Annotated in this window: 107 protein-coding genes, 4 tRNA genes and 1 pseudogene (1 of these 112 running past the window's edge); 62 read left to right on the top strand and 50 right to left on the bottom strand. The window is 57.1% G+C overall.

Going from position 1 to position 112,520, the window contains the following annotated elements:
• On the bottom strand, positions 1–977 hold the 5' portion of the coding sequence (rlmI, locus tag OQV00_RS17225; protein WP_044349118.1) for a 23S rRNA (cytosine(1962)-C(5))-methyltransferase RlmI. Its footprint begins 226 nt before the window's first position; only the first 977 of its 1,203 coding nucleotides appear in the window; it begins with the start codon at positions 975–977; its stop codon lies beyond the left edge, outside the window.
• A 190-nt stretch (positions 978–1,167) separates the two neighbouring features.
• On the opposite strand from rlmI, the gene OQV00_RS17220 reads away from it, so the two are divergent.
• From OQV00_RS17220 to yccX, 3 genes are read left to right on the top strand one after another with little or no spacing between them, the layout of a single operon-like run.
• Entirely contained in the window at positions 1,168–1,722 is a 555-nt protein-coding gene (locus OQV00_RS17220; RefSeq protein ID WP_044349120.1) for a kinase inhibitor, read from the top strand.
• A 20-nt stretch (positions 1,723–1,742) separates the two neighbouring features.
• Positions 1,743–2,531, top strand: a complete 789-nt coding sequence (locus OQV00_RS17215) for a helix-turn-helix transcriptional regulator (protein WP_032717635.1) — start codon at positions 1,743–1,745, stop codon at positions 2,529–2,531.
• 51 nt (positions 2,532–2,582) lie between these two features.
• Entirely contained in the window at positions 2,583–2,864 is a 282-nt protein-coding gene (yccX, locus tag OQV00_RS17210; RefSeq protein ID WP_015584708.1) for an acylphosphatase, read from the top strand.
• Here yccX and tusE read toward each other — a convergent pair.
• A complete protein-coding gene (tusE, locus tag OQV00_RS17205) occupies positions 2,861–3,190 on the bottom strand; it encodes a sulfurtransferase TusE (protein WP_004860187.1) in 330 nt (109 codons plus the stop codon). The genes yccX and tusE overlap by 4 nt on opposite strands.
• An 88-nt stretch (positions 3,191–3,278) precedes the next feature.
• A complete protein-coding gene (gene yccA, locus OQV00_RS17200) occupies positions 3,279–3,938 on the bottom strand; it encodes an FtsH protease modulator YccA (RefSeq protein WP_004860189.1) in 660 nt (219 codons plus the stop codon).
• 268 nt (positions 3,939–4,206) lie between these two features.
• Between yccA and OQV00_RS17195 the strand changes: the two genes are divergently transcribed.
• Both OQV00_RS17195 and OQV00_RS17190 read left to right on the top strand, forming a co-directional pair.
• Positions 4,207–5,835 (top strand): ABC transporter substrate-binding protein, encoded by a 1,629-nt coding sequence (locus tag OQV00_RS17195; RefSeq protein ID WP_015584707.1) that lies wholly within the window; start codon positions 4,207–4,209, stop codon positions 5,833–5,835.
• Between the two features lie 145 nt (positions 5,836–5,980).
• Positions 5,981–6,068 (top strand) — tRNA-Ser (locus OQV00_RS17190).
• A gap of 155 nt (positions 6,069–6,223) precedes the next feature.
• Here the strand turns inward: OQV00_RS17190 and OQV00_RS17185 are convergent.
• Complete coding sequence (locus OQV00_RS17185) at positions 6,224–7,006, bottom strand: hypothetical protein (protein ID WP_004860193.1); 783 nt, start codon at positions 7,004–7,006, stop codon at positions 6,224–6,226.
• Between the two features lie 146 nt (positions 7,007–7,152).
• Between OQV00_RS17185 and OQV00_RS17180 the strand changes: the two genes are divergently transcribed.
• The 8 genes and pseudogenes from OQV00_RS17180 to OQV00_RS17140 all read left to right on the top strand — a co-directional run bounded on the left by OQV00_RS17180 (position 7,153) and on the right by OQV00_RS17140 (position 16,468).
• Positions 7,153–7,240: transfer RNA gene (locus tag OQV00_RS17180), tRNA-Ser, on the top strand.
• A gap of 606 nt (positions 7,241–7,846) precedes the next feature.
• On the top strand, positions 7,847–8,461 hold the full coding sequence (locus OQV00_RS17175) for a TetR/AcrR family transcriptional regulator (RefSeq protein WP_015584705.1): 615 nt from the start codon (positions 7,847–7,849) through the stop codon (positions 8,459–8,461).
• 73 nt (positions 8,462–8,534) lie between these two features.
• A complete protein-coding gene (locus OQV00_RS17170; RefSeq protein ID WP_015584704.1) occupies positions 8,535–9,644 on the top strand; it encodes an efflux RND transporter periplasmic adaptor subunit in 1,110 nt (369 codons plus the stop codon).
• The gene (locus OQV00_RS17165) at positions 9,641–12,727 is read left to right on the top strand and encodes an efflux RND transporter permease subunit (RefSeq protein ID WP_266279084.1); all 3,087 of its coding nucleotides are present in this window, start codon (positions 9,641–9,643) and stop codon (positions 12,725–12,727) included. Before OQV00_RS17170 ends, OQV00_RS17165 begins: the two co-directional genes overlap by 4 nt.
• A 559-nt stretch (positions 12,728–13,286) precedes the next feature.
• Positions 13,287–13,400, top strand: a pseudogene (locus tag OQV00_RS17160) (helix-turn-helix transcriptional regulator); the annotation flags it as partial.
• Positions 13,374–14,360, top strand: a complete 987-nt coding sequence (locus OQV00_RS27170) for a helix-turn-helix transcriptional regulator (RefSeq protein WP_404655980.1) — start codon at positions 13,374–13,376, stop codon at positions 14,358–14,360. The pseudogene OQV00_RS17160 and the gene OQV00_RS27170, both read left to right, overlap by 27 nt.
• Positions 14,361–14,774: 414 nt before the next feature.
• Complete coding sequence (locus tag OQV00_RS17145) at positions 14,775–15,353, top strand: hypothetical protein (RefSeq protein ID WP_004860277.1); 579 nt, start codon at positions 14,775–14,777, stop codon at positions 15,351–15,353.
• A 47-nt stretch (positions 15,354–15,400) separates the two neighbouring features.
• Positions 15,401–16,468: a hypothetical protein gene (locus OQV00_RS17140; RefSeq protein ID WP_015584701.1), complete on the top strand. Its 1,068-nt coding sequence runs from the start codon at positions 15,401–15,403 to the stop codon at positions 16,466–16,468.
• A 253-nt stretch (positions 16,469–16,721) separates the two neighbouring features.
• On the opposite strand, the gene OQV00_RS17135 is transcribed toward OQV00_RS17140, so the two are convergent.
• Positions 16,722–17,168, bottom strand: coding sequence for a GNAT family N-acetyltransferase (locus tag OQV00_RS17135; RefSeq protein ID WP_004860280.1), 447 nt, complete (start codon positions 17,166–17,168; stop codon positions 16,722–16,724).
• Between the two features lie 471 nt (positions 17,169–17,639).
• Here OQV00_RS17135 and OQV00_RS17130 point away from each other — a divergent pair, with 471 nt between their 5' ends.
• The 7 genes from OQV00_RS17130 (at position 17,640) to OQV00_RS17100 (ending at position 24,004) form a co-directional block, all read left to right on the top strand.
• Positions 17,640–18,656: an iron ABC transporter substrate-binding protein gene (locus OQV00_RS17130; RefSeq protein ID WP_004860282.1), complete on the top strand. Its 1,017-nt coding sequence runs from the start codon at positions 17,640–17,642 to the stop codon at positions 18,654–18,656.
• 24 nt (positions 18,657–18,680) lie between these two features.
• On the top strand, positions 18,681–20,255 hold the full coding sequence (locus tag OQV00_RS17125; RefSeq protein ID WP_032717647.1) for an ABC transporter permease: 1,575 nt from the start codon (positions 18,681–18,683) through the stop codon (positions 20,253–20,255).
• The gene (locus OQV00_RS17120) at positions 20,256–21,278 is read left to right on the top strand and encodes an ABC transporter ATP-binding protein (protein WP_004860286.1); all 1,023 of its coding nucleotides are present in this window, start codon (positions 20,256–20,258) and stop codon (positions 21,276–21,278) included.
• Positions 21,279–21,642: 364 nt separating this feature from the next.
• Entirely contained in the window at positions 21,643–22,698 is a 1,056-nt protein-coding gene (locus OQV00_RS17115; RefSeq protein WP_004860289.1) for a DarT ssDNA thymidine ADP-ribosyltransferase family protein, read from the top strand.
• A gap of 4 nt (positions 22,699–22,702) precedes the next feature.
• Positions 22,703–23,428: a DarT1-associated NADAR antitoxin family protein gene (locus OQV00_RS17110; protein WP_004860292.1), complete on the top strand. Its 726-nt coding sequence runs from the start codon at positions 22,703–22,705 to the stop codon at positions 23,426–23,428.
• 16 nt (positions 23,429–23,444) lie between these two features.
• Positions 23,445–23,687 carry a hypothetical protein gene (locus tag OQV00_RS17105; protein ID WP_004860294.1) on the top strand — a complete coding sequence of 81 codons (243 nt, stop codon included), beginning with the start codon at positions 23,445–23,447 and terminating at the stop codon, positions 23,685–23,687.
• On the top strand, positions 23,684–24,004 hold the full coding sequence (locus OQV00_RS17100; RefSeq protein WP_048023096.1) for a hypothetical protein: 321 nt from the start codon (positions 23,684–23,686) through the stop codon (positions 24,002–24,004). The genes OQV00_RS17105 and OQV00_RS17100 overlap by 4 nt, the downstream gene beginning before the upstream one ends.
• Positions 24,005–24,180: 176 nt before the next feature.
• On the opposite strand, the gene OQV00_RS17095 is transcribed toward OQV00_RS17100, so the two are convergent.
• From OQV00_RS17095 to hpxD, 3 genes are all read right to left on the bottom strand, one after another.
• Entirely contained in the window at positions 24,181–24,522 is a 342-nt protein-coding gene (locus tag OQV00_RS17095) for a hypothetical protein (RefSeq protein ID WP_044023548.1), read from the bottom strand.
• Positions 24,523–24,742: 220 nt separating this feature from the next.
• Positions 24,743–25,717, bottom strand: a complete 975-nt coding sequence (locus OQV00_RS17090; protein WP_075808842.1) for a PDR/VanB family oxidoreductase — start codon at positions 25,715–25,717, stop codon at positions 24,743–24,745.
• Between the two features lie 13 nt (positions 25,718–25,730).
• On the bottom strand, positions 25,731–26,768 hold the full coding sequence (gene hpxD, locus OQV00_RS17085; RefSeq protein WP_004860301.1) for a molybdenum cofactor-independent xanthine hydroxylase subunit HpxD: 1,038 nt from the start codon (positions 26,766–26,768) through the stop codon (positions 25,731–25,733).
• Positions 26,769–26,894: 126 nt separating this feature from the next.
• Here hpxD and hpxR point away from each other — a divergent pair, with 126 nt between their 5' ends.
• Positions 26,895–27,812, top strand: a complete 918-nt coding sequence (gene hpxR / locus OQV00_RS17080; protein ID WP_004860304.1) for a LysR family hpxDE operon transcriptional regulator HpxR — start codon at positions 26,895–26,897, stop codon at positions 27,810–27,812.
• Here the strand turns inward: hpxR and hpxO are convergent.
• Positions 27,809–28,963 carry an FAD-dependent urate hydroxylase HpxO gene (gene hpxO / locus OQV00_RS17075; protein ID WP_004860305.1) on the bottom strand — a complete coding sequence of 385 codons (1,155 nt, stop codon included), beginning with the start codon at positions 28,961–28,963 and terminating at the stop codon, positions 27,809–27,811. The genes hpxR and hpxO overlap by 4 nt on opposite strands.
• 498 nt (positions 28,964–29,461) lie before the next feature.
• On the opposite strand from hpxO, the gene uraD reads away from it, so the two are divergent.
• Positions 29,462–29,962: a 2-oxo-4-hydroxy-4-carboxy-5-ureidoimidazoline decarboxylase gene (uraD, locus tag OQV00_RS17070; RefSeq protein ID WP_004860307.1), complete on the top strand. Its 501-nt coding sequence runs from the start codon at positions 29,462–29,464 to the stop codon at positions 29,960–29,962.
• The gene (gene uraH, locus OQV00_RS17065; RefSeq protein ID WP_004860309.1) at positions 29,959–30,285 is read left to right on the top strand and encodes a hydroxyisourate hydrolase; all 327 of its coding nucleotides are present in this window, start codon (positions 29,959–29,961) and stop codon (positions 30,283–30,285) included. The genes uraD and uraH overlap by 4 nt, the downstream gene beginning before the upstream one ends.
• 33 nt (positions 30,286–30,318) lie before the next feature.
• Here uraH and guaD read toward each other — a convergent pair whose 3' ends face one another.
• A complete protein-coding gene (gene guaD, locus OQV00_RS17060; protein ID WP_004860311.1) occupies positions 30,319–31,635 on the bottom strand; it encodes a guanine deaminase in 1,317 nt (438 codons plus the stop codon).
• A gap of 109 nt (positions 31,636–31,744) precedes the next feature.
• Positions 31,745–33,238, bottom strand: a complete 1,494-nt coding sequence (locus tag OQV00_RS17055; RefSeq protein ID WP_004860313.1) for an NCS1 family nucleobase:cation symporter-1 — start codon at positions 33,236–33,238, stop codon at positions 31,745–31,747.
• A gap of 145 nt (positions 33,239–33,383) precedes the next feature.
• Here OQV00_RS17055 and OQV00_RS17050 point away from each other — a divergent pair, with 145 nt between their 5' ends.
• Genes OQV00_RS17050 through puuE form a run of 3 tightly spaced genes read left to right on the top strand, consistent with a single transcriptional unit; the run spans position 33,384 to position 35,792 of the window.
• On the top strand, positions 33,384–34,100 hold the full coding sequence (locus tag OQV00_RS17050) for a GntR family transcriptional regulator (RefSeq protein ID WP_015584690.1): 717 nt from the start codon (positions 33,384–33,386) through the stop codon (positions 34,098–34,100).
• Positions 34,100–34,849: an allantoin racemase gene (hpxA, locus tag OQV00_RS17045; protein WP_004860317.1), complete on the top strand. Its 750-nt coding sequence runs from the start codon at positions 34,100–34,102 to the stop codon at positions 34,847–34,849. The genes OQV00_RS17050 and hpxA overlap by 1 nt, the downstream gene beginning before the upstream one ends.
• 10 nt (positions 34,850–34,859) lie before the next feature.
• On the top strand, positions 34,860–35,792 hold the full coding sequence (puuE, locus tag OQV00_RS17040; RefSeq protein ID WP_004860320.1) for an allantoinase PuuE: 933 nt from the start codon (positions 34,860–34,862) through the stop codon (positions 35,790–35,792).
• 34 nt (positions 35,793–35,826) lie between these two features.
• On the opposite strand, the gene hpxZ is transcribed toward puuE, so the two are convergent.
• The 4 genes from hpxZ to hpxW are packed head-to-tail and all read right to left on the bottom strand — an operon-like array spanning position 35,827 to position 39,385.
• Entirely contained in the window at positions 35,827–36,213 is a 387-nt protein-coding gene (gene hpxZ, locus OQV00_RS17035) for an oxalurate catabolism protein HpxZ (RefSeq protein ID WP_071359281.1), read from the bottom strand.
• Entirely contained in the window at positions 36,210–37,607 is a 1,398-nt protein-coding gene (locus OQV00_RS17030; RefSeq protein WP_220667728.1) for an AtzE family amidohydrolase, read from the bottom strand. The genes hpxZ and OQV00_RS17030 overlap by 4 nt, the downstream gene beginning before the upstream one ends.
• Entirely contained in the window at positions 37,604–37,792 is a 189-nt protein-coding gene (hpxX, locus tag OQV00_RS17025) for an oxalurate catabolism protein HpxX (protein ID WP_004860327.1), read from the bottom strand. Before hpxX ends, OQV00_RS17030 begins: the two co-directional genes overlap by 4 nt.
• Positions 37,793–37,801: 9 nt before the next feature.
• The gene (gene hpxW / locus OQV00_RS17020) at positions 37,802–39,385 is read right to left on the bottom strand and encodes an oxamate amidohydrolase (protein WP_004860329.1); all 1,584 of its coding nucleotides are present in this window, start codon (positions 39,383–39,385) and stop codon (positions 37,802–37,804) included.
• A 165-nt stretch (positions 39,386–39,550) separates the two neighbouring features.
• Here hpxW and hpxU point away from each other — a divergent pair, with 165 nt between their 5' ends.
• The 8 genes from hpxU (at position 39,551) to OQV00_RS16980 (ending at position 47,198) form a co-directional block, all read left to right on the top strand.
• Positions 39,551–40,390: a MurR/RpiR family transcriptional regulator HpxU gene (gene hpxU, locus OQV00_RS17015; protein ID WP_004860331.1), complete on the top strand. Its 840-nt coding sequence runs from the start codon at positions 39,551–39,553 to the stop codon at positions 40,388–40,390.
• A gap of 213 nt (positions 40,391–40,603) precedes the next feature.
• Entirely contained in the window at positions 40,604–41,389 is a 786-nt protein-coding gene (locus OQV00_RS17010) for a transporter substrate-binding domain-containing protein (RefSeq protein ID WP_004860334.1), read from the top strand.
• A gap of 9 nt (positions 41,390–41,398) precedes the next feature.
• Complete coding sequence (locus OQV00_RS17005) at positions 41,399–42,064, top strand: amino acid ABC transporter permease (RefSeq protein WP_004860336.1); 666 nt, start codon at positions 41,399–41,401, stop codon at positions 42,062–42,064.
• The gene (locus OQV00_RS17000) at positions 42,064–42,720 is read left to right on the top strand and encodes an amino acid ABC transporter permease (protein ID WP_015584686.1); all 657 of its coding nucleotides are present in this window, start codon (positions 42,064–42,066) and stop codon (positions 42,718–42,720) included. Before OQV00_RS17005 ends, OQV00_RS17000 begins: the two co-directional genes overlap by 1 nt.
• On the top strand, positions 42,701–43,438 hold the full coding sequence (locus OQV00_RS16995) for an amino acid ABC transporter ATP-binding protein (protein ID WP_004860340.1): 738 nt from the start codon (positions 42,701–42,703) through the stop codon (positions 43,436–43,438). Before OQV00_RS17000 ends, OQV00_RS16995 begins: the two co-directional genes overlap by 20 nt.
• Positions 43,439–43,453: 15 nt before the next feature.
• Positions 43,454–44,695 (top strand): pyridoxal-phosphate-dependent aminotransferase family protein, encoded by a 1,242-nt coding sequence (locus OQV00_RS16990; protein ID WP_015584685.1) that lies wholly within the window; start codon positions 43,454–43,456, stop codon positions 44,693–44,695.
• A complete protein-coding gene (gene hpxK, locus OQV00_RS16985; RefSeq protein ID WP_064359823.1) occupies positions 44,692–45,954 on the top strand; it encodes an allantoate amidohydrolase in 1,263 nt (420 codons plus the stop codon). Before OQV00_RS16990 ends, hpxK begins: the two co-directional genes overlap by 4 nt.
• A 338-nt stretch (positions 45,955–46,292) precedes the next feature.
• Positions 46,293–47,198, top strand: coding sequence for a GGDEF domain-containing protein (locus OQV00_RS16980; RefSeq protein WP_004860347.1), 906 nt, complete (start codon positions 46,293–46,295; stop codon positions 47,196–47,198).
• 5 nt (positions 47,199–47,203) lie between these two features.
• On the opposite strand, the gene OQV00_RS16975 is transcribed toward OQV00_RS16980, so the two are convergent.
• Complete coding sequence (locus OQV00_RS16975) at positions 47,204–48,037, bottom strand: AraC family transcriptional regulator (RefSeq protein ID WP_104896692.1); 834 nt, start codon at positions 48,035–48,037, stop codon at positions 47,204–47,206.
• A gap of 250 nt (positions 48,038–48,287) precedes the next feature.
• Here OQV00_RS16975 and OQV00_RS16970 point away from each other — a divergent pair, with 250 nt between their 5' ends.
• Complete coding sequence (locus tag OQV00_RS16970) at positions 48,288–49,055, top strand: phytanoyl-CoA dioxygenase family protein (protein WP_015584682.1); 768 nt, start codon at positions 48,288–48,290, stop codon at positions 49,053–49,055.
• Between the two features lie 478 nt (positions 49,056–49,533).
• Here OQV00_RS16970 and OQV00_RS16965 read toward each other — a convergent pair whose 3' ends face one another.
• The 5 genes from OQV00_RS16965 to OQV00_RS16945 form a co-directional block, all read right to left on the bottom strand.
• A complete protein-coding gene (locus tag OQV00_RS16965; RefSeq protein ID WP_015584681.1) occupies positions 49,534–49,875 on the bottom strand; it encodes a PTS fructose-like transporter subunit IIB in 342 nt (113 codons plus the stop codon).
• Between the two features lie 15 nt (positions 49,876–49,890).
• Complete coding sequence (locus tag OQV00_RS16960; RefSeq protein WP_004860358.1) at positions 49,891–50,766, bottom strand: [formate-C-acetyltransferase]-activating enzyme; 876 nt, start codon at positions 50,764–50,766, stop codon at positions 49,891–49,893.
• On the bottom strand, positions 50,732–53,029 hold the full coding sequence (locus tag OQV00_RS16955) for a formate C-acetyltransferase (protein ID WP_032724221.1): 2,298 nt from the start codon (positions 53,027–53,029) through the stop codon (positions 50,732–50,734). Before OQV00_RS16955 ends, OQV00_RS16960 begins: the two co-directional genes overlap by 35 nt.
• Positions 53,030–53,168: 139 nt before the next feature.
• Positions 53,169–53,489: a PTS fructose-like transporter subunit IIB gene (locus OQV00_RS16950; RefSeq protein ID WP_004860362.1), complete on the bottom strand. Its 321-nt coding sequence runs from the start codon at positions 53,487–53,489 to the stop codon at positions 53,169–53,171.
• Between the two features lie 20 nt (positions 53,490–53,509).
• Positions 53,510–54,586, bottom strand: coding sequence for a PTS fructose transporter subunit EIIC (locus OQV00_RS16945; RefSeq protein WP_004860366.1), 1,077 nt, complete (start codon positions 54,584–54,586; stop codon positions 53,510–53,512).
• Positions 54,587–54,894: 308 nt separating this feature from the next.
• On the opposite strand from OQV00_RS16945, the gene ptsP reads away from it, so the two are divergent.
• Complete coding sequence (ptsP, locus tag OQV00_RS16940) at positions 54,895–57,396, top strand: phosphoenolpyruvate--protein phosphotransferase (RefSeq protein WP_266279072.1); 2,502 nt, start codon at positions 54,895–54,897, stop codon at positions 57,394–57,396.
• A 35-nt stretch (positions 57,397–57,431) separates the two neighbouring features.
• On the opposite strand, the gene OQV00_RS16935 is transcribed toward ptsP, so the two are convergent.
• Positions 57,432–58,517 (bottom strand): tartrate dehydrogenase, encoded by a 1,086-nt coding sequence (locus OQV00_RS16935; protein ID WP_004860370.1) that lies wholly within the window; start codon positions 58,515–58,517, stop codon positions 57,432–57,434.
• 82 nt (positions 58,518–58,599) lie between these two features.
• Here OQV00_RS16935 and OQV00_RS16930 point away from each other — a divergent pair, with 82 nt between their 5' ends.
• Complete coding sequence (locus OQV00_RS16930) at positions 58,600–59,550, top strand: LysR substrate-binding domain-containing protein (RefSeq protein ID WP_160873471.1); 951 nt, start codon at positions 58,600–58,602, stop codon at positions 59,548–59,550.
• 140 nt (positions 59,551–59,690) lie between these two features.
• Here the strand turns inward: OQV00_RS16930 and OQV00_RS16925 are convergent, their stop codons facing one another.
• From OQV00_RS16925 to puuD, 4 genes are all read right to left on the bottom strand, one after another.
• Complete coding sequence (locus OQV00_RS16925) at positions 59,691–60,971, bottom strand: NAD(P)/FAD-dependent oxidoreductase (protein WP_004860375.1); 1,281 nt, start codon at positions 60,969–60,971, stop codon at positions 59,691–59,693.
• Between the two features lie 2 nt (positions 60,972–60,973).
• Complete coding sequence (puuC, locus tag OQV00_RS16920; protein ID WP_004860378.1) at positions 60,974–62,461, bottom strand: aldehyde dehydrogenase PuuC; 1,488 nt, start codon at positions 62,459–62,461, stop codon at positions 60,974–60,976.
• Between the two features lie 238 nt (positions 62,462–62,699).
• Positions 62,700–63,257, bottom strand: coding sequence for an HTH-type transcriptional regulator PuuR (puuR, locus tag OQV00_RS16915; protein WP_004860381.1), 558 nt, complete (start codon positions 63,255–63,257; stop codon positions 62,700–62,702).
• Between the two features lie 25 nt (positions 63,258–63,282).
• Positions 63,283–64,035 carry a gamma-glutamyl-gamma-aminobutyrate hydrolase gene (gene puuD / locus OQV00_RS16910; RefSeq protein WP_196770154.1) on the bottom strand — a complete coding sequence of 251 codons (753 nt, stop codon included), beginning with the start codon at positions 64,033–64,035 and terminating at the stop codon, positions 63,283–63,285.
• A 225-nt stretch (positions 64,036–64,260) separates the two neighbouring features.
• On the opposite strand from puuD, the gene OQV00_RS16905 reads away from it, so the two are divergent.
• Positions 64,261–65,679 (top strand): glutamine synthetase family protein, encoded by a 1,419-nt coding sequence (locus OQV00_RS16905; RefSeq protein WP_004860385.1) that lies wholly within the window; start codon positions 64,261–64,263, stop codon positions 65,677–65,679.
• A gap of 354 nt (positions 65,680–66,033) precedes the next feature.
• Positions 66,034–67,425, top strand: a complete 1,392-nt coding sequence (locus tag OQV00_RS16900; RefSeq protein ID WP_004860389.1) for an APC family permease — start codon at positions 66,034–66,036, stop codon at positions 67,423–67,425.
• A 100-nt stretch (positions 67,426–67,525) separates the two neighbouring features.
• Here OQV00_RS16900 and OQV00_RS16895 read toward each other — a convergent pair whose 3' ends face one another.
• Complete coding sequence (locus OQV00_RS16895) at positions 67,526–67,648, bottom strand: small membrane protein (RefSeq protein ID WP_004860391.1); 123 nt, start codon at positions 67,646–67,648, stop codon at positions 67,526–67,528.
• Positions 67,649–67,895: 247 nt separating this feature from the next.
• Here OQV00_RS16895 and OQV00_RS16890 point away from each other — a divergent pair, with 247 nt between their 5' ends.
• Positions 67,896–68,120: a hypothetical protein gene (locus tag OQV00_RS16890; RefSeq protein WP_004860396.1), complete on the top strand. Its 225-nt coding sequence runs from the start codon at positions 67,896–67,898 to the stop codon at positions 68,118–68,120.
• Positions 68,121–68,137: 17 nt separating this feature from the next.
• On the opposite strand, the gene OQV00_RS16885 is transcribed toward OQV00_RS16890, so the two are convergent.
• A complete protein-coding gene (locus tag OQV00_RS16885; protein WP_004860398.1) occupies positions 68,138–68,887 on the bottom strand; it encodes an SDR family oxidoreductase in 750 nt (249 codons plus the stop codon).
• Positions 68,888–68,987: 100 nt separating this feature from the next.
• Between OQV00_RS16885 and OQV00_RS16880 the strand changes: the two genes are divergently transcribed.
• A complete protein-coding gene (locus OQV00_RS16880; protein WP_004860400.1) occupies positions 68,988–69,347 on the top strand; it encodes a winged helix-turn-helix transcriptional regulator in 360 nt (119 codons plus the stop codon).
• On the opposite strand, the gene OQV00_RS16875 is transcribed toward OQV00_RS16880, so the two are convergent.
• Positions 69,344–70,138 (bottom strand): SDR family NAD(P)-dependent oxidoreductase, encoded by a 795-nt coding sequence (locus OQV00_RS16875; RefSeq protein ID WP_048023077.1) that lies wholly within the window; start codon positions 70,136–70,138, stop codon positions 69,344–69,346. The two genes, OQV00_RS16880 and OQV00_RS16875, sit on opposite strands and share 4 nt — an antisense overlap.
• Before the next feature lie 130 nt (positions 70,139–70,268).
• Positions 70,269–70,718: a winged helix-turn-helix transcriptional regulator gene (locus OQV00_RS16870; protein WP_044350807.1), complete on the bottom strand. Its 450-nt coding sequence runs from the start codon at positions 70,716–70,718 to the stop codon at positions 70,269–70,271.
• 156 nt (positions 70,719–70,874) lie between these two features.
• Here OQV00_RS16870 and agp point away from each other — a divergent pair, with 156 nt between their 5' ends.
• Positions 70,875–72,122, top strand: a complete 1,248-nt coding sequence (gene agp / locus OQV00_RS16865; RefSeq protein ID WP_015584674.1) for a bifunctional glucose-1-phosphatase/inositol phosphatase — start codon at positions 70,875–70,877, stop codon at positions 72,120–72,122.
• 74 nt (positions 72,123–72,196) lie between these two features.
• Here agp and OQV00_RS16860 read toward each other — a convergent pair whose 3' ends face one another.
• On the bottom strand, positions 72,197–72,424 hold the full coding sequence (locus OQV00_RS16860; protein ID WP_004860407.1) for a YccJ family protein: 228 nt from the start codon (positions 72,422–72,424) through the stop codon (positions 72,197–72,199).
• A gap of 20 nt (positions 72,425–72,444) precedes the next feature.
• Complete coding sequence (gene wrbA, locus OQV00_RS16855) at positions 72,445–73,041, bottom strand: NAD(P)H:quinone oxidoreductase (protein WP_004860410.1); 597 nt, start codon at positions 73,039–73,041, stop codon at positions 72,445–72,447.
• A gap of 382 nt (positions 73,042–73,423) precedes the next feature.
• Here wrbA and OQV00_RS16850 point away from each other — a divergent pair, with 382 nt between their 5' ends.
• Positions 73,424–73,597, top strand: coding sequence for a con-10 family general stress protein (locus tag OQV00_RS16850; protein ID WP_004860412.1), 174 nt, complete (start codon positions 73,424–73,426; stop codon positions 73,595–73,597).
• 167 nt (positions 73,598–73,764) lie between these two features.
• Here the strand turns inward: OQV00_RS16850 and rutG are convergent, their stop codons facing one another.
• The 7 genes from rutG to rutA are packed head-to-tail and all read right to left on the bottom strand — an operon-like array spanning position 73,765 to position 79,186.
• The gene (rutG, locus tag OQV00_RS16845; RefSeq protein WP_064357191.1) at positions 73,765–75,087 is read right to left on the bottom strand and encodes a pyrimidine utilization transport protein G; all 1,323 of its coding nucleotides are present in this window, start codon (positions 75,085–75,087) and stop codon (positions 73,765–73,767) included.
• A gap of 21 nt (positions 75,088–75,108) precedes the next feature.
• Positions 75,109–75,603, bottom strand: coding sequence for an NADH-dependent FMN reductase RutF (gene rutF / locus OQV00_RS16840; RefSeq protein ID WP_004860416.1), 495 nt, complete (start codon positions 75,601–75,603; stop codon positions 75,109–75,111).
• A 9-nt stretch (positions 75,604–75,612) separates the two neighbouring features.
• Entirely contained in the window at positions 75,613–76,203 is a 591-nt protein-coding gene (locus OQV00_RS16835; RefSeq protein ID WP_004860419.1) for a malonic semialdehyde reductase, read from the bottom strand.
• Positions 76,204–76,217: 14 nt separating this feature from the next.
• Positions 76,218–77,003, bottom strand: coding sequence for a pyrimidine utilization protein D (gene rutD, locus OQV00_RS16830; RefSeq protein WP_032724223.1), 786 nt, complete (start codon positions 77,001–77,003; stop codon positions 76,218–76,220).
• Entirely contained in the window at positions 76,997–77,392 is a 396-nt protein-coding gene (gene rutC / locus OQV00_RS16825) for a pyrimidine utilization protein C (protein ID WP_004860423.1), read from the bottom strand. The genes rutD and rutC overlap by 7 nt, the downstream gene beginning before the upstream one ends.
• Positions 77,385–78,095: a pyrimidine utilization protein B gene (gene rutB, locus OQV00_RS16820; protein ID WP_004860425.1), complete on the bottom strand. Its 711-nt coding sequence runs from the start codon at positions 78,093–78,095 to the stop codon at positions 77,385–77,387. Before rutB ends, rutC begins: the two co-directional genes overlap by 8 nt.
• The gene (gene rutA, locus OQV00_RS16815; RefSeq protein ID WP_004860426.1) at positions 78,095–79,186 is read right to left on the bottom strand and encodes a pyrimidine utilization protein A; all 1,092 of its coding nucleotides are present in this window, start codon (positions 79,184–79,186) and stop codon (positions 78,095–78,097) included. Before rutA ends, rutB begins: the two co-directional genes overlap by 1 nt.
• Before the next feature lie 282 nt (positions 79,187–79,468).
• Here rutA and rutR point away from each other — a divergent pair, with 282 nt between their 5' ends.
• Entirely contained in the window at positions 79,469–80,107 is a 639-nt protein-coding gene (gene rutR / locus OQV00_RS16810) for an HTH-type transcriptional regulator RutR (protein ID WP_004860428.1), read from the top strand.
• Here the strand turns inward: rutR and OQV00_RS16805 are convergent.
• On the bottom strand, positions 80,104–80,499 hold the full coding sequence (locus OQV00_RS16805) for a lysozyme inhibitor LprI family protein (protein ID WP_004860430.1): 396 nt from the start codon (positions 80,497–80,499) through the stop codon (positions 80,104–80,106). The genes rutR and OQV00_RS16805 overlap by 4 nt on opposite strands.
• Before the next feature lie 101 nt (positions 80,500–80,600).
• The gene (gene putA / locus OQV00_RS16800; protein WP_004860432.1) at positions 80,601–84,563 is read right to left on the bottom strand and encodes a trifunctional transcriptional regulator/proline dehydrogenase/L-glutamate gamma-semialdehyde dehydrogenase; all 3,963 of its coding nucleotides are present in this window, start codon (positions 84,561–84,563) and stop codon (positions 80,601–80,603) included.
• A gap of 425 nt (positions 84,564–84,988) precedes the next feature.
• On the opposite strand from putA, the gene putP reads away from it, so the two are divergent.
• Positions 84,989–86,497, top strand: a complete 1,509-nt coding sequence (gene putP, locus OQV00_RS16795; protein ID WP_015584668.1) for a sodium/proline symporter PutP — start codon at positions 84,989–84,991, stop codon at positions 86,495–86,497.
• Between the two features lie 145 nt (positions 86,498–86,642).
• A complete protein-coding gene (locus tag OQV00_RS16790) occupies positions 86,643–87,077 on the top strand; it encodes a DUF3574 domain-containing protein (protein WP_004860436.1) in 435 nt (144 codons plus the stop codon).
• A gap of 32 nt (positions 87,078–87,109) precedes the next feature.
• On the opposite strand, the gene OQV00_RS16785 is transcribed toward OQV00_RS16790, so the two are convergent.
• A complete protein-coding gene (locus tag OQV00_RS16785; RefSeq protein WP_004860438.1) occupies positions 87,110–88,294 on the bottom strand; it encodes a NupC/NupG family nucleoside CNT transporter in 1,185 nt (394 codons plus the stop codon).
• Positions 88,295–88,567: 273 nt separating this feature from the next.
• Between OQV00_RS16785 and efeU the strand changes: the two genes are divergently transcribed.
• The 4 genes from efeU to phoH all read left to right on the top strand — a co-directional run bounded on the left by efeU (position 88,568) and on the right by phoH (position 93,167).
• A complete protein-coding gene (efeU, locus tag OQV00_RS16780) occupies positions 88,568–89,407 on the top strand; it encodes an iron uptake transporter permease EfeU (RefSeq protein ID WP_004860440.1) in 840 nt (279 codons plus the stop codon).
• Between the two features lie 47 nt (positions 89,408–89,454).
• The gene (gene efeO, locus OQV00_RS16775; protein ID WP_143722685.1) at positions 89,455–90,582 is read left to right on the top strand and encodes an iron uptake system protein EfeO; all 1,128 of its coding nucleotides are present in this window, start codon (positions 89,455–89,457) and stop codon (positions 90,580–90,582) included.
• 4 nt (positions 90,583–90,586) lie between these two features.
• Positions 90,587–91,870 (top strand): iron uptake transporter deferrochelatase/peroxidase subunit, encoded by a 1,284-nt coding sequence (gene efeB, locus OQV00_RS16770; RefSeq protein ID WP_032717675.1) that lies wholly within the window; start codon positions 90,587–90,589, stop codon positions 91,868–91,870.
• 508 nt (positions 91,871–92,378) lie between these two features.
• Complete coding sequence (phoH, locus tag OQV00_RS16765; protein WP_015584664.1) at positions 92,379–93,167, top strand: phosphate starvation-inducible protein PhoH; 789 nt, start codon at positions 92,379–92,381, stop codon at positions 93,165–93,167.
• Between the two features lie 60 nt (positions 93,168–93,227).
• Here the strand turns inward: phoH and OQV00_RS16760 are convergent, their stop codons facing one another.
• Together OQV00_RS16760 and OQV00_RS16755 are read right to left on the bottom strand one after the other, a co-directional pair.
• Positions 93,228–94,469 carry an MFS transporter gene (locus tag OQV00_RS16760; protein ID WP_015584663.1) on the bottom strand — a complete coding sequence of 414 codons (1,242 nt, stop codon included), beginning with the start codon at positions 94,467–94,469 and terminating at the stop codon, positions 93,228–93,230.
• Positions 94,470–94,886: 417 nt separating this feature from the next.
• Positions 94,887–95,279 carry a TroA family protein gene (locus OQV00_RS16755; RefSeq protein WP_266279065.1) on the bottom strand — a complete coding sequence of 131 codons (393 nt, stop codon included), beginning with the start codon at positions 95,277–95,279 and terminating at the stop codon, positions 94,887–94,889.
• Between OQV00_RS16755 and OQV00_RS16750 the strand changes: the two genes are divergently transcribed.
• Together OQV00_RS16750 and OQV00_RS16745 are read left to right on the top strand one after the other, a co-directional pair.
• Positions 95,274–95,615: a hypothetical protein gene (locus OQV00_RS16750; RefSeq protein WP_266279063.1), complete on the top strand. Its 342-nt coding sequence runs from the start codon at positions 95,274–95,276 to the stop codon at positions 95,613–95,615. The genes OQV00_RS16755 and OQV00_RS16750 overlap by 6 nt on opposite strands.
• A 34-nt stretch (positions 95,616–95,649) precedes the next feature.
• Complete coding sequence (locus OQV00_RS16745; protein WP_075808854.1) at positions 95,650–97,797, top strand: TonB-dependent receptor family protein; 2,148 nt, start codon at positions 95,650–95,652, stop codon at positions 97,795–97,797.
• A 402-nt stretch (positions 97,798–98,199) separates the two neighbouring features.
• Here OQV00_RS16745 and OQV00_RS16740 read toward each other — a convergent pair.
• Together OQV00_RS16740 and OQV00_RS16735 are read right to left on the bottom strand one after the other, a co-directional pair.
• Positions 98,200–98,286, bottom strand: a tRNA-Ser gene (locus OQV00_RS16740).
• A gap of 234 nt (positions 98,287–98,520) precedes the next feature.
• Positions 98,521–99,381 carry a pirin family protein gene (locus OQV00_RS16735; RefSeq protein ID WP_004860458.1) on the bottom strand — a complete coding sequence of 287 codons (861 nt, stop codon included), beginning with the start codon at positions 99,379–99,381 and terminating at the stop codon, positions 98,521–98,523.
• A 114-nt stretch (positions 99,382–99,495) separates the two neighbouring features.
• Here OQV00_RS16735 and OQV00_RS16730 point away from each other — a divergent pair, with 114 nt between their 5' ends.
• Positions 99,496–100,401, top strand: coding sequence for a LysR family transcriptional regulator (locus OQV00_RS16730; RefSeq protein WP_044351425.1), 906 nt, complete (start codon positions 99,496–99,498; stop codon positions 100,399–100,401).
• A 344-nt stretch (positions 100,402–100,745) separates the two neighbouring features.
• Here the strand turns inward: OQV00_RS16730 and OQV00_RS16725 are convergent.
• Positions 100,746–100,833: transfer RNA gene (locus OQV00_RS16725), tRNA-Ser, on the bottom strand.
• A 272-nt stretch (positions 100,834–101,105) separates the two neighbouring features.
• Here OQV00_RS16725 and ghrA point away from each other — a divergent pair.
• The 6 genes from ghrA (at position 101,106) to ymdB (ending at position 104,848) form a co-directional block, all read left to right on the top strand.
• Entirely contained in the window at positions 101,106–102,044 is a 939-nt protein-coding gene (gene ghrA, locus OQV00_RS16720; protein WP_004860461.1) for a glyoxylate/hydroxypyruvate reductase GhrA, read from the top strand.
• A gap of 83 nt (positions 102,045–102,127) precedes the next feature.
• Entirely contained in the window at positions 102,128–102,865 is a 738-nt protein-coding gene (locus OQV00_RS16715) for a phosphatase (protein ID WP_004860463.1), read from the top strand.
• Positions 102,866–102,887: 22 nt separating this feature from the next.
• Positions 102,888–103,442 carry a TorD/DmsD family molecular chaperone gene (locus OQV00_RS16710; RefSeq protein WP_004860465.1) on the top strand — a complete coding sequence of 185 codons (555 nt, stop codon included), beginning with the start codon at positions 102,888–102,890 and terminating at the stop codon, positions 103,440–103,442.
• Positions 103,443–103,544: 102 nt separating this feature from the next.
• Complete coding sequence (locus tag OQV00_RS16705; protein ID WP_015584660.1) at positions 103,545–104,039, top strand: DUF1097 domain-containing protein; 495 nt, start codon at positions 103,545–103,547, stop codon at positions 104,037–104,039.
• Positions 104,040–104,043: 4 nt separating this feature from the next.
• On the top strand, positions 104,044–104,166 hold the full coding sequence (locus OQV00_RS16700) for a hypothetical protein (protein WP_266279060.1): 123 nt from the start codon (positions 104,044–104,046) through the stop codon (positions 104,164–104,166).
• A gap of 148 nt (positions 104,167–104,314) precedes the next feature.
• Positions 104,315–104,848 carry an O-acetyl-ADP-ribose deacetylase gene (gene ymdB, locus OQV00_RS16695; protein WP_075808857.1) on the top strand — a complete coding sequence of 178 codons (534 nt, stop codon included), beginning with the start codon at positions 104,315–104,317 and terminating at the stop codon, positions 104,846–104,848.
• Between the two features lie 56 nt (positions 104,849–104,904).
• Here ymdB and mdoC read toward each other — a convergent pair whose 3' ends face one another.
• Positions 104,905–106,065: a glucans biosynthesis protein MdoC gene (gene mdoC, locus OQV00_RS16690; RefSeq protein ID WP_032717202.1), complete on the bottom strand. Its 1,161-nt coding sequence runs from the start codon at positions 106,063–106,065 to the stop codon at positions 104,905–104,907.
• 252 nt (positions 106,066–106,317) lie between these two features.
• Here mdoC and mdoG point away from each other — a divergent pair, with 252 nt between their 5' ends.
• From mdoG to OQV00_RS16675, 3 genes are all read left to right on the top strand, one after another.
• On the top strand, positions 106,318–107,871 hold the full coding sequence (mdoG, locus tag OQV00_RS16685; RefSeq protein ID WP_004860475.1) for a glucans biosynthesis protein MdoG: 1,554 nt from the start codon (positions 106,318–106,320) through the stop codon (positions 107,869–107,871).
• The gene (mdoH, locus tag OQV00_RS16680; RefSeq protein WP_048023067.1) at positions 107,864–110,392 is read left to right on the top strand and encodes a glucans biosynthesis glucosyltransferase MdoH; all 2,529 of its coding nucleotides are present in this window, start codon (positions 107,864–107,866) and stop codon (positions 110,390–110,392) included. Before mdoG ends, mdoH begins: the two co-directional genes overlap by 8 nt.
• 66 nt (positions 110,393–110,458) lie before the next feature.
• Positions 110,459–110,686, top strand: a complete 228-nt coding sequence (locus OQV00_RS16675) for a YceK/YidQ family lipoprotein (RefSeq protein WP_004860481.1) — start codon at positions 110,459–110,461, stop codon at positions 110,684–110,686.
• On the opposite strand, the gene OQV00_RS16670 is transcribed toward OQV00_RS16675, so the two are convergent.
• Both OQV00_RS16670 and mdtG read right to left on the bottom strand, forming a co-directional pair.
• Positions 110,687–111,073, bottom strand: a complete 387-nt coding sequence (locus OQV00_RS16670; protein WP_004860482.1) for a MysB family protein — start codon at positions 111,071–111,073, stop codon at positions 110,687–110,689.
• A 92-nt stretch (positions 111,074–111,165) separates the two neighbouring features.
• Positions 111,166–112,416, bottom strand: coding sequence for a multidrug efflux MFS transporter MdtG (gene mdtG / locus OQV00_RS16665; RefSeq protein WP_015584657.1), 1,251 nt, complete (start codon positions 112,414–112,416; stop codon positions 111,166–111,168).
• Between the last annotated feature and the right edge of the window lie 104 nt (positions 112,417–112,520).

The following is a 112,520-nucleotide window of genomic DNA, read 5'->3' as shown; positions in this document are numbered from 1 at the left end:
TTGATATCTTTATAACCACGGCAGGCGCCCATCAGCTGGTTTTTATTCTCGACGAACTTCGGCGGATCCATGACGATAACGTCAAACGTCTCCCCCTGATCGCGATATTTACGCAGCAGTTTAAAGACGTCGTCGCGAACAAATTCCGCTCTGGAAAGATCCAGCTTGTTCAGCTCTACGTTTTGTTTCGCAACGTCCAGCGCCTCCTGGGAGGTATCGACGCTAATAACCTGGCGGCAGCCGCCCATCAGGGCGGAAACAGCGAAACCACCGGTATAGGAGAAACAGTTAAGAACGCGCTTGTCGGCGACATAGCGGCGGGTCGCCAGACGGCTATCGCGCTGGTCGAGGTAGTAACCGGTTTTGTGGCCGCCCTGAATGTCGACCAGCAGCTGCATACCGTGCTCGGTAATCGGCAGCAGGGCCGGCGGCAGTTCGCCGACAACCGGACCTTGCGCCAGCTCCAGCCCCTCTTTTTTACGCACCGCGACGTCGCTGCGATCGTAGATAGAGCAGTTCGGGAACAGCGTTTGCAACGCGCTGACGATGGCGGCACGCTGGTATTCAGCACCGGCGCTCAGCAGCTGCAGGACGAAGAAGTGACCAAAGCGATCGATGGTCACGCCCGGCAGACCGTCGGATTCGCCGGCGATCAGACGATAGCTGTCAAGGCCATCGCGAGCCGCCAGCCATTCGCGCCAGGTCTGCGCCTGCTGCAGGCGACGCTCGAAAAAGGCGTTATCGATAGCTTCATTGCGATCGAAGCTCCAGACGCGAGCGCGGATCTGCGAAGAGGGCGAATACGCGCCGCGGGCCAGCCATTTCCCTTGCGAATCAACGATATCGATGGTCTCACCGGAGCGAGCTTTACCTTCCATCCGGGCGACGGCGCCGGAGAAAATCCACGGATGGCGACGCAGCAGGGATTTCTCGCGTCCTTTGGTTAACACTAAGCGGGGGAAAATGGAATCTGTCATGGAGCTACCTTTAAGCAACGGGAATGTCGGCACCGAAAAATGGCGCGTAGGTTAGCACAAGTGACCGGCGCAAGCATCATTCCACCTGCGCCGACAGGTGAGCGTTTCGGCACAAAACGCAGGCGCTTTGGCACAATAAAAACCTTCCCGCGATCTTACAGTGATTCCTCACCCAACGGAGGAAAATACGATGAAAACAGGATCCCGGTTAGCGGCAATCTTAATTGCGGTTATCAGTACCAGCGCGGCAGCGGCGCCATTTCGCGTCACCAGCAGCGACATGCGCGAAGGGGATAGCCTGGCGGCATCCCAACAGTTTAATGGTTTTGGCTGTCGCGGGGGGAATGTCTCGCCCCAGCTGGTCTGGGAACATGCGCCGACGGGCACCCGCAGTTTTGCGGTGACCGCCTACGACCCGGATGCCCCCAGCGGAAGCGGGTGGTGGCACTGGACGGTTGTGAACATACCGTCGACGGTTTCCAGCCTGGCGACTGGTGCCGGAGATAAAAACAACGCTAAACTGCCTGCAGGTGCCGTGCAGGGGCGAAATGACTTCGGCTATGCGGGCTTTGGCGGAGCGTGTCCTCCGCCCGGGGATAAGCCTCATCATTACCACTTTACGGTATGGGCGCTGAATACGCCGACTTTACCGATTGATGCACAGGCCAGCGGCGCGTTGGTGGGCTTTATGCTGCGCAGCCATGCTATCGCCAGCGCCCGGCTGACGGCCATGTCAGGACGCTAAACGACAGACAGAGAGCTCAAATGCGGAATATTCACTTTCAGCATAACGCGTTATCGGCGGCAGAAATCACCTCCCGGCGATTATATAAACTGCACCGCGTCAGGCTTTTTTCGCCTGCGCTGTGTCGGGTCAATCGTGGAAGTAAAATCATCGTGCAGGGGGCCAGTCAGATGCAGGTCACCCCGCAGCAGCTGATTATTTTGCCCGCCGACCTTGAGCTTGAGGTCATTAATCAGCCGGACAATGGGCTATTTTGTTCCGACCTGCTCTCGTTGACCGCAGACCTGCTCGCGGATTTTAAAGCACGTTACATGAGCGAGTCGCCGCCCGGCCGGCTGACATCACTATGCGCGCCGATGACCCCGGAGCTGTCGTTTATGTGGCAGAACGTGTTGCAAGCGGTGAGAGGGGGACTCTCGACGGAGCTGCAGCATCATCAGGCGATGGGGCTGCTGCTGGCATTGCAGCAGGCGGGATATGCCGGACCGCTATTAAACGAAAGACAGCAGGATCTGACCGGCCAGGTACGGCAAATTATCATGCTGTCGCCGGCGGAAGCGTGGAGCGTTCCTCGGGTGGCCAGGATGTTGTTTCTGGGGGAGTCGACTCTGCGCCGCCGTTTACAGCAGGAATCGCAAAGTTTTCGCCTGATCGTTGAAGAGGTTCGTATGGCGTACGCCTTAGGCCAGCTGCAGTCAACGTCGCTGCCTATAGGTGAGATCGCACTCAACAGCGGCTATCAGTCCGGGTCACGCTTTACCGCGCGTTTTCGTCAACACTATGGCCTGTTGCCGAAGCATGTGCGCTGACGAGAATTTGCTATTCTGTGCTTCAGGGCAGGCCAAAAAAGGAGTGTAACGATGGCGACAATCTGCACAATGGCATGGGTATATGGCTCGGTTCAGGGCGTGGGGTTTCGCTACTCGACGCAGCGGGAGGCGCTACGCCTTGGGCTGACGGGCTATGCACGTAATCTTGATGATGGCAGCGTGGAGGTGCTGGCCTGCGGGGAAGAAGACCAGGTTGCGGCACTTATCGCCTGGCTAAACGCCGGCGGGCCGCGCAGTGCGCGGGTTGACAGGGTCAATACTGAGCCTCATCAACCCACCAGAGAGTGGCAAAAATTTGCCATCCTCTATTAGATGCATTTCACCGGTTTAGGCAGGCCGGCAATTTTGGTGGCCTGTTTAGCCGGTCCTTTCGGGAACAGGCGATAGAGATAGCGGCTGTTGCCTTTCTCTTCGCCAAACTTATTCGCCATCGCCTTTACTAACATGCGAATGGCGGGCGATGTGTTGAATTCCAGATAAAATTCGCGCACAAAACGCACCACTTCCCAGTGTTCAACGGAAAGCGTAATGCCCTCCTGCCCGGCGATAACTTCCGCCATGGCTTCGTTCCACTGTGTCGTCTCTTTCAGATAGCCTTCGCTATCGGTCTCAATTTCGTTGCCTTCAAAGATAAACATAATTCTTCACATACCGTTCAGACTGGCCGCAGTGTAGCAAAAAATAAGGCCCCGCATAAGCGGGGCCTGAGTACGGCGTCGGCAGAGGTTAGTCCCGGCTTGCGAAGCCAAGGATGCTCAGCAGGCTGACGAAGATGTTGTACAGCGACACGTACAGGCTGACGGTAGCGCGGATATAGTTGGTCTCACCGCCGCGGATGATATTGCTGGTTTCAAACAGGATTGCGCCTGAAGAAATCAGGATAAACACCGCGCTGATGGCCAGGTGCAGAGCCGGCAGCTGCAGGAAGATGTTAGCAACCATACCGATCAGCACCACCACTACGCCTGCCATCAGCATTCCGCCGAGGAAGGACATGTCTTTACGGGTGGTCAACACATAGGCCGAGCAGCAGAAGAACACCAGAGCGGTACCGCCCAGCGCCAGACCAATCAGGTCACCCATACCCGCAGACAGATAGGCGTTGAGCATTGGCCCAAGGATATAACCCAGGAAGCCGGTGAAAGCGAAGGCCGCCAGAATACCTGTCGGCTTATTGGCCAGTTTATAGGTCAGGAACATCAGACCATACATACCCACCAGCGTCAGAATCAGTCCTGGAGAAGGCAGCATCAGCACCGTGCTGGCCGTTGCCGTAATGGCGGAAAATGCCAGCGTCAGACTGAGGAGGAAATAGGTGTTCCGCAGAACTTTATGCGTACTGAGCAGCGATGAACGGTCACGCGACGACGTAATAATACGATCCATGAGTCACTCTCTTATGACAGATGTAATTAATAATGAAGCATAAAAAAACCACGACGGAAGCCATAGTGCTTTTACCCATCTTTACTTAGACCCCCGAGGCAATCACGCAGCATATTATGCTAATAAATAATGGAAAGGTGGTGAGTTTGTGTGTTTGGCTTCAGGAACCAGATCGGAATCTGATAGGTTACTGAAAAATATTGCGTTATTGCCGTTCTGTGGCTAAGTGTGGAGAGGGTACAAACGAAGCGTAATAAAGGCAAGGGATATGAAATCACAAAAATACAATCACATCACGCAAGCAGTGCTGGCTCTCGGTTTACTCTGCACGACGGCCACGGTATTTGCCGCTCAGGTTCCCCCCGGGACGGTGCTGGCAGAGAAGCAGGAACTGGTAAGAAATAACGGCAGCGAGCCGGCATCACTGGATCCGCATAAGGTCGAGAGTGACGTTGAGTTTAATATTATCAGCGATCTTTTCGAAGGGCTGGTCAGCGTCTCACCGGCTGGTGAAATACAGCCGCGGCTGGCGGAAAAGTGGGAAAATAAAGAGAACACCGTCTGGACCTTCCATTTACGTCCGGGCATTACCTGGTCGGACGGAACCGCCATTACCGCTCAGGATATTGTCTGGAGCTGGCAGCGACTGGTCTCTCCTCTGACGGCATCACCTTATTCCAGCTACCCGGGCAATATGCATATTGTGAACGCGAAGGAGATTGCCGAAGGGAAAAAAGCGCCGGAGACGCTGGGGGTGAAGGCGGTGGATGATGCGACGCTGGAAGTTACATTAACCCAGCCGAACGCGGCGTTTTTAGCGATGCTGGCGCACCCTTCGCTGGTTCCGATTGATAAAGTGCTGGTAAACCGCTTTGGCGAACAGTGGACCAAACCGGAGCATATCGTGACCAGCGGTCCATATAAGCTGTCTGCGTGGGTCGTTAACGAGCGCATCGTGGCCGAACGTAACCCGCGTTATTGGGACAATCAGCATACGGTAATCAATAAAGTGACCTGGCTGCCGATTCATTCAGAAGCGGCGGACGTTAACCGTTATAAAGCGGGTGAAATCGATATTGTTTATACGGTACCGATTAACCAGTTCGCGCAGCTTAAAAAGACCATGGGCGATCAGCTGAATGTGTCGCCGCAGCTGGCGACCTATTATTACGAGTTCAACACCACCAGGCCGCCATTTAACGATCCGCGTGTCCGGCTGGCGCTGAACATGGCACTGGATAAAGACATCATTGCGGAAAAAGTACTGGGGCAGGGACAACGCCCGGCCTGGCTGATTAGCCAGCCTGATATCGGCGGCGTAAAACTGCAAAATCCGGAATACGCCAGCTGGCCGCGCGAGAAACGCATTGCCGAAGCCAAAAAACTGCTGAGCGAAGCGGGATACTCAGATAGTCACCCGCTGGTGTTTAATCTGCTGTACAACACATCGGAATCACACCAGCGCGTGGCGATTGCCGCCAGTTCGATGTGGAAGAAAAATCTCGGCGTGGAGGCGAAGCTGCAAAACCAGGAGTGGAAGACGATGCTCGACACCATGCACACGCACAATTTTGATGCGGTGCGCTATGCGTGGATTGCCGATTATGACGATGCCGCCACTTTCCTGAATAACTTCCGCACCGGCGACAGTGAGAATACCAGCCAGTACAGCAATCCTGCCTATGATGAAGCCTTAAAGAACGCCGCCAAAGCGTCAGATGGGGTGACGCGCGGTAAGTACTACCAGCAGGCAGAGGATCTGCTGGCGAAAGATGTGCCGGCGGTTCCGGTTTATCACTATGTTCGTACCCACCTGGTAAAACCGTGGGTGGGGGGATTTACGCCGGATAAGCTGGGATACTACTTCACCAAAGATATGTACATCAAAAAGCACTAACGCTCAGGGGTAAGATTTTGTGCTGAAAAAACGGTCAATCTGTTGTTGATTCAACCGATTAACAGCATTTTGGTTATTTTTGAAGCAAGTGAACGGTTGCTGGCTTTACACGACGCAAGTAGCTGTTTATAGTGCGCCTCATTACGGAAGTGTGGCCGAGTGGTTGAAGGCACCGGTCTTGAAAACCGGCGACCCGAAAGGGTTCTAGAGTTCGAATCTCTACGCTTCCGCCAGATACAAAAAAATCCCGCGATAGAAATATCGCGGGATTTTTTTTGTCTATACTGCGGAATCTTGCTGTCAGGGCCTGGTCTTGTCACTGCGCCAGCCCATCATAGATTCAGCGTAACGTGTGCTATCCAGCAGAGGCTTTGCTTGCACCCAGCCATCATTGACTTCTTTTTGCCAGGATTCTCCCCAGCTGTTTATAACCTTCAGAACCTCTATGCACGGATTTCCGCTGGCATTTCATCGGCACGGTAAGTTTAACCACGAAGTCGCGATAAGTAGGTTCCCGCATGAGCCTGAGAAAACTGACCGACTCCTGTTTTATATTGGGAAATATTTTCTTTAAGGTTGAGAATGCTGTTTTGTGAGTATGAAAAAAATTCTCAATGCATGCCTGACAATTAAAGTTTATTTTTTGAACTGTGTTTGTGAGGTTTTCGTAAATATTATAAACCTGATTCCACATTGTATATTCCCGAATACCACCATCATCGTTATCGGCGAAATCAGGCATCGTTTTATCTTTTGACGAGCACTCCAGTGATGGGTTACCGAACGCGACATATGCGGCATAATTTAAGGCATTTATTGCACTCCCGCCTTCATCTGCAAGAGGCTCATGACTTCCTGAATCCTCTTCACCAAAAGGTTTTACCAGCCCGTAAGGTGAAAAAATCTTGTCTGGCGTATAGCGAGTACAATCCTCAGGTAATTTGAGGCCGTTTTCTGCAGTAAGCATGACTGCCGCAGAGGCGGCGTAACAGATCCCCCGGCCACCCTGTGCAGGCACGTTGGGTAAGTTAGTGACTTCACTCAGATCGCTTTGCACCACATATTCTTTCGACGGTGGGGTGAATGCCGCAAATGCAGGATATTGAGCCGATGCTTCAGAGGGGAGCAATAATATAAACGCCAAAATAGCTAAGGCGTTGACCCTTTTCATATCGGCGAACCTTCTCTATGGGCGCCGTTGTAAATAACGATGTTAGCGCATTGCTCGTTTTTTGCGCCATTGCGAGAGAAACCTCCGCGTTCGATAAATTCCTGCTTTACATAGCGCTAAGAGGTGTTTATAGTGCGCGTCATTCTGGAAGCGTGGCCGAGCGGTTGAAGGCACCGGTCTTGAAAACCGGCGACCCGAAAGGGTTCTAGAGTTCGAATCTCTACGCTTCCGCCAAATAAAAAAAGGGGTTACCGAAAGGTAACCCCTTTTTGCTTTGGGGTCGTTTCCCCATCAGTAACATCGCCTCCATTGTGAGGCGCTCAGGACGCCACGCTCTTGACCCTGCTGCGCCGGGGCCGCGAACTGAGTTCCGGGCCGTTGTCTATTCGCCGTTTCCCGGCATCACCCGTTCATCCAGTCTGCTATCAGGCGCCAAAAGTAGAGCATCCTGCTCAGCGATAGTGACTATCTTGCCTGGCCCGGAATAACCCCTCCCAGGGAACTTATCTGTTATGGATAGATTGCAACGTATCGCCTTACTGCTTGCTCGCATTGATGAAAAGCAGAGACCATTCCCGCGGGGCATTCACTTCTGTCATTGAGATAAGCTTTCATATAGGGATTCGGCACTTTTATTGGCAAAGGTATTTGTCTGGTACAATTTCGGTACTGGAGCATTCGAACCGATCCGCCAGCATATCCCGCAGCGAACAGATGCGCTGCGCAGGTAGCGTCGCCGGCGAGGATAACATTGCGCGACCTTGAAACTAGCCGGAAAGGTGACTAAATTCCAATGTGGTCACAAATTTCAATCAATGGCTATCACGCTAAGCTGAAAAAATGACTAAGAATATGAACGTCCCATCATCACGTGGTCCACTTGATCACAGCGTCCGAGAGCAAATTGTCGAAGCTGCTTTTGAGCATTTCGGCCACTACGGCTACGAAAAAACCACCGTGGCAGATCTTGCTAAATCTATAGGTTTTTCAAAGGCTTATATCTATAAATTTTTTGATTCTAAACAGGCTATCGGCGAGGTGATCTGCGCTAACCGTCTGTCGTTGATCATGGAGGCCGTGCATTCGGCAATAGCCGATGCGCCGTCAGCCAGCGAGAAACTCCGTCGTCTCTTCGGGGCGCTCACCGAAGCGGGGAGCGAGCTGTTTTTCCACGATCGTAAGCTTTACGACATTGCCGCCGTAGCCGCACGGGACCGGTGGCCTGCGACGGAAAAGTATACAGAACATCTGATGAAGCTGATTGAGGGCATTCTGCTTGAAGGCAGGAAGAACGGGGAGTTTGAAAGAAAAACGCCGCTGGATGAAGCCACGCACGCGGTATATCTGGTGATGTGTCCTTTCGTTAACCCCGTCCAGCTGCAGTTTAATCTCGAAGCGGCTCCCAAAGCAGCGGTACTGCTTTCTTCACTGATTTTAAGAAGCCTGGCCCCCTGATTTGTGACCATTGACTTTATTGGTCACTGGTCTGAGAATGCGGATACCATTCTGCTAATGCAATAAGGTTCCCATGCTCAGGCTTAATTCAGCCCGCCTTGCCGTTTGCCTCCTGCCGTTCATCCTGGGGGCCTGCGGCGACAATTCCGCTAATGACGATCCGCGCACGCGGCCGCCGCTCGTCAGAGCCGGGTCCGTTGAACTCGCGAACACCACTTCCCGGAGCTTTACCGGCGTGGTGGTAGCACGAACGCAAAGCGATCTTGGTTTCAGGGTGCAGGGTAAGATCCTCGAACGTTTTGTGGATACTGGCCAGAGCGTTAAACGTGGTCAGCCATTGATGCGACTGGACCCTGTTGACCTGAAGCTGCAGGCGCTGGCGCAGCAACAGGCCGTTGATGCCGCCAGGGCACGCGCAAGAAAAGCAATCAGTGATGAGGCGCGCTATCGTGGCCTCGTTGCCTCTGGCGCCGTATCCGCGTCAGAGTATGACCAGATTAAAGCGGCGGCCGATTCGGCTAAAGCGGAGCTCAGCGCCGCCCAGGCTCAGGCAAACGTGGCGCAAAACGCGACGGGCTATGCCGTGCTGCTGGCCGATTCCGACGGCGTGGTGATGGAGACCCTCGGCGAACCCGGTCAGGTCGTCAGCGCCGGACAGGCGGTGATCCGGTTGGCGAGAGCGGGGCAGCGCGAGGCGCTGGTGCAGCTACCGGAGACGTTGCGTCCCGCCATCGGCAGCGAAGCTCAGGCTACGCGCTATGGCAACGAAACAGAGCCTGTCGTTGCCAGACTGCGGCTGCTTTCGGATTCGGCCGATGCGACGACCCGCACATTCGAGGCGCGGTACGTGCTGGAAGGGCCGCTGGCGAACGCCCCGCTGGGGTCGACCGTGACGCTGCAAATCCAAAAAAATAGCGGGGAGCGCCCGGTGATGCAGGTTCCGCTGGCTGCTCTGTACGATGCGGGCAAAGGGCCCGGTATCTGGCGCATTTCCGCGCGGCCGACAAAGGTCGTCTGGCAGCCGGTGAAGGTGCTTAGCGTAGGTGCGGAAGCGGTGCAGGTGACTGGCGATCTGCGGCCGGGCGAGAAGATTGTGGCGCTAGGGGCGCATCTTCTGCATGAAGGCGAGTCTGTCCGACTTGCTGAACCACGCGATGCTGCCCATGCGGGGAGCAAACCATGAGCGCAAAACGCTTCAATCTGTCAGCGCTTGCGGTGCGCGAGCGCTCGATCACGCTGTTTTTGATTATTCTGATTACGATAGCCGGTATTTATTCGTTTTTTGGCCTTGGGCGAGCGGAAGATCCGCCCTTTACGGTCAAACAGATGACCATTATCAGCGTCTGGCCAGGGGCGACCGCGCAGGAAATTCAGGATCAGGTTGCCGAGCCGCTGGAAAAACGTCTGCAGGAGCTCAAATGGTATGACCGTACGGAAACCTATACCCGCCCCGGCATGGCATTTATCACGCTCTCATTGCAGGACAGCACGCCGCCATCTCAGGTGCAGGAAGAGTTCTATCAGGCGCGAAAAAAGCTTGGGGATGAGGCCAAAAATCTCCCCGCTGGCGTGACCGGGCCGATGATCAATGATGAATTCGCCGACGTGACTTTCGCGCTCTTTGCGCTGAAAGCGAAAGGGGAGCCGCAGCGCCTGTTGGTTCGTGATGCCGAAACATTACGCCAGCAGCTCCTGCACGTCCCTGGCGTGAAGAAAGTCAATATTATCGGCGAGCAGGCTGAACGGATTTATATCTCTTTCTCGCATGAGCGTCTGGCTACGATGGGACTCTCTCCGCAGGATATTTTCAATGCGCTTAACAGCCAGAACGCCTTAACCCCGGCGGGCTCCATCGAGACTCGCGGCGCGCAGATCTTTATTCGCCTCGATGGCGCTTTCGACGAATTGCAGAAGATCCGCGATACGCCATTTATCGCTCAGGGTAAAACGCTCAAGCTATCCGACGTGGCAACGGTGGAACGAGGTTATGAAGATCCTCCTACGCTGCAGATTCGTAACCAGTCTGAACCAGCGCTGCTGCTCGGTATTGTCATGCGCGAAGGCTGGAATGGTCTGGCGTTAGGTAAAGCGCTGGATGCCGAAGCGGCAAAAATCAATGCGGCTATGCCGCTGGGGCTGACCCTGACGAAAGTCACCGATCAGTCGGTGAATATCGGCGCGTCGGTCGACGAGTTCATGATCAAATTCTTCGCCGCCCTGCTGGTCGTTATGATGGTCTGTTTTGTCAGCATGGGGTGGCGCGTGGGCGTTGTGGTCGCGGCGGCGGTCCCCCTGACGCTGGCGATTGTTTTTGTGGTGATGGAAGCCTCCGGTATCAATTTTGACCGCGTCACCCTCGGCTCGCTTATTCTTGCTCTCGGCCTGCTGGTCGATGATGCCATTATCGCCATCGAAATGATGGTGGTGAAAATGGAGGAGGGCTACGACAGAATTAAAGCTTCGGCCTACGCCTGGAGCCATACCGCCGCGCCAATGCTGGCAGGAACGCTGGTGACAGCCATTGGCTTTATGCCAAATGGTTTTGCGCAGTCTACGGCCGGAGAATACACCAGCAATATGTTCTGGATTGTCGGCCTCGCCCTGATCGCCTCGTGGCTGGTTGCCGTTGTTTTCACGCCGTATCTGGGCGTGAAGATGCTGCCGGATATTGTAAAAGTGGAAGGCGGCCATGCCACGATCTATAACACGCCGCGCTATAACCGCTTCCGCCGTATGCTGGCCCGCGTTATCGCAAGCAAATGGGGAGTGGCCGGTTCCGTCGTCGCTATTTTCGTTCTGGCCGTTCTCGGAATGGGGCTGGTGAAAAAACAATTTTTCCCCACCTCTGACCGGCCGGAAGTTCTGGTCGAAGTGCAGATGCCCTATGGCACCTCGATTGGGCAGACCAGCGCAGCGGCGGCCAAAATAGAGGCGTGGTTGCAAAAACAGCCGGAAGCGAAAATTGTTACCGCCTACATCGGCCAGGGCTCACCGCGCTTTTATCTGGCGATGGCCCCCGAGCTACCCGACCCGTCGTTTGCCAAAATAGTGGTGTTGACGGACAGCCAGCAATCACGCGATGCGCTCAAACTTCGACTGCGCGAAGCCGTCGCCAGCGGACTGGCGCCAGAAGCGCGCGTTCGCGTAACGCAACTGGTGTTTGGCCCGTATTCACCTTTCCCGGTGGCATGGCGGGTGATGGGGCCAGATAGCGATAAATTGCGCGACATCGCCGATAAGGTTAAGGCTGTGCTGCAGGCAAGCCCGATGATGAGGACCGTCAATACCGACTGGGGGACAAAGGTACCAGCCTTACATTTCATCCTCGATCAGGACCGTCTGCAGGCAACCGGTTTAACGTCGAATGCCGTGGCCCAACAGCTCCAGTTCCTGTTATCGGGTATTCCCATTACCTCGGTACGGGAAGATATTCGCTCGGTGCAGGTAACGGGGCGCGCCGCCGGTGATATACGTCTGGATCCGGCGAAAATTGAGGGGCTTACCCTGGTGGGCAAGGCGGGACAGCGCATTCCTCTGGCGCAAATCGGCGAGGTGGAGGTGAGAATGGAAGACCCGCTACTGCGTCGTCGCGATCGAACGCCCACCATTACCGTGCGGGGGGACATTGCCGATAATCTTCAGCCGCCGGACGTTTCTGCCGCCCTCATGAAGCAGCTACAGCCGATTATTGATTCGCTCCCGCCCGGATACCGTATCGACATGGCGGGCTCGATTGAGGAATCGGGCAAAGCCACTCAGGCGATGGCGCCGTTGTTCCCCATCATGATCGCCCTGACGCTGCTGATCATCATTCTGCAGGTACGTTCAATGTCAGCCATGGTGATGGTGTTTCTTACCGCTCCGCTGGGGCTGATCGGCGTGGTTCCTGCGCTGCTGCTTTTCAATCAACCGTTTGGCATCAATGCTCTTGTCGGGTTGATCGCGCTTTCGGGGATCCTTATGCGTAATACGCTGATTCTTATCGGCCAAATCCATCATAACGAGAGGCAAGGCCTCGACCCGTACCATGCGGTGATAGAAGCTACGGTACAGCGGGCAAGACCCGTACTCCTGACGGCAATGGCCGCTGTGCTGGCGTTTATTCCCCTGACCCATTCGGTGTTCTGGGGGACCCTCGCTTATACGCTGATTGGCGGAACGTTAGGGGGCACCATCATGACGCTGGTCTTCTTGCCGGCGATGTATGCGATCTGGTTCCGGATCCGTCCTGAGGTTCCGTTCCATTCGGTACGACCACAGGTGTAAACGGTATTTCTTCGCATCGCGCGCGACCGACCAGGAGGGGAGGAGACCTCAGGCTCCCCCCTGAACGGGGAGGGGTATTTTTGTGATGCAAGTCATAAAATAACACCCGGTTATTGTGATGTTACTTGCATGCAATGGATTTGAATTTGAATCGACCCGCTCTATCTCTGCGGGTTTTTTTCTTCCCGCGAGTGCTGACCGGCGATCGACTGCACGTCAGACGGATTCAATGGCCGAAACCAGCACCGAATCCAACACATTCCAGCCAACGCGTTCTTGACCTTGCGCCAGGGATTCACTCATCCATCGCTGGGCTATAGGCCGCTGAGCGAGAACATCTGTCTGGCGCAGGCTATTTGCGCTTTTCCAGATGATGCCCGCCAGATAATGCTATCGCCACGAGTCTTGCGCCATGCCTGACGTCGTAAAACTCACGGGATCGGCGTTGTTGCTGTATTTCCCTGTCAGGATTGCCATGATTTATCTTCCGGGTCTATGCTGAATGAGCAGGCATCATGTGCCGTCCAGGCAGGTTAAACACTGATTAACAGGTGTTGTTATGGCCACTGATCCGGAACTGATTTATCTTGAGATCCTGGAAACTATCCTGATGGCCACGCTGGATCCCCAGCTGTGGAAACTCGCGCTGCAGAAGCTGTCGTTCCTGACAGGTCATCAGTACGCGGCATTACTTTTTTATGATAAAGGTAATGCGCATCTGATGACCGATTCCTTCCTCTTTGAAGAAAAGGTATTTACGGCCTACCGGGATGTATTTCTGGCCATTGACCCTGCTGAAAAAATACTGACGGGGCTGCCTGTCGGGCAGATGTACAGGGACAGGGAGTTTTTAGGCGATAAATTTATTGCTAACAGCATTTATTACAATGAATTTCATCACCCGAATGACCTGAATTATCTGACCAGTGTCAAGCTGTGTACCGTCAACGGTTATTCCACCTATTTATCGCTGATGACAGCCAACGATGCCGCCTATCCGCAGTCTGCACAATTTGACGTATTTCGGCGGCTCATCCCGGCGTTAATTACCGCCAGTCAGCTTCACGCCAGATTTGAGCAACTTCGTGACACGATTGAGTATCAAACTGCGATTATGGATAACGGTATTTACCCGGTCTGGCTGGTGGATCGTAGCGGGAAAATTCTTTACGCCAGTGCCCATGCCGAAAGTTACCAGCGTGCGAGCGTCCGGTTGGTCTGGTCTGCCGGCGCGGATACACTCAGTCTGGATACTGACAGCAAAAAACTGAAACATGCCATCGAACAGGCCACGCGAACCGGGGCGCCCCCCCGGGCGGGATTGTGCTACACCACCAGACGCCCTGCAAAACCGATCCTGGTGCTTCCGGCCTCCCGTATTCCCGGAGTCGCCTGCATTATCATCCCCGAGCCTTTCCTCAGCGGCAGCGCCTTAATGGAGGTGTTTGATGTTAAACCCGCCGAGAATGCGGTGGCAGAACTGCTGGTCAGGGGGATGACCCCGGATGAATGCGCCCTACATCTGGGCGTATCCATCACCACCATCAGAAGCCATCTCAGTGCGCTGTACCGGAAAACACATACCCGAAATCAGTCCGAATTGCTGCTCATTATCCGGGCCATTTACGGCTGATTTATTTCACGCACTCCTTCATATGAATGAGTGAGAGTTGCATTCCCGCCATTATACTCATGCTTATACGGCTGACCGGATTTTCACTACCGTCATTCATGCCGGCAGTATATCCGTGTCTGTTTACGGGATGCGGGAATGATGTTTTATCTTTATCTGACCGTCTTACTGTTTTTAGCGCGCCGGGTTGTGTTTGGTGTGTGGAATTTGATGAGAAATAACCTGAAACGTCTTTCGTTCATCATTCTGCCATCACTGCTATCGGCGTGTGGTTCTGAACAGGCGCGAAGCACATAACCCCGGAATGGCGAAAAGAGGCGAGATCGCATCCTGTGTAACGGATGTCATTATATGAATGACGCTATCTTCACATGTCAATAATAAATGAAAGTTATATTGATGAGGAGTGTATTTATGTTTTCTCGCAAAACATACTGGTCAGCACATGCAATATGCCTGCTCTTTTTTTCTGCTTCAGTCCTGGCCGGGGAACCATCAGCACAGGGGCAGTATCTGTGTGAGGAAAATTACAGATGTATTTTCTTACCTGTCATACTTTTTATTGTCATCTGCGGTACGCTGGTTTCTATTTTAGTTATCCGCCGCTCTCTTCCTGAAACGTGGTCTTTGGCGGATGCGCTTTCTGAAGATGTGGAGTTATCTGCCGTCACTGAAGTTAAGGAAACAAAAGATGGTATTGATACAGTGACCAAAACACCGCTTTATGACCCGGCAGGCAAACCTGTTCTGGAAACCGTAATGAAAGCCAGCTCGAGTCGACTCATTGCACTGACAGGAATGCTGGTCATTTTATTTATGTTTATTGGTTTTGGGTCCTTAATATTACTTGATTATGGCATGACTGGTAAAATATCAAGTCCTGAATCCGTTGGCGAGATTATTAAATTCCTGTCTGCCGGGATGACATTATTTGCACCATACCTGGTGAATAAGTTCTCTTCTTTGTTTCAGAGCCTGTCCTCAAATAAATAGAGACGAAATCGCGTCTCTGCAGTAATAAACCCATGAAGGAGAATATTATGGAGACGATCAACAAACGTATATTCATCACGACCCGCTATCCCGTCAGCGCGCAACATGGTCGCCCGCCCATCGCGTTTCTGCAACAACTGGTGGAGACTCTGGATGGGTTACCCGATGATGTTTTTGCTGAAAATGAGCTTCATGATATCTATGCCGTCATGAAAGGTGTGCTTGGGCCTTACACCAGCCTTAAACACCGAAAAGCAGTGATGTGTGAAGTGCTTCGCGTGCAGGCGGGGTTTGAATCGGACTGGCGCTGGGATGCTGGCGTCGATTCGGGAAATCATCGTTCCCGGACTCACATTGAAAGCGAAGAGACCGGAGCCTTCCAGGTATCATTTGACAGTATTGGCACCAGACAATCGGCACTGCTGGGTTTTGCGAAACAGCATGGCATAGACACGGCAGAAACGTTCATTACTAAAATGAAAACGGACCACGGCCTGGCCGTGGAATATTGTGCCCGATTATTGCGGATCAGCACCGCCTGGTGCGGTACGATAAAAGACCCGACTAAGGTTATCTCCCACGTGCGGCGCGATGCCGTAGAGGAATTTCAGACATTTCTCTCGCCCCGAATATCGTCCCAAACGCTCTCCGCGGCAGGTATCGGGCCGCTCAGCGACAAAGATAAAATGATTGAGGTGATAAATATTGCCAGAACGCCAGCCCGTTATGAAAAAGTACAGGAGATTGCCGCGAGTGAGCTCTTTAAGCTAACCCATGAGAGCTGGCCACATGACGGCTGTGCGTTAAATCTGGCTAATCTCTTGCAGGAAGGTGGCATTGCCGTTCCCGATATTACGCAAGCATTAGCTTTGGGCAACTATCTTCACGATGAAAGAAAATGGCAAAAAATTCCTGTTGGACAACAGCAACCTGGAGATGTTGGTTCTACCTGCGGCCCGACGGCCCACCATGGTTATGATCATATTTATCTGGTGCTGGAACGCCAGGACAGCGACAAAATGGTGATTGTCGATAATCAACAACCCCTACCTCATGAACGACTCGCCAGCGGAAAGGGTAAAACACCGACGAAATTCTTTTTGCGCCCGGTCTGAAGCAACCAACAAAGATCGGCCTGGTTAGCGCGTAGCGTCTCTCCCGCTGCGGCCGGGGAACCGTCAACGCGAGCTGAAGCACAAGTCGGCAACTGCGTTATTTCAGCAGTTGCCGCGCAGGACCCACGCGATATTTGGCGGCTGGCCCTCTACGCTCATTCGGCGCTAAGCCTCCAAAGCATCTGCTCTGCATTCCTCGCTGGCAGCGTGCAGGGCGCGCAATCCCGATCTATTATCGCGGCGGCGAGAGCGGTTATTTAGTTAGAAGCTTATTATAGACGTAGAAATCCGTGTCGCGTACGAAGCCATTTTTCTCATACAGCGCTTGTGCTCGCGTATTATCCGTTGCGGTACTGAGCATAATAAAAGCCGAGTCGGACTCTTTGGCTAACTGCCCGGCGCGGGCGATAAGCGCTTCAGCAACCCCCTGTTTACGGGACGAAGGATCAACAAACAAGTCATACAGTAACCAGATACGCTTCATTTCTAATGAGCAGAACAGCGGATACAGTTGCGTAAATCCCACGACTTTGTCGGCAATTTGAGCAAAGAAAATAGTCGATTCATTAAGCTGTAAGCGTTGCAGAATAAAATCACGCGCCTGCTCACGCTGGGTCCCGACATCATAAAATTCGCGATATGCAAGAAACAGCGGCAGGATTTTATCCACATCCTTGGGTTGCGCCTGATAAATATTCATCTTAAACCTCGTGGCAAAGACCCATTATTGTAGGCCGAATTATCCCACTGTAAATACCAACCTTGTGGGGGAACAAAATACTGACCATTTCACCCACAGCGCGCGGTGGGTGTGCGGAGGATTGAACGTGCCGTCAGCGGGCAGACCCGCTGCTATTGTGGCGCATATTCGCGCTCGCTGGCGTCCGGTGAGCTGATGGTGTAGGATTTTTGTTCGCGGCATAAATGCAATCTGGATCATATTTTTAATATTTTCCGCGAAAAACGATCGCATCTTAAGGTTGTTTTAATCTTTTATTTTATCTTGTTTTAAATAAAGCATTTTCAGATAAGAAAGCGATGCGGGGCAATATTTTTAACTGTTTTTATTTTATGGGAATTGTTTTCATTATCATTCCCATTTCTCTGTGTTTTAATCCTTTCCGGCCAGGCTATCGGCGGCCATTTATCCATTAATACTAAGGATTAGCACATGAATTTTCGCCTGTCGTCTTATTGCTCCGCCGCGCTCGTCGCTGCTTCTGTGTTTCTTGCTCCTCAGGTCCTGGCGGCCGAAAGCGGTGAAGGCATTGTTGTCTATAACGCGCAGCATGAAAATCTGGTCAAGTCGTGGGTGGATGGCTTTACCAAAGAAACCGGTATTAAAGTGACTCTGCGTAACGGCGGTGATAGCGAGCTGGGAAATCAGCTGGTGCAGGAAGGCGCGGCTTCGCCGGCTGACGTTTTCCTGACGGAAAACTCCCCGTCAATGGTCCTGGTCGACAATGCAAAATTATTCGCGCCGCTGAACGCCGACACCTTAAGTCAGGTGGCGCCGGAATTTCGCCCTGAGCACGGCCGCTGGATCGGCATCGCGGCGCGTAGCACCGTTTTTGTCTATAACCCGGAAAAAATCAGCGAAGCTCAGCTGCCGCATTCTCTGATGGATCTGGCGAAACCGGAATGGAAAGGGCGCTGGGCCGCATCGCCATCGGGTGCTGATTTCCAGGCCATTGTCAGCGCGATGCTGGCACTGAAGGGCGAGCAAGCGACGCTGGACTGGCTCAAAGCGATGAAAACCAACTTCGTGGCCTATAAAGGCAACAGCACCGTGATGAAGGCCGTCAATGCCGGGCAAATTGATGGCGGGGTGATTTACCACTACTATCGCTTTGTCGATCAGGCCAAAACCGGTGAAAACAGCAAAAACACCAAACTGTATTATTTCAAACATCAGGATCCGGGTGCTTTCGTGAGTATCTCCGGCGGCGGCGTGCTGGCCTCCAGCAAACATAAAGAGCAGGCGCAGGCCTTCATCAAGTGGATCACCGGTAAGCAGGGTCAGGATGAGCTGAGAACCAATAATGCCTTTGAATATGCCGTAGGTGTCGATGCCGCCTCTAACCCGAAACTGACGCCGCTGAAAGAACTGGATGCGCCGAAAGTAGAGCCTTCTTCGCTGAACAGCAAAAAAGTTATCGAACTGATGACGCAAGCTGGCCTGCTGTGATCCCTCCGGTGAAGTGAATACCTTATGTCTGGTCTGAGTATTACACTCGGAAAAAAAGTACGACGCCTGCCTGAGCGCAGGCGTCCTGCATTTCCGATGGTTGCATTAGCGGTACTGTTTTCATTATTAGCACTCCTCCCGCCGGGTTTTGTCGTTGCCGTGGGGATTGATACCGGATGGGAGACCATTAAGGCGCTGGTGTTCCGTCCGCGCGTCGGGGAGTTGCTCAGCAATACGCTGTGGCTCAGCGCCCTGACCGTCCCGGCGTGCATTGCGCTCGGCGTGACGGTCGCGTGGCTGACTGAACGCACGACCCTGGCAGGGCGGCAGGTCTGGTCGGCGCTGGCGGTTGCCCCGCTGGCGATTCCGGCGTTTGTTCAGAGCTATGCCTGGGTCAGCGCGGTGCCATCGATGCACGGCCTCTCCTCCGGGGTGTTCCTCTCGGTGCTTGCCTATTATCCCTTCATCTATATGCCGGTCGCGGCGGTGCTTCGCCGCCTGGATCCGACGCTGGAAGACGTTGCCGCCTCGCTGGGCACGCCGCCGTGGAAGGTTTTTTTCCGTGTGGTGTTACCGCAGCTGAAGCTGGCCATTTGCGGCGGCGCGCTGCTGGTGGCGCTGCACCTGCTGGCGGAATACGGCCTGTATGCGATGATCCGTTTCGATACCTTTACGACCGCGATCTATGACCAGTTCCAGTCCACGTTCAGCGGTCCGGCGGCCAATATGCTGGCCGGCGTGCTGGCGCTGTGCTGCCTGGCGTTCCTGCTGCTGGAGAGCGCCACCCGGGGGAAAGCGCGCTATGCCCGTATTGGCGCCGGGGCCGCGCGGGAGCAGAAACGCAAACGCATGAATGTGATGGCGACTCTCGCCGCACAGTCGCTGCTGGGTGCGCTGGTGCTGCTGGCGCTAGGGGTACCGCTGCTGGTGCTGTGTCGCTGGCTGTGGTTGGGGGGCCTCGAGAACTGGATGAACGCCGACCTGTGGCACTCTCTTCGCCAGACGCTGGTGCTGGGGGCCAGCGGTGCGCTGCTGACGACCGCCTGCGGTATCCCCATCGCCTGGCTGGGGATTCGCTACCCGCATCGTCTGTTTCGCCTGCTTGAAGGGTGCAATTACATGACCAGTTCGCTGCCGGGTATTGTGACCGCGCTGGCGCTGGTTACGGTGACCATCCACTATGCCCGGCCCATCTATCAGACTGAAGTGACGCTGTTTCTGGCCTACCTGCTGATGTTTATGCCTCGTGCGCTGATCAATCTTCGCGCGGGAATCGCCCAGGCGCCGGTGGAGCTGGAAAACGTCGCGCGGAGTCTGGGAAGAAGCCCGGGGCGGGCGCTGTGGAGCATCACGCTGCGTCTCGCCGCGCCGGGCGCGACGGCCGGGGCCGCTCTGGTCTTTCTCGGCGTCAGCAACGAACTGACCGCGACGCTGCTGCTTTCACCGCTGGGAACCCGTACGCTGGCCACCGGCTTTTGGGCACTAACCAGCGAGATAGATTATGTCGCTGCGGCGCCCTACGCGATGCTGATGATCGCGATTTCTCTACCGTTGACCGGTGTGCTCTATCACCAGTCGAAAAAAATTGCAGGTCTGTAAATGCTGGAATTAACCTCGATCTCAAAATCTTTTGCCGATGTTCAGGTGCTGGATAACCTTTTTCTGTCGGTGGCCCCCGGCAGCCGCACGGCCATCGTCGGGCCGTCCGGCTCCGGAAAAACAACGCTGCTGCGTATTCTCGCCGGGTTTGAAACGCCGGATGCCGGGCGCATCGTGATGCAGGGCAGAACGCTGTTTGATGAGGGGATTTTTATTCCCGCCCATCAGCGCGGCATCGGTTTCGTCCCGCAGGAGGGAGCCTTGTTCCCGCACCTTAACGTCGCCGACAATATTGCCTGGGGCTTAGATTGCTCCCGGCAGGAGAAGCGCCGTCGGGTCGCGGCATTGATGGAGATGGTGTCGCTGGATGGGCAGCTGGCCACGCACTGGCCGCATGAAATATCCGGCGGCCAGCAGCAGCGCGTGGCCCTCGCCCGGGCGCTGGCGCAGCGGCCATCGCTGATGCTGCTGGATGAACCTTTTTCCGCCCTCGATACCGGGCTTCGTGCCACCACGCGAAAGGCGACGGCAGACCTGCTTGCCCAGGCCGGCGTCGCCGCGATTCTGGTGACCCACGATCAGAATGAAGCGCTGTCGTTTGCCAGCCAGGTTGCGGTGATGCGTCAGGGGCGCTTTACCCAGGTGGGCACCCCGTTTGAGGTCTATTCGCGGCCCGCCGATGAAGCCACGGCGCTGTTTCTGGGCGATGCGCTGGTGCTTCCTGCCGAGCTTCAAGGCGGACGGGCGCAGTGCGCGATTGGCGCGCTGCTGACCGATAATGACGATGTCACCGGGCAGGGGCGGGTTATGCTGCGTCCGGAACAGCTGATGATCACGCCTTGCCAGAATGAGGAGAGTGCCGCCACCATCCTCGACGTGGATTTTTCCGGCCATTTGTCGACTTTAACGCTGGCGATCGCGCAGCAGACGCTGACCCTGAAAACCGTCAGCCGGGCGGACTGGGTGCCGGGCCGCCGGGTACATATTGAGGTCAGCGGTAAAGGGCGGGTGTTTATTCCTTAATAAATGAAAATCGCGCCAGGGTATTTCTGGCGTCATTTATTCTACCGGCGACCGTGACGTGGATGAATAATATCGACACGCACGGTCTGGCGGCTAAAAATGCTGATTGCGGATCCCTGTCGGCTAATCGCGCCGCATTTTCGCGCCCGTCATGCCGGCGTACAGGCTAGCGTTAGCCCTTGAGTTAACTGAATGAATCGATTAATGTGAGTCGTCGTTCACCCATCCTTTGCACGTTCCGTGGGGCCTCTGAACAACTAAAAATACGAATAAGATAACACTCACTTCCTCTTTGCTATCGGTGAAGCGTAACGGCGTGCGCGGTAATGCACAATAAGAGAATAATGATAGTGCTGGAGTTCATATGTGGACTGTGATTGGCATTTTTTTAGTTCTGGTTTTTATCGGCAATGTAATAAAGAAAAAAGAAACGCCCCCTACTAAAACAGGTAGTCGGGTGGCTGAGCCGTTGGTTGACGTTGAAAAACGAAAAGCATATACCCTGCAGGTTGACCCGGTAAAGCCGGTGACGAAGCCGCGGATGCTTTTGGGTGACATAGCGACGGATGACAAGGCGCCGCGCTCGTTAATGGTCGATGTAAATAAGGCTGCGCCCGGTATTACGATAGCGGAAGCGCTAAATCTTATTATGCATATCGACGGGTTTAAAGAGTATATGTTAACGCGCTATGCAATAACGGGATTAACTCACCTGGCACCGGCTTATATGTCCGATGTCCATGATAATTTCATGCGCTTAATTGTGAATAAACCCTTCTATGCTATTCAGCAATTTAACTGGGCACGAGTCATTGATTTTTCTTCTACCCCGCGGAGAAATATTTCTTCGTTATATCACTTTAGCCACCTGTCAAATCTGAGAAGCATATTTAAATCTGGGATTATTAGCCGCCAACGACTCGAAGAGGGTGGGCACCGTTTTCACTATAATGATGAACTGAGGCTGGAGGGGGTAAGGGATGCGATTTCCCTGTCGTTAGGCGAGGTGAATAAAAAAATGCTCTACAAATATTCCCAGGGGCTGCGCGATCGTGACTGGGTGATCTTCAAAATTAAAAAAGAGCTAATTAGCGGACCCACCCAACCTTCATTCGATCATCGGGCTTTGCTCAAACGAGCCATTTTTTGCCACCACAACGCGGCGTCTTCCGCTGTCAGAGCCATCAGCGTGGAGCAGCGGCAAAAACATCAGGCTTTCCAGGCGATGTTTTGCGGTGATAATCATCAAGATTCCGGCGATCGCCCGTATGATATCCAGGCCGAAATTTTATATTCTGGCGAGATCCCAGTCTGGTTTATTAGTGACGTTATTTTTTATTCCGCGGATAAGATCCCGCCGTGGTTACGCGACTATACGGTGAACATCGTGGTTGACCCTTCACATTTTTCTTTCAGGTGAGTTTATGGCCGTTCGTCCCGTCTTTATCCCGACCCGAGAAGGGGAGGCGCTGGTTGACATCGTTAACGTGGATTTCAGCTGGTCACCGGGTCTGGCGGTCAGCCAGAAACAAAAGTCTATTGCCGCGCTGCATGACGGTTACGCCCGGATGTCGCCGGGAGCAAAGATTCTTGAAGTATCCAGTAAATCTCCGGATGCACTGGGCGTTCAGCTCAGCGCCTTTAACATGGGCGTCGGTAGCCTCGGCGGACAATTTATCAGCGTGGAATCGCTGTTCCAGTCTTCGAAAGTGTTTACCGATAGCGGAACGGTACGCGGGCCCTTTCGCGAGCTGATGCGAAAGGCGCCAAAAGAGGCCCGGCGCGCGGAGGTGCTCAAAACTTCGGGGCGCTTAACCCACTTTTCCTTTCAGCCCAACGAGGCGCGTGAACCGGTTATCTGGCCGCTGGAGCCGAAAAGCGCGTTCTATGACTGGCTGTATCTCAACGCGCTGTACCACTCGCCTTGTAAAGAGCAGGTGCTGAACTATTCGGCCTTTACCGATATCGAATTTAATCCGGCGAAATCGGTCAACTGCCAGGCCTACTCCGTGGCGCTGTGGTGCGCGCTACGCCAGCGGCAATTGTTAACAGCGGCTATTCCCCCGCGAGATGCGTTCATCGCACTGATCGAACGCTTCACCATTTACAACACCAGCGATGGCGATCTCCGCAATATGTCTCTTTTCTAACTAATCAGGAGCGATAATGGCAAGGCAACGACTCAATGGCGATATCTCTGTGCCGACCGCTTCTGCGGCAGATACCTTTGACGATATTCCGCAGGCGCGTAAGCAGGCGATTCGGGAAGAGGTGATGGACGACTATTACGCGCGCCTCCAGGCTGTGAAAAAAGAGGTGGATGCGATGACCATTACCCAGCGCGAAATGTTTCACCGTAGTCTGACGGAGACGCTGGCATTGCTGTCGGTCGGGGAGACGAAAAAATGAATGAGAATAAAATCCTGGCCGCCGTTGCTGAATCCCTTAGTAAAACCCACGACGCCATCAACCAGGCCAATAATGCGCTCGGGACGCTGGCACGCGAGTATTTGTATCGCTCAATGCTGGAGAGCGCGCTCTCCGGCGAGCTGATTGCGATGGAAGCGGCCTTGAAATCGGTGCAGGAGCGTATCCAGCGCCAGGAAAAACATGAGGCGATGCTGGCGGAAATGGATCCCCAAAATCGGGAGGCGTTTAACGCGCTGTACGAAGAAAACAGGGCCAGATACGCCCGGCTGCTGAATGAAAAACACCCCGGAAAGTAAGCCGCCATCGCTGTATTCCGGCGGCGAAAAAAAAGCCAGCCAGGAACTGGCTGGCAAAGTTTCGGATACAACTCCATATTATGATTGGTGTTTCGGGGGAACCTGAACACCTGTCTGGACACGGCGGTAGACGCTGCAATACCCAGAAAGCTGGCCAGCTATCGTCGCCTCGGGGGTTATTCTCCGGCCAGCAGCTTTTTGCAACTGTAGATAAACGCGCTGGAACGCCGGGTTAACCCTTCAATCTCCCTCGGCTTCATGCCGTTACGCAGATGGGTCATAATCCATTGCCGATCGGCGTCGACATGGGAGCGGCAGTGGTATTTCGCTGCCTCTTTCTCTACTTTTTGCTGCGCCAGCAGGGCGGCGATCTCCTGCTGCTTTTGGCGGGCTATCGGCGCCAGCTCGCTGTCGTCGTGTCGCGCTATTTCGTTCCAGATCGCTAAGGCGCGCCGCAATAATCCCCGCTCCTGCAGACTTTGCGCCTGAATCTGTTTCTCTTGCAGTGTTGTTACCATGATATCGGCACGGCCCGTTCGCTGTGGGGTTATTTGTCATACAAATATGGCGATGATTGATTCAGAAAGAAAATGAATAATTTTTATCTTAATTATGAATGAATGGCATGATTTTATATCTTGCTGATTATAATAAATTTTATTGTGATGCGCGGGAGAGGGCAGGTCCGGCGTCTGAGAGGCTGGTGTGCGCTATCATCAGACTCCGGAAAGATAAAAATTACAAATCAATCAGCAAGTTGGCCGAGCGGCTGCGGGAGCAGCACAGGGCTATCTGCTGTGCGGCGGCGGCTTTCTCGGCCTCTGACTGTACCGTATCACGATGATCGGCCTCGCCGGCCATCAGCGGGGTCAGGCAGGCGCCACACATCCCCATTTCGCAGGAGAGCGCCACGGCAACGCCATGTTCCTGCAGCACCTGGGCAATGGTTTTATCGCCCGGGACCGGCCACGTCTCGCCCGACGACGCCAGGGTGACGGTAAACGTATCCTGACCATCGGTCGCCGCGGCGACCTTCAGCGGCTGGAAGGCTTCGCTGTGAACCTGCGCCTCGGGCCAGTTTTTTTCCGCCGCAATCCGCCGGGCGGTAGCCATAAAACCCGACGGGCCGCAGAGATACAGATGGTGGTCGGCGCGCGCATCGCCCAGCGTATCAGCCAACGATGTGCGTGGACTTTGCCCTTCATCTGAACAATGGACCACGCAGGTGCCGTGGCTGATGATTTTTGCCATTTCGCCGACAAAAGCCGCATTTTCCCGACGTTTAACGTAATAATGCAGCTCAAACGGCGTGCCCACCGCGTCGAGATACAGCGCCATGGTATACAGCGGCGTGATGCCAATGCCGGCGGCCAGCAGCGTTACCTGTCGCGCAGGCTGCAGCGCAAACAGATTGCGCGGCGGAGAGATAAGCAGCGTCTGGCCCGGGCGCAGCGTCTCATGAATATAACGTGACCCGCCGCGGGAGGCCTCCTCCCGGCTAACGCAGATCAGATAAGCGTCGGCGCCCGCTTCGGCGTGGGGACCGGTAAGCGAATACTGGCGAATTATCCCGCAGGGCAGGTGAACATCAATATGCGCCCCCGGCAGCCAGCCGGGAAGCGGTCTGCCGTCCTGGGCTAACAATGTGATAGCGAGGCTTTTGTCTCCCTCGCGCCACAGGCCATCGACAACCACCTTCAGTACGTCACTCATCACTCTTCTCCCTTTACACCAGGAAAAACTCACCAAAGCCCATTTTCTTCAGGCTACGACGATAGGCGATTGAACTGCGATCGGCGGGAATGTGCGCCTCAAGCGTTAAGTCCAGCGGCAGTCGTTCCGGACGCTGGGTCTCCACCATCAGACGGTCTTCTTCGAACACGCGCAGGTTGAAGGCATGTACCTCTTCGACCGGCACATGCAGATCAAAATTGCGCGCAATGGGGGCAAACATTCGGGTCACCCGCGATGAGACCGGTGAGGCGGCATTCATGATCACCAGTCGGGCCTCGCCGGGGAAATGGATGGTCAGGGTCGCCGTGAAGGGCAGGTGCAACTCAAAATGGCGCAGCCACTGGAAGCCGTCCGGGGCCCGAAATTCAGAACTGGCCGGGTAATTGCCGACCGAACTCCAGTAATCGGCGGTGAAGCCAAAGGGGGTCTCCTGCGGGATATAGTCGGGAACCAGCTGATTATCGGGATCCGCAAAGGTGTCGGTATGGATCCAGGCGAAGTGGGCAACATCGAGAAATCCCTCGACCTGGCGGCCGGCAAAGCCATTGACCTCAAATCCGGGGCAGTTAATCTGCTGGAAGCCCTCATCGTCCCAGTGGGGAAGGGTGGGTAACGGCATTGGGTTTTCCGCGTCGAAAGCCAGGCAGGTCCAGATCAGCCCGTAGCGCTCTTCGACCGCGTAGCAGGTGAGATTAAGCTTCGCCGGCACCGGACGATCGGGGCTTGAGGGAATGCGGTTGCAGAGGCCATCCTCCCCGAAGCGCAGGCCGTGATAGGGACAAACGATCCCTTCTCCATCATGGAAGCCCAGCGTCAGCGGCACGCCGCGGTGCGGGCAGACGTCGCGCGCAACCACGACCTGCCCCTTAACGCGATAGATAACCAGCTGTTCATCCAGCAACACTGCTTTCACCGGCGCGGCGCCAATATCTTCGGCGCGGGCGACCGGATGCCAGCAGCGGGCCAGGCGTAGCCAGTCTTCAGGATCGAAAGTGCAATGGGCGGGGGGCGTTGGCGCGGCTCTGTTCATGATTTTCCTTCCTGCTCACAGAATACATTTGTTTAATTGTTGTGAGTTTATTGTTGTCATATTAGGGTGTTGACATCCATCAGCATTATTTCACTCACCCGTTGCAAAAAAGAGGACAGGGTTGGCATGAGTCCGTTTTCGCGTTTTGCGCTCTATTTTGCTGAAGTCGCCCGCAGCGGCAGCCTGCGTCGCGCCGCTGAAAAGCTGCATATTTCGGCTTCGGCGATCAATCGCCAGATCCTGCAGGCCGAAGAGGCATTTGGTACGCCGCTGTTCGAACGTCTACCGGAAGGTCTGCGGATGACGGCCGCCGGCGAGCTGCTGTATGACAATCTGCTGCGCTGGCAAAAAGAGTTTCGCCTGACCCGGCAAAAGTTTGATGAGCTGCAGGGGCTGAAGCGTGGAACGGTCAGCGTGGGGATGGTGCAGGCGCTGGCGGAGGGGAGCTTTGCCGCGGCGCTGGCCGATATCATCGGCACCTGGGACTGGCTGGAGCTGGTTTTGCAGGTGGCCGACAGCCATACGGTCAGTGAAAAAGTCCGTCAGGCCGATCTTGATTTCGGCCTGATTCTTGACCCGGAAGGCCAGGCGGGGCTGAGCGTACTGGCGTTTGTTGAACTGGAAATGGGGGTGGTCATGCGTCCGGATAATCCCCTGGCGGATGCGGCTACGCTCTCGCTGGGGGAGCTCAGCCAGCAGCGCCATATCGTCCCTGGCGCTCCGCTGATTGTGCACGACCGTGTCGGCATGCTCTATCGCCATTATGATTTTAGCCCGGCCAACAGCATCAGCTGCAACGATATCCGGCTGATTAAATCGCTGGTGCTGAAGGGCAGCGGCGTGACCGTTCTGAGCCTGCTGGATGTTCTGGATGACGTGAAAAGCGGCCAGCTGGCGTTTGTTCCGCTGCGCAATAAGCTGCTGCGGCCGCTGACGCTGGCGCTGTGTACGGCGCCATCGCGCCAGCTATCTCGCCCGGCGCAAATGGCGATTCAAAAATTGACGGCGGTGATGGAGGAGATGCAAACCGTTGGCGGAGGTTAGCCCAGCGGGCCGCCCTGGATGGTTTCACACAGGCCATTGATAATTCGCTCTCCGGTCTCCTCCTTGAGCTCCTGATACCACGCCTGGGTCAGAGCCATATCTTTCCCGTGCGTGATGTCGCAGCGCTTGCGCGCCTTGAGTATCAGGTCGCGCACGCGCGCGCAGCGCAGCGCTTCGTACTGCCGCAGCGCGGAAACAATCTCGCGATTTTCCAGGAAAATATTGCCCAGCACCACCGCATCCTCCATTGCCGCGCAGCCGCCCTGTCCGATGTCCGGGGTCGTGCTGTGTCCGGCGTCGCCGAGCAGCGCGACCTTGCCGCGCACCAGGGTATCGAAGGGCTCAATGTCATGGATTTCAACGCGGTTGGTCGTCTGCGGATCCAGAGCGGCAATCAGTTTTTGTACCGCTGGCGCCCAGCCGCTGAAGTAGCGGCTGAGATCGTCGCGCAAAGTGTGCCGATCTTCGGCCAGACCGGCGGGCAGCGGAACATCAAAGAAGAAATAGAAACGGCCATGCGCCACCGGCATCAGCGAGACGCGCTTGCCTTCACCAACGAAGGTGGTCCACTGATCCGCCGGGGCAATGCTCTCATCGATATCCACCAGTCCATTCCAGTTGACGTAACCCGCATAGCGGCGTTCGGGCTTATGACCAAGTACATAGGGGCGCAGCGCCGAGTGGCTGCCGTCGGCGGCGATCAGAAAATCACCGTGGGCCGTGGTCCCGTCGCTAAACCAGACGGTCACGCCGTCGGCGTTTTCTTCCGCACGGGTCACCCGTTTACCAAACTGCACCGCCTCGCGTCCCCAAAAATCGAGCATCTCCCTTTGTAGTTCGCTACGTGACACGGGGCAGGGGCGGCCGCCGGTGCGTTCAACCAGCGGGGCAAGGCTAAACCGGGTCAGGGTTTCTCCGCCCTGATACTCTTTATAGGCTAAAAAGTGCATCGGGCCGCCGTAGGTTTCGATGATCTCGCCCATGCCGAGGTTTTTCATGCACTTCACGCCGTTTGGCCAGATGGAGATCGCCGCGCCGACCGGTTTTATCTCTTTCACCGCCTCAAACACCTCGCAGGTGATTCCCGCATTCTTCAAGGCCACCGCCGCGCTCAGACCGCCGATGCCGGCACCAATCACTAATGCTTTCATGCTGTTCTCCTTATATTGCGTCATCAGGAGGTGAGCAATTTGCGTACCAGCTTGCGCAAAGCACCAAAATCGGCCTTGCGGCGACAGCACGGCAAGGTTTCGCACTCATCTGGTGCGTTGGAGGGTGGCAACTGCCATTTTATGAACTAAAAATTTCTTAATGGTGATGACGGAATCGAAAGTTTCATGAATGGCGCCCCCCTGATGAGCGGACAAGCAACGGTGTCATAGGATAATTATCATTAATAAACAATAGGTTATTGAACTCTGCAACTGATGAGAGATCCGCGGTGCCACTCTGGCCTGCTTTGTGCACTGTGCAGACAACGTTGATGTGAAACAGGGGAATGATAATGTTGCAAAACAAGAACCGCGGTCAGTTTACGGCCGGGACAATGGGCAATGGCGCTGGATCCTGTCGGCGCGGTCAACGGCTGGCGACGACCCTGCGCCGGGCGATATCACGCGGACAACGCGGGGCGGCGGCAAGGAGCGACAATGATCCCGCTGACTCACTTTAACCAACTGCCTCCCGACGAGGCCGCGCGTCTGCTGGAACCGTGCGTGGCGATTGATAGCTGGGTGACGGCGCTGGTGCAGGCCCGGCCATATCCGGACCTTGCGACGCTGCACGCCGTGGCGCGGCAGACGTCGCTGGCGTGGGGCGAACCGGAACTGGATCTGGCGCTGAGCGCGCATCCGCGCATTGGCGAAAAACCCGCCGCCCGGCACGGGCATGCCGCGCTGTCGCGGCAGGAACAGGCGGCGGTCAACGATCGTGACGCGTCGCTCATCCAGGCGTTAACGGAGGGGAACGCCCGCTACGAAGCGCGCTTTGGCCGGGTATTCCTGATTCGCGCCACGGGCCGCAGCGGGGAGGAGATACTGCAGGCGCTGGGGCAACGACTGACCCACAACGCGGCGCAAGAGGTTGCGTCCGCGCTGGCACAGCTCCGTGAAATTACCTTATTACGACTAACGGGAGTCATTGGCGAATGAATACGTTAAGTACCCATATTCTGGATATTTCCACCGGTAAGCCTGCACAGGGAGTGGCGGTCAATCTGCTGCGGGGAGGGCAATCTATCGCCAGCGGCATCACGGATGAAAAGGGGCGTATCGCGTCGCTGGCGCCGGGCAAGCTAACCGCCGGTCGCTACCGGCTGGTGGCGGAGACGGGCGACTGGTTCACACGCGGCGGCCTCGAGACGCTGTATCTGTGCGCGCAGATTGATTTTGCGATTGCCGAGGAGGCGGATGAGCATTTCCATCTGCCGTTCTTGATTGCCCCGGGGGGCTGGTCAACCTATCGCGGAAGCTGAGCGCACCGACGCCCGGCGGCTGGCCGGGCTTGCTTATTCCGCCTCTCTCTGCCAGACGCACTCGCCGTTGACCCAGGTCTGGTGAATATTGCGTTCGTCGCCCAGCGTCATCAGGACAAACAGCTGTTCGTAAATATCCTGACAGCGGGAGAGGCGCAGCCGCTGCAGCGGCGTCACCCCTGGCGTGATGGCGACAAAGTCGGCCTCTTTTCCCGGCTGGAAGTTGCCAATCCTCTCATCGAGACACAGCGCGCGGGCTCCTCCCAGCGTAGCATGGTAAAACGCTTCGCTGGCACGCAGACGATAGCTTTGCAGCTGTGCCACTTTATAGGCTTCACCCAGAGTGCGTAGCATACTGAAGGTCGTCCCCGCGCCGACGTCGCTGCCGATGCCAATACGCACCTTCTGCTGCCAGCTGGTGGGCAAGCGGAACAGACCGCTGCCGAGAAACAGGTTTGAGGTCGGGCAGAAGGCGAGCGCCGAGCCGGTTTCGTGCAGGCATCGCCACTCCGCATCGGCGAGATGAATTCCGTGGGCAAATACGCTGCGTTCGCCGGTTAAGCGGTAGTGGTGATACACATCAAGATAGTGCTCATGCTCCGGCCACAGGCTTTTCACCCACGCAATCTCATTGAGGTTTTCGCTCAAATGGGTATGCAGCCAGGTATCCGGGAACTCTTCCCGCAGGCGTTGAACCGCCGTCAGCAGCTCTGGCGTCGACGTAGGGGCAAAACGCGGCGTGATGGCGTAGCCGAGGCGGCCCTGATGGTGCCAGCGCTGAATGAGCTCCCGGGTCTGCCGGTAGCTCTGCTCCGCCGTTTCACTCAGATAGTCCGGAGTGTGGCGGTCCATCATCACTTTACCGGCGAGCAGGCGCATATTCAGCCGCAGGGCTTCGGTAAACAGCGCATCGACCGATTCGGGATGCAGGGTACAAAACACCAGCGCGGTGGTGGTGCCGTGGCTCAGCAGCTGGTTGATAAAGAACTGCGCGATCTCTGCGGCATACTCTTCATCACAAAACTGACTCTCCACCGGAAAGGTGTAGGTGGTCAGCCACTCCAGCAGCTGCTCGCCGAAGGCGCCAATCATCTCAGTTTGCGGATAATGCACGTGCGCATCGACAAAACCGGGGAGCAACAGCTGCCCGCGCAGATCGAGATAGCCTGTTTGCGGATGCAGGTACCGTTCGCCCTCTTGCCACGGCAGCAGCGCCTGAATTTTTCCCTGCTGGATAAACAGCACGCCATCATCAAGGTAGCGCGCATGGCGAGCGATATCGTCGGCGCTGTCGGCGATGCGGGCGATATCGAAAAAAGCGCCGCGAACGGCGGTGTGGTATTCAATCATCAGGACAACCTTCTTTGTTCCAGACAGGGGCAGGGGTATTGAGCAAAATTAATGCCAGTTTGCCGGACGGGAGATACCGCGGCGCAGCGCCGCGGCAAAAGGGAGCGGGCTACTCTTTCTGGGTAAGCGGGCGGGAGGTCAAGCGCGATGCGGCGGGGGCGCGATCGTCGCGGGCGATCCAGCGATAGGCCGCGCCGCTCAGGAAGACGCCGATAAACCAGCTAAAGTTCGCCACTTCATGCAGGGCCGGAATAAAGCTAATCACCAGACCGATCGCCACCGATGGGATCAACGCCGCAATGGCTTTCGGGTTAAAGCCGTTGCGATACCAGTACTGACCCTGCGGCGTGGCATCAAACAAGTCGTCGACGGACACCTGGCCGCGCTTAATCAGGTAGAAGTCGACAATCAGAATACCAAACAGCGGGCCGATAAAGGCGCCCAGAACATCCAGCGTATAGTGAATCAGCTCCGGTGAGTTAAACAGGTTCCACGGCGTGAGCACAATGGAGCCGACCGCGGCGATCATACCGCCGGTACGGAAGCTGATTTTCTGCGGTGAGCAGTTGGAGAAGTCAAACGCCGGTGAGACAAAGTTGGCGACAATATTGATACCGATGGTGGCCGTAATCATCGTCAGCAGACCAATGGCGACCGCCAGGTCGTTCCCCACGCGGCTGACGGTTTCAATCGGGTCGGTGATCATCCGGCCGAACAGCGACTGGGTGCCGGAGACAATCACCACGGTAACGATCGAAAACAGCAGGAAGTTAAACGGCAGACCCCAGCGATTACCGCGGCGGATTTCCCCCATGCTTTTGCCGTAGCGCGAGAAGTCGCCGAAGTTCAGCAGCGGGCCGGAGAAGTAGGAGACCACCAGCGCGGTGGCGGTGATCATCTGCCAGGTCTGCTCGCCGGCGGTCAGCGATTTGCTGGCCAGAGTAAAGGAAATACCGTCAAAGCCGGTTTTGTATACAATCCAGCCCGCCAGCGCCAGCATCACCACGTAGACCGCCGGCCCGGCGATATCAATAAAGCGCTTAATGGCGCTCATCCCGTGCCAGAAAACCATCGCCTGCAGTAGCCACATGGTGGCGAAACAGAGCCATCCGAGGTGCGACAGGCCAAGGAAGGAGGCTGCGGTTAATGTCGCCAGCGAAGGCCAGAACTTGAGCAGCACCAGCATCAGCGCGTTGGCCGCCAGATAGGTCTGAATGCCGTACCAGGCGAAGGCGATAAGACCGCGGATCACCGCCGGGATATTGGCGCCAAAGACGCCAAATGCCTGACGACAGATGACCGCATAGGGTACCCCCGCCATCTGGCTCGGCTTCGCCACCAGGTTGGCGCACAGCTGGACGATACAAATTCCCACCAGCAGGCAGAGAAGGACCTGCCAGCTGGCCAGCCCGAGCGTGAAGAAGCTCGCCGCGACCACGTAGCCTCCCATGCTATGGACGTCGGACATCCAGAAAGAAAAGATGTTGTACCAGCTCCAGTTCTGGTCGCGCGTCGGCGCCAGATCCTCATTACACAGCCGTGGGCTGTAGCCGACGGTGGAGTCAGCGGCCTTAACCTGATGGGTATGTTGTCTGTTTGGCATGAAACCTGCTCCTCTGAATGAAAACCCTTTTACGTTACTGGTTGAGGCTGTTGCAGGATTCAGGCCAGAATCGTTAATCTTGTATACAAGAAATTTATTTTATGTATACGATTGGCTATCGAAAAGTAAAATCCGGAGTGGGTGAATGCGTAATGAAAACCGTCAGCAGGCCGCGGCAGCGCCGCATGACAAGGATGAATCCATCTATCAGGCCCTGATGACCGCCATCGTCGAACATCAGCTCCTGCCGGGCAGCAGGTTGCCGGAGGAGGCGCTGGCCGAAGTGTTCGGCGTGAGTCGGACCGGGATCCGCAAGGTGCTGCAACGACTCAATGCTGTGCAAATGGTGACATTAGCGCCCAAACGTGGTGCACAGGTCGCCAGCCCGACGGTGGAAGAGGCGCGGGAGATCTTCCGCACCCGCGCGCTGCTGGAGGTGGCGAACCTGCCCGATGTCATCGCCCGCTGCCAGCCACCGCACCTGGCGGCGCTGGAGGCGATTATTCGCCAGGAGCAGCAGGCGCATGAAACCGGTGATGGCCCGGCGGCGATTCGCTTTTCCGCCGAATTTCATATTCAGCTGCAGGCCATTTCCGGCAATCAGGTCCTCACCGAAATGGTGACCCGCCTGAGTCAGCGCTCTTCATTAGTGATTGCGGCATGGGGGGCGCCGTGGCGTCAGGGCTGTCGCTGCGACGATCACCAGCAGCTTGTCCAGCTGCTGCGGCAAAAAGCGCTGCCGCCCCTCAGCGCGGCGTTAACGCACCATTTTGAACATATTGTTGCCAGCCTCTGCTTTGAGCGGGCTGGTGAATGCCTGCCTGATTTTGCCCGGCTCTTTGCCGGCGACAAGGAGTCCTGATGGCCGCTATTTGTATACAAGTGATTAATCCCAACACCAACGCCGGGATGACCGACACCATCGCGACCGCCGCCCGCATGGCGGCGGCGCCGGGGACCGAGATTATGGCGGTCTCTTCACGGGAAGGGGTGCCGTCCATTGAAGGCCATTTTGATGAAGCCATCGCCGCCGTCGGCGTGCTGGAGCAGATTCAGGCCGGCCGCCAGCAGGGCGTTTCGGGCCACGTCATCGCCTGTTTCGGCGATCCGGGATTGCTGGCGGCCCGCGAACTGGCGCAGGGGCCGGTGATCGGCATTGCCGAAGCGGCGATGCATATGGCCACGCTGGTAGCCACGCGCTTTTCCATTGTGACCACGCTGCCGCGTACGCTGATCATCGCCCGCCATCTGCTGCACCAGTATGGCTTTTACGACCACTGTTCCGGGCTACACGCCATCGATCTGCCGGTGCTGGCGCTGGAAGACGGCAGCGGCGTGGCGCAGGAGAAGGTGCGCGCGCGCTGTATCCAGGCATTAAAAGAGGATGGCTGTGGCGCCATCGTGCTGGGCTGCGGCGGAATGGCGACCCTGGCCCAGGAGCTGACCCGCGAACTGCAGGCGCCGGTCATTGATGGCGTCAGCGCAGCGGTAAAGATGGTGGAGTCGCTGGTGGCGCTGGGGCTGTCGACCAGCAAACGCGGGGACCTGGCGTTCCCGGAAGCCAAAACCCTGAGCGGTAAATTTCAGGCATTCAATACATTTTCAATTTAAGGGGTGGGAGATGACGTCAGCAGCACAGAATTACCCTCGCGACCTGCGAGGATACGCCGGTCAACCGCCGCACGCGCAGTGGCCGAATCAGGCGCGCATTGCCGTGCAGTTTGTCCTCAATTATGAAGAGGGGGCGGAAAACCATGTTCTGCATGGCGACGCCGGTTCCGAGCAGTTTCTCTCCGATATTATCGGCGCCGCCAGCTACCCGGACCGGCACATGTCGATGGACTCGCTGTATGAGTACGGCAGCCGCGCCGGGTTCTGGCGCATTCATCAGGAGTTCAGCCGGCGCGGGCTGCCGCTGACGGTGTTCGGCGTGGCGATGGCCCTCGCGCGTCACCCCGATATCGTCGCGGCGATTAAAGCCGCCGACTACGACGTGGTTAGCCACGGCTGGCGTTGGATCCACTATCAGCATATGGATAGCGACATGGAGCGCGAGCATCTGCACAAGGCAGTGCACGTCTTAACCGACCTGTTCGGCAAGCCGCCAACCGGCTGGTACACCGGGCGGGACAGTCCCAATACGCGGCGGCTGGTGGTGGAACACGGCGGTTTCGAGTATGACAGCGACTACTATGGCGATGATTTACCTTTCTGGACCGAGGTGCCGTGCGGCGACGGTTCGCGCAAGCCGCATCTGATCGTCCCCTATACCCTCGACGCCAACGACATGCGCTTTGCCACCGCGCAGGGGTTCAATACCGCTGAGCAGTTTTATACCTACCTTAAAGATAGTTTTGATGTGCTGTATGAAGAAGGGGAAGATGCGCCGAAGATGATGTCTATCGGTATGCACTGTCGCCTGCTTGGCCGGCCGGGGCGCTTCCGCGCCCTGCAGCGTTTCCTCGATTATGTCCAGCAGCACGAGCGGGTGTGGGTCTGTACGCGCCAGCAGATCGCCACGCACTGGCGCGAAGTCCATCCGTACCGGGAATAGCTGTCGTTCCCGGCTAGCCCGGCTCAGCGCCGGGCTAGCTCATCAGGCTGACCTGCGCGGCAACAATCCGCCAGCCAAAAGGAAAGCGGACCCAGGTTTGCTGCTGGCGGCCGATGCGATCGCTGCCGGCGCGGGTAAACTCGGTGCTGCACACCGCGTAATCCTCGCCGAAGGTGACGATCTCGGTGTGGCGTAATTCGCGCTGTAATCCCGCCGCCGGACGGGCGGCGCGAAAGGCGCGAATTTCATCGATACCGTAGAGGTTCTCGCCGGCGCCCAGGCGCACCGTCCGTTTATCGTGCCAGAAGAGCTCATCCAGCACCGCAATGTTGTTGCTGACCAGCGCCTCTTCGTAGCGGTAAAAGGCGGCCGTTACCTCGGCCAGAACGCGCGGCCGGTTAATATTATCCTGATTGATCATCGTGCTCTCTCCGCAGGGCGGGCCTCGCTGATGCCCGCGTGTTCCAGCGCGCGCGCGGCGCGCAGACAGGCCAGTTCATTAAACGGCGCGGCAATCAGCTGCACGCCAATGGGGCGGTTGGACGCGGTGCGCAACGGGACCGTCACCACCGGCAGGCCAAGGAACGAGATGGGCTGAGTGAGCATGCCCATACTGGCGCGAACGGGCAGCATCTCGCCGTTGATCGTCATCGTCGGTTGGCCGATAAGGGTGGCGCTGCACGGCGTCGCCGGGGCGATGAGTACATCGACGTGGTGAAACAGCGATTTTATCGCCTCCCGGGCATGGCGCCGAAAACGCTGCGCCTGAAGATACCAGGCCGAAGGAATCATCGCCCCGGCCAGCAGACGCTCCCGCGAGTTCGGTTCAAAGCGAGCCGGTTCACGCCGCAGCGCCGGCAGATAGTGATTGCCCCCTTCGGAGGCGCTGATGATAAACGCCGCCGAACGGGCAAGCTCCGCCTCGGGGAAAACATGCTCTTCGCGGGCCTCAAGGGCCTGCGCCACGCGTGCCACGGCGGCACGGGCGTCGCTATCGCACCAGTCGCTGAAATAGCCGCCCAGCACTCCGCAGCGCAGATCCTCCGCCCCGCGTTCCAGCCGCTGGCGAGTGGGGGCAACGGCTTCGTCCGCCTGGGCATCATCATCGGGGTCGTGCCCCTGTAAGGCATCGTACACCGCCGCCAGATCGTCGACGCAGCGGGCAAACGGGCCAATGTGATCGAGGCTGGCGACGAACGGATGGCTGCCCGCACGCGACAGGCGGCCAAACGTCGGTTTCAGACCAAAAATGCCGCACAGGGAGGCCGGGACGCGGATTGAGCCGTTGGTATCGCTTCCCAGAGAGAAGTGAACCAGCCCGGCGGCAACCGCCGCTGCCGAACCGCCGGAAGAGCCGCCGGCAATTCGCTGCAGATCGTGCGGATTATGGGTGGCGCCATAGTGGCTGTTTTCGGTGGTGAACCCGTAGGCGTAGGCATCCATATTGACCATTCCGCTAAGCAGGCCGCCTGCCGCGCAGATCTGCCGTACCGCCCAGCCGTCATTGACGGCAGGCGGGCGGTCGCTGAACAGCTGTGCGCCGGCGAGGGTGGTTTCCCCGGCAACGTCGAACAGATTTTTTACCGCGTAGGGGACCCCCGCCAGCGCCGGTAACGGCTGACGGGTTCGACGCAGCGCATCAATCTGGTCGGCTTCGGCGAGCATCCGGCGTTCGGTGATCTGCGTCCAGGCATTAATCTGCGGGTTAATCTGCGCCATGTCGTCCAGGGTGCGGCGGGCAATTTCTCTGGCGCTCAGCTCACCCTCGGCCAGCGCGCGCTGAATATCAGCAATCGTCATCTCAGTCAGCGTCATGCTTTGTACACTCCGGCAATCTCCAGGCGTTCATCGAGGGGAAAGGCCATCAGCGGCTCAGCCATGGCGGCAATGCGGGCGAACTGTAGCTGAAGCTCGCCGCGGCGGGTGTCGTCCAGTTCCAGCGCCAGCAGGTGTTCCATTTGCGCCAGATAAGCGCGCCAGTCGTTTACGCTATGCGTCATGTTGGTCTCCTAATAACCGGCGGCGGAGCCGTTGCTGCGTGGATCGGAGGCCCCTTCAAACAGGCCGTTGGGATGGCGGACGATGGCGCCGGCGTGGCCCATGGCTTCGCTATAATCGGCCAGCACCTCCACGTCATGACCCAGCGCCCGTAGACGGGCGATGCTATCCGGCGGGAAGCGACCTTCCAGCTTCAGTGAATCTGAGGTTTGTCCCCAGGTCCGGCCCAGCAGCCAGCGCGGGCGCGAAATACTCTCCTGCAGCGGGATGCCCTGCAGAATGTAGCGGGTGAAAATGGCCGCCTGAGTTTGCGGTTGGCCATCCCCACCCATTGACCCATATACCATGACCCGGCCATCGTTAAGGCGCGCGGCGGCGGGGTTGAGGGTATGAAACGGCTGTTTGCCTGGCGCCAGCGCCAGCAGATGCGCGGGGTCGAGACTGAACGAGGCGCCGCGGTTTTGCCAGACGATCCCGCTATCCGGCAGGACGACACCGCTGCCAAATTCATGATAAAGACTTTGAATAAAGGATACCGCCAGCCCGCTGCTGTCTATCACCCCCATCCAGACGGTGTCGCCGGGGCCTTTTCCCGCTCCCCAGGGGGCGGCCTGCCGATCGTCGATGTTTTCGGCCAGCTGCTGGAGCGCCTGCGGGTCGAGCAGGCTTTGAATATCCACGTCGAGATGACGGGGGTCGGTAATGTGGGCATCGCGCAGGCCAAAAGCCTGCTTGGTGGCCTCAACGATACGGTGCACGGTCTGCGCGTCATCGGCATCGTGCATCGCCAGCCGGTCGGTAATCCCGAGGATCGCCAGCGAGACCAGTCCCTGCGTGGGCGGCGCCAGATTCCACAATTCGCCGTGCTGGTGCTGAAGCTTCAGCGGCGCAGGGCGACGGGCGCGATGCTGCTGGAGGTCTGCAAGGGTGACGGGCAGGCCGCAGGCCGCCATCCCCGCAGCCAGACGGCGGGCCAGCGGGCCGCGATAAAAACTGTCGAGGCCATCGTCGACCAGCTGCTTAAGCGTTGATGCCAGCGCGGGCTGGCGAAACCGACTGCCGGCGACCGGCGGTTGGCCGTTGACCAGAAAGGTCTCGGCGAACCCCGGCAGGTCGCGGAGTTCGGCGAGTTTTCCGGCGCTGGCGCTGGACTGGGACGCCGTCACCGGCGTGCCGTCAGCGGCATAGCGAATCGCATCCTCCAGCAGACGCGCCAGCGGCAGCGCTTTTCCGGTCAGCGTCTGCGAGATCTTGAGCGCTTCATCCCAGCCGCTGACGGTCCCGGCGACGGTCAGCGCCGCTTGCGGCCCGCGGTGCGGAATTTGCGCCAGCCCGGCGTAGGCTTCCGGGGTGGCCAGCGACCCCGCCGCGCCGCTGGCGTCAATGGCTATCGGTTCGCCCTCCGGCGGGACGATAAGCCAGAAGCCATCGCCGCCCAGGCCGTTCATATGTGGGTAAACCACCGCAATGGTGGCCGCCGCGGCGACCATGGCTTCTATCGCGCTGCCGCCTTCGCGCAGCACGGCAACCGCGCTTTGGCTGGCCAGATGGTGCGGGGCGACCGCCATCCCGTGGGCGGATACATTACTCTGCATGGGTTGTCCTCATGATCCAAACGTGATGCCAACGCTGCAAAAGCTGTTCCACTTTGAGCGTAAAGTTTCATTCGTCAGGGGACGGACCTTTTTCTTAAACTGGCATGCATTATGAAAGGGCTCACATCATGTATAGTTTGATGAAACAAAAGTTACAGAGGCCGTATGGAACAACTGGATGAACGCTTGAAAGGGCAATATGCCTCATTGTCGCCTCAGGAACAGCGGGTGGCGGATTTTATTTTCGATCACTTCGACGACCTGATTAGCTATAACAGCGCCGAGCTGGCGCAGCTGAGCGGGGTGTCAAAAGCCACGGTGAGCCGTCTGTTTAAGCGGCTGGGCTACGAAAAATATAAGGATATGCGCGATGAGCTGCGCACGTTACGCCAGAGCGGAATGCCGCTGACCGATCATCGCGATGCGGTGCAGGGGAACACGCTGCTGGCGCGGCACTATAAACAGGAAATGGCGAATCTGACGCAGTGGGTCAATGCGCTCGACGCGCAGCAGTTTGCCGATGCGATTAGCGGGATGGTCGATGCCCGGCGCATTGCGATCATCGGAATGCGCAACTCCTGGCCGGTGGCGCTGCACCTGCGCCAGCAGCTGCTGCAGGCGCGAGGGCAGGTACAGGTGCTGCCGCAGCCGGGGCAGAGTTTAAGCGAAGAGCTGGTGGATCTGACGGCGGACGATCTGGTGGTGGTTATGGCTTTTCGCCGCCGTCCGCGCATCATTCGCCCGCTGTTGCAGCAGCTCCAGCTGCGCGGTATTCCGGTACTGCTGATTTGCGAACCGCAGGCATACAGCCTGTTTCCGCTGTCCCGCTGGCAGCTGTGCGCCCCCCTGGATAGCGTCTCGGCCTATGACAGCTACAGCTCGGTAAACAGCTTGATCAACCTGCTGGCGAATGCGTTTTTACATGAAATTCTCGATAAAGGCCGTCCGCGCATCCACGATATAGCCACCCTCTATCAGCAGCTGGACGAGCTTGAGCAACGATAATGGGGCCTCAGGCTGGTGCTTTGCTCTTTTGTAGTGCAATAAAATAGTGGGGAAATGAGCTCCGTTTTCCCACTTCTTTCCGCTATATCCTGTTTATTCTCTCTTTTCTTGCGCTTTCTGGCGTGGCCCTCTCATTTTTTGTATCTGGCACATTAGTTGCAGAAGTTTATTTAAAGAATCTTTTGTTTCATACTAACGTAACGGGTAAACATCATGAAAAAACTGCTGATCGCACTGGCCGGGGCCGCTTGTCTGTTCACGCAAATCACAGCGGCAAAAGCCGACCAGCTGCAGGATATTGAAAAGCGCGGCGTGATTCGCATTGCGGTACCGCAGGATTTCCCGCCGTTCGGTTCGGTGGGAACCGATCTCCAGCCGCAGGGCTATGACATCGATATGGCGCGTTACCTTGCCAGTCAGATGAAGCTCAAGCTGCAGCTGGTGCCGGTCACCAGCGCCAACCGGGTACCTTATCTGCAAACCGATAAAGTTGACCTGGTGATCTCCAGCCTCGGTAAGAATGCCGAGCGCGAGAAGGTGATTGATTTCAGCCGCGCCTATGCGCCGTTCTTCCTCGGCGTGTTTGGCCCGAAAGGGGCGGAGATCAAAGAGGCGGCGGCGCTGAGCGGGAAAACTATCGGCGTGACCCGCGGTGCGGTGGAAGATATGGTGCTGACCGGTATCGCGCCAAAAGAGGCGCAGATTAAACGCTACGAAGACAACAACACCACGCTGTCGGCTTATCTCTCCGGCCAGGTACAGTACGTGGCGACCGGGAACCTGGTGGTAGCGGCGATCGCCCGCCAGAATCCGGCGAAAGCGCCGGTACCGAGTTTTATGCTGAAAGATTCGCCGTGCGTGATTGGTCTGAAAAAGAATGAACCGGCGCTGAAAGCCAAAGTGGATGCGCTGATTGAGCAAGGCATCAAAGACGGTACCCTCAACGCGTTATCGCAGCAGTGGCTGAAAGCGCCGTTGCCCGCCGACTTTTCCGCATAAGGTCAGTGAATGACGGAACAACTTCATTTTTCTGCGCTCTGGCCGCACTGGCCGGAGCTGCTGGCCGGGCTGTGGGTGACTATTCAACTGACGGTCATGGCCACGATCGGCGGCCTGGCTATCGGCATTTTGGGGGCCGCCATTCGCAGCGGGCGGCCATCGTGGTTGAGTCGGATTTGGGGCGGCTATGTGGAGCTGATTCGCAACACGCCGTTCGTGGTCCAGCTGTTTTTTATCGTCTTTGGGCTGCCTAACCTCGGGCTCAAGATGACGGCGGGTGAAGCCGCGCTGCTGGCGATGGTGGTCAACCTTGGCGCCTACAGTACCGAGATTGTCCGCGCCGGGATCCAGGTGACGCCAAAAGGGCAGTGGGAGGCCGGGCGCGTGCTGGGGCTGAGCCGCACGCAGACCTTTATCCGGGTGGTATTACCGCCGGCGCTACAGCGGATTTATCCGGCGCTGGTCAGTCAGTGCATTATCGTGATGTTGGGATCGTCGGTGGTTTCTCAGGTCTCTTATGAAGAGCTGACCTTTGCCGCCAACCTGATCCAGTCGCGGACGTTTCTGAGCTTCGAGGTCTATCTGGTGACGACGGGGATCTACTTAGTGTTATCGATAACGCTGCGTCAGCTGCTGATGGCGGCAGGGCGAAAATGGCTGGGGGTGCAGGCATGATGGTCACCTTTACCGACTGGGACATTATTCGCAATCTGCTGCTGGCCGGCCGCTGGACGGTGCTGCTGTCGCTGGTGGCCTTTATCGGCGGCGCGCTGGTGACGTTGCCGCTGCTACTGCTGCGCCTGACCGGCGGACGCCAGGTCAGACGTCTGATTCGCGGCTATATCGAACTGTTTCAGGGGACGCCGCTGCTGATGCAGCTGTTTCTGGCCTTTTTCGGCGTGGCGCTGTTCGGCATCGATGTTTCGCCGTGGACCGCTGCGTCGATGGCGCTGACCTTCTACACCAGCGCCTTTTTACTTGATATCTGGTTTGGCAGCATCCGCGCGTTGCCGAAAGGGCAGTGGGAAGCTTCGCGCTGTCTGGGCCTCAGTTTCGCCCAGACGCTGTTTCGCGTCATTGCGCCGCAGGCGCTGCGTATCGCCATTGCGCCCACCGTGGGGTTTGCGGTGCAGGTGGTGAAAGGCACCGCGCTGGCATCGATTATCGGCTTCGTCGAGCTGACCAAGGCCGGCACGATGCTGACCAACGTCACCTATCAGCCGTTTAAAGTCTTTGCGCTGGTGGCGCTGGGCTACTTCATTCTGTGCTACCCGCTGTCCCGCTACAGCCGCTATCTGGAGAATAAATTCAATGCCTCTCATCACCATTAATCAGATGCAGAAGTACTACGGCGACAACCACGTGCTGAAAGGTGTCGATCTGGACATCGAGATGGGCGAGGTGATTTCCATTATTGGCCGTAGCGGCTCGGGGAAAAGCACGCTGCTGCGCTGCATCAACGGGCTGGAAGGTTATCAGGATGGCAGCATCAAACTGGGCGGCATGACCATCACCGACCGCGATTCGCAGGCCCGCGAGATCAGCCGTTCCGTCGGGATGGTGTTCCAGAACTTTAACCTGTTTCCGCACATGACCGCGCTGGAAAACGTCATGCTGGCGCCGCGACGGGTGCTGAAAAAAAGCGCCGCCGAATGTCGTGAGCTGGCGCAGCGAATGCTGGAGAAGGTCGGTCTTGGCGATCGGCTGGACTATTATCCTTCCAGTCTCTCCGGCGGCCAGCAGCAGCGGGTGGCGATTGCCCGCGCGCTGGCGATGTCGCCAAAGGTGTTACTGTGTGACGAGATTACCTCGGCGCTGGATCCTGAACTGGTGGGTGAAGTGCTCAAGGTTCTTGAGCAGCTGGCTGCTGAGGGAATGACGCTGATTCTCGTCACCCATGAAATGAATTTTGCCCGTGAAGTGGGCGATCGGGTGGTGTTTATGCATCAGGGACGGGTCTGGGAACAGGGTGACAGTAAAACGCTGTTTGCCAACCCGCAGACCAATGAACTGAAGCAGTTTATCTCCTCCGTTCGCGGCCTGAATTAATCAAAGGACTCTAAAATGGATATCGCTCAATTTTCGCAACTCAACCCGCCGCCGCGCCTGCTGATGGGACCGGGGCCGATTAACGCCGACCCGCGCGTGCTGCGCGCCATGTCGAGTCAGCTGATTGGTCAGTACGATCCGGCGATGACCCACTATATGAATGAGGTCATGGCGCTGTATCGCGGGGTGTTCCGTACCGAAAACCGTTGGACGATGCTGGTGGACGGCACCTCGCGCGCGGGAATCGAAGCGATTCTGGTATCGGCTATTCGCCCTGGCGATAAGGTGCTGGTGCCGGTATTTGGCCGCTTCGGCCATCTGCTGTGCGAAATCGCCCGCCGCTGTCGTGCCGAGGTTCACACCATCGAGGTACCGTGGGGCGAAGTCTTCACTCCCGATCGGATTGAAGACGCCATCAAACGCGTGCGTCCGCGCCTGCTGCTGACCGTGCAGGGCGACACCTCGACCACCATGCTCCAGCCGCTGGCGGAGCTGGGCGATATCTGTCGCCGTCACGAGGTGCTGTTTTACACCGACGCGACCGCCTCGCTGGCCGGCAACGCCCTGGAGACCGATGCCTGGGGGCTGGATGCGGTGTCGGCAGGCATGCAGAAATGCCTCGGCGGCCCGTCCGGAACCTCGCCGATTACCCTCAGCGCGCGCATGGAGGAGGTGATTCGCCGCCGCAAATGCGTGGAGGAGGGCATTCGTACCGACGCCCACCTTGATGGTGTGGATGAGATGGTTTACTCCAACTACTTCGACCTCGGCATGGTGATGGACTACTGGGGGCCGGAGCGCCTGAATCACCACACCGAAGCTACATCGGCGCTGTTTGGCGCCCGCGAATGCGCGCGCCTGATCCTGCAGGAGGGGCTGGAACAGGGGATCGCCCGGCATAAGCTGCATGGCGATGCGCTGCTCAAAGGCATTCAGGCGATGGGGCTGGAGACCTTTGGCGACCTGCAACATAAGATGAACAACGTGCTCGGCGTTATGATTCCGCAGGGCATCAACGGTGACCAGGTACGGAAACTGATGCTGGAAGATTTCGGCATTGAGATCGGCACCTCCTTTGGCCCGCTGCATGGCAAAGTGTGGCGCATCGGCACTATGGGCTATAACGCGCGGAAAGATTGCGTGCTGACCACGCTCAGCGCTCTGGAGTCGGTACTGAATTACCTGAAATTCTCTACCACCCAGGGCGCGGCGATGCAGGCGGCGTGGGATCACTATTGCAGCGAGAGTGCGCGATGAATCAATCAACACGCCAGCAGGCGGAGATGATGGCGGCCGCGGAGCGGGTGATGGCCCGCGCCGATGAGCTGGCCGCGATCAGCGAAACGGCAGAAGGACTGACCCGGGTGTATCTCTCGCCGCAGCATTTGCAGGCCAATCAGCAGGTGGCGCGCTGGATGACGCAGGCGGGGATGACCGTCTGGCAGGATAGCGTCGGGAACATTTGCGGGCGCTATGAAGGCGAGCAGGAGGGGGCGCCGGCAATTCTGCTGGGGTCGCATCTGGATACGGTACGCAATGCCGGGCGCTACGACGGCATGCTGGGGGTGCTCACGGCGATTGACGTGGTGGAAAACCTGCATCAGCAGGGGCGTCGCCTGGCGAAAGCGATAGAGATTGTGGGTTTCTGCGATGAAGAAGGGACCCGTTTTGGCATCACGTTGCTGGGCAGCCGCGGCCTGACGGGAACCTGGCCAGAGAGCTGGCTGACGCAGACCGATGCCCAGGGGATCAGCGTGGCGCAGGCGATGGTGCAGGTCGGGCTTGATCCTGCGCGAGTCAGTCTGGCCGCGCGTCCGACGGCGGATATCGCTGGTTATCTGGAGCTGCACATTGAGCAGGGGCCGTGCCTTGAGCAAGCGGGGCTGGCGCTCGGGGTGGTGGAGGCGATCAACGGTGCCCGCCGCCTGAACTGCCGTTTTACCGGCGAAGCGGGCCATGCCGGAACGGTTCCGATGAGTCAGCGTCGGGATGCGCTGGCCGCCGCCGCCGAATGGATGGTCCTCATTGAGACGACAACCCGGCAGCACGGGGGAAACCTGGTGGCTACGGTGGGGACGCTGCGCTGCGCCCCGGGCGCGGTTAACGTCATTCCCGGCGAGGTGGCGCTGACGCTGGATATTCGCGGCCCGCAGGATGGTCCGCTCGACGCGCTGCTCGCCACGTTGCTGGATGCCGCGCAGGCGATAGCCGCTCGTCGCCATCTGCACTTTGCCGCCGAAGCGTTCTACCACATCGCCGCGACCGCCTGCGATCGGCGGCTACAGGCGGTGTTGACGCAAGCCGTCAACGAGGTTCAGGGGCGCTCGCTGTCCCTGCCGAGCGGCGCCGGGCACGATGCGATCGCCATCGCCGAACGTTGGCCGGTAGGTATGCTGTTTGTGCGCTGCAAAGGCGGCGTCAGCCACCACCCGGCGGAGTCCGTGACCCGGCAGGATGTGGCGTTGGCTATTGCCGCGTTTCGCCGCGCGACCTGGGCGCTGGCCGAAAACGCATAAGTCGTCCCGCGCGGTCGCACTCGCGGCTTCTTCTGCGCCGGCGCCGCGCTGGAGGCCGCTGACCGGCGGCAGATTGACCGCAGTGAAGGGCTATTTTTACGCGAAAGTAGCACAAAGTGCTAAATGTGCGGGTGATGAACTCTATACCATCCGCGGCACTGACCTCGTCGCCATGGATTGGTAGTCAGTTGGAATAATTCCGCGGGGTCAGTCTGCTCTTCTTATCAAGCATCGATGACGCCTTTAACCCTCAGATAATCATCATTTTTATTCGCTGAAAATTCCCCGACTGTTATGCTACCTTGTGAAAAGATATGCTGCTGACGAGAGACATGCCGATGCTGAATTCAGATAAGAGTATTAATATACAGACGCAGTCCTCCCGTTCCGGGATGAATCTTTTCCCCGCATTACTGGTGATTATCGCCGTTTCCACATTGTGTGTCGTGATATCGAAACCATTAGGTCCCTGGGAGGTTATCTTCGCCAACGCCGGGCTGTATATTGATCTGTTAGCCTTATTGTTCCTGGTGTTTATGTTATGGATTTCGGCAAAAGTCAGAATGAGCTATGTCGCGGTAAACTGGGTGCGCTACGGGCTGTTACTCTGGATAGCCGGCGGCACCTTTGATTTAATGGACGAGATATTTGTCCAGCCGAAATGGATGGGCTATTACTGCGAAGATCTGCTCCGTCTTTCCGGCATGCTGTTGACGACTATCGGCATCTACAAAATTATCGAGCGTATTAACGTGCTGTACGTGGACGCGCGTTCTCAATCGTTAAAAGACGAGCTGACTCAACTGCCTAACCGGCGCTTTTTCATTGATACTATCCGGGAAAAACAGGGCCATCAGCTGGCGCTGATGATTCTGGATATTGATTTTTTCAAGAAGATAAATGATACCTACGGCCATCTGGTGGGCGATGAGGTGCTATTCGCGTTGGGTAAACAGCTGGCAAAATTAACCAGCGATAAAATTCTGCCGGCCCGGATTGGTGGCGAAGAGTTTGCCATTATTGTTGACGGAATGTCGGCCGAAGAGGTGCGCAACCTGGCGCAGTCCATTCTGGAGAATGTCCGCTCCATTCTGATTAATCATGATTATCCGCTGTCGGTCAGCATTGGCGTCGGCATGCGTGAAAAAGATGAAGCGCAGGATGCGTTTATTAAGAAGGTGGATGAAGCGCTCTACCAGGCTAAACATAACGGCCGCGGACGCGTCGAGTGGGCCGCATCCTGAGGCCGCTACCCCTGCTGCGCGCTGCGACAATGGCGGCGATATTCGGAAGGCGAACGTTCGGTATAGCGTTTAAACACCCGGCAAAAATAGTTGCTGTCGATAAAGCCGCAGTTGTGGGCAATCTCTTTGACTTTTAAGTCGTAACCCCGCAGCAGCTTTTTGGCCTGCTCCAGTCGGACGCGGGTCAGGTATTCGTTAAAACCGACGGAACCCGATTTCTGAAAAATGTGCGACAGGTAGTTTGGGGTGATATGAAAACGTTTTGCCACCGATTCGCGGGTTAACGGCTGGCTGAGATTCTCCTCCAGATAATCCTGTACCGCCATAAACAGATCGCGGCTGCGGCTGACCCGCATCTCCAGGCCGACCAGCTGTTCAAGGCAGTGGCTCAGCAGCGCCGACACCACAAGCCGGGCGGTGACCGGGTCTGGCTGCAGACAGATTTCGTTCAGCGCCAGCAGCAGATAAGAGCCCACGCGCGGCCCCAGGCGGGCGACGCTTTGTTTCTCCGTTCGCAGCCGTTTACCGTCCCAGTGCTGGATGCAAAACCCCAGCTTTTGTCTGCCAAATAAAATACTTAAGGTCGATGCCTGACCGGTCCACTGCGGGCAGGTCCACTTTCCCGCCTGGACATAAAGCACCTGCGATGTTGACAGCACCATATCGGACAAGGGTAAACCGTTCTCCCGCAGCTCGCCCTCCAGCACAATCTCCAGACGCGGAAACGCGACCTGATAGGCCAGTTCCGGGACAGAAATATCCGGTTCCGGGAACCTGACCAGCAGCCTGTCCTTCTGATTGACCAGACGATTTAAAATACCCGGCAGATCTTCAATCATCCCTTCACCCCGAGAGCGAACTATTATCCTGTTGAATATAATCTATTTAATATCCGCAGATCTCTTTTAGTTCGCCCGATTGAGCGCGCAGAGCCAGCCTGCGGCCGCCTGAGTCTCAGAGTTTGACGATCATCACACTTTGCCTCCCCGCGTACGGATGTCCAGTTTTTCGTAGGAATCGCCTCATGTATTTCCCCTGGCCGACGATTAGAGTTTATTTCGTGTTATCGAAAGGTTAAGGAAAGGAAATATGGAACATCAATCTGCTGTCTATCTGGATGCCCTCGGCGCCAACATCGCCTTATCCGACAAAATGAAACAGGAGCTGGATACGCTTGGCTACACCGTGGTGCATCATCTGGCCGACCCGGCGTGGCTGGCGGCGATGCGCGAGCTCATCGATACGCTTGTCGAGAGCGAGGGGGATAACCTGGCCATGGAACACCATCAGGAGGCGACCGCGACGCGCATTGCCAACCTGGTGAATAAAGGGGTGATTTGGGAGAAGGTGTGGTCCCATCCGCTGGTGCTGTCGGCCTGCCGCTATATTTTTCAGGGCGACTTTAAAGTGTCCAGCCTGAATGCGCGCGAGGCGCTGGTTAACGGCGGCCACCAGCCGCTACATGCCGACTGGAAAAAACCGCGTCCCGATTTTCCCAAAGTGCATCTGGTGAATACCATCTGGGCAATCGATGATTTGAGTGCTGAGAATGGCGCCCCGCGAATTATTCCCGGTACGCATCTGCGCCCGGAGCTGCCCGAGGAGGTCCTGAGCGACCCTGAACTGCCGCACCCGGATGAGGTGGTGTTTGCCGCCCCGGCGGGGAGCGTAATGATTTATAACGCACATACCTGGCACGGCGGAACCTGTAATACCACCGGCAGCAGAAGACGGGTGCTGCACGGTTTATACATTGACCGCCAGGACAGCGCGCAGCAGGACCAGCGGCGCTGGCTAAAGCCGGAAACCGCCAGTCGCCTGACGCCGGCGCAAAAATGGCTGCTGGATGTGGAGTAAGCCCGGGCGTCCATTTTTTGCCAGATGGCGGCGGGATAGATTATTTGCCCGGGCTACGGCCCGGCATCCCTTGCCGGTTCGGTATCAGGTAGCCCCGGTAAGCGTAGCGCCACCGGGGAGAGACTCCCGGGCGGCGGGATAAATTATTTGCCCGGGCTACGGCCCGGCATCCCTTGTCGGTTCGGTATCAGGTAGCCCCGGTAAGCGCTGCGCCACCGGGGAGAGGTTCCCGGGCGGCGGGATAGATTATTTGCCCGGGCTACGGCCCGGCATCCCTTGTCGGTTCGGTATCAGGTAGCCCCGGTAAGCGCAGCGCCACCGGGGAGAGGTTCCCGGGCGGCGGGATAAATTGTTTGCCCGGGCTACGGCCCTGCATCCCTTGTCGTCCCGGCGGCGCGGCTCTGCTGTCCGGGCGACAAACCGGCAGACGATAGCGGTTCGTCGTTCCTGAGAAGCAGTGGAATGCGCCAGCCCGCTCTCAGGGGATCTCTAAATAGACGACCGGCTTTTTCATGATGCTTTTTACCGCTTCCGCGATCTGCTGCGGATGGAGTAAAAACGTTTTGATGCTGGTTTTAATCGTGCGCTGGCCGCAAAAGCGCCTGGCGTCGTCGATTTCAATATCCGTAACCAGCAGGACGACATCGGCCCCGGCAATATCGTCGGGGGTAATTTTATTCTCAATCCCCAGCGCGCCCTGGGTTTCGATTTTGATCTGCCACTTTTCGTGGTGGCCGACTTTTTGTAACCGCTCCGCCGCCATATAGGTATGGGCCACGCCGCTCACGCAGGCCGTGACCGCAACGATCTTGAGATCCATAGCATCCTCCGGGCATTAGCCACCGACAGTTACGCGAAAACCAGCTTGTTCAGCCATGAGAGTGAATCGGTTAATCTCTGCTGCCGATGGCGCTCCGACCTTTGCCATCGCCCATCTCTTGCCCAACAGCGAGTATTTCGGTTCGCCATAGTGGTGAAACGGCAGCAGGTGAATGTCAGGCAGCGCAAACGGCGCCAGGAAGGAGAGAATCTGGCTGAAGTTCTTTTCACACAGGGTAAAGCCGGGAATGAGCGGCACTCTGGGAATGACGTGAACGCCATTTTCCACCAGCCGGCTGAAATTTTCCAGCACCCGGGGGAGATTCAGGGCGAGCTGTTCTCTGGCCTGCCCGGGATCCATCATTTTCAGATCAAACAGCACTTCGTCGCATGCCTGGGCAAGAGGGTAAACGCGGCTGAAGGCGGCGTCGCCCGCCGTTTCTATCGCCGTGTGGATCCCCCACTGGCGCAACGCGCGTAAGAAACGGGTGGCAAACCCGGCCTGCATCAACACCTCTCCACCCGATAGCGTGACGCCGCCGCCCGAGGCACGAAAAAAGATCTCATCTTTCAGAACCTCTTTGAGCAACGCTTCCTGAGTGACATCGCGGCCAATCTGCTCCCATGCGCCGGAAGGGCACTCTTCGACGTCCTGCTGGCAGCGAGCGCAGTGGAGACACCGGCTTTCCCGGCGCACGGTTTCAATTTGGGGGGAGAGGGATTCCGGGTTGGCACACCACGGACAGGTGTGCGGGCAACCTTTAAAAAAGACGACGGTTCTGATCCCCTGGCCATCGTTCAGAGAGTAGCGCTGGAGATTGAAAATGCGCGCCCGGTCGGCGCGCGTCTCGATAACGTCACAGTTGATGCGTGGTGCGGTGGATAATGTCATCCTGGATCTCCTTCGATAACTCCACAAAGAAGGCGCTGTAGCCCGCGACGCGTACCACCAGGCCGGCGAAATCCTGAGGGCGCTGCTGCGCTTCGCGCAGCGTCTGTGCGTTGACCACGTTAAACTGGATATGCTGTAGCTTCAGGCTGGTGAAAGCCTGTAAGAAATCAGCCAGCTTGTTGAGCCCGCTCTCTCCGCTCAGGGTCGCCGGGGTGAACTTCACGTTCAGCAGCGTGCCGTTGGAGAGCAGGTAGTTATCCAGCTTGCTGACCGATTTCAGGACCGCCGTTGGCCCCTGAGAATCCTGGCCGACCATCGGCGACAGACCGCCATCGGCTAACTGCTCGCCGGCCAGGCGGCCATCCGGCGTTGCGCCGACCACCGAGCCGAGCGGAACGTGCGCCGAGACGGTATAGGAACCGGGGGTGAAGTGCCCGCCGCGCGGGTTGCGGTACTGCTCAACCTCTTTACAGTAAAAGCGCAGCAGGTCGGCGCTGATATTGTCTACCTCGTCGATATCGTTGCCATATTTTTCAAAGCGGTGAACCAGTCGGGCGCGGATTTTCTCGCCTTCCGGCGTCTGGAAATTGGCCTTGAGGACCTGAATCAGCTCGTCGTAGCTCATGCGCTGCTGCTCGAAGACCATCCCCTTGAGCGCATGCAGGGAGTCGCTGAGATTGGCGATACCAATTCCCTGAACGCCGGAGAAGTTGTAGCGCGCGCCGCCTTCGGTGATGTCCTTTCCGTGCAACACGCAATCCTGAATAAACGAAGAGAGCAGGGGAACCGGCGCCTGATCCCGGTGGCCGAGGTCGCAAATGTTGCTGCCTTCGACCATCAGCCTGATGTAGTAGCGGATTTTCTCGCGGATCTGCTGAATCAGCCCGTCCCAGCTGATATCGGGGTTACCTTCGTTCTCCAGCATCACGATCTCCATGACCTTCAGCAGGTTGAACATCGCAATATCGTGCAGCCCATAGGTGCGGCCGGGGATAGAGAGTTCGACGCAGCCGACGACGGCATAATCCCGCGCATCCTCCAGCGAGACGCCGCGGTTGAGAAAGGCCGGAACCACCACTTCGTCGTTGAAAATTTGTGGGATCCCGGTGCCTAAGCGGATGGTTTCCGCCGTTTTGTGCAGGAACGGGCGGTCGATCAGTTCGTTGACGCGCACGCCGAGATTGGGCTGCGGCAGACGGACGTTCTGGTAGGCATCCAGCGCGAGAAAGGAGAGCACGTTTACCGCGCTGCGTCCGGTCTCACTCAGGCCGCCGAGCAAGGCGGTATAGCCCGTCGGAAAGCCGGCAAAGTAGCGGGCGCTGCTGGATGAGCGCAGCAGGACAATATCGTTGCACTTGACCCACAGCGATTCCAGCAGCGTTTTCAGCAACGCGGGATCCTCGCCACGGGTTAGCGACGCCTGATAAAACGGCAGCATATACTGGTCAAAACGGCCAAGCGAAATCGAACTGGCGTTGGACTCGTACTGCAGAATGATGTTCATGTACCAGAACAGCTGGCAGGCCTGCCAGAAATCTTCCGGGCGATGCGCGGCGTTATGGCGCGAATGAGCGGCAATCGTCTCCAGCTCCTGGCGTCGCTGCGGATCGTCGCAGCGGCGGGCCATGTCAGCGGCGAGGGTGGCGTAACGCAAAATGTGGCGCTGCGAGGCCGCCAGTAAAATCAGCACCGCCTGATAAAAATCGTTCTCCGGATGCTGTCGGGCCAGACTTTTCATTTCCGTCGCCAGCGCCGCCAGTCCTTTATTCAGCAGGCGGGGATAATCGATAATGATGTGCCCCTGGCCCTTGTCGGTCTGGTTGATGCTGAAAATCTGCGTGCCTACCGCCGCTTTCACCTCGTCGGTCATCTGGGCGTTAATAACATCTTTCATCGAGCGTTTTTCCCAGTACGGGAACAGTGCTTCACGGTAGATGCGCTTGTCTTCATCGCTGATGGCGAAGCGATCCTGCGGGCGAACCGGGAACCGATCCAGCTCGTTAAGCAACCAGTAGGGGTCCATCTCGGGCGAGACGATGCCGGCGCGCGGTTTGATTGTCCGGTTGCCGGCGATCAGTTCATCATCACGAATCGAAATCTGTACATGGTCAAGGATCCAGGCGGTGGCCTTCGCCCGACGAATCATCGTCGGCTCCCCCTCGGTGCGTTTGTGGCTTTCGGTATAGAGCAGGGCGCGTTCGAGCGAGATTTCCCGCGGGTGAGCGAACAGGCCCGCTATTAAGCGTTGGGTACGATTGGTCATGACAAACTCCATGTGAACGCCCTCTCCACGCGCGGATTGAGGCAATTCGCGATGCGCGTTGCGCACGGACTGCCGGTCACAATGACGCTCGTGGAGCGGGGCGCTGAGTCTTGCGCAGCGTCGCTGCGCGCGACGGTATTCAGGCTTTCTGCGAAAGATGGCTGTCGATTTTGTTCATAATGGCGTCAGCCCGCTTCACGGCATCGCTGATATTGACGCGAACGATGGTTTTACCGGCAAACCGCTCTTCACTCTTGATGCCGATATCTTTGGTCAGAATCACGATATCGGCGCTGGCGACATCGTCTGCCGACAGCTCATTTTCAATACCGATGGAGCCCTGGGTCTCCACCTTGACCTGCCAGCCTTTGGCTGTGGCGGCGCTCTCCAGCGACTCCGCTGCCATGTAGGTGTGTGCGACGCCGGACGGGCAGGCGGTAACGGCGATAATCCTGGTCATAAACTATTCCTTCTGCGGTTTCAGTTAATTTCGAAATCAAGATCCAGTTCGTCATCGGCTTTGGCTTCTGACGCTTTCTTCCTGGTGAGGGCTTTAAGCACGATGACGCAGGCGGCGCTGACCAATGCCCCGACCAGCAGGCCGATGATGAACCCGCCTTTACCCTGAACCACCGGCAGGACAATCAGTCCGCCCCAGCCGGCGTAGCACTGAACGCCGAGCAGGGCGGTCGTCGCGCAGCCGCTGGCGGCGCCAATCATGATCGACGGGATGACGCGCAGCGGGTCGGCGGCCGCGAAGGGGATGGCGCCTTCCGACACGCCAACGCAGCCCATGACCAGCGCGGCTTTGCCCGCTTCTCGCTCCTCTGGCGTGAAGTATTTGCGACCCACCAGCGTCGCCAGACCCATGCCCAGCGGCGGAATGGCGATCCCGACGGCGGCGATAGCCACCACGCTATAAACCCCCTGGGAGACGCAAATCAGCATGAAGGCGTAGGCCACTTTATTGACCGGCCCCCCCATGTCGAAGGCCAGCATCAGCCCCATGATGATGGCGAGAAGCACGATGCTGCCCTCGCGCATGCCCTGTAGCCAGGTTGTCAGACCGGCGGTGAGCGCGCCGATAGGTTCACCCAGCCCCCACATCATGATCCCGGCCGTAATAAAAGTGCCGATAATGGGGATAACAAAAATGGGCATCACGGAGCGCAGCACTTTGTGGACAGGGATTTTCTTCAGGTAGTAAACCACCAGGCCGCCGATCATCCCGGCGATCAGTGCGCCGAAAAAACCGGCGCCAAAACTGTTGCCGACCCACGCGCCAATGGCGCACGGGGCCAGCGCCGCGCGGTCAGAAATGGAGTAGCCGATATAGGCCGCCAGAAAAGGCACCATCAGGGTCAGTCCGGCGACGCCAATATCAAACAGTTTTTTCAGGTTGGGATCCGTCGCGCCATCGGGCACGGCGCCTTTGCCGTATAGCATGACCGAGACGGCGAGGAGGATCCCGCCGGAGACCACAAAGGGGATCATATGTGAGACGCCGGTCATGAGATGCTGGCGTGTATTTTTTAGTATTTGCACCAGTTCGTTCATTGCTTGCTCCTGAGCGCGCTAACGCTCGTGACAGTATTGTTGCTTCAACAGTAGGAAAATGGCGGGGGAGAAAACAGTAGAGAAAAAGTGCATTTACTGGATATTTGTAAGGTGCGCGTGAAATTGCGATCCACCTCAAATCTTAGGTGTTATGGGGGAATGTTGCGAGCAAACGAGAGAATTGTGAGCCGGAACAGAAAAAAGATCTCTGTGTACAATTTTCCAGTAATTCACTCTTTTCTCGCGTAGTTCCTGCGGCGCGCTTTCTTTACCGTTGAGGCAATGATGTCTTGCTCAGGAGAAAGCCAATGGCCCAGGTTATTAAATTCCGTTGTGATTTGCCAAATGGCGTCCACGCCCGTCCGGCTAGTCTGGTAGAAACGCTATGCAATACCTTTTTGTCTTCTGTTGACTGGTGGAATACGCGCAGCGACCTGCGCGGCAATGCGAAAAGCGCGCTGGCTATTATTGCCACCAACACAATACAGGGCGACGAGTGCCAGTTAATTATCCGCGGCGAGGATGAGCAGCGGGCGCTTGCTGCCCTGTCGGCATTTATTCAGGATGAATTTCCGCACTGCGATACGCCGTTGCCGGCGGCGGAAAGTCCAGAGGTACAGCCGGTTCCGGAATCGCTGTCGCGGCTGAATCCCATCCTGTTGCACGGGCGGCCAGTGTGTGCCGGGAGCGCCGGGGGCACGCTCACCCGGCTGAAATCTTTCGATCTGCGCGACCCGGGCCCGCTGCCCGCTGCCGGGAATGTTGAGCACGAGCAGGCGCTGCTGGATCAAGGTTTGCTGCTGCTGGTTAAAAATATCGAGCTGCGGCTGCTGGATAACGACGGAACCGCCGGCGCCATTCTGGAGGCGCATCGTTCGCTGGCGACGGATGCTTCTCTACGCCAGCATCTGCTTGGCGGGCTGCTGACCGGCCTGAGCTGCGCCCAGGCGATCGTCGCCAGCGGCGAGCACTTCTGCGCTCAGTTCCACGACTCCGGCAACCGCTATTTACAGGAGCGGGTGCTGGACATCCGCGATGTCTGCTTCCAGCTTCTGCAGCATATCTACGGCGAGTCCCGCTTCCCGGCTCCGGGTAAGCTGACCGTCCCGGCGATTTGTCTTGCCGATGAGTTAACGCCCAGCCAGTTTCTTGAGCTGGATAAAACGCTGCTGAAAGGCCTGCTGCTGAGCGGCGGCGGGACCACTTCGCATACCGTGATTCTGGCGCGTTCGTTTAATATTCCGACTCTGGTCGGCGTGGAGATGGCGGCGCTGCAGCCGTGGGTGGGGCAACTGATATATATCGACGGCAATGCCGGGCTGGTGGCGGTTAACCCGGATGAGGCGGTGACGCGCTACTACCAGCAGGAGGCCTGGGCCGCGGCGCAGTTACGTCGTCAGCAGCAGGCGTGGTTTGATAAAGACGGGGTCACAAAAGATGGCCTGCGTCTGGAGGTGGCGGCCAATATTGCCCACTCCGTTGAAGCCGCCGCGGCGTTTGGCAACGGCGCGCAGGCGGTGGGCCTGTTCCGTACCGAAATGCTGTATATGGACCGGCCCGGCGCGCCGTCTGAAGATGAACTGTATAATATTTTTTGCCAGGCGCTGGAACCGGCGAAGGGCCGCAGCATTATTATTCGCACCATGGATATCGGGGGCGATAAGCCGGTGGCCTATCTCAATATCCCGGCGGAAAACAACCCCTTCCTCGGCTATCGCGCGGTGCGAATTTACGAAGAGTACCAGACGCTGTTCCGCACGCAGCTCAGGGCGATTCTGCGCGCCTCGGCGCACGGCTCGTTGAAAATTATGATTCCGATGATCTCCTCGATGGAGGAGATTCTGTGGGTGAAAGAAAGGCTGGCCGAAGCCAGGCAATCCCTGCGCGATGAACATATTCCGTTCGATGAGAAGATCCCGTTTGGCATCATGCTGGAAGTGCCGTCGGTGATGTTTATCATCGACCAGTGCTGTGAAGAGATCGATTTTTTCAGTATTGGCAGCAATGACCTGACGCAGTACCTGCTGGCGGTGGATCGTGATAACAGCAAGGTCACGCGCCACTACAACAGCCTCAACCCGGCTTTTTTGCGCGCGCTGGACTACGCCGTGCAGGCGGTACATCGCCAGGGGAAATGGATTGGTCTGTGCGGTGAACTGGGGGCGAAAGGCTCGGTGCTGCCGCTGCTGGTGGGACTTGGGCTGGATGAACTGAGCATGAGCGCGCCGGCGATTCCGGCGACGAAAGCGCGTCTGGCCCGGCTGGATAGTCGGGCCTGTCGCCAGCTGCTGAACCAGGCTATGCAGTGTCGCACCTCGCTGGAGGTGGAACATTTATTAGCTCAGTTCCGCATGGCCCAGCAGGACGCGCCGCTGATTACCACGCAGTGCATTACCTTAAACAGCGACTGGCGCAGTAAAGAAGAGGTGCTGAAAGGCATGACCGACAATCTGCTGCTGGCGGGGCGTTGCCGCTACCCGCGTAAGCTGGAGGCCGATCTCTGGGCGCGCGAAGCGGTATTTTCCACCGGGCTGGGCTTCAGCTTTGCCATTCCGCACAGCAAGTCGGAACATATTGAGCAGTCCACCATCAGCGTGGCTCGCCTGGCCCGGCCGGTGGCGTGGGGAGAGGACGAAGCGCAATTTGTGATTATGCTGACGCTGAACAAACATGCCGCCGGGGATCAGCATATGCGCATCTTCTCTCGTCTGGCGCGGCGCATTATGCACGAGGCGTTTCGTCACGCGCTGGTCACCGCCGACAGCAGCGAGGCCATCGCCGGGTTATTGCAGCGCGAGCTGGAGCTGTAGTTTCTCCGGCGGAACGGTGCCGCCGGAGAGGCGGGTTAGCGCAAAATCGCCTGGCAGATGGCTTCGCTGACCTGCCGGGTCGAGGCATCCCCCTTCATATCCGGCGTTTTCGGCCCGCTGGCGATAACCTGCTCAATAGCCTGTAAAATACCGTCATGGGCGGCCTGATAACGCGCATCGCCGGCGCCGAGGAAATCCAGCATCATGGCGCCCGCCCAGATAGTCGCTATCGGGTTGGCGATGTTCTGACCGTAAATATCCGGCGCTGAGCCGTGGACCGGCTCGAACAGAGACGGGAAGGTACGCTCCGGATTCAGGTTCGCCGACGGGGCGATGCCAATGGTACCGGTACAGGCCGGGCCAAGATCGGAGAGGATATCGCCGAACAGATTTGAGCCGACGACCACGTCGAAGCGTTCCGGCTGGAGGACGAAGCGGGCGCACAGAATATCGATATGCTGTTTGTCCCAGCGGATCTCAGGATACTCCCGGGCCATGGCTTCTACGCGCTCATCCCAGTAAGGCATGCTGATGGCCAGCCCGTTGGATTTGGTGGCGGAGGTCAGGGTTTTACGCGGGCGGCTTTGCGCCAGTTCAAACGCGTAGCGCAGGATCCGGTCTACGCCGCGGCGGGTGAAGACCGACTCCTGAATCACCATCTCATACTCGGTCCCGGGGTTCACGCGTCCGCCGAGCGAGGAGTATTCCCCTTCGGTATTCTCCCGCACCACGTAGAAATCAATATCGCCGGCTTTTTTACCCGCCAGCGGGCAGGGAACGCCGGGGAACAGGCGCACCGGACGCAGGTTGACGTACTGATCGAACTCGCGGCGAAACTTGAGCAGCGAGCCCCACAGTGAGACGTGATCCGCTACGGTGTCGGGCCAGCCGACGGCGCCAAAATAGAGAGCATCAAAGGTTTTGAGCTGCTCATGCCAGTCGTCGGGCATCATTTTACCGTGGCGGACATAATAGTCGCAGCTGGCCCATTCAATCTGTTCAAAGCTTAATGACAAATCCCAGCGTTCAGCCGCGGCTTGTAAGACGCGAATACCTTCAGGCAGCACTTCTTTACCTATCCCGTCTCCTGGGATGGCGGCAATACGACAGCTTTTCTTCATACCGGTTCTCACTTATCAGCGATGAAAATTGACTTCCTTTCTATCCTATAATTGACTGGTTCATAATTAATCACGCTAACTGGTGAAACATAAAACACAGTTCATGAATAATCTGCCGCTGCTAAATGATTTACGCGTGTTTATGCTGGTAGCCCGCCGCGCCGGTTTTGCCTCTGCCGCCGAAGAGCTCGGCGTTTCGCCCGCCTTTGTCAGCAAGCGCATTTCTTTGCTTGAGCAGACGCTGAATGTGCTGCTGCTGCACCGCACTACCCGTCGGGTCACGATAACCGAAGAGGGCGAGCGCATCTACGAATGGGCGCAGCGCATTTTGCAGGACGTCGACCAAATGATGGATGAGCTGTCCGATGTGCGTCAGGTGCCGCAGGGTACGCTGCGGATTATCAGCAGCTTTGGTTTTGGCCGCCGGGTGGTGGCGCCGGCGCTGTCGGCGCTGTCGCGTCAGTATCCGCAGCTGGAGCTGCGGTTTGATGTTGAAGACCGGCTGGTCGACCTGGTGAATGAAGGCGTCGATCTCGATATTCGCGTGGGTGATGATATTGCCCCCAATCTGATTGCCCGCAAACTGGCGACCAACCAGCGGATTCTCTGCGCTTCACCGGCGTTTCTGGCCCGCTATCCGCAGCCCAGGCAGCTCAGCGATCTGGCGACCTTGCCCTGTCTGGTGATTAAAGAGCGCGATCGACCGTTTGGCGTCTGGCAGCTCCACGGTAAAGAGGGGGAGCAGGCGATTAAGGTGACCGGCCCGCTCGCCTCTAACCACGGGGAGATCGTGCATCAGTGGTGTCTTGACGGGCAGGGGATCTCGCTACGCTCGTGGTGGGATGTCAGTGACAATATCGCCAGCGGTCACCTGGTGCATCTGCTGCCGGAATACTCTCAGCCGGCCAACATCTGGGCGGTGTATGTGTCGCGGCTGGCGACTTCGGCGAAAATTCGGGCCACGGTGGAGTTTTTACGCCACTACTTTCAGCAGCACTATCCGCAGCAATGCGTTGTGAGCCGCGAAACCTGATGCGCAAGATGAGAACACCACCGGCGTTGGCTGCCGGTGGCGCGGACGGCGTTAACGCCGCCGGGCGTTGGCTCAAACAGCGGCGCGCCGGGCGCCGGATCAACGCACCCGGCGGCTGTTGTTCCAGGCGGCGTAGCGGCTCACACGCCGAGGCGGTCGCGCAAGCTGTAGTACGCCGCGCCCATTGCGGTAAACGGAATGCGTAAGCTGCGCCCGCCCGGGAACGGGTAGTGGGGCAGGTTCGCAAAGGCGTCGAAGCGCTCGGCATCCCCGCGCAGCAGCTCGGAGATCAGCCGCCCGGCGAGATGGGTACAGGTGACGCCGTGGCCGCTGTAACCCTGCATATAGTAGATGTTGTTGTCCAGGCGTCCGAACTGCGGCATCCTCGAAAGCGTCAGCAGGAAGTTGCCGGTCCAGCGATAATCGATTTTCACCCCTTTCAGCTGCGGGAAAGTCTTCAGCAGTTTCGGCATGATCAGCCGTTCAACGTCGTCCGGATCGCGGGCGCCGTAGACGACGCCGCCGCCGTACAACAGGCGGTTATCGCCGGTCAGACGGTAGTAGTCCAGCAGGTAGTTGCAGTCTTCCACGCAGTAATTTTTCGGGATCAGCGAACGGGCGACGTCGTCGGACAGCGGCTCGGTGGTGACGACCTGGGTACCGCACGGCATACTGCGTTTGGCCAGCTCCGGCTCCACTTTGTCGCCAAGGTAGGCGTTTCCGGCGACGATCACGTAGCGTGCGGTCACCTGGCCTTTGGCGGTGCTCACCACCGCCGGGCTGGTGTGCTGGATGCGGATGACCGGCGATTGTTCATAAATCCGACCGCCGTTCAGACGAATGGCATTCGCTTCGCCGATGGCCAGATTCAGGGGATGAATATGACCACCGCTATGATCGAGCAGGGCGCCGGTATAACGATCGCTGTTGACCTCACGGCGGATGGCATTGGCATCCAGCAGCTCCAGCTGGTTGTTACCGTAGCGCTGCCAGTTGGCTTTCTGCTCTTCCAGGGTTTCCAGCTGTTTGTGGTTCATCGCCACAAACAGGCCGCCGGGGCGATAGTCGCACTGAATCTGATAGCGCTGGATACGTTCGCGGATGATCTCGCCACCTTCAAACATCATGCTGCCGAGCATTCTTGCCGCGTCCGGTCCGTAGGTTTTTTCAATGACGTCAATATCGCGGCTATAGGAGTTAACCAACTGGCCGCCGTTGCGTCCGCTGGCGCCAAAGCCAATTCGGGCGCTTTCCAGCAGCACCACGTCGTAGCCCATTTCGGCAAGATGTAGGGCGGAAGAGAGGCCGGTGTAGCCGCCGCCGACGACGCAGACGTCGCAGCTGATGGATTCGCTCAGCGTCGGAAACGGTGCGTATTTGTTGGCGCTGGCGGCGTAATAACTGGTGGTATGTTCGGTCATGATTAAGACTCCAGAGTCATCCAGATCGTTTTCAGTTCGGTGAATTTTTCCAGCGCGTGCAGAGATTTATCGCGTCCGTTGCCGCTTTGTTTATAGCCGCCAAACGGGACGGTCATATCACCATCGTTATAGTTGTTCACAAAAACGGAGCCCGCTTTCAGGCGGCGGCTCATGCGGTGGGCGCGGGAAAGATCGCGGGTCCAGACCGCTGCGCCCAGGCCGTAATGGCTGTCGTTGGCAAGCCGCAGTGCCTCGGCTTCTGAGGTGAAGCGGGTGACCACCAGTACCGGGCCGAAAATCTCTTCCCGACTCAGAGGAGAGGCCGGATCGACATCAACGAAAATGGTCGGGCCGACGGCGGCCGGCCACGGATTTTTCCGGCCATCGATCAGTAAGGTGCTGTGACTTTCTCCCACGCGGATAAAACTGTGGACGCTGTCGGCATGGGTGTTATCAATCAACATGCCCATGGTGGTGTTGGGGTCGAGCGGGTTGCCCGGCTGCCAGAGGCGAGCCTGCTCCTGCAGACGGCTGAGGAACTCATCGGCAATGCTCTCTTCAACCAGCAGGCGGGTACCGGCGATGCACACCTGGCCCTGGTTGTAAAAGATGCCGCCGGCGGTGGCGTTGACCGCTTTTTGCAGATCCGGGCAGTCGGCAAAGACGATATTGGCGCTTTTCCCCCCCGCTTCCAGCCAGACGCGCTTCATGTTGCTGTCGCCGGCATCTTTTAACAGCTGTTTGCCGGTGCGGGTAGAGCCGGTAAAGGTGATGACCTCAACGTCCGGGTGCAGCGACAGGGCCTGGCCCGCCTCGTGGCCAAACCCGCTGATCACGTTCAGCACGCCGTCCGGCAGCCCGGCTTCTTTCGCCAGGCCAGCAAGACGCAGGGCGGTGAGCGGTGATTTTTCAGACGGTTTAAGCACGATGCTATTGCCGGTGGCCAGCGCCGGGCCGAGTTTCCAGCAGGCCAGCAGCAGCGGGAAATTCCACGGGACCACGGCGGCAATCACGCCTACCGGCTCACGGACGATCATCGCCAGTTCATTGACGCCGGTAGGGGCGACTTCGCCATACACTTTGTCGATGGCTTCCGCATACCAGCGGATCGCCCGCGCCGCGCCGGGGATATCGTCGCGCAGGCTGTGGCGGATCGGCTTTCCGGTATCGAGCGTCTCCAGCAGCGCCAGCTCTTCACGGTGGCTTTCCATCAGGTCTGCCAGCTTATTGAGCACCGCTTTACGCTGCGCGGGTGAGGTCTGCGACCAGTCGCCGCGTTCAAAAACGCGGCGCGCGGCCTGAACAGCGAGGTCGACGTCGGCCTTTTTACCGCGGGCGACATGCGCCAGAGTTTGCTGGGCGGCAGGGTCGATGGTTTCAAACGTGGTATTATCGACAGCAGAGCAGTATTCGCCATTAATAAATAACCGCGTTTCAATCTCCATGCTTTTCGCTTTATCCTGCCACCAGGCCAGATGTTTGAAATCCATATAAGACTCCTTAATCACATAATCGAATAGTGGGCATTTCAGACAGCGCAGGGCGCAGGGCGTCCCCGGAGTCAGATACCGTCTTTCGCGCGTTTTATTTGCGCGTATTATTGAGGCCAGCAGGAAATAAGATTCCGCACTACGCTGCGTATTATTTGCGTGTTCTTCGCTCCGCCGGAAACAGGGCATCCGACGGAGCAGGCCAGAAGAAAGCCTGAAACCTGCTCAGGCTAAAAAATCAGAATGTGGTGGGAGTATGGGCACTGATAATTCGGCAAATGCCGGCCGAAGTATTGCTGAAACTGTGCGGTATGCCGGTATTTATGGCATAACTTTGCCCAGCCACCAGATGATACGACTGACCATTTATGACCAGTACGACTTCACCTTCCAGTATGGTGCCAATTTCCTCACCTTGATGTTTGATCCTCTCCCCGGTTGTGGTTCCAGGCTGGTAAGTTTCAAAAATCATCGCCAGCGTACGGTTCGGATTTCCGTTATGCACCAGCTTCATCGAAACCCCCTGACTGCCGATTTCGATAAGGTCATCCTGATTAATAACCACCTGCGGTTCATCAGGTTTTTCTGGTTCAGAAAAGAATTCCGAGAGCGACAGCCCATAAACTTTCAGCAGCTTTTGCAGCGTACTGATGGCAGGACTGACTTTGTCCTGTTCTATGGTACTGATGGCACTATGTGTTAACCCAGACAGTTCGGCGGCACGACGTTGTGAGAGACCCAGCTGTTGGCGGATCTCTGACAGACGTTTTCCTGGCGCCAGTCCGTCATCGCTCATATTTGCATTTCCTTAACTGTAATGGTCAGAGTCGCGGCTTTTCAGCCATGCGCTTCTGACAGGCGGTGATAAAACCTTCAAACAACAAACGCGACAGGGCGTATTCACTACTGTTCCATTCCGGATGCCACTGTACCCCCAGCGCGAAGGGGTGGTCATTAACGCTGACCGCTTCTGCCAGCCCATCGGAAGAACGGGCTTCGACGCGCAGACGCGAGCTTAATGTCTTTGCTCCCTGCCCATGTAGCGAGTTTACCCAAAACGTGTTGCAGCCCGGTATTAACTGAGAAAGTAATCCTCCTTGCTGAACCTGTACTTCGTGAGACGGCGCATATTGCTGCTCAACCGGCAGTTCCGGATCTTCGCGATGTTCGAGGAGCTCCGGCTGCTCGAAAAGACGACGATACAGAGTCCCACCGGTGGCGACAACCAGTTCCTGTAACCCACGGCAGATGGCGAAAATGGGGATGCGCCTTTCGAGTGCGGCGTGAATCAGTGCCATGCTCAGAAGATCACGCCCGGGATCGGCGTCAGGCTCATCGCCGTTTTCACCATAAAGGTGCGGCTGCACATTGCTGGGGCTGCCCGGCAGGTAAATTCCGTCCAGTTGAGGTAACAACGCGGCAAGCAGTTCCGGTTCAGCCAGCGCATGCGGCAGGGCAATCGGTAATCCACCGGCGTTAATTATTGCATTCAGGTATTTTTCTTGCAGGGTCTGGGTCTGGTGACCCTTCAGCCTGTTCCTGCACATCACGACACCAATAACTGGCTTGTACATTATATTTTCCATGATCGCCCTCACAAAGTGGACTAAATTATGACCATTTAGCGCTTTAAATGGCCATATCGTTCAATATTTTCTCAATCTAGCAGTGAGAATTGCCGTTTGCAAACTTAATTTAACATTTGACAAACATTTTGTTTGCATACACATTCGAAGAGTGGACATTATATTTAACGGCAAGAAAGCCCGGCTCCGAAACCAACACAACGGCGGTGAATGATGGAAACCAATATTGTAGAAGTTGAGAATTTTGTTCAGCAGTCAGAAGAGAGACGGGGCAGCGCATTCACCTGGGAAGTGAAGCGCTACCTTGAGCAGTATCCGAATACGCAGTATGTCGATGTGCTGCTGACCGATCTGAACGGCTGTTTCCGCGGGAAGCGCATCCCGGTCTCCAGCCTGAGCAAACTGGAAAAAGGGTGCTACTTCCCGGCCTCCGTTTTTGCCATGGATATTCTGGGAAATGTGGTAGAAGAGGCCGGTCTCGGCCAGGAGATGGGGGAACCGGACTGCACCTGCGTACCGGTACCGGGTACCTTAACGCCTTCTGCTGCCGACCCGGCATTTATCGCGCAGCTGCAGCTGACCATGGTTGATGAAGATGGCGCTCCCTTTGACGTTGAGCCGCGGAACGTTCTCAATCGACTCTGGCAGCAGCTGCGCCAGCGTGGGTTGTTCCCCGTGGTAGCGGTAGAGCTGGAGTTCTATTTACTCGATCGTAAACGCGATGCTGAAGGCTATCTCCAGCCGCCTTGCGCGCCGGGTACCGGCGATCGCAACACCCAAAGCCAGGTCTATTCCGTGGATAACCTCAACCACTTCGCCGACGTGCTCAACGATATTGATGAGCTGGCCCAGCTGCAGCTGATTCCGGCCGATGGCGCGGTGGCGGAAGCGTCGCCGGGTCAGTTCGAAATCAACCTTCATCATACCGATAACGTGCTGGATGCCTGCGATGATGCGCTGGCGTTAAAACGCCTCGTGCGTTTGATGGCCGAGAAGCATAAGATGCATGCCACTTTTATGGCCAAGCCTTATGAAGAGCATGCCGGTAGCGGGATGCATATCCATATCAGCATGCAAAACAACAAGGGTGAAAACGTCCTCGCGGATGCCAATGGCGAAGATTCTGCGCTGTTGAAACGCGCGCTCGCCGGGATGATTGACCTGATGCCGGCGTCGATGGCGCTGCTGGCGCCAAACGTCAACTCATACCGCCGCTTCCAGCCAGGTATGTATGTGCCGACGCAGGCCTCCTGGGGGCATAACAACCGGACGGTGGCGCTGCGGATCCCCTGCGGCGACCGCCAGAATCACCGCGTGGAGTATCGCGTGGCGGGGGCCGACGCCAACCCGTATCTGGTGATGGCGGCAATTTTTGCCGGCATTTTGCACGGTCTGGACAATACGCTGCCGTTGCAGGAAGAGGTGGAAGGCAACGGCCTGGAGCAGGAAGGGCTGCCGTTCCCGATCCGTCAAAGCGATGCGCTGTGGGAGTTTATGCAAAACGATAGCCTGCGCGAGCGCCTGGGTGAACGTTTCTGCCACGTTTACCACGCCTGTAAACATGACGAATTACTGCAATTTGAGCGTCTTATCACAGAAACAGAAATTGAGTGGATGTTGAAAAACGCCTGATTGTCGCCCCGCAAGGGGCCTGTAGATTTGATCGACAAGTAGCATCATACGGCCTGAGCGGAGCCTGGTCGGACGTTTTTGCTGGGAGTCCAGCCATTTCCCGGATGTCGCGTAAAGGAGCGCAGGCGATAACGGGGCTTCAGTTAACGACACAGTGTGTGACGAGGTAAGAGATGACGCCGATGTTCAAATATCCGCAGGGAGAAGGGGGCCATGAAGGCCGCAATAACACAGAATTAACCGCCGTAAGTCGATACGTTTTAACCGATTATTTATGCCTTACCCCCTTGCTAAGCAGGTTTGTTACCCGGTCATTGCGCCTACAAACCCACGTTTACATGGGGGGGTATGACTATGGCTGCTAACGCTTCTCTCGACATCTCATCCGAGGCGGGAAAACCTCGTCTGCGCAAGTCGCTCAAGCTCTGGCAGGTGGTGGTTATGGGGCTGGCCTATCTCACGCCGATGTCGGTATTTGATACGTTTGGTATTGTGTCGGGTATCAGCAATGGCCACGTGCCGGCCTCCTATATTCTGGCGTTGGCTGGGGTGCTGTTCACCGCTATTAGCTATGGCAAGCTGGTCCGTCAGTTCCCCGAAGCGGGGTCGGCGTATACCTATGCGCAGAAGTCGATCAGTCCGCACGTGGGCTTTATGGTGGGCTGGTCGTCGCTGCTGGATTATCTTTTCTTACCGATGATCAACGTGCTGCTGGCGAAGATTTATCTGTCGGCGCTGTTCCCGGAGGTGCCGCCGTGGATCTGGGTGGTAGGTTTTGTCGCGATTCTGACCGCGGCGAATCTTAAAAGCGTCAATCTGGTGGCCAACTTCAATACGCTGTTTGTGCTGGTGCAGATTGCGATCATGGTGGTCTTTATCTTCCTGGTGGTGCAGGGATTACATAAGGGAGAAGGGGTCGGGACCGTCTGGTCGCTGCAACCGTTCATCAGCCAGAATGCCCATCTGATTCCGATTATCACCGGGGCGACGATTGTCTGTTTCTCGTTCCTCGGTTTTGATGCGGTCACCACGCTATCGGAAGAGACGCCGGATGCCGCGCGCACCATTCCGAAAGCCATTTTCCTGACGGCGGTCTATGGCGGGATTATCTTTATCGTCGCCTCCTTCTTTATGCAGCTCTTTTTCCCCGATATCAGCCGCTTTAAGGATCCGGATGCGGCGCTGCCGGAAATTGCGCTGTACGTTGGCGGAAAACTGTTCCAGTCGATTTTCCTCTGCACCACCTTCGTCAACACGCTGGCCTCGGGTCTGGCCTCACACGCCAGCGTCTCCCGCCTGCTGTACGTCATGGGGCGCGATAACGTCTTTCCGGAGCGTATTTTTGGCTATGTGCATCCGAAATGGCGGACTCCGGCCCTCAACGTGCTGATGGTGGGCGTGGTGGCGATGTCGGCGCTGTTCTTTGATCTGGTGACCGCGACGGCGCTGATTAACTTTGGCGCGCTGGTGGCGTTTACCTTCGTCAACCTGTCGGTGTTCAACCACTTCTGGCGGCGTAAAGGCTATAACAAAACGTGGAAGGATCGTGTGCACTACCTGATTCTACCGCTGATTGGCGCGGCGACGGTGGCGGTGCTGTGGGTTAACCTGGAGGCAACATCATTGACCCTCGGTCTGGTGTGGGCGGCGGTAGGGCTGCTGTATCTGACCTGGTTGACCCGTCGCTTCCGTCAGCCTCCGCCGCAGTTCGATGGCCGCAAAGCGGAGCAGGCCTGGGAGTCGTAACCGTTCAGACTGAACAGGAAGTAAAGAATAAAAGCAGGCATAACGCCTGCTTTTATTCTTCTATGATGCGTCGTGGCGCAACGTGGTATATCGAGAGGGGCTATTTTTTCTTCTTATGGGTCGGGAGCTGGCTGGCGCGGCGTTCTTTGACGTATGACACCAGACTGTAAATCGCCACTCCCAGCAAAATGACCGCGACAACAATGAGAATAATACCGGACATAAGCGATCCTGGGCTTGAGTTGAAAACCATGAACTCTATTAAGTTACGTGTAAGATAGCATCAGGATGTGTCCGAAATATGACTCGTTTTTCGGTTAAAATCGAAAAAAATCAGGATGATAAAATCATGCTGACCGGTCTGAAGCGCCGTTTCGTCGGTCGGGTAACACTCCGTTAAGTGATTTTACAGACGTACAGCCCGCGGGCTGATACCCTGCATTTGAGTAAGAATTATCTGAGAGTAATGCATGCGTAATCAACATATCGTCGGCCTGGTTGGGCTGACTCTTATCCTGACTTCATTTGCCGGCGCAGCGGAGTCAGATCGCCAGCAAACCCGCGAACGCATCATGGATCAGGTGCTAAAACCCTGTGAAGGCAAAAAAGCGGGGGACAAAGTAGTGATGGTCGATCGCCGCGGCGGCGAACATCAGGCGATCTGCACGCTGGCGGCGGTACCGCTACCGGAGTAACCCACGCCGCCGCCGGGTCAGAGATTTCCCGTGCCGCCATCCACCCGCAGTTCGCTGCCGAGGACGTAGCTGGACTCATCCGATGCCAGATACAGAGCGGCGTTGGCCAGTTCCTGCGGCGTGCCCATCCGTCCCAGCGGCACCAGGTTTTTGATCTCCTCCTGCAGGTCGCTCAAGGCCTGGGCGCTGAGGCCCAGCTTATCCAGCGCCGGGGTGCGCACCGGTCCCGGACTCAGGCCATTCACCCGGATCCCGCGCGGCAGCAGCTCCGCCGACAGGGTGCGCGCCAGCGACAGCAGCCCGGCTTTACTGGCGGCATAGGCGCTGCTGGTGGGCAGGCCGATGTGGGCGCTGACCGATCCGCAAAGAATGACCGACGCCGGGTTGGCGAGCAGCGGCAGCAGCGCCTGCAGCAAGAAGAACGGCCCTTTCAGGTTGATATTCATCAATCGATCCCACTCCGCTTCGCGCCAGTCGCCGAAGGGGGCGTGGGTGACATCACCGGCGTTGACGAATACCACATCCAGCTGCGGCCAGCGGTCGGCGAGGGTTGCGGCCAGCTGGCGCTGCCCGGCGGCGTCGCCGGAATCGGCGGCGATGACCCAGCCATTGTCACCCAATAGCGCCTGCGCCTGCTCAAGGGCGAGCGGATTACGCCCGGTCACCGCCACCTGCGCCCCTTCGGCGATAAACGTCTGCGCCGTCGCGAGACCAATCCCGCTGGTGCCGCCGGTGATCAGCGCATATTTTCCTGCTAAACGTCCCATTATCTTCTCCTGACTGTGCTCTGGAAAAGGGACTATAAAAGCTTTAGTATCCAAAGGATACCAGGTACCAATTGGATACTAATGAGGCGAAAGGTGTGCTATGGCGAAGAGAGCGGCGCGCGTCGGGGAAAATAATTTTGTGCAGCATGCGTGCCCGATGACCGATTTTGTGAATCTGATTGCCGGGAAGTGGGCGATCCCGATTCTCTACCGGCTGATTGTCCTAAATGCGCCGGTGCGCTTCGGCGAGCTGCTGCGCGCGGCGGCGCCGATTACGCAAAAAGAGCTGACCCGCCAGCTGCGGCTGTTCGAGCAGCGCGGGCTGGTGTCGCGCTGCGTCTATCCCGAAATACCCCCCCGCGTTGAATATCAGATAACTGCCCTGGGGCTGTCGATGCGCAGTGCGCTTCAGCCGCTGGCGGAGTGGATGAGTCAGCACGGCCACCTGCTCAAACGTTAAGCCCGGCGATAGCGCGGCGCCGGTTGGCCGGTGCGTGCACTGCCGAACAGCGCGAGTCTCGCCTGGTCGAAATGGGTCCACAGCGCCAGATCGTGAACCGGCGGCAGGGTGATATTCTCGCCCTGATCGAGGCCGCTCAGCGCCGCGTCCACCAGATCTTCCGTCGTCATCACCGATCCTGCCGGCAGGGCGTCAAGAGCGACGCCGGAGGTGGGCCACAGATCCGTCGCGGTTGCCGCCGGAAGCACCGCCTGAATACGCACACCGCTGTCGGCAAACTCTTCCTGAAGCGCGCGGGTAAAGCTCAGCACCCACGCTTTGCTGGCGCTGTAGACGGCGCTGCCCGGTAGCGCATGCAGCGCAAGGATTGAGGCGATATTGATCAGCGTCCCCTGACCTCGGGGGCTGAAGGCAGCCAATGCAGCATAGCTCAGGCGCAGCAGAGCGGTGGTATTCAGGGTATGAATCATCTGATGCTCGCGCACATCCGCGCTCAGCAATCCTCCCATTTTCGCCGTGCCGGCGTTGTTAATCACCAGCGCAATCGTCGGATCCGACTGCAGGCGCGCTTCAACGGCGCGGATACCGCTTTCTTCGCTCAGGTCTGCCTTTAGCACGTCGGCCCGAATGCCATACTGGCGTTGCAGCTCCTCGGCGAGGGCCTGCAAACGTTCTTCACGGCGTGCGACCAGAATCAGGTGATAGCCGCGCGCGGCGAGACGTTCGGCATACAGGGCGCCGATGCCGGAAGATGCGCCGGTAATTAACGCGGTTTGGGAAGGGGTCGTCATGGCGTTACCTCAAGTAATATAGTTGCATTATTAAACCAAATTCAGCATGAGTTAAATGGTTTAATAATGCAACCAATATGTAAGGATTATTTTATTATGAGAAATGATTAAAACAGAATAATAATTAAAATCAGTCTGTTACAGGTAGCCTGGTGGTGATGTCATCGGGTCTGAGCGTCCGGCCATCGGCGGCCTGCAGCACCAGTTTGCGCAGCGGCTGGCGCGTGAGATTATCAATCAATACGGTGGCGGGTTCGTCGGGCGTCAACAGATACTCGTCGGCCCATTGCGCCAGCGCCACCAGCACAGTTTGCAGCCCACGCCCCTTTTCGGTAAGCACGTACTCCAGCCATGCGCTACCGTCTGAAGCGGGCTGCATCGTGAGAATACCTTCATCCACCAGCATTTTTAGCCGCCCGGCGAGCATGTTCTTAGCAATGCCAAGGTGCTTTTGAAATTCGCTGAAGCGCCGGGTCCCCCCCAGGGCATCGCGGACAATGAGTAGCGACCACCAGTCGCCAATGACGTCAAGTGAGCGGGCAATAGGGCAACTGCTGTTTTCCAGACGGGTACGTTTCACGAGAGCTCCTGTGGCTTCAGTTGTTTTATTATAAAACTATTTCCCCGGGCTGAGAAAAGTTTCTCCCGTTGCGTCAGTTTGCGAGCCGTCGTGCGGAAAAATGTCATCAATTTGTCACAATGTAAGCGATGATAATCACTGACTGAGGATTAAGGGATGCAAAAGAGTCTACTCGCCAGCGTCGTGGCCGGCGCCGTATTGTTATCGACGGCTGCCCAGGCTGAGGAACAGACGGCACCGCAGGGCTATCAGCTACAGCAGGTGTTGATCATGAGTCGCCACAACCTGCGCGCGCCGCTGGCCAACAACGGCAGCGTGCTGGAGCAGTCAACGCCGAAATCATGGCCGGAGTGGGATGTGCCCGGCGGTCAGCTGACCACGAAGGGCGGAGTGCTTGAGGTCTATATGGGGCACTATATGCGTGAATGGCTGGCGCAGCAGGGGCTGGTCACCCGCGGTGAGTGTCCGCCGGAGAATACCGTTTACGCTTACGCCAACAGTCTGCAACGTACCGTGGCGACCGCGCAGTTCTTTATAACCGGCGCCTTCCCCGGCTGTGGAGTCACGGTTCATCACCAGCCGCAAATGGGCACCATGGACCCGACGTTTAACCCGGTGATTACCGACGATTCTGCCGCCTTTAGCGAAAAAGCCGTACAGGCGATGGAAAAAGAGCGGCAGACAATGCAGCTGGCCGACAGCTACAAGCTACTCGAAGTGATGACGGACTATCAAAATTCACCCTCCTGTAAAGAGAAGCAGCAGTGCTCGCTGAGCGACGGCAAAGATACCTTCAGCGCAAAATATCAGCAGGAACCGGGTGTTTCCGGGCCGTTAAAGGTGGGTAATTCGCTGGTTGATGCCTTCACGCTGCAGTATTACGAAGGGTATCCGCTGGATCAGGTGGCGTGGGGTGAGATAAAAACCGACAAACAGTGGCAGGTGTTATCGAAGCTGAAAAACGGCTATCAGGATAGCCTGTTCACCTCGGCGGAAGTGGCGCGCAACGTGGCTAAACCGCTGGTGAAATATATCGATAAAGCGCTGGTCAGCGATCCCGCTCAGGCGGCGAAAGTGACGCTGCTGGTGGGGCACGATTCCAATATTGCCTCACTGCTGACGGCATTAGACTTCAGACCTTATCAGCTGCATGACCAGTATGAACGCACCCCGATCGGCGGGAAGATCGTTTTCCAGCGCTGGCATGATAGCGGCGCTAACCGCGAGCTGATGAAAATTGAGTATGTGTATCAAAGCACGGCGCAGCTGCGCAATACCGAAACCTTAACCCTGCAATCCCCGCCGCAGCGCGTGACCCTGGCGCTGAACGGCTGCCCGGTGGATGCCAACGGCTTCTGTCCGATGGAGACCTTTAAGCAGGTGATGAACGACGCGGCGAAATAGAAAAAACGGACCGGCCATGGCTGGTCGGTCCGGGTTTTGTTTTGTTGGCCCGATCGTGCGCCGGGCGCTTCGGGTTATACGTTTTTGCGCTCGATGGTTTGCTCACCCCAGAAAAGGGCGTCTTTATCCGTTTTCGCGAAGGCCAAAGAGAGCACTTCATCGCTGCCTTCTTCCCAGATTTTTTCTGCTAACTTCTCATCGTATTTGGCTAATTCAAAAATCGCTTCGGCGATCTCTAAAGAGGTATTTCGTAAACTTGCCCATTCACCCACGTGGTGGGCTTTCGCTTCTTGAGTTGGCATGCAAATCCTCCTGCTGAAGGTTAGCCGTGTAGTTTAACTGCCAGTCCTGCGACATGTTCACCCTGATAGCGGGCGATCGCCAGCTCTTCCTGACTTGGCTGACGGGAACCATCGCCGCCGGCGATAGTGGTTGCGCCATACGGTGTGCCGCCGCGCACCGCCGACACATCAAAAAGCTCCTGGGCACCGTAGCCGATAGGGACAATCACCATCCCATGGTGGGCAAGCGTTGTCCAGGTAGAGGTAATGGTCTGCTCTTGTCCGCCGCCGGTACCGGTAGAGCTAAAGACGCTGGCCAGTTTGCCGTACAGTGCGCCCGATGCCCACAGGCCGCCGGTCTGATCGAGGAAGGTGCGCATTTGCCCGGACATATTGCCGAAGCGGGTGGGGGTACCAAAGATGATAGCATCATACTCTGCCAGTTCCTGCGGCGTGGCGACGGGCGCATTTTGCGTTTTCCCGCCTGCTTTGGCGAACGCCTCAGCTTGCATAGTTTCCGGCACGCGCTTCACGACCACCTCAACGCCGTCTACTTTGTTCGCCCCTTCGGCGACGGCATGAGCCATGGTTTCGATGTGTCCATACATTGAATAATAAAGCACCAGAATTTTAGCCATTTGCATCACTCCTCGGTTGCGTTTGAGACCAGCCAAACGACTGGCTACCTTTAAAGATAAGGCCTCTGGCTAAGAGTGCAAATCTAACAATCATTTATTTGATTTATAACAAAATTGCAAAGAACGCGTTTGTCGCAAAAAGAAACATCTTTATCCGCCCGCTTTTCATCAGCCATAAGAGACGCTTAGCGCGACGCGGACGGCGGTAAATCCGTTGCGGGCGTCAAATTATTACAGAATGTTACTATTTACCTGGTGAATGAGTTTCATTCACTACGCTTAACAGCACGCAATACGAAAAATGGCCATGCCATATGCCGCTGAGTCGCGGCCTCGTATTGTACGCAATGCAAGATGATGTCTAACCAAGTGGAGGTCAGTGATGGCAAACCATCGTGGCGGTTCCGGCAATTTTGCTGAGGATCGTGAAAGAGCATCAGAAGCAGGTCGTAAGGGTGGCCAGCATAGCGGGGGGAACTTCAAAAACGATCCCCAGCGCGCCTCGGAAGCAGGCAAAAAAGGGGGGAAAAACAGTCACGGCAATCGTCATAGCTGATCGGCGCGGCTGACTGTGTTCGATGTGGCTATCCTCTCCTCGGCGCCAGCCACATTCTCCTCGCCGCCGGCATTCGCCGGCGGTTTTTATTGCCCATCGCGAGAGCCTGCTGGCAGCGCATTAGAGGGTGGGGCGACACCCTCTTCGCCGCCCGTAAGCGCTGCGATTTAAACGGGGGTGACGCCGGGCTGTTCTGCTTCACGTGCGCGGCGGTTAAGCAGCGCGTGAAGTAAAATGGCGCCGAAGGTGGCCGTTCCGATCCCGCCAAGGGTAAACCCGCCCAGCGACAGGGCAAAATCGCCGGCACCGAGCACCAGCGTGACCGCCACCATGATCAGATTGCTGTTCTGACTCAGATCAACCCGATTCTGCACCCAGATACGGGCGCCGGCGACCGCAATCAAGCCAAACACCACGATCGACGCGCCGCCGATAACCGGCCCGGGAATGGTGTGGATTAACGCGCCAAACTTCGGTGAAAAGCCGAGTAAAATGGCAATCAGCGCGGCGGCTACGAACACCAGGGTGGAATAGACTTTGGTCACCGCCATCACGCCGATATTTTCGGCATAGGTGGTCACGCCGCTGCCGCCAACCGCGCCGGAGAGCATCGTCGCCAGCCCGTCACCGACGAACGCCCGTCCCATATAAGGATCCATATTGCGTCCGGTCATTCCGGCGACCGCTTTCAGATGCCCCAGGTTTTCCGCCACCAGAATCACCGCCACCGGGGCTATCAGCATCATTGCCTGACCGTCAAAGGTCGGGGCGGTAAAGTGCGGCAGCCCGAACCACGCCGCCTGGTGGAGTAAGGTAAAGTCGAGCGGTTTACCCAGCCCGAGGAGATTCGCCAGCAGCGCGTACAGCCCGCAGGCGACGATCAGGCCAACGAGAATCAGCAGCCGCTGGATCATCCCGCGGGTAAAAACCGCCACCAGTCCGATACAGAGTACGGTCAGCACCGCCATCCAGCCATCGAAGGCGGAGGCGGAGACGCTGTGCACGGCGATAGGGGCGAGATTGAGCCCAATGGCCATTACCACCGCGCCGGTCACTACCGGCGGCATCAGTCGTTCAATCCAGCGGGTACCGATTTTCATCACCACGACGCCAATCAGGGTGTAGACCAGGCCGCAGGCGATAATCCCCCCGAGGGCGACGCTAAGGTGCGGATTGAGTCCCTGCCCATTAAAGCCGGTGACGGCGATAACCACGCCGATGAAGGCGGCGCTGGAGCCCAGGTAGCTTGGCACCCGGCCGCCGGTCACGAGGAAAAACAGTAGCGTGCCGATACCGGACAATAAAATCGCCAGGTTAGGATCCAGCCCCATCAGGATGGGCATCAGCACCGTGGCGCCAAACATGGCGACCGCGTGCTGGACGCCCATGACCATCGTTTGTCCGACGGAGAGGCGTTCATCGGGGGCCACCACGCCGGACGCGGCGGAAGGGGAGGTCAACTGCCAGCGAGGAAAATCGAAAAGTGCCATGATGATATCCCGGGTTTGAAGTTAACAGGCTGGACGCATAAGCGTATGGTAGCCGCGGTCGAACCACATCAGCCCGCGCGGCTCTGGATGTCTGACGATGGCGGCCACTTCACAGAACAAAATGTCGTGGGTGCCGACGCTGACTATCTGGTTGATACGACAATCGAAGCTGACCAGCGCATCCACCAGCCGCGGGCAGCCGGTGAGACCGGTTTGCCATTCGGCGGCAGCGAAACGCTCCGCCATCGGCGTTTTACCGCCAAAGACGTTGGAGAGCGACTCCTGGCCAGCCGCCAGGGTGTTGACGCACAGCGCCTGGTGCTGGCGGAAGGTTGGCCACACAGAGGCGGAACGGTTGAGACAGACCAGCAGCGTGGGGGGCGTATCGGTCACGCTACAGACCGCGCTGGCGGTAAATCCGGCCCGACCCGCCGGGCCATCGGTGGTAATGACGTTGACCGCCGCGCCGACCTGGGCCATGGCGTCACGAAAACTCTGTTTATCCGCTACGGACATAGTGGCTCCTTACGCCAGCTGGCAGGCATCATCGAAGGGCAGGCGCGGCAGACGACCGTACAGCCGGGTCTCGTCGCCGTAACCGATATTGATCAACAAATTGCTCTTCCAGCCGTTTTCGGCAAAGAACGCCGCATCGACCTTGTCGCGGTCAAATCCCGACATCGGGCCGGTATCCAGGCCAAGGGCGCGGCAGGCGAAAATCAGATATGCCGCCTGCAGAGAGCTGTTGCGAAAGGCGGTCTCTTCCGCCAGCTGTGGGCTGGAGGTGAACCAGCTGCGGGCATCGCCGTGGGGAAACAGCGTCGGCAGACGATCGTAGAAGGCGCGATCCCAGGCCACGATGGCGGTCACCGGCGCGCGCAGGGTTTTTTCGAGGTTGCCGCTGGAGAGCGTCGGGCGCAGCTTCTCCTTTCCTTCCGGCGTGCGGACAAAAAGGATCCGCGCGGGGGAGCAGTTGGCGGAGGTCGGACCCATTTTCATCAGATCGTATATTTCGTGCAGCAGGCTATCGCTGACCGGTTTATCCAGCCAGCCGTTGTGGGTACGGGCGTGAGTAAACAGACTGTCGCGCGCGCTTTGGCTAATGCTTTCGCTCATAGATTCTCCTGATATCAGGCCAGCATGGCGGCCAGACCGTTGCATAAAATAGGGTTGAAGGTGTCGGCATCGGTCACGTTGCAGGCGTGGCCGCCCCAGGCCATCTCGACCCGCTGGCTACCCGGTATCGCCGCTTGTAGCGTGCGCGAGCAGGAAGCAGGAACCAGCAGATCGTCATGGGCGCTGACGATCAGGGTCGGGCATGCCACGGCGGCGGCCCGGCGAGTGAAGTCGGCCTGCTTCAGCGCCTGCAGCCGCTTGAGCAGATTCTCCTTGCCCTGAAAATGGCTGAGCGCAAGCGCATCTTCCGCTTCCAGCCTTGGCATCCGGGCGGCCATCCACTCCGCGGGGTAGAGGAACAAAGGCTGCGCCTCAACCCACGCCTGGGCGCCGCCGGCGTGCAGCAGCCGCTCGCGTACCTGAAAACAGCGACGGGTGTGGGGAGACAGGGTTAGCCAGCCGTTGACCAACACCAGGCCGCTGACCGCGTCGGGAAAGTCCAACGCCAGCTGCAGGGCGATCAGCGCACCGAGGGCGTGCCCCACCAGGGCAAAGCGGGAGATTCCCGCCGCCTGCAGCGCCTGATTGAGCTCCTGCGCCATGGTTGCCATGCTGTAGCCGGCGGGCAGCGGCCCGGCGTTTTCACCGGTGCCGTTCTGATCATAGCTCACCAGCTGATACCGTTGTTCCAGCGCCGCGCGCTGCGGGAGCCAGTAGCTGCCCGCACCGCCTAAACCGGCGCTCAGCACCACCGTCGGTGCGCCCTCAAAGGGGGCCGGGGAGATATTCAGTTTCATGATGCGGTTTTTCCGATATGGGCGACGGTCGCAATCTCAACCAGCGCCTCTGGCTTGACCAGTCCGCACTGGATGCAGAAGCGCGCCGGTTTATCCCCGGGGAAGAACTCGGCATAGACTTCGTTAATCGCGGCGTAGTTTTTCCAGTCGGTGATAAAGATGCTGTTGAACGTCACATCCTCCATGCGGCCACCCGCCGTTTCGATCACCGTTTTGATCGTTTCGAGAACGTGGCGGGTTTGCGCCTTTGGGTCATCGAGATAGACCACGTTATTGTGTTTATCAAACGGCAGCGTACCGGAGACGTAAACCACGCCATCGGCCAGCGTACCGGGGACAAAAGGGGCGATCGGCGTGGTGGTGCCGGGCGGAATAATGACCTGTTTAGGCATAACGTTTCTCCTCCGGGAGAGAGTGCGCGGCGGCCGGGGCCAGCGCATCGCAGAAGCTGGCGACATCGCTGACCCAGCCAAAAAAGGTCTCAATATTGAACAGCGCAGCCTGCTGGGCGAAGGCCGGGCCCGCCTGGTGGGTGGCGTCTTCCAGCACGACGCCGAAATACTCCAGGAAGAAGCCGTCGCGCAGGGTGGACTCCACGCAAACGTTGGTGGCGATACCGGTAAAAATCAGGTGACGGATGCCGCGGCTGCGCAAAATACTGTCCAGTTGCGTGTTGAAAAAGCCGCTGTAGCGCGGTTTCGGCAGCACCACATCACCGGGCAGGGGCTGCAGCTCATCGACCAGCTGATAATCCCAGCCGCCTTTAGCCAGCAGCTTGCCCTGCAGCTCAGGACGACGGCGCATGGTCTTCAGGGCGTTAGATTTGTGGTAGTTCGGCGACCCCGGGCCACCGGCTTCCATATACTCCTCGTCCCAGCCGTTCTGGAACCAGACGATCGCCATTCCGGCGGCGCGAGCCGCGGCGACGGCGGTTTTAATGTTGTCGATAACCGGCCGGGTGGTGGAGACGTCAAATCCGGCGAGGTCGAGATATCCTCCCTGGCTGGCATAGGCGTTTTGCATATCGACGACGATCAGCGCGCTGTTTTGCGCCGGGAAGGTCAGGGATTCCGGACGGGCGGAAAGCGTAATCATCAGGCAACCTCGCGGGTAACGGTGGCAATATGGTCGCGGCAGCGCATCAGCGGCTGAATGCGCTCGCCAAAGGCATCGATGCCGGAAAGAAAATCATCAAACGTGAGCAGTACGCCGTCGGTGCCGGGTACGGAGGCGACGTCATCGAGCATACGGGCGACGCTGGCGTAGGATCCAACCAGCGTGCCCATATTGATATTGACCGCCGAGGTCGGATCGGCCATTTGCCGCACGTTGGTATCGCTCCCGGAACGGGTGTCTTTCTGGCTTTGTTCGGTGAGCCAGGCCAGCGCTTCGTCATCGGCTCCCGCCTTGTAGTGCTCCCATTTAGCACGAGCCGCTTCGTCGGTTTCATCGGCGATAACCATGAACAGCACATAGGAGCCCACGTCGCGACCGGTCTTTTCCGCCGCCTGCATCATGCGCGCGGCGGTCGGCGCAAAGGCGGTCGGCGTATTGACCCCTTTGCCGAAGCAGAAGTTATAGTCGGCATACTGGGCGGAGAAGGCCATCCCCGCATCGCTCTGTCCGGCGCAGATAACTTTCATCGGCTGCGACGGCTGCGGGCTGACGCGGCAGTCATTCATCGTGAAGTAGTCGCCTTTAAAGTCGCTGCGCCCGGTGCCCCACAGGTCGCGCAGCACCTGGACATATTCGGTGAGATAGTCGTAGCGACGGGCGAAGTAGTCGTCGCCGGGCCAGATGCCCATCTGCTCATATTCTGGTTTTTGCCAGCCGGTCACCAGATTGACGCCAAAGCGGCCGCCGGAGATAGCGTCGATAGTGGAGGCCATACGAGCGACAATGGCCGGCGGCAGCGTGAGCGTCGCGGCGGTGGCGTAGATCTGGATCCGCGAGGTGACCGCCGCCAGGCCGGCCATTAAGGTGAAGGATTCGAGGTTGTGATCCCAGAACTCGGTTTTGCCGCCGAAACCGCGCAGTTTGATCATCGACAGCGCAAAATCAAAGTGGTAATGCTCCGCTTTCTGGACGATCGCTTTATTCAGTTCGAACGTCGGCATGTACTGCGGAGCGTGGGTTGAAATCAGCCAGCCGTTATTACCAATCGGAACGAAGACACCAATTTTCATACGTACCTCTCTGCAATCGTGAAGAAGAAGGCGCGCGGTGCTGCATCCTGCATCTCCTGGGTCACCTCGCCAGAAAGCTAAAGCAAAGGCGATGCCAGTTTTGCAAAAACCAATGTTATTAATGTGTTGCGTATTGGTTGCTGAAAGTGAGCGTGATAAAAGTGGACTGAATGGTCAAAATGAGTGCACGAAAAAACGGCAGTCATGCGCAATTGGAGTGCATAAGGTCGTGCCAGGGGTGGGCTTTTGCTATGCTGATGGCGTTGAAAGAAGGAGATGATGATGGCAGAGGGCGCTGTGAAAAAAACCGGGAAGCGTTCGCAGGCGGTGAGCGCAAAGAAAGAGGCTATCCTGGCCGCTGCGCTGGACGCATTTTCCCAATTTGGTATCCACGGTACGCGGCTTGAGCAGGTTGCAGAGTTGGCCGGGGTATCGAAAACCAATCTACTCTATTACTACCCGTCGAAAGAGGCGCTGTATGTCGCCGTACTGCAGCAGATCCTCACCATCTGGCTGGCGCCGCTGAGGGCGTTTCGCGAAGATATCAGCCCGCTGGTTGCTATCCGCGAATATATTCGCCTTAAGCTGGAGGTGTCGCGCGATTATCCGCAGGCCTCCCGGCTGTTTTGTCTGGAGATGCTACAGGGCGCGCCGCTGCTGATGGGCGAGCTGACCGGCGATCTGAAAGCGCTGGTTGATGAGAAATCGGCGATTGTCTCTGGCTGGGTCGATAGCGGGAAACTGGCGCCGGTCGACCCTCAGCATCTGATCTTCATGATCTGGGCCACCACTCAACATTACGCCGATTTTGCCACGCAGATTGAGGCGGTCACCGGCGCAACGTTACGCGACGAGGCGTTTTTTCAACAAACCGTAGACAACGTCCAGCGGATGATCATTGAAGGAATCCGGGTACGTTAATTGGCGGGGGGAAGCGGGCAGCTCTGGTCGCCATCTTCACACTGCAGCAGCGAAGCAAGGAACGATTCGCGCTCAACGGTTTTGTCTGCCATACACTGGTTAATAAGCATCGGCTGGACGCTGCCGCCTTCGGCGCCGGAAGCGAGGAAGGTGCAGTCGGCGTCGCGCAGCGCTATCCACGCCAGCTGCGCTTTTTTCAGCTGTTCCTGCTGTTTACCCGCCGCGCGCTTCAACGCTTCCTGATAAGTCTGATTCAGCTTGCTATCGGCCGCCTGATATTGCGCGGCCGTACACTGGTTCATCTCAGCCTGATTGCCGGCGTTGGCGCATTCGTCCGCCAGCGCATGTCCGCTTGCCAGCAGAGCTGCGAGGGCAACTAAAGTTCGTTTCATTGGTCCACTCCCATAAAAAAAGCTCCCGTCGGGGAGCTTTAATTAACCACAGCCGGCGTCCGGTGTCATCAGCCGACATGGATACCGGTCGGAACAGACCCTTAGCCGATGGTCATCAGGCTGGCGTTACCGCCTGCCGCCGCGGTATTGACGCTCAGCGAGCGTTCAATGTAGAGGCGTTCCAGCAGCAGGTTGGTTTCACCGCGGGCGAAGCCCTGGACCGAAATAATCGCGCCGTCGCGTGCCGCCACCTGTTCGCACAATTCACGCAGCTGATCGGAGTCGCCGTGGTAGATCACCGCATCGAAAGCCTGAGCGGTCAGCATCTCTGGTTTGGCAAAGTGGAGACGTTCGCTGACCTCGCGCGGCAGCTTCTTCGCCAGCTCACGATGCAGAGCGCTCTCCGGCCACAGGATTTCACAGCCGACCGCGGTGACCGCCGCCAGCTGAATCAGCGCATCCTGCTCGTTATCCGCTACGCACAGTACGCGGTCGCGAGGGATAAAGGTCAGGGTATTGCGCTCGCCGGTCGGGCCCGGCAGCAGACGTTGGGTTCCGGCTTGCGCCAGGTCACGGTACTGCTGGCACAGCGCCTGCAGTTCAGGGCGACCGGCGGCCCACTGCTGCAGCGCGTTCAGCGGTTTTTCCAGCAGGGTTTTCAGCTGCGCATCCAGCGGACGTTCCGCATCCTGGCGGGCAAGGGTGGTCCCCACGGCATTTTGCGGACGGCTGGAGAGCAGGCGATACAGATACAGCGGGCCGCCGGCTTTCGGTCCGGTCCCCGACAGACCTTCGCCGCCAAACGGCTGCACGCCGACCACGGCGCCAACCATATTGCGGTTAACGTACAGGTTGCCGACTTTGGCGCTGCCGGTGACCTGAGCGATGGTCTCATCGATGCGGGTATGGACGCCGAGGGTCAGACCGTAGCCGGAGGCGTTAATCTGCTCGACCAGCTGATCCAGGGCGTTACGGTTATAGCGAACCACGTGCAGCACCGGGCCAAAGACCTCTTTTTTCAGCTCATCAAAGCTCTCGAGCTCGATCAGGGTCGGCGGAATGAAGGTCCCGCTTTGCCACTCACGCGCATCCTCGCTGTTTTCCCGTACCGCCTGGAACACCGTGCGGCCCTTGGCGCGCAGGCTCTGAATATGGCGTTCAATATTCTCTTTCGCTTCGGCATCGATGACCGGACCAATGTCGGTGGTCAGACGGCCAGGGTTGCCCATCCGGCATTCGCCCATCGCGCCGCGCAGCATGGTCAGCGTATGGTCGGCGATCTCTTCCTGCAGGCAGAGTATACGCAGGGCGGAACAGCGCTGCCCGGCGCTATCAAACGCCGAGGCCAGCACGTCGACCACCACTTGCTCGGTGAGGGCGGAGGAGTCGACGATCATGGCGTTCATCCCGCCGGTTTCAGCGATAAGCGGCGTCGGGCGACCCTGTGCATCCAGGCGGCTGGCGATATTGCGTTGCAGCAATGTGGCGACTTCGGTTGAGCCTGTGAACATCACGCCGCGAACGCGTTCGTCGGTGGTCAGCGCGGCGCCGACGGTTTCCCCGCGGCCCGGCAGCAGCTGAATTACGCCCGGCGGAACGCCGGCTTCCAGCAGAATTGCCACGCCCTGAGCGGCAATCAGCGGCGTCTGTTCGGCGGGTTTCGCCAGTACGCTGTTACCGGCGGCCAGCGCGGCGGCAATCTGACCGGTGAAAATCGCCAGCGGGAAGTTCCACGGACTAATACAAACGACCGGTCCCAGCGGACGGTGGGTTTCATTATCGAAATCGTCGCGCACCTGACCGGCATAGTAGTGGAGGAAATCGACGGCTTCGCGGACTTCGGCGATGGCGTTGCTGAAGGTTTTACCGGCTTCGCGGACCAGAATGCCGATCAGCGTCTGCATCTGATCTTCCATCAGCACCGCCGCGCGTTCAAGGATCGCCGCTCGCTCCTGCGGCGGGGTGGCAAACCAGATAGGCGCGTTATTGACTGCGCTGGTCAGCGCCAGTTCAATCTCTTCCGGGCGGGCTTCACGCACGTGGCCGACGATATCTTTCGGCTCGGCCGGGTTAATTACCGTCTGCAGTTCCCCGGCAATGACCGGATGTTCCAGCGCCGGCAGCGCCTGCCATTTGTGCAATGCGCTGTTTAGCAGAGAGGAGGAGAGGGAGGCCAGACGATGTTCGTTGGCCAGATCCAGGCCCGCGGAGTTGCTGCGGCCTTTGCCGTACAGATCGCGCGGCAGCGGGATCTTCGGATGGGGCAGACCGGCCTGACCCTCCTGCTGAGCCAGTTTTTCCACGGCGCTGACCGGGTCGGCAACCAGCTCATCCAGCGGTAGCGTCGTATCCGCGATACGGTTAACAAAGGAGGTGTTGGCGCCGTTTTCCAGCAGGCGGCGTACCAGGTATGCCAGCAGCGTTTCGTGGGTCCCGACCGGCGCATAAATCCGGCACGGACGGTTCAGTTTCCCGTCGGCAACCTTGCCGACTACCTGTTCGTAGAGCGGTTCACCCATGCCGTGCAGGCACTGGAATTCATACTGGCCCGGATAGTAGTTCTGCCCGGCCAACTGATAAATGGCTGCCAGGGTGTGGGCGTTGTGGGTGGCGAACTGCGGATAGATCAGGCTCGGCACCGCCAGCAGCTTTTTCGCGCAGGCGAGGTAGGAGACGTCGGTATACACTTTGCGGGTATAGACCGGATAGCCTTCGAGGCCATCCATCTGTGCGCGTTTGATTTCGCTATCCCAGTAGGCCCCTTTTACCAGGCGGATCATCAGGCGACGGCGGCTGCGGGTGGCAAGATCGATCAGGGAATCAATGACGAACGGGCAGCGTTTCTGATAGGCCTGAATGACGAAGCCGATCCCGTTCCAGCCGGCCAGCTCCGGTTCAAAGCACAGCTTCTCCAGCAGGTCGAGAGAGATCTCCAGGCGATCGGCCTCTTCGGCATCGATGTTAATCCCGATATCGTACTGACGCGCCAGCAGGGTCAATGATTTCAGGCGCGGATACAGTTCATCCATCACCCGATCGTATTGCGCGCGGCTGTAGCGCGGGTGCAGCGCGGAGAGCTTGATCGAAATCCCCGGGCCTTCATAAATGCCGCGGCCATTAGAGGCTTTGCCGATCGCGTGGATCGCCTGCTGGTAGGAGACCATATAGGCCTGAGCATCGGCGGCGGTGAGCGCCGCTTCGCCCAGCATATCGTAGGAGTAACGGAACCCTTTCTCTTCCAGCTTGCGGGCGTTGGCCAGCGCTTCGGCGATGGTTTCGCCGGTCACGAACTGTTCGCCCATCAAACGCATCGCCATGTCGACGCCTTTGCGAATCAGCGGTTCGCCGCTTTTGCCGATAATCCGGTTCAGCGAGCGCGAAAGGCTGGTTTCGTTGTGGGTTGAGACCAGTTTGCCGGTAAACAGCAGGCCCCAGGTTGCCGCATTGACGAACAGCGACGGGCTGCGACCGATGTGCGACTGCCAGTTACCGTTGCTGATTTTGTCGCGGATAAGGGCATCGCGGGTGGCTTTGTCCGGAATACGCAGTAGCGCCTCCGCCAGACACATCAGCGCCACCCCTTCCTGTGAAGAGAGCGAAAACTCCTGCAGCAGACTCTGCACCATGCCGGCGCGACCGCTGGCGGTTTTTTGATTACGCAGTTTTTCCGCCAGCTGATAAGCCAGCTTATGCGCCTGGTCTGCCAGCGGCTGCGGCAGGCGCGCCTGCTCCAGCAACATCGGGACGGCGTCGGTTTCTGCCCGGCGGTAGGCGGCGGTAATCGAGGCCCGGGTGACGGACTGCGGCAGAATCTGCTCGGCAAAATCGAGGAAAGGCTGCCACGGTTCATCGACCGGGCTGCTGACGTCATCGCTTTCATTGGCGGCGCCGGCAAGCAGGGCCGGCAGCTCGGGCAGCGTCTCGTCGTTTTCCAGCTTTTCCAGATAGTTGAAAATGGCCTGTTTAATCAGCCAATGCGGCGTGCGGTCAATACGGCTCGCGGCGAACTTGATGCGTTCACGCGTCGCGTCGTCAAGCTTAACACCCATGGTAGTGGTGCCCATGCTTATCACTCCTGTTATGAATCGTTGTTCTTTTTTGCGGTTACGCGAAAATATCCACTATGTTGCAACTTTGTGCAACCTTGTTAATCGTGACCTGTGTAGCAAGCTGAGAAATGAGTGAGTTGTTAATTGAGATGGTGGATGTAACGGGAAATTAACCTTTCTCCATCAGGGTGTTTTTATGCGTCAGTTAACAGTTTTACAAGGTGCAACCAATAAAAACGTGAGAGAGTGCAACCTATAACAAAATGAAGTTTGGTGCGGACAAAAAGTAGTGTAAATGCTGTGTTAAATCGTTTGTGAAATTCCGACGCTTCCGTCAGGATACGGTCGCCCAATACAACCATTGTGCCATTACCCCGTTCCGGTAGTGGAATAAAATGACAAAGCAGGATGTTGTCGACAAAAGAATCTGGAGATTTTACATGGCTATTAGCACCCCCATGTTGGTGACTTTTACTATTTATATATTTGGCATGGTACTGATCGGTTTTATTGCCTGGCGATCGACGAAAAACTTTGATGATTATATTCTCGGCGGCCGCAGTCTCGGGCCATTTGTGACGGCGCTCTCCGCCGGCGCCTCCGATATGAGCGGCTGGCTGCTGATGGGATTACCTGGCGCAATATTTCTCTCCGGTATTTCTGAGAGCTGGATTGCCATTGGTCTGACGCTCGGCGCATGGATTAACTGGAAACTGGTCGCCGGTCGTCTGCGCGTTCATACCGAGGTAAATAATAATGCGCTGACCTTGCCGGATTATTTTACCGGCCGCTTTGAAGATAAAAGCCGTGTGCTGCGTATTATTTCGGCGCTGGTTATTTTGCTGTTCTTCACCATTTATTGTGCCTCCGGGATTGTCGCCGGTGCCCGTCTGTTTGAAAGCACCTTTGGCATGAGCTATGAAACGGCGCTGTGGGCCGGTGCGGCGGCGACGATTGTGTATACCTTCGTCGGCGGATTCCTCGCGGTAAGCTGGACCGATACCGTGCAGGCCAGCCTGATGATTTTCGCGCTGATTCTGACGCCGGTGATGGTGATTATTTCCGTTGGCGGTTTTGGCGAATCGCTGGAAGTGATCAAGCAGAAGAGCATTGAAAACGTCGATATGCTCAAAGGACTGAATTTTGTGGCGATTATTTCGCTGATGGGCTGGGGCCTGGGCTACTTTGGCCAGCCGCATATTCTGGCGCGTTTTATGGCGGCGGATTCCCACCACAGTATCGTTCACGCACGTCGTATCAGCATGACCTGGATGATTCTCTGCCTGGCGGGTGCCGTGGCGGTCGGTTTCTTCGGTATTGCATGGTTCAATAATAACCCGGCGCTGGCCGGCGCGGTGAATCAGAACTCCGAGCGCGTGTTTATCGAACTGGCGCAAATCCTGTTTAACCCGTGGATTGCCGGTATTCTGCTGTCGGCGATTCTGGCGGCGGTAATGTCCACCCTGAGCTGCCAGCTGCTGGTGTGCTCCAGCGCGATTACCGAAGACCTGTATAAAGCGTTTCTGCGTAAAAACGCCGGTCAGAAAGAGCTGGTGTGGGTCGGACGGACGATGGTCCTGGTGGTGGCGCTGATCGCCATTGCGCTGGCGGCAAACCCGAACAACCGTGTGCTGGGTCTGGTGAGCTATGCCTGGGCAGGCTTCGGCGCCGCGTTTGGTCCGGTGGTGCTGTTCTCGGTGATGTGGTCGCGCATGACGCGTAACGGGGCGCTGGCCGGGATGGTGATTGGCGCGCTGACGGTGATTGTCTGGAAACAGTTCGGCTGGCTGGGGCTGTATGAAATCATCCCTGGCTTTATCTTCGGCAGCCTGGGCATCGTGGTCTTCAGCCTGCTGGGCAAAGCCCCGTCGACATCCATGCAGCAACGCTTTGCCGAAGCGGACGCCCATTATCATTCGGCTCCGCCGATACCGGCTACCGCCGAGTAAATTCAGGACCGCTTAATCAAGCCCGCGCTCAGCGGGCTTTTTTGTTGCTGAAAGCAGTTCCGGCGTCCGCCACAGCTCCCCCCTCTTGCTAATTCCATGAAAATACGCTGATATCGGGGGCACAAAAAACAATGAGGATAGCAAAATGACGTTCAGACAGGGTGCGCTGGTGCTGGTGATGGCAGGGCTGCTTGGCGGTTGCGTGGCGCCGGCGAAGAAGCGTCCGCCGACTCCCACGGCAGCGGTATGCCCGGCAGAGAATGCGATGGTGCAGACCACGCTCTATTTCGGTTTAAGCCGGCCGGCGGGTAAAGATATCACCGCCCAGGAGTGGCAGCAGTTTGTTGACCGCGACGTCACGCCGCGTTTTCGCGAGGGGTTAACGGTGTTTGACGCCCGGGGGCAGTGGCTGGGGAATGACGGCAGCGTGGCCCGCGAGCAGAGCAAAGCGCTGATGCTGATTCATGGTAAAGACGGTGGCAGCGAAGAGGGGATTGAGGCGTTACGTCACCTCTATAAATCGCGCTTTGCCCAGGAGTCGGTGATGCGCGTTGACCAGCCGGTCTGCGTTCACTTCTGAAAACAGGGCGGGGAAATTCCCCGCCCTGTCTGTTACAGCACCAGGCCGGCGAAGCTGGCGGAAAGCAGACTGACCAACGTGGCGCCGTAGACCAGACGCAGGCCGAAGCGGGAGACGATATTCCCCTGCTGTTCGTTCAGTCCTTTAATGGCTCCGGCAATAATGCCGATGGAGGCAAAGTTCGCGAAAGAGACCAGGAAGACCGAGAGGATACCCAGTCCACGCGGGGTCATGCCGGCGGCAATTTTTTGCAGCTCAATCATCGCCACGAACTCATTCGCCACCAGCTTGGTTGCCATAATACTTCCGGCGCTCAACGCATCGCTGAGCGGAATACCAATCAGCCAGGCCAGCGGATAAAAAACGTAGCCGAGAATTTGTTGGAAACTCAGGCCAAATAGCGTGGCAAACAGGGCATTAATGGCGCTGATCAGGGCAATAAAACCAATCAGCATCGCCAGAATAATCATCGCCACTTTAAAGCCGGCAAGAATATATTCCCCGAGCATTTCGAAAAAGCTTTGTGATTCGTGGAGCTTCTCCAGCTTAATCTCTTCTTCGCTACCCGGACGCGTCGGGTTAATAATCGACAGTACAATAAAGGTGCTGAACATATTAAGGATCAGCGCCGCGACCACATATTTTGCATCGAGCATGCTCATATAGGCGCCGACGATGGAGAGCGATACCGTTGACATCGCGGTGGCTGCCATGGTGAACAGCCGGCGTGAGGAGAGGTCGCCGAGCACGCCCTTATAGGCGATAAAGTTCTCCGACTGGCCGAGAATCAGCGAGCTGACGGCGTTGAAGGATTCCAGTTTACCCATGCCGTTGACTTTGGAGAGCAGGGTGCCAATCACACGGATGAAAACAGGCAGAATGCGCCAGTGCTGAAGAATACCGATCAGCGCCGAAATAAAGACAATCGGGCACAGCACGCCAAGGAAAATAAACGCCATTCCTTTTTCGCTCATACCGCCAAATACAAAGTTGGTGCCTTCGGCAGCAAAACCGAGCAACGAAGTGAAAAAGCTTGAGATATTTTTAACTATCCACAGACCGCTTTCGGCATGCAGAAAAAAGAATGCCAGCGCAATTTCAATGATAATTAACTGGATAATATAACGAACACGGATTTTTTGTCGGTCATAGCTGGCAAGCCAGGCAAGGCCGAGAATAACCGCCAGCGCCAGCAGGAAGTGCAAGAATTGTGTCATGTTGTTCTTTTCGCAGGTCAATAAGGCCGCTATTTAGCCACAGCCGGTCAGCCTGGTAAATATCTGTAGCGAAAAAACCGCCGCGCCGGCTGCCTGACCGCGATGAAGACAGATAATCCCCTAAGTAATTATTTTAAAGCGATTAATTTACAACTCGATACCAAACTCTCTACATTTCACTTGTGTTTCTGATTATTGTAATGATAATCACTATCAGAAATATTTACTTATCTTTGCATCCACTGACTGCGATTCACATTGAAGGGTGTCGGCATGTTCGTTCCATTTCTCATTATGTTACGCGAAGGGCTGGAGGCGGCGCTGATTGTCAGCCTGATTGCCAGCTATCTCAAACGCACCCAGCGCGGCAGCTTGATTGGCGTCATGTGGATTGGCGTTATCCTGGCGGCGGCGCTGTGCCTGGGCCTGGGGATCTTCATTAACGAAACGACCGGCGAGTTTCCCCAGCGGGAACAGGAGCTGTTCGAAGGCATCGTGGCACTGGTAGCGGTATGCATCCTGACCTGGATGGTCTTCTGGATGCGCAAAGTCTCGCGCAACGTGAAACAGCAGCTGGAACAGGCGGTGGATAATGCGCTGCAGCGCGGTAATCATCATGGCTGGGCGCTGATCATGATGGTCTTTTTCGCCGTCGCGCGGGAAGGGCTGGAGTCGGTGTTCTTCCTGCTGGCGGCCTTCCAGCAGGATGTGGGGATTTGGCCGCCGCTCGGGGCGATGCTGGGGCTGGCTACCGCGATTGTCCTCGGCTTTCTGCTTTACTGGGGCGGGATCCGCCTCAACCTCGGCGTGTTCTTCAAATGGACCAGTCTGTTCATTCTGCTGGTGGCGGCCGGGCTGGCGGCCGGGGCCATTCGCGCCTTCCATGAAGCCGGTCTGTGGAACCACTTCCAGGACGTGGCGTTTGACCTGAGCGGCGTGCTGTCGACCCACACGCTTTTCGGCACGCTGCTCGAAGGGATCTTCGGTTACCAGGAGGCGCCTACCGTCAGTGAAGTGGCGGTCTACTTTATCTATTTGATTCCGGCGCTGGTGCTGTTTGCGCTGCCGCCGCGTAGCAATACAGCAACCTCGCGCACCGCTCCGCTTAAGTAGGGCGCCGCAGGATTATGGTTACAACATACTTACCGAAAGGGATGATCATGATGATTCATTTTCGCCGTAATGCGCTGCAGCTTGCCGTCGCAGCGTTGTTCAGCTCTGCCTTCTACGCTCAGGCTGCGGATATCCCGCAGGTAAAAGTCACCGTTAACGACAAACAGTGTGAGCCGATGAACGTCACCGTGAAAGCGGGGAAAACGCAGTTCATTATTCAAAACCACAGTCAGAAAGCGCTGGAGTGGGAGATTCTCAAAGGCGTGATGGTCGTTGAAGAGCGCGAGAACATTGCGCCAGGCTTTACGCAAAAGCTGACGGCGAACCTGCAGCCGGGCGAATACGATATGACCTGCGGGCTGCTGACCAACCCGAAAGGCAAGCTGATTGTGACCGGTGCCGCCACCAAAGATGCGGCGAAAGCCGATGCGCTGCTGAGTCTTGGCGAGGCGATTACCGCCTATAAAGCCTACGTTACGGCGGAAACCGCACAGCTGGTTAGCGGCACGAAAGCGTTCACCGACGCGGTGAAGGCGGGAGATATTGAAAAAGCGAAAGCGCTGTATGCTCCGACGCGTCAGCACTACGAGCGCATTGAACCGATCGCGGAGCTGTTCTCCGATCTGGACGGCAGTATTGATGCTCGTGAAGACGATTACGAGAAAAAAGCCGCAGATCCGAAATTCACCGGCTTCCACCGTCTGGAAAAAGCCCTGTTTGGCGACAACAGCGTCAAGGGGATGGAAAAGTATGCCGATCAGCTGAACAGCGATGTGCTTGAACTGCAAAAACGCATCAGCGAACTGGCGTTCCCGCCGTCGAAAGTGGTGGGCGGCGCGGCGGGCCTGATTGAAGAAGTCGCGGCCAGCAAAATCAGCGGTGAAGAAGATCGCTACAGCCACACCGATCTGTGGGACTTCCAGGCGAACATCGACGGCGCGCAGAAGATCGTTGACCTGCTGCGCCCGCAGCTGCAAAAAGAGAACAGCGCGCTGCTGGCGAAAGTTGACGCTAACTTCAAGAAAGTTGACGCTATCCTCAGCAAATACCGCACTAAAGACGGCTTCGAAACGTATGACAAGCTGACGGATGCGGATCGTAATGCGTTAAAAGGGCCGATCACCACGCTGGCGGAAGATCTGGCTCAGTTGCGCGGGATCCTTGGGCTGGACTAAGTCGATGGCAGAACAGAAGCAACTTGATGTGAATGAACCTTCACGTCGTCGATTATTAAAAGGGATCGGCGCGCTTGGCGGCGCGCTGGCTATCACCGGCGGCTGTCCGGTGGCACACGCGGCGAAGGGCAACAGCTCTCCGGGCGTGCTGTCGCCGGACGCGCGTGCCGAAGCGCAGCCTTTTTACGGGCAGCACCAGGCCGGCGTGCTGACGCCGCAGCAGGCATCGATGATGCTGGTGGCCTTTGATGTGCTGGCCAGCGATAAAGCTGACCTGGAGCGCCTGTTTCGCCTGCTGACTCAGCGCATTGCCTTTCTGACCAAAGGGGGGCCGGCGCCGGACACGCCAAATCCGCGTCTGCCGCCGATGGATTCGGGGATCCTCGGCGCGTGGATCTCCCCGGATAACCTGACTGTCACCGTTTCGGTTGGCCATTCGCTGTTTGATGAGCGCTATGGATTAGCGGATAAGGCGCCGAAAAAGCTGCAAAAAATGACCCGCTTCCCCAACGATTCGCTGGATGCGGCGCTCTGTCATGGCGATCTGCTGTTGCAAATCTGTGCCAATACTCAGGATACGGTTATCCATGCGCTGCGCGATGTGATTAAACATACGCCGGACCTGCTCAGCGTCCGCTGGAAGCGCGAAGGGTTTATTTCCGATAGCGCCGCGCGGAGTAAAGGCAAAGAGACGCCGGTTAACCTGCTGGGCTTTAAAGACGGCACCGCGAACCCGGTCAGTACCGATAAGGCGCTGATGGATGAAGTGGTATGGGTGACCTCCGATCAAGGCGAGCCTGCGTGGGCAACCGGCGGCAGCTATCAGGCGGCGCGTATCATCCAGTTCCATGTGGAGTTCTGGGATCGCACCCCGCTGAAAGAGCAGCAGACCATTTTTGGGCGCGATAAGCACAGCGGCGCGCCGCTGGGTATGCAGCATGAGCATGACGTGCCGGATTACAGTCGGGATCCTGATGGCGATATTATCGCGCTGGATAGCCACATTCGTCTGGCGAACCCGCGCACACCGCAGACGCAGTCCAGTCTGATGATGCGTCGCGGCTACAGTTATTCGCTGGGGGTGACCAACTCCGGGCAGCTGGATATGGGACTGCTGTTTGTCTGCTATCAGCATGATCTGGAGAAGGGATTCCTGACGGTGCAAAAACGCCTTAACGGCGAAGCGCTGGAGGAGTACGTCAAACCTATCGGCGGCGGCTACTTCTTTGTGTTACCGGGCGTAATCGACAGCCAGCACTACCTGGCGCAATCTCTGCTCGAAGCCTGACGCACCTGCCCGCAAGGGCAGGGCGTTTCTGCTGTTTTTCCATTCTTTTTTTGTATTTCCTGCCTTGTGTTATTTTTCTGTAATCTATTTGTCGGAAACTCTCCTGAGCTGCGATGAGAATTATTTGTTGTCCGCATGTAAAAAATAAGTTGCATTAAGAATTATTTTTGATGTACTTATTACAGACGCGGTAGTTCCCGGCAGTGATGTCGTTTCACTATGGAGATCGCGAATGCCCGATTGCTGTAACGGAAAATGTAAATCTTCTTACCGTACTCCTCAGCACGGGGGCCACACTTCCGGCCGCGATTCCCACACCTCGAATTTTTCTCCAGTCACCACCAATAACCTAAACCCAGACCGGGTACGCGGTGCGCGTAGCCGTGACCCGTTGTCAATTCGACAGGCAAGCAATGGCTTACAAGGAAGCCAAACCTCAATCGTTCGTGCGCATAATCGCGTCGATATTGACGCGTGTGATGTAAACCAACAACGCAAGGTGCTATCCATGGGAAGACAAAAAGCAGTGACCAAAGCTCGTCGTGAGGCCAAACGTGTGCTGAGACAGGATTCGCGCAGCCATAAGCAACGCGAAGAAGAATCGGTCACATCGCTTGTGCAAATGAGTGGCGTAGAAGCAATTGGCATGGCGCGGGACAGCCGTGATACTTCCCCAATTGAAGCGCGCAATGACGCTCAGGCGCATTATTTGAATGCCATCGACAATAAACAGCTGATTTTTGCCACGGGCGAAGCCGGGTGCGGTAAAACCTGGATTAGCGCAGCAAAAGCCGCTGAAGCCCTGATTCACAAAGATGTGGACAGGATTATTGTTACCCGTCCCGTTCTGCAGGCCGATGAAGATCTCGGCTTCTTACCGGGAGATATCGCCGAGAAGTTTGCTCCCTATTTCCGACCGGTGTACGACGTACTGGTGAGAAGGCTGGGCGCTTCCTTTATGCAATACTGCCTGCGACCGGAAATTGGCAAGGTGGAAATCGCGCCGTTCGCCTATATGCGCGGACGTACATTTGAAAATGCGGTTGTGATTCTGGACGAGGCTCAGAACGTGACCGCTGCGCAAATGAAAATGTTTTTAACCCGCCTCGGGGAAAACGTGACGGTCATCGTGAACGGCGACATTACCCAGTGTGATTTACCCTCTGGCGTGAAGTCCGGGCTGGTCGATGCGCTGGCGCGTTTTGCGGAAGACGACATGATCGGCGTTGTGCGTTTTACCGCCGATGATTGCGTCCGTTCGATGCTTTGCCAGCGAACGTTGAAAGCCTACTACTGATCGCTATCTTGTGTGCAAAGCCCGGGGAAACCCGGGCTTTGTTATCTGGAGCGCAGGGCGTTAGCCGATCGCGCCCAGCGCATCTTCGCTGCCCTGGGTTTTTGGCAGCAGGAACAGGGTGGCGAAAATATCCAGCAGATAGAGCAGGGCCAGCAGGGTGATCGCCGCGGTAAACGACCAGTGGCTGACGAACAGGCCAATCACCAGCGGTCCAAAGCCGCCCACGCCGCGCCCGAGGTTAAACAGCACGTTCTGCGCGGTGGCGCGGACCTGTAGCGGATAGGTATCAGAGATCAGCGCGCCATAGCCGCCAATCATGCCGTTGACAAACATCCCCATTACCGCTCCGGTAAACAGCATCAGGGTCGGGTCCCGCAGCTGGGCGTAGACGATGACCATCACGACGGCCCCCACCTGGTAAATCAGAAAGATCTTCCAGCGGGCGAAACGGTCTGCCAGCACGCCGAACAGCCAGATGCCGAAGGTCATCCCCACGACGGTGACCGCCGTCCACAGCCCTGATTTGGTGAGCGAAAAGCCAAAACTGGAGGAGAGATAGCTGGGCATCCAGATCATCAGGCCATAGTAGCCAAAATTCTGTACCGAGCAGAGGATGAGGATGCCGATACTGGCCTTCGAGGTGGCGCGGTCGGCAAACAGCATCCTGAGGCGCGCGGTGAACGATATTTCCTGCGCGACGCGGCTATCTTTGGTAAACGCCTCCGGTTCTCCCATCCCGCGGCGGATGGCAAATGAGACCAGCGCCGGCAGAAGGCCAACCAGAAACATCCCGCGCCAGCCGATGATATCCAGCAGGAGAGGGGTGATAAAGGCGGCCAGCAGCACGCCAAGCTGCCAGCCGATACCAACCCACGCCGAGGCGCGGTTGCGCTTATGGGCCGGCCAGACTTCGGCAATCAGCGCCATGCCGATACCGAATTCGCCGCCGAGCCCCATACCCGCAAGGGTGCGATAGGCCAGCAGATCCCAATAGCCCTGGGCAACCGCACAGAGACCGGTAAAGACCGAGAACATCAGGATCGTGAAGGTCAGGACGCGAATGCGGCCCAGACGGTCGCTGAGATGGCCGAAAAAAATCCCGCCCAGTACCGCGCCAATCAGCGTCCAGGTAACGAGGGAACCGGCCTGAGAAGTGGTGAGCGCCAGCGAAACGCTGATTGCCGGCAGCATGAAACCGAGGATCAGCAGGTCAAAGCCATCCATTGCGTAGCCGCTGATCGCCGCGACCATGGCTTTCGCCGGCGTTACGCCGCGTTTGTTAAGTGGAGAAGAGAACGTCATGTCCAGACCTTTGGAATAAAAATGTGCGCTAAGTATAAATTTGTCAGCGGATGCGATCTACTCGGTTGAGGGGCATTGTTGGCTGTTATGATGACATTAACTGTATGTTTTTAATATTTATAACGGAATAAATGACCGGGGTTTTATTTAAAACATTGTCTGTCATGCTTCATGGGGAAAAAGTAGTAACGTAATGTGTTGACGACAAAAAACGAGGAACGTCGGATTCTGCCTGCGGGGCGGCCAGTCGGGGAGGCATTTATGCCGATTCAGGGAGAAGGACGTATGCCTGTATGTGGGAGTTTTGCTTCGCCTGTAGACAATCTTTCTTGTAGCGGAGTTTGTGCCCTGACATTTCGCTTAACCATTTATTAAGCGGCTTTTCTTTGTCATTTAATCCGGCGGTGCGCTAGCGTATCAGGTTGAGCCGCTCTTCATAGAAACGCGCCCACGCTTCGGCGCGTCGTCGCCGCCCAGCACTTTCCCCAGCAGCCTTTTGCTGGTGACGCTGTTGGTAAGAGGGCGCAGGCGAAAGTCGATAAAGACGACGGGAATACCGATCGCCGCAAGCTGATCCAGCACGCGGCTCTCTTTCAGTTTTCCCCGTACGCCAAAATCGAAGACGTTCAGATCCGGCTGCATCTGAACGGCGCGCTCGACGCTGAAACCAGTGAGATATGCATTTTCAAGCATCGGCAGCTGTTTTAGCTGGGGGGATTTTGCAAGATAAAGCGAGTCAAGGTCCGGCGCTTTGATTTTGAGGGGATTATCCCAGGCAATCAGCTGCGCAAAAGGATTATCCGGATGCACAATCTGTCATGCCTGAATGGCCCTGGCATCCGCCAGGATGACTCTTTTGCCGGTTGCTGGAGGGGCACTTCTCTTCCGACAATATCCATCGCCGTGACGGGAGATGCCTGTAAATTTGCTGCCGACAGTAAAAGTAGCCAGCCTAATACCAGCCGCCAGAAAAGTTTCTGCCTCATTTTATCCAATCCGTCTGTCCGCAGCCGTGAGACAACCCGGCCAGTTTGGCTGGAGCGTAAAACAACCTTCGGTTCAAAAAAAAGTTTACATTGCTATGTATTGCTAACTATTATCATTTCGTTTCTCATAATTCAAATCATTCGCAATACAAATAATTGATAATTAATATATTTATTTTACAGGGGATCTTCTCATGTCTGGTCACTTCCGGCTCTCGCTGCTTGCTAGCGCTATTGTTTTAGCGTTCCCGGCCTGGGCTGCTGATAAAAATGATAACTCTTCGTCAACCGATCGTACGGATACCCTGACGGTCGTGGGCAACTGGCTTGATTCGCCGGATTACAGCACGGTAGTGCTCGATCATCCTGGCGCCAGGACCATCGTGACGGAGCAGCAGGTTAAGGAAAAAGGCGGTGAGACGATTTCAGAAGCGCTGCGCGGTATTCCCGGGGTTCAGGTTCAGGAGAATAACGGCACCGGCGGGAGCGATGTGTCACTGAACGTCGGCGTGCGCGGCCTGACATCGCGCCTTTCGCCTCGCTCAACCATCATGATGGACGGCGTACCGCTTTCTGTCGCGCCTTACGGCCAGCCTCAGCTGTCAATGGCTCCGCTGTCAATGGGGAATATTCAGTCCATTGACGTCATCCGCGGCGGCAGCGCCGTTCGTTACGGCCCGCAGAACGTCGGCGGAGTGATCAACTTTGTCTCGAAGGATATTCCGGAAACGTTCGGCGGCGCGGTGAGCGCGCAAACGGAAGGGGCCTCACACGGCGGATTAAAAACGCTGACCAGCGCTTCCGTTGGCGGCACGGCGGAGAACGGTCTGGGGGCGGAGCTGCTGTACTCGGGTCTGCACGGCCAGGGATACCGGGAAAATAATGACAATACCGATATTGACGATTTTATGCTGAAAACGCGTTATCGTTTCACTCCGCAGGACGAACTGACCGGTAACTTCCATTATTATAACGCCTCCGCGGGTATGCCCGGCGGCCTGACGAAAGAGCAGTACCAGCAAAATCCCTTCCAGTCAGTGCGCCCGTTCGATCAGTTTGCCGGACGCCGCCAGGATATGTCTTTCAAATATCGCCATCAGGAAGAGGATAGCCAGTTTGAAGTGCTGACCTATTTCACCAAAAGTTTCCGCACCAGCGATATTCAGACCAACGGCTCCGGGGCTCTGGAAGGGCAGAGTCGTCTGGCTGCCGCCCCTCGCCACTACACCACCTGGGCCATCGAACCAACCTATTCGCATCTGTTCCGCTTCTGGGATATGGCCCATGAAGTCACCCTTGGCTATCGCTATCTGAACGAGACATCGGATGAAAAAGGATATCGGTCCAACTGGTACGATCCGACGACCACGACCTCTGCCCCGAATTCTAAAGAAAACTATTATCAGCATACCTCCGGCGGTACGGAAGCTAACGCGTTTTATATTGATGATGCCGTCAACGTTGGTAACTGGACGATTACCCCGGGGCTGCGTTATGAAAGCATCCGCACGCATGTGAATGACGCTTTTGCCGATATTGCGCGTGAAAAATCGTACAGTGAACCGCTGCCATCGATCAACGTGATGTATCACCTGTCCGATAGCTGGAAGCTATTTGCTAATGCCAATACCTCTTTCGGCAGCTTGCAGTATTTCCAGCTCACCCGCGGAGGGAATCACGGGCAGCCGGCTCCGGGCCTGCAGCCGGAAAAGGCGCGCACCTATGAAGTCGGTACCCGCTATGACGACTCCTTACTCAAAGCGGAGCTGACGGCTTTCTACATTGATTTTGATAATCAGCTGCAGTACATCAACAACACCATCGGCTGGACCACGCTGGGCGCCACCAAACATCAAGGCGTCGAGCTGGCTCTGAACTACGATCTCAGCGAACTGACGCACAGCCTGGATGGGCTCAGCCTCTATTCCACCTATACCTATACCCGCGCCGTATCCGTCAGCGGCGAGTTTTCGGGTAAAGATCTGCCCTTCTATTCCCGCCAGGTGCTGACGGTAGGTTCCCGCTACGCGACGGGCAACTGGGTGTGGAACGTCGATGGCTATTCGCAATCCCGCCAGCATTCTCCGGGGTCTTCTGCTGCCGGGAATGGTTATATCACCCAGGAGAGCGATGATGGCCAGTACGGTAATATTGCCGGCTATATGGTGTGGAATATGCGCGGCGAATATGACATGGGGCCGTCGTGGTCAAATCTGAAACTGGGCGCCGGGGTTAAAAACCTTTTCGATCAGCGCTACTACACGCGTTCAACGGATAATAACTACGGCAAATATGTCGGCGAGCCGCGGACCTTCTTTGTTCAGGCGTCGCTGGCGTTCTAAACGTGTGACGCTTCGCGGGGCAGGGATGCACCGCAAAGCGGTCAGGTCAGAGAGCGGGGGGTTGGCGGAGGAGCGATAAGGCCATACCTCCGGCTGGGTGCAATATGCGAAAAAAAGCCCGTACCTGCGTACGAGCTCTTCTTTAAATATGGCGGTGAGGGGGGATAGATTCGCTTCGCTCACCGTTACTCGGCCCGTCCCTGGGCCTCGCCCCTTCGGGGCCAACGCAGGCGTTGTTCAAAAATGCTCCCGGCATTTTTGTGCGGGCAGCCCGCTCGCAGGCTCGCGGTCTGTCCAGCTGGCTGCGCCAGCTGTCGACCCCCGGTCGGGGTTTCTCATCCCCCGGGCGGTGCCACAGGCGAAAAAAAAGCCCGTACCTGCGTACGAGCTCTTCTTTAAATATGGCGGTGAGGGGGGATTCGAACCCCCGATACGTTGCCGTATACACACTTTCCAGGCGTGCTCCTTCAGCCACTCGGACACCTCACCATATTGTTTTGCTGCTCACCTTGGGTGGGCAACGGGGCGCTACTATAGGGAGTTGCACTAAAACGGTCAAGCAGTATTTATTCTTTCTTTACCGTTCGGTCAAGCAATGAACACTGCCCCGCTGAAAACCGACGGGGCAGCGATTTTAACGCAGAGAATCAAGCTGTTTGCGATGCTTCACCAGCCTCGTGCGCTGCTTTAGCGCCACGCTGGCAGGCCGGGAAGGCACTGATGTCAGATTTGGCCAAAGCGTCCGCCGTTAAAATCGCGCACGGCTTCTGCGATCTGCTGCCTGGTATTCATCACAAACGGACCGTAACCCACAATGGGCTCCCGCAACGGTTCACCGGCTAGCAGCAGCACTTTGGCATTCGCCGTTGCATGAAGATGAATCGCTTCTCCCTGCTGACTAAACACCACCAGTTGCCCTTCACGTGCCTGCTCTGCACCGTTGACCGTAATCTCACCTTCAAGGACCACTAGCGCACTGCTCCAGCCATCAGGCTGACGGAGCGTGATGTCATGGCCCTGATTCAGCTGCATATCCCAGACGTTCAGTGGCGAGAAAGTGTGCGCAGGTCCAGTCACCTGGTCATAGCTGCCGGCGATAACCCGGATATTTCCCGCGCCGTCCGCCAGGGCGACATCGGGGATGACATCCGCGGTGATGCTCTGATAGCCCGGATGAGTCATTTTGTCTTTCGCCGGCAGGTTGACCCACAGCTGGATCATCTTCAGTTCGCCGCCGGTGCGGGTAAACTCCGCCGAATGGAACTCTTCATGCAGAATGCCGGCGCCGGCGGTCATCCACTGCACATCGCCCGGGCCAATGACCCCACCTTTACCCGTCGAGTCACGGTGTTCAACTTCACCGGAATAGACGATGGTGACGGTTTCAAATCCGCGATGCGGATGTTCGCCAACCCCACGTCTGCCGCTTCCCGCCGGGAAGTGGTGAGGACCGGCGTAGTCCAGCAGCAGGAAGGGGCTTAACGGTTCGCCATGAGTCTGGTAAGAGAACAGTGAGCGAACCGGAAAGCCATCCCCAACCCAATGTTGGGCCGGTGCGGTGTAGACGCCTGTAATCTGTTTCATGGTGCTCTCCTGTGTCGCGATTTCTGATGACTATAAGATTAGATCTGCGGCCAATAAACCGGTAGATAGCAAAACTGGCCTATACTGTTCTGAAAATGGAACAATGGAGGAAGGATGCTCGATCTCAATGACTTAGCCTGGTTTGTCCAGGTCGTCGATCATGAAGGATTCGCCGCGGCGGGCAGGGCGCTCGATCAGCCGAAATCAAAATTAAGCCGTCGGATCGCGCAGCTGGAAGAGCGGCTTGGTGTGCGGCTGATTCATCGCACGACCCGGCAGTTCGTGGTCACCGAAGTGGGGCAGACCTTCTACCAGCACTGCAAAGCGATGCTGATAGAGGCCGAGGCGGCGCAGCAGGCGGTGGAAACGCTGCGTTCGGAGCCGCGCGGCAGCGTTAAACTCACCTGCCCGGTGACCTTATTGCATGCCCATGTCGGGCCGATGCTGGCGCGGTTTATGCTACGTTACCCGGGCGTCAATGTGCAGCTGGAGGCTACCAATCGGCGGGTGGACGTTGTTGGCGAAGGGATTGATGTTGCGATCCGCGTGCGCCCGCGTCCGTTTGACGATAGCGATCTGGTGATGCGGGTACTGGCCGACCGCGGACAGCGTCTGGTCGCCAGCCCGGCTTGTATTGCGCGAATGGGGCGGCCACAGGCGCCATCGCAGCTGAGTACGTGGCCGGGACTGAGTCTCGATGCCGGAAAGCATCAGCATAAGTGGCAACTGAGCGGGCCGGAGGGGGCAAAGGCGGAAGTCTATTTCACGCCGCGGATGGTTACGACGGACATGCTGGCATTGCGTGAAGCGGCGATAGCCGGCGTTGGGGTGGTTCAGCTTCCTCTCTTAATGGTGCGCGATCAGCTGGCTGCCGGGACCCTGGAGGTGGTACTGGATGCGTGGCAACCACAGCGGGAAGTCATTCATGCGGTTTTTGCCTCTCGTCGCGGTCTGCTGCCGTCGGTGAGAGCACTGGTAGACTTTCTGAGCGAAGAATACCAGCGGATGGAAGAGGATTGATAAGGGGGCTGTATCCCGGGCAAAGCACGCATGTCGACCCCCGGTCGGGGCTTCTCATCCCCCCCGGGCGGTGCCACAGGCGAAAAAAAAGCCCGTACCTGCGTACGAGCTCTTCTTTAAAGATGGCGGTGAGGGGAGGATTGATTCGCTTCGCTCACCGTTACTCGGCCCGTCCCTGGGCCTCGCCCCTTCGGGGCCAACGCAGGCGTTGTTCAAAAATGCTCCCGGCATTTTTGTGCGGGCAGCCCGCTCGCAGGCTCGCGGTCTGGGCTTCTCATCCCCCCCGGGGCGGTGCCACAGGCGAAAAAAAAGCCCGTACCTGCGTACGAGCTCTTCTTTAAATATGGCGGTGAGGGGGGGATTCGAACCCCCGATACGTTGCCGTATACACACTTTCCAGGCGTGCTCCTTCAGCCACTCGGACACCTCACCATATTGTTTTGCTGCTCACCCTGGGTGGGCAACGGGCGCTAATTTAGGGAAATACGTATCTCTCGTCAATCAACTTTTTCAAAAAACAGCGCGTTTAGACAAACTTCGCGCAACTTGCTTTTTAAATGCGCGACAATCGATTTTTTTGTCGCCACCCTCTTTTTATTCGATAGAAAAATGAAATTTGCTATGCTGGCAATCCAATAGAAAACAATAAGTAAAATACGGCGCCAGGGTCAACCTGCAACCAGCGCCCGCGATCAGGAGCCATGATGGACATAATCTTTTATCACCCGACATTTGATACCGCTTACTGGGTTGCTGAGCTGGAAAAACAGCTGCCGGGCGCGCGCGTACGCGAATGGAAATCCGGCGATACTCAGCATGCGGACTATGCGCTGGTCTGGCATCCGCCGGTGGAAATGCTTCAGGGACGGGACTTAAAAGCCGTTTTTGCCCTCGGCGCTGGCGTCGATTCAATTCTGAGTAAACTCCGTGAACACCCGGAAATGCTGCCGATGTCGATTCCACTCTTTCGCCTCGAAGACACCGGAATGGGTCAGCAGATGCAAGAGTATGCGGTGAGCCAGGTGCTGCACTGGTTCCGTCGCTTCGACGACTACCAGGCATTAAAACAGCAGGCCCGCTGGCAGCCGCTGGAGGATTATCGTCGCGAAGAGTTCACTATCGGGATAATGGGCGCGGGCGTGCTTGGTTCGAAAGTGGCGGAAGCGCTTCAGGTATGGGGATTTCCGCTGCGGAGCTGGAGCCGTAGTCGTAAATCCTGGCCTCAGGTGCAAAGCTTTGCCGGTCAGGAGGAGCTGGGCGACTTCCTCGGCGCGACGCGGGTACTGATCAACCTGCTGCCAAACACGGCGGAAACCGTCGGCATTATTAATCAGCGACTGTTGGCGCAGCTTCCGGATAACAGCTATGTTCTCAATCTGGCACGTGGCGTTCACGTGGTCGAAGCGGATCTGCTGGCGGCACTGAATAGCGGTAAGCTTAAAGGCGCGATGCTGGATGTCTTTAGCCGCGAGCCATTACCGGCGGAAAGTCCGCTGTGGGCGCATCCTCGGGTGGCGATGACGCCACATGTCGCCGCAGTCACCCGTCCGCTGGAAGCGATCACCTATATTGCCAGCACCATTGGCCGCCTGGAGCGTGGGGAGGCGGTGAACGGGCAGGTCGATCGTCAGCGCGGATACTAAGAGAAACCCCGCTGTGGCGGGGTTTTGCTAATCATGCGTCCTGATTCCTGCTATTCTTGCCACAAACAGAGAAGGAGATTGTGATGTATCCTGTTGACCTGCACATGCATACCGTCGCCAGTACCCACGCCTACAGTACCCTGCACGATTATATTGCTGAAGCAAAGCGTAAGGGGATCAAACTTTTTGCCATAACCGATCATGGTCCGGATATGGCCGATGCTCCGCACTACTGGCATTTCGTCAATATGCGCATCTGGCCGCGGATGGTCGACGGCGTCGGCATTTTACGGGGTATTGAAGCCAACATAAAAAACACCCTCGGCGAAATTGACTGCACCGGGCCGATGCTGACCTCGCTGGACCTGTTCATTGCGGGCTTCCATGAGCCGGTTTTCCCGCCGCAGGATAAAGCCACCCATACTGAAGCGATGATCGCCACTATGGCGAGCGGCGCGGTACATATTATTAGCCATCCGGGTAATCCGAAATACCCCGTCGATATTCCGGCGATAGCCGCCGCGGCGGCAAAATACCAGGTGGCGCTGGAAATCAACAACTCATCCTTCGTCTCGTCGCGTGTGGGCAGCGAAGATAACTGCCGGGCGGTTGCCGCCGCCGTGCGCGATGCCGGAGGTTGGGTCGCGCTGGGATCGGATTCGCATACCGCATTTACGCTCGGCGAGTTCAAAGAGTGTCGTAAGATCCTCGATGATGTGAACTTCCCCGAAGAGCGGATCCTTAACGTGTCCCCGCGTCGGCTGTTGAATTTCCTTGAGTCTCGCGGGATGCCGGCGATCCCTGAATTTGCCGATCTTTAATATGAATAACTGGAAAAATTGAATGAACGAGTTTTCAATCCTCTGCCGCGTGCTGGGTTCTTTGTACTACCGTCAGCCGCAGGATCCGCTGCTGGTGCCGCTGTTTACCCTGATCCGTGAAGGGAAGCTGGCGGCGAGCTGGCCGCTGGAGCAGGATGAGCTGCTGGAACGTCTGCAAAAAAGCTGCGACGTGCAACCGCTGGCCGCCGATTACAATGCGCTGTTTGTCGGTGAAGAGTGCAGCGTTCCTCCTTATCGTAGCGCGTGGGTTGAAGGGGCAAGCGAAGCTGAAGTTCGCGGTTTCTTCAGCGAACACGGGATCCCGACCGGAGAAGGTCAGGCCGACCACATTGGGTCACTGCTGCTGGCGGCCTCGTGGCTTGAAGATCATGCTACGGAAGATGAAAGCGAAACGCTGGAAACGCTGTTTGCTGACTACATTTTGCCGTGGTGCGGGGTTTTCCTCGGCAAAGTCGAGGCGCATGCCGGGACACCTTTCTGGCGGACGATGGCGCCCCTGACGCGGGAAGCGCTCTCCGCCATGTGGGATGAACTGCAGGAAGAATCGGAAGAGTAAATGTGATATTTGTCACGTTTTTATTGCAATGGAAAGTATGAGCTTGCATATAACGTGCTTCAGATCTCATTTGGCGGACGCGTATCTGCTATGATACGCGTCATGAACATACTCTTCGCAATCGCAATAACGACAGGCATTCTCTCCGGAATCTGGGGATGGGTGGCGGTCGCGCTTGGTCTGCTGAGCTGGGCGGGCTTCCTGGGCTGCACGGCCTATTTCGCTTGCCCGCAGGGCGGGCTAAAAGGGTTGCTGATCTCAACCTGTACGGTAATGAGCGGTGTGGTGTGGGCGCTGGTCATTATTTACGGCAGTGCGCTGGCGCCGCATCTGGAAATCCTTGGCTATATGATGACCGGGGGCGTGGCCTTCCTGATGTGTATTCAGGCTCGTCAGCTGCTGCTCTCTTTTGTCCCCGGCACTTTTATTGGCGCCTGCGCCACATTTGCCGGCGACGGGAACTGGCGGCTGGTGGTACCTTCTCTGGCGCTAGGGCTGGTGTTTGGTTACGCGATGAAAAATTGTGGGCTATGGCTGGCCGCGCGTGCGCGGAAAAACAAATCCACATTAGTGAACGAAACGCCCGACCAGGCATAAGCTGATGTCACCCGCACAAGAAACAGGACCTCAGGTCCTGTTTTTCTTTCTGCTGGCGCTGGTCGGGCTGTTCAGACTTGCGGCCGTCGACTCGACTCACGGGGTAGCCCCCGCCACGCAACCGTAACGTGAAAGAATATTAACCCGCAACATAGCCTTGCTATCCTCCAGACGGGTTATAGCCGCCGCAAGTTTCCCGGACTTTCGTCGGGCGGGCTATCGTGCCATATTACCCTCTGTGCTTTATGTAAAGACGTTTGCCGACAGGAGGCGAAATGACTGTTAAACCTGAGGTTATTCTCGGCGACATCACTACGCTTGACGTCGATGTTATCGTCAATGCCGCCAATCCCTCGCTGCTAGGCGGCGGGGGCGTGGATGGCGCAATCCATCATGCAGCCGGGCCGGAGCTCCTTGCCGCGTGTCAGGTCGTCCGGCAACAACAAGGCGAGTGCCCTCCGGGTCATGCGGTGATTACTACCGCGGGTCAGCTGCCGGCCAGCGCGGTGATCCATGCCGTCGGGCCCGTCTGGCACGGTGGCGGGCATCAGGAGGCTGAACTGCTTGCTGACGCGTATCGAAACAGCCTGCAGCTGGCGTCAGCGAACAGCTATCGATCGATTGCCTTCCCGGCCATCAGTACCGGCGTATATGGATATCCTAAGCAGGCGGCGGCAGAAATTGCCGTGCAGACGGTCAGCACCTTTCTGACGCGTTACAATCCTTTAGAGCGCGTCTGCTTTGTCTGTTTCGATGAGGAGACCGCGGACATTTACCGGCGCTTGCTTGAGCCGCAGCGAGGTGAGTGAAAGTCGGGGGCCCCGACCACCCGCCGCCTGACATCTGCGGGCGAGCGGGCGGGCGATCAGCCAGCGGACACTTGAGTCTTAGCTGCTTTCGGCTGGAATTTTCCCGAAAAGAGAAAGCGTAGCAGAGGAATGCGCAGATGAATTTCATACAGCACCAGCGCAATACCGACCACGAAGACTAAGCCAGCAATAAACCCAAGCGCGTTGGATTTGATCGCCGGCGCCAGCCATGCGCCATAAAGCAGGGTCAGCGGGTGGTGCACCAGATAAATGAACAGCGAAGCATTAACAAAATAGGTCACCCGCGCCGACTGAAAGTTCAGCAGACGGTGGCCGAGAGAAAAGACCACGTTCACCATCCACAGACCCAGAACCATGGTAATGACCGATTCGGTTTCATACATCCAGCCATCACCGGAACCATATTGCTGATTCAGGCGATAGGCGATAAAGCCTAGCAGCGCGCCGACGAAGCACCATGGCGACGGAGTGGTAAACATCGTTTTTAAGCGCGGATTGATAAATACCTGGGCACCAAGAATGAAGAAGGGCAGGTAAAACAGAGTCTGCATCACGATGAAATTAAACAGGCCGTTGCTGAGCAAGGGGGCGTAAAGGACAAACAGCGAGCGGCGGATCACCGCGTAAAGCACGCCGAGCGCCAGAAAAATCATCGACAGCTGAGCTAATGTGACGGTGTCACCAAAGGTCGATGCCCTGGCTGAGCGGCGGCCGGTCAGCCAGCGAAACAGCACGACTCCCAGAGAGGTCAGGACCACCAGCACCAGTAAAAACCACAGGTGAGAAACCAGTTCCCACGCCAGAGTATTGAATTTGTCGTAACCCGAGAGGGTGTGCCAGTTTTCGGCCTTGCCGTTAACGTACTGCAGCATGATGAACTGCGGCAGCGTCAGCAGAGGAATGGCGGTCAGCATCGGAATGCCGACACGCTCAACGCGCACTTTCCACCACTTCTTCAGCGGATAACGTAAAAAAAGCATGTAGGAAAAGTAGCCAGAAATGACAAAGAAGACCTGCATGCGAAAAGCATGGATAAAATCGTTAAACAGCGTCAGCCACCAGGAGGGCTCGAGGCTATTCACATGCCAGCTGTGGCTGGAATAGATCAGTGATATATGAAAAGGGATCCCCAGTAGCATCAGCCAGGCGCGGATGCTATCGAAGAAATATTCACGTTGTACTGGCGTATTATTCATACAATATCACTACATTCTCGGACAATTCGTCTTATCACTCAACGTGATAACGTTTAAATTCTCAGCAACCCTACATCAACTCTGGATACCTGTCTCCAGGATAAGTACGTAAAGTACAAATGTGGCAGTTAACTGCCTATTACCTGCGCCGCTAAGGTGAACAAAGCAGGGATTATGTTGTCGGATTGCCTGAATTACCATTAAAATAGATCGGATCGATTTAAGCACACAAAGGGGGAAGTGCTTACTTATATGAAACTTAAACCACAGATGATGAAAATGCGCTGGTTAAGCGCAGCCGTAATGTTGTCCCTGTGTACTTCATCTGCATGGGCGTTTAGCATTGATGACGTTGCAAAACAGGCCAAAGCGTTAGCCGGGAAAGGCTATGAAGCGCCGAAGAGCAACTTGCCCTCCGCTTTCCGCGACATGAAATACGCGGACTACCAGCAAATCCAGTTTAATCACGATAAGGCTTACTGGAACAATCAGAAAACCCCATTCAAACTTGAATTTTATCATCAGGGTATGTACTTCGACACGCCGGTCACCATTAACGAAGTGACGGCAAGCAGCGTGCGTAAGATTAAATATAATCCGGATTACTTTAATTTTGGCAGCGTCCAGCATGATAAAGATACGGTGAAAGACCTGGGCTTCGCCGGTTTCAAAGTACTGTACCCGATCAACAGCAAAGATAAGAACGACGAAATCGTCAGCATGCTCGGCGCCAGCTACTTCCGTGTTCTGGGTCAGGGCCAGGTGTACGGGCTTTCCGCGCGCGGCCTGGCTATCGATACCGCGCTGCCTTCCGGCGAAGAATTCCCTCGTTTTCGTGAGTTCTGGATTGAGCATCCAAAAGCCACGGACAAGCGTTTGACTATTTATGCACTGCTTGACTCCCCACGTGCGACCGGCGCCTACCGTTTTGTGATTATGCCGGGCCGCGATACCGTCGTTGATGTGCAGTCTAAAGTGTACCTGCGTGACAAAGTCGGCAAACTAGGCGTTGCACCGCTGACCAGCATGTTCCTGTTCGGGCCGAATCAACCCTCTCCGGCGACCAACTATCGTCCGGCGCTGCATGATTCTAACGGCCTGTCGATTCTTGCCGGTAACGGCGAGTGGATCTGGCGTCCGCTGAACAATCCGAAGCATCTGGCCGTCAGCAGCTATGCGATGGAAAATCCGCAGGGCTTCGGCCTGCTGCAGCGCGGCCGTCAGTTCTCGCGCTTTGAGGACCTCGACGACCGTTACGATCTGCGCCCGAGCGCCTGGATCACGCCGAAGGGCGACTGGGGTAAAGGGAAAATCGAACTGGTTGAAATCCCGACCAATGACGAAACCAACGATAACATCGTGACCTACTGGACGCCGGATCAGCTGCCGGAACCGGGTAAAGAGATGAACTTCAAATACTCGATTACCTTCAGCCGCGATGAAGACAAACTGCACGCGCCGGATAACGCCTATGTGATGCAGACCCGCCGTTCTACCGGGGATGTGAAGCAGTCGAACCTGATTCGTCAGCCGGATGGCACCATTGCCTTTATCGTTGACTTCACCGGCGCTGAAATGAAAAAAATGCCGTCAGATACGCCGGTAACGGCGCAGGCGAGCATCGGCGATAACGCAGAAATTGTTGAGAATACCGTGCGTTATAACCCGGTCACTAAGGGCTGGCGTATGGTTCTGCGTGTGAAGGTAAAAGATCCGAAGAAAACCACGGAAATGCGCGCTGCGCTGGTCAATGCTGATCAGACGCTGAGTGAAACCTGGAGCTATCAGCTGCCTGCCAATGAATAAGATAACGAAGTACATTGACGCGTTGCCGCTGTCTGAGGCTGAAAAAGCCGCGCTGCCTGATACAAGCCTGCAGGCCGTACATGAAGCGCTGGACGCCGATCATCATGCTTTTGTTCGTGAAGACGATTCCCCGCTGGGTTCCGTGAAATCACGACTGGAACATAGCTGGCCAGACTCCCTGGCCGGTAACCAGCTGATAAAAGATGATGAAGGGCGTACTCAGCTCAACGCAATGCCGAAAGCAAAACGCTCCTCAATGTTCCCGGACCCGTGGCGCACCAACCCGGTTGGGCGTTTCTGGGATCGGCTACGGGGACGTGATGTCACCCCGCGCTATCTTTCTCGCCTGACCAAAGAAGAGCAGGAGAGCGAGCAGAAGTGGCGTACCGTCGGGACCATCCGTCGTTACATCCTGCTGCTGCTGACGCTGGCGCAGACCGTTGTCGCAACCTGGTACATGAAAACCATCCTGCCGTATCAGGGATGGGCGCTCATCAATCCGGCTGACATGGTCGGGCAGAATCTGTGGATTTCCTTCATGCAGCTGCTGCCGTACATGCTGCAAACCGGGATCCTGATCCTTTTCGCGGTCCTTTTCTGTTGGGTTTCCGCCGGTTTCTGGACCGCGCTGATGGGCTTCCTGCAGCTGCTGATGGGGCGCGATAAGTACAGTATCTCCGCGTCAACCGTCGGCGATGAACCGCTGAACCCAGAACACCGTACGGCGCTGATCATGCCGATCTGCAACGAAGACGTCGATCGCGTATTCGCCGGCCTGCGTGCCACCTGGGAGTCGGTGAAGGCGACAGGGCAACAGCAGCACTTCGACGTGTATATCCTGAGTGACAGCTACAATCCGGATATTTGCGTTGCCGAGCAGAAAGCGTGGATGGAGCTGATTGCGGAAGTGCAGGGCGAGGGGCAGATTTTCTATCGCCGTCGTCGTCGTCGTGTGAAGCGTAAGAGCGGTAACATCGATGACTTCTGCCGTCGCTGGGGCAGCCAGTATAGCTATATGGTGGTGCTGGATGCTGACTCGGTGATGACCGGTGAATGTCTGACCGGGCTGGTGCGTCTGATGGAGGCGAACCCGAATGCCGGGATCATTCAGTCCTCGCCGCGCGCTTCTGGTATGGACACCCTGTATGCCCGTTGCCAGCAGTTTGCGACCCGCGTTTACGGTCCGCTGTTCACCGCCGGCCTGCACTTCTGGCAGCTTGGTGAATCACACTACTGGGGCCATAACGCCATTATCCGCGTGAAGCCGTTTATCGAGCACTGCGCGCTGGCGCCGCTGCCGGGAGAAGGTTCATTTGCCGGGTCGATTCTGTCGCACGACTTCGTGGAAGCGGCGCTGATGCGTCGTGCCGGCTGGGGGGTGTGGATTGCCTACGATCTGCCGGGCTCTTATGAAGAACTGCCGCCGAACCTGCTGGATGAACTGAAGCGTGACCGCCGCTGGTGCCACGGTAACCTGATGAACTTCCGTCTGTTCCTGGTCAAAGGCATGCACCCGGTGCACCGGGCGGTGTTCCTGACCGGCGTCATGTCCTACCTGTCGGCGCCGCTGTGGTTCATGTTCCTCGCCCTGTCGACCGCGCTACAGGTCGTGCATGCGCTGACTGAGCCACAGTACTTCCTGCAGCCGCGGCAGCTGTTCCCGGTCTGGCCGCAGTGGCGTCCGGAGCTGGCGATTGCGCTGTTCGCCTCGACGATGGTGCTGCTGTTCCTGCCGAAATTGTTGAGCATTATTCTGGTGTGGTGCAAAGGTTCAAAAGAGTACGGCGGCTTCATTCGCGTGACGCTCTCTTTGCTGCTGGAAGTGCTGTTCTCGGTACTGCTGGCGCCGGTGCGTATGCTGTTCCATACCGTGTTTGTGGTCAGTGCGTTCCTCGGTTGGGAAGTGGTATGGAATTCTCCGCAGCGTGATGATGACTCCACCCCATGGGGTGAAGCCTTTATGCGCCACGGTTCGCAGCTGCTGCTGGGGCTGGTGTGGGCGGTCGGTATGGCGTGGCTGGATCTGCGTTTCCTGTTCTGGCTGGCGCCGATCGTCTTCTCGCTGATCCTGTCGCCGTTCGTGTCGGTGATTTCCAGTCGGGCCACCGTGGGCCTGCGTACCAAACGCTGGAAGCTGTTCCTGATCCCGGAAGAGTATTCCCCGCCGCAGGTGCTGAAGGATACCGATGCATATCTGACCCTGAACCGTCAGCGTTCCCTGGACGATGGGTTTATGCACGCCGTGTTTAACCCGTCCTTCAACGCGCTGGCGACGGCAATGGCGACGGCACGTCACCGCCATGGTCACATTCTGGATATCGCCCGCGAACGTCACGTTGAACAGGCGCTGAACGAGACGCCCGACAAACTCAATCGCGACCGTCGTCTGGTGCTGTTGAGCGACCCGGTCACCTTGTCACGTTTGCACTATCGTGTGTGGGCCGCGCCGGAGAAATACTCTTCGTGGGTGAGCGCCTATCAGCAGGTGACGCTCAACCCGCTGGCGTTGAAAACGAAATAAGCGGTATGTGAAGGAAAATACCGGCAATATTGCCGGTATTTTTTTATCTGAGCATTGAGGTAGCAGATGAGAATTTTACTGGTTATTGCCATGGCGCTGCTGCTCAGCGGCTGCGGCAGTATTATTAGCCGCACGGTGCCGGGGCAGGGGCATGGGAATCAGTATTACCCCGGCGTGCAGTGGGATGTGCGTGATTCGTCATGGCGATACATCACCATTCTCGATCTGCCTTTTTCGCTGGTGTTCGATACGTTGCTGTTGCCGCTTGATGCCAGCCACGGTCCGTACAACTAATCAGCGTTCATCCCACTCATCGGCGGCGGTCTGACCCTCTTCGGTATCCAGAGAGGGTTCCAGCTGAAACTCTCCTTCGTCCCACTCATGCAGCGTATTCTCTTCCAGCCACTCCTGACGCAGCTCTATCTCGTCATAGTCGCCGTCAAAAACGCTCTGTGCCGCTTCGCCGCTTAACATCGGCAGGCATTCGCCTTCTTCATCTTCGTCGGCAAAAAATTCGGCCTGCCAGGCGATATCGCCATCCTGCAGAACGTACTTTTGGATATTCAGCTGCTCAACGTTGGCACTCTCCTCGTCGCTATCCGGATTATTGACCAGGAACTCTTCGCGGGCCGCATCGATAGCTTCTTCGAGCGTGGCATAGAAAATCGAATCCTTTGGCATAGATAACCCCCTAAGAAGAATGAAAAATGGACACGATTCAATCTATAGAAGGCGGTGAGCGTTGCGTCAAGGGGAAGGCGACGCTGTTGAACTTAATTTACCGAACGACCGCCCGAGTCCGCGTTCTGCGCGGGTTCATCACCGGAAGGACGCCGCAAGCTGAGGGTGGAATAGATAGCGTTGAACAGGACGACCGTTGCGGTGACAAAAAAGACCGCCCGGAAACCATAGCTGGCAGATACCGCTGCGCCGATCAATGGGCCGGTGACGTTGCCGATATCGCGAAATGACTGGTTATAGCTAAAAATGCGCCCGGCCACCTGGCTGGTTGAGTTGTACACCAGCAGCGTCTGGACGGCCGGCAGCAGCGCGCCGTCGGCGGCACCCAGCAGAAAGCGTAAAATAGCCAGCTGCAGCGGCGTCTGGACGAATGACATTGGAATCAGCAGCAGAACGGAGACCATCAGCGCGACGATAAGGATTTTTTCCGGCCCGATACGATCCCCGAGCTTACCGAGGCGCGGGGCGCTGATCAGCGCCGCGACGCCCGGAACGGAGGCTATCATCCCGCTGATAAAGGCGATATTTCCGACGTCTCCGGCCAGCTCCCGAACGTAGAGGGTCAGGATAGGGGCGATTGAGCCGGTGGCGACCTGAATAATCATCGTGGTGACAAACAGACTCAAGACCAGCTTTGGGCTTTTCAGGGACGAAAAGACATCCCTTGCATTAAGCATCTCTTTCTTCGCGACCGGGACGAACTGCTCGCGAATGAAAAACAGCGTCAGGATAAAACAGACGAGCAGGACGCTGGCGGTCAGAAAGAAGACGGTGCGCAGTCCCCAATGGTCGGCAAGAAAGCCGCCCGCCAGCGGGCCAAGCAGCGCGCCGCTCACGGCGCCGGTAGATAGCGTACCCAGCGCCCAGCCGCTCTTCTGGCGCGGGATCTGGGTGGCGATCAGGGCATTCGCATTGGGAATAAAACCACCCAACAGCCCCAGCAAGGCCCGCAGTACCAGAAACTGCCAGATGTTTTGCGCCAGCCCCATCAACATCATGACGATAGCCATCCCCAGCGCGGAGCGCAGCAGCATAATTTTGCGCCCTTTGCGATCGGCCAGGCCGCCCCAGAAGGGAGAGGCAACGGCGGAGAACAAGAAGGTAATGCTGAATACCAGTCCTGACCACATATTCAGGGCACTGTGGCCCGTCACGCCAAGCTGCTCGACGTAGAGCGGGAGAAAGGGCATAACCAGGCTAAAAGCGGCACCGGTCAAAAAACAGCCGAGCCAGGTGACCGTGAGATTTCGTTTCCAGTTAATCGGACTATCTGCAGACGACATAGGCTTCCATTGGCCTGCGATGCAGGACAAAAACAAAAGATGAGCCTGCTAATTATGCGCCTGAGTAACGATCATCGCAATGGAGGAGAGCGCTTAATGCTAAA

This window comes from Klebsiella sp. DY2415, from assembly GCF_026314315.1.
In the GTDB taxonomy this organism is placed as follows: domain Bacteria; phylum Pseudomonadota; class Gammaproteobacteria; order Enterobacterales; family Enterobacteriaceae; genus Klebsiella; species Klebsiella ornithinolytica.
This window is presented reverse-complemented; position numbering and strand designations above follow the sequence as displayed.

Bases quoted from the DNA above. Each gene is read 5' to 3' on its own strand.
- OQV00_RS16860 (WP_004860407.1), bottom strand. From the start codon at position 72,424: ATGCCAACTCAAGAAGCGAAAGCCCACCACGTGGGTGAATGGGCAAGT.
- OQV00_RS16950 (WP_004860362.1), bottom strand. From the start codon at position 53,489: ATGACCAGGATTATCGCCGTTACCGCCTGCCCGTCCGGCGTCGCACAC.
- OQV00_RS17000 (WP_015584686.1), top strand. From the start codon at position 42,064: ATGGTCACCTTTACCGACTGGGACATTATTCGCAATCTGCTGCTGGCC.
- guaD (WP_004860311.1), bottom strand. From the start codon at position 31,635: ATGATTGAATACCACACCGCCGTTCGCGGCGCTTTTTTCGATATCGCC.
- OQV00_RS17110 (WP_004860292.1), top strand. From the start codon at position 22,703: ATGGCCGTTCGTCCCGTCTTTATCCCGACCCGAGAAGGGGAGGCGCTG.
- mdoG (WP_004860475.1), top strand. From the start codon at position 106,318: ATGAAACTTAAACCACAGATGATGAAAATGCGCTGGTTAAGCGCAGCC.
- putA (WP_004860432.1), bottom strand. From the start codon at position 84,563: ATGGGCACCACTACCATGGGTGTTAAGCTTGACGACGCGACGCGTGAA.
- OQV00_RS16895 (WP_004860391.1), bottom strand. From the start codon at position 67,648: ATGTCCGGTATTATTCTCATTGTTGTCGCGGTCATTTTGCTGGGAGTG.
- mdoH (WP_048023067.1), top strand. From the start codon at position 107,864: ATGAATAAGATAACGAAGTACATTGACGCGTTGCCGCTGTCTGAGGCT.
- rutC (WP_004860423.1), bottom strand. From the start codon at position 77,392: ATGCCTAAACAGGTCATTATTCCGCCCGGCACCACCACGCCGATCGCC.
- OQV00_RS16730 (WP_044351425.1), top strand. From the start codon at position 99,496: ATGCTCGATCTCAATGACTTAGCCTGGTTTGTCCAGGTCGTCGATCAT.
- OQV00_RS16760 (WP_015584663.1), bottom strand. From the start codon at position 94,469: ATGACGTTCTCTTCTCCACTTAACAAACGCGGCGTAACGCCGGCGAAA.
- puuE (WP_004860320.1), top strand. From the start codon at position 34,860: ATGACGTCAGCAGCACAGAATTACCCTCGCGACCTGCGAGGATACGCC.
- hpxR (WP_004860304.1), top strand. From the start codon at position 26,895: ATGAGTCCGTTTTCGCGTTTTGCGCTCTATTTTGCTGAAGTCGCCCGC.
- OQV00_RS16990 (WP_015584685.1), top strand. From the start codon at position 43,454: ATGGATATCGCTCAATTTTCGCAACTCAACCCGCCGCCGCGCCTGCTG.
- OQV00_RS17170 (WP_015584704.1), top strand. From the start codon at position 8,535: ATGCTCAGGCTTAATTCAGCCCGCCTTGCCGTTTGCCTCCTGCCGTTC.
- OQV00_RS16900 (WP_004860389.1), top strand. From the start codon at position 66,034: ATGGCTGCTAACGCTTCTCTCGACATCTCATCCGAGGCGGGAAAACCT.
- OQV00_RS17220 (WP_044349120.1), top strand. From the start codon at position 1,168: ATGAAAACAGGATCCCGGTTAGCGGCAATCTTAATTGCGGTTATCAGT.
- OQV00_RS16745 (WP_075808854.1), top strand. From the start codon at position 95,650: ATGTCTGGTCACTTCCGGCTCTCGCTGCTTGCTAGCGCTATTGTTTTA.
- OQV00_RS16980 (WP_004860347.1), top strand. From the start codon at position 46,293: ATGCTGAATTCAGATAAGAGTATTAATATACAGACGCAGTCCTCCCGT.
- OQV00_RS16955 (WP_032724221.1), bottom strand. From the start codon at position 53,029: ATGACCAATCGTACCCAACGCTTAATAGCGGGCCTGTTCGCTCACCCG.
- mdoC (WP_032717202.1), bottom strand. From the start codon at position 106,065: ATGAATAATACGCCAGTACAACGTGAATATTTCTTCGATAGCATCCGC.
- OQV00_RS17115 (WP_004860289.1), top strand. From the start codon at position 21,643: ATGTGGACTGTGATTGGCATTTTTTTAGTTCTGGTTTTTATCGGCAAT.
- OQV00_RS17095 (WP_044023548.1), bottom strand. From the start codon at position 24,522: ATGGTAACAACACTGCAAGAGAAACAGATTCAGGCGCAAAGTCTGCAG.
- OQV00_RS16710 (WP_004860465.1), top strand. From the start codon at position 102,888: ATGAACGAGTTTTCAATCCTCTGCCGCGTGCTGGGTTCTTTGTACTAC.
- OQV00_RS16700 (WP_266279060.1), top strand. From the start codon at position 104,044: ATGTCACCCGCACAAGAAACAGGACCTCAGGTCCTGTTTTTCTTTCTG.
- OQV00_RS16835 (WP_004860419.1), bottom strand. From the start codon at position 76,203: ATGAGCGAAAGCATTAGCCAAAGCGCGCGCGACAGTCTGTTTACTCAC.
- hpxU (WP_004860331.1), top strand. From the start codon at position 39,551: ATGGAACAACTGGATGAACGCTTGAAAGGGCAATATGCCTCATTGTCG.
- puuD (WP_196770154.1), bottom strand. From the start codon at position 64,035: ATGTACAAGCCAGTTATTGGTGTCGTGATGTGCAGGAACAGGCTGAAG.
- OQV00_RS17165 (WP_266279084.1), top strand. From the start codon at position 9,641: ATGAGCGCAAAACGCTTCAATCTGTCAGCGCTTGCGGTGCGCGAGCGC.
- OQV00_RS17135 (WP_004860280.1), bottom strand. From the start codon at position 17,168: ATGAATATTTATCAGGCGCAACCCAAGGATGTGGATAAAATCCTGCCG.
- rutA (WP_004860426.1), bottom strand. From the start codon at position 79,186: ATGAAAATTGGTGTCTTCGTTCCGATTGGTAATAACGGCTGGCTGATT.
- OQV00_RS16675 (WP_004860481.1), top strand. From the start codon at position 110,459: ATGAGAATTTTACTGGTTATTGCCATGGCGCTGCTGCTCAGCGGCTGC.
- OQV00_RS16880 (WP_004860400.1), top strand. From the start codon at position 68,988: ATGGCGAAGAGAGCGGCGCGCGTCGGGGAAAATAATTTTGTGCAGCAT.
- OQV00_RS16875 (WP_048023077.1), bottom strand. From the start codon at position 70,138: ATGACGACCCCTTCCCAAACCGCGTTAATTACCGGCGCATCTTCCGGC.
- OQV00_RS16995 (WP_004860340.1), top strand. From the start codon at position 42,701: ATGCCTCTCATCACCATTAATCAGATGCAGAAGTACTACGGCGACAAC.
- OQV00_RS16965 (WP_015584681.1), bottom strand. From the start codon at position 49,875: ATGGATCTCAAGATCGTTGCGGTCACGGCCTGCGTGAGCGGCGTGGCC.
- puuR (WP_004860381.1), bottom strand. From the start codon at position 63,257: ATGAGCGATGACGGACTGGCGCCAGGAAAACGTCTGTCAGAGATCCGC.
- OQV00_RS17145 (WP_004860277.1), top strand. From the start codon at position 14,775: ATGTTTTCTCGCAAAACATACTGGTCAGCACATGCAATATGCCTGCTC.
- phoH (WP_015584664.1), top strand. From the start codon at position 92,379: ATGGGAAGACAAAAAGCAGTGACCAAAGCTCGTCGTGAGGCCAAACGT.
- ymdB (WP_075808857.1), top strand. From the start codon at position 104,315: ATGACTGTTAAACCTGAGGTTATTCTCGGCGACATCACTACGCTTGAC.
- OQV00_RS16945 (WP_004860366.1), bottom strand. From the start codon at position 54,586: ATGAACGAACTGGTGCAAATACTAAAAAATACACGCCAGCATCTCATG.
- OQV00_RS17140 (WP_015584701.1), top strand. From the start codon at position 15,401: ATGGAGACGATCAACAAACGTATATTCATCACGACCCGCTATCCCGTC.
- rutG (WP_064357191.1), bottom strand. From the start codon at position 75,087: ATGGCACTTTTCGATTTTCCTCGCTGGCAGTTGACCTCCCCTTCCGCC.
- OQV00_RS17175 (WP_015584705.1), top strand. From the start codon at position 7,847: ATGACTAAGAATATGAACGTCCCATCATCACGTGGTCCACTTGATCAC.
- OQV00_RS16850 (WP_004860412.1), top strand. From the start codon at position 73,424: ATGGCAAACCATCGTGGCGGTTCCGGCAATTTTGCTGAGGATCGTGAA.
- ghrA (WP_004860461.1), top strand. From the start codon at position 101,106: ATGGACATAATCTTTTATCACCCGACATTTGATACCGCTTACTGGGTT.
- OQV00_RS16670 (WP_004860482.1), bottom strand. From the start codon at position 111,073: ATGCCAAAGGATTCGATTTTCTATGCCACGCTCGAAGAAGCTATCGAT.
- OQV00_RS17120 (WP_004860286.1), top strand. From the start codon at position 20,256: ATGCTGGAATTAACCTCGATCTCAAAATCTTTTGCCGATGTTCAGGTG.
- hpxX (WP_004860327.1), bottom strand. From the start codon at position 37,792: ATGACGCATAGCGTAAACGACTGGCGCGCTTATCTGGCGCAAATGGAA.
- putP (WP_015584668.1), top strand. From the start codon at position 84,989: ATGGCTATTAGCACCCCCATGTTGGTGACTTTTACTATTTATATATTT.
- hpxD (WP_004860301.1), bottom strand. From the start codon at position 26,768: ATGAACAGAGCCGCGCCAACGCCCCCCGCCCATTGCACTTTCGATCCT.
- puuC (WP_004860378.1), bottom strand. From the start codon at position 62,461: ATGGATTTCAAACATCTGGCCTGGTGGCAGGATAAAGCGAAAAGCATG.
- agp (WP_015584674.1), top strand. From the start codon at position 70,875: ATGCAAAAGAGTCTACTCGCCAGCGTCGTGGCCGGCGCCGTATTGTTA.
- OQV00_RS17215 (WP_032717635.1), top strand. From the start codon at position 1,743: ATGCGGAATATTCACTTTCAGCATAACGCGTTATCGGCGGCAGAAATC.
- OQV00_RS17010 (WP_004860334.1), top strand. From the start codon at position 40,604: ATGAAAAAACTGCTGATCGCACTGGCCGGGGCCGCTTGTCTGTTCACG.
- OQV00_RS17050 (WP_015584690.1), top strand. From the start codon at position 33,384: ATGCGTAATGAAAACCGTCAGCAGGCCGCGGCAGCGCCGCATGACAAG.
- OQV00_RS16805 (WP_004860430.1), bottom strand. From the start codon at position 80,499: ATGAAACGAACTTTAGTTGCCCTCGCAGCTCTGCTGGCAAGCGGACAT.
- efeO (WP_143722685.1), top strand. From the start codon at position 89,455: ATGATGATTCATTTTCGCCGTAATGCGCTGCAGCTTGCCGTCGCAGCG.
- hpxA (WP_004860317.1), top strand. From the start codon at position 34,100: ATGGCCGCTATTTGTATACAAGTGATTAATCCCAACACCAACGCCGGG.
- OQV00_RS17030 (WP_220667728.1), bottom strand. From the start codon at position 37,607: ATGACGCTGACTGAGATGACGATTGCTGATATTCAGCGCGCGCTGGCC.
- efeB (WP_032717675.1), top strand. From the start codon at position 90,587: ATGGCAGAACAGAAGCAACTTGATGTGAATGAACCTTCACGTCGTCGA.
- hpxZ (WP_071359281.1), bottom strand. From the start codon at position 36,213: ATGATCAATCAGGATAATATTAACCGGCCGCGCGTTCTGGCCGAGGTA.
- OQV00_RS17195 (WP_015584707.1), top strand. From the start codon at position 4,207: ATGAAATCACAAAAATACAATCACATCACGCAAGCAGTGCTGGCTCTC.
- wrbA (WP_004860410.1), bottom strand. From the start codon at position 73,041: ATGGCTAAAATTCTGGTGCTTTATTATTCAATGTATGGACACATCGAA.
- rutF (WP_004860416.1), bottom strand. From the start codon at position 75,603: ATGTCCGTAGCGGATAAACAGAGTTTTCGTGACGCCATGGCCCAGGTC.
- ptsP (WP_266279072.1), top strand. From the start codon at position 54,895: ATGGCCCAGGTTATTAAATTCCGTTGTGATTTGCCAAATGGCGTCCAC.
- efeU (WP_004860440.1), top strand. From the start codon at position 88,568: ATGTTCGTTCCATTTCTCATTATGTTACGCGAAGGGCTGGAGGCGGCG.
- OQV00_RS16785 (WP_004860438.1), bottom strand. From the start codon at position 88,294: ATGACACAATTCTTGCACTTCCTGCTGGCGCTGGCGGTTATTCTCGGC.
- OQV00_RS17005 (WP_004860336.1), top strand. From the start codon at position 41,399: ATGACGGAACAACTTCATTTTTCTGCGCTCTGGCCGCACTGGCCGGAG.
- yccA (WP_004860189.1), bottom strand. From the start codon at position 3,938: ATGGATCGTATTATTACGTCGTCGCGTGACCGTTCATCGCTGCTCAGT.
- hpxK (WP_064359823.1), top strand. From the start codon at position 44,692: ATGAATCAATCAACACGCCAGCAGGCGGAGATGATGGCGGCCGCGGAG.
- OQV00_RS16885 (WP_004860398.1), bottom strand. From the start codon at position 68,887: ATGGGACGTTTAGCAGGAAAATATGCGCTGATCACCGGCGGCACCAGC.
- OQV00_RS16750 (WP_266279063.1), top strand. From the start codon at position 95,274: ATGCACAATCTGTCATGCCTGAATGGCCCTGGCATCCGCCAGGATGAC.
- mdtG (WP_015584657.1), bottom strand. From the start codon at position 112,416: ATGTCGTCTGCAGATAGTCCGATTAACTGGAAACGAAATCTCACGGTC.
- hpxW (WP_004860329.1), bottom strand. From the start codon at position 39,385: ATGCAGAGTAATGTATCCGCCCACGGGATGGCGGTCGCCCCGCACCAT.
- uraD (WP_004860307.1), top strand. From the start codon at position 29,462: ATGATCCCGCTGACTCACTTTAACCAACTGCCTCCCGACGAGGCCGCG.
- OQV00_RS16970 (WP_015584682.1), top strand. From the start codon at position 48,288: ATGGAACATCAATCTGCTGTCTATCTGGATGCCCTCGGCGCCAACATC.
- OQV00_RS17130 (WP_004860282.1), top strand. From the start codon at position 17,640: ATGAATTTTCGCCTGTCGTCTTATTGCTCCGCCGCGCTCGTCGCTGCT.
- OQV00_RS16705 (WP_015584660.1), top strand. From the start codon at position 103,545: ATGAACATACTCTTCGCAATCGCAATAACGACAGGCATTCTCTCCGGA.
- OQV00_RS16975 (WP_104896692.1), bottom strand. From the start codon at position 48,037: ATGATTGAAGATCTGCCGGGTATTTTAAATCGTCTGGTCAATCAGAAG.
- OQV00_RS17055 (WP_004860313.1), bottom strand. From the start codon at position 33,238: ATGCCAAACAGACAACATACCCATCAGGTTAAGGCCGCTGACTCCACC.
- OQV00_RS17105 (WP_004860294.1), top strand. From the start codon at position 23,445: ATGGCAAGGCAACGACTCAATGGCGATATCTCTGTGCCGACCGCTTCT.
- rutR (WP_004860428.1), top strand. From the start codon at position 79,469: ATGGCAGAGGGCGCTGTGAAAAAAACCGGGAAGCGTTCGCAGGCGGTG.
- OQV00_RS16890 (WP_004860396.1), top strand. From the start codon at position 67,896: ATGCGTAATCAACATATCGTCGGCCTGGTTGGGCTGACTCTTATCCTG.
- rutB (WP_004860425.1), bottom strand. From the start codon at position 78,095: ATGATTACGCTTTCCGCCCGTCCGGAATCCCTGACCTTCCCGGCGCAA.
- OQV00_RS16715 (WP_004860463.1), top strand. From the start codon at position 102,128: ATGTATCCTGTTGACCTGCACATGCATACCGTCGCCAGTACCCACGCC.
- OQV00_RS17090 (WP_075808842.1), bottom strand. From the start codon at position 25,717: ATGAGTGACGTACTGAAGGTGGTTGTCGATGGCCTGTGGCGCGAGGGA.
- hpxO (WP_004860305.1), bottom strand. From the start codon at position 28,963: ATGAAAGCATTAGTGATTGGTGCCGGCATCGGCGGTCTGAGCGCGGCG.
- OQV00_RS16790 (WP_004860436.1), top strand. From the start codon at position 86,643: ATGACGTTCAGACAGGGTGCGCTGGTGCTGGTGATGGCAGGGCTGCTT.
- tusE (WP_004860187.1), bottom strand. From the start codon at position 3,190: ATGTTTATCTTTGAAGGCAACGAAATTGAGACCGATAGCGAAGGCTAT.
- OQV00_RS16905 (WP_004860385.1), top strand. From the start codon at position 64,261: ATGGAAACCAATATTGTAGAAGTTGAGAATTTTGTTCAGCAGTCAGAA.
- uraH (WP_004860309.1), top strand. From the start codon at position 29,959: ATGAATACGTTAAGTACCCATATTCTGGATATTTCCACCGGTAAGCCT.
- OQV00_RS16735 (WP_004860458.1), bottom strand. From the start codon at position 99,381: ATGAAACAGATTACAGGCGTCTACACCGCACCGGCCCAACATTGGGTT.
- OQV00_RS17125 (WP_032717647.1), top strand. From the start codon at position 18,681: ATGTCTGGTCTGAGTATTACACTCGGAAAAAAAGTACGACGCCTGCCT.
- OQV00_RS17185 (WP_004860193.1), bottom strand. From the start codon at position 7,006: ATGAAAAGGGTCAACGCCTTAGCTATTTTGGCGTTTATATTATTGCTC.
- OQV00_RS17100 (WP_048023096.1), top strand. From the start codon at position 23,684: ATGAATGAGAATAAAATCCTGGCCGCCGTTGCTGAATCCCTTAGTAAA.
- OQV00_RS16925 (WP_004860375.1), bottom strand. From the start codon at position 60,971: ATGACCGAACATACCACCAGTTATTACGCCGCCAGCGCCAACAAATAC.
- yccX (WP_015584708.1), top strand. From the start codon at position 2,583: ATGGCGACAATCTGCACAATGGCATGGGTATATGGCTCGGTTCAGGGC.
- OQV00_RS16960 (WP_004860358.1), bottom strand. From the start codon at position 50,766: ATGACATTATCCACCGCACCACGCATCAACTGTGACGTTATCGAGACG.
- OQV00_RS16935 (WP_004860370.1), bottom strand. From the start codon at position 58,517: ATGAAGAAAAGCTGTCGTATTGCCGCCATCCCAGGAGACGGGATAGGT.